This window comes from Pseudomonas sp. 01L34, from assembly GCF_056400265.1.
In genome coordinates this window covers 745,910-858,147 of the sequence record NZ_JBFTSX010000001.1, presented here as the reverse complement: position 1 = coordinate 858,147, position 112,238 = coordinate 745,910, and the positions used below count along the sequence as shown (strand labels likewise).

Genomic DNA, 112,238 nt, shown 5'->3' with positions numbered 1-112,238 from the left:
CAACGGTATTGCCGCTGACGGCCGCACCTTGGGGCGCAACTTCAACTATCGCAAGCTGGAGTGGACCGACAAGGATACCCAGCTCAATCTGACCGGCCATTTCGATACCGCTGGTTTGCAGCACACGTTGCTCACCGGTATCGAGTACGAAGATTATGACTACAAGTCGATCATTCAACGCTCCAGCGGTGCTGTCGATGCGTATCCGATCGACATCTTCGATCCGGTGTACGGCCAGTCGCGTCCAGCACTGACTCGCACGCCGACCCACGACAAGGAAAACCTCAAAACTTATGCCGCGTTTGTGCAGGATCAATTGGCACTGACCGACAAACTGAAGGTGCTGGCAGGGGCGCGTTTCGAACGCTTCGAACATGACTACGAAACCTTTGTCCCGGGCGGCAAGAGTTGGCAGGCGAGTGACAACGCAGTAACTCCGCGCATCGGCGTGACCTACGATTTGACCGAGACATTAGCGGTTTATGCCGACACCGCGCGCTCGTTCAAGCCCAACACCGGCGCTAGCCGCCTCGGGGGAGGGTTTGCGCCGGAGAAGGGCAAGTCGTACGAAATGGGTATCAAGTGGGAAGCACTGGATCAGCGGTTGAGTGTCGATGCGGCGATCTATCAGATCGAGAAGCGTAACGTGCTGACCACCGACCCCGTCGATTCCACCTTCAGCGTTGCTGCCGGTGAAGTGCGAAGCCGTGGTTTCGATATCAACGTTGCCGGCAACCTCACTCCCGAATGGCGCGTGATTGGCGGCTACGCCTATGTCGATGCCGAAGTGACGAAAGACAACGTACTGCGCTCTGGCACGCGGCTGCTGAACATCCCGAAAAACAGCTTCAGCCTGCTGAATATGTACGAATTCCAGGACGGCACCCTCAAGGGATTGGGCTTGGGCACCGGATTCAAGTACGTCGACGAGCGCGCCGGACAAACCGCCAACACTGCGTTTTCGATGGGCAGCTACACCGTTGTCGACTTGCTTGGCTTCTACAAGATCAATGACAAGGTGCGGCTCAATCTTGACGTGAAAAACCTGTTTGATCGCGATTATGAAGAAGGCGCGTTCGGCAATGTTTACGCTTATCCGGGTGCGCCACGAACCGTGCAAGTCGGTATTTCCTACACGTTGTAGTGCGTTCTGCTGGTGCACACTGAGCAAGCGCGATAACGCTGGAAGTGAGGCGATGTGCGTCAGCAGTAGAGTCTGTGGATCCTGCAAAGGCGACAGTTGCAGATTTGAGCTACAGACAGGTCAGCCGTCAGCTTATCTCAGGTCGCTCGTGCCTGGTGCTGGACCGTGGGCGGATCGTGGAGCAGGGCGAGGTGTGGCAGATTTTTGGTGACCCGCAACACGAGGTGTCACCGGCCGTGGCGACCGATCTGCTGGGCATCGCCCAAGGCACTGGGTGGGCAGGTCAGCTTGCTGCATGGCGGTATCGAGCGTATCCAGAGCCGCGCCCAGGGACGTCGATTTCTGGGCGTAGCGACGAGCCAGGGGCCAGGCGCGTTGCTGGCCCGTGCTTCGTCGCTGGCCGATCAGGTGCCGGGGTATCTGGCACCCGCGTTATGTCGACTTACTTCGATCCTCCACCGATCTGCCAGACGTAGGGCGGTTCGGTGCCGTTGATTTCCCAGTCGCCGATGATGCGTTCCTTGTAGATCAGCGGGTTGTGCGAGGCCGCGGTGCGAGCGTTGCGCCAGTGACGATCGAGGGCTTTGCCGGTGCTGGTGGCCGAGGCGCTGAGGGCGTTGAACAGGTCGCTGGTGGCGCGTAGCACCAGGTCGGCGATCACCACTTGGGCCTGGGCGGATTCCAGTTCGGCGGCGATGTTGGCATCGCGTTCGGCTTCGTCGTTATGGGCGAAGCGGCTTTCGTAGGCCACCTGCAAGGCAGCCGCGGCGCGCAGGGTGGTGGCGTGTGCGGCATAGACCTGCGCTGAAGCCTTGCCCACCACTTGCTGCACCTGGACATCCTGGCTGACGTGGCTGGCGTTGCCGGTGCTGAAGATGCGCGTGCGCTTGCGTACTTCTTCCGTGATGTCGCGCACCGCGGCACGGCCGGCACCGGTCTGGACCGCCAACAGCACCAGTTGATAGAAGGCCGTCTGGTATTTGAAGCGGGTGGTGAAGTCCAGCAGGTTTTCGGGCTCCACCACGGCGTTCTCGAATACCGAGGTGCCGCTGCCGGTGGTGCGCTGACCAAAGCCATCCCAGTCGTCGCTCTGCACAATACCCGGTTGCTGCACGCGAACGGCGGCAATCACATCGGCGCCGTTGTCATCGCGCTGGGCATAGAGGTCGATCCAGTCGGCGAAGATACTGCCGGTGCTGTAGTACTTGGTGCCGTTGACCACCCATTGTTCACCCAGACGCGAGACACGGGTGCCAACCTGGCCGATCTTGATGCTGCCGACTTCGGTCCAGGCGTTGCCCACCAGATCGCCGTCGACAAAACGCTTGAACCAGGTGTCCTGGGGCGCATCGGCATGGGCGTTGAGGCGGTCTTCGACAAAGGCAAAGTGACCGCGCAACGCCTGCGGCAGATTGGAATCGGCTTCGGCCAGTTCGATCAGCAACTCAAACAACTGGGGCAGGGAAGCGCCGTCGCCACCGTACTGCACCGGCACGCGCACGGCGCCAAAGCCGGCTTCCTTCAGCCACTTCACTTGTTCAAAGGGCAGGCTGCGAGTTTGCTCGCGCTCCAGTGCGCCGGCGGCGATGCGTGCAAAGATCGGCCGGAAGCGCTCGGCCAGGGCCTGGTAGTCGGTACCGCTGGAGAGGGGGTGTGGCAGGTGCTGTTGCTGGACAGTCATGGTGTAGCTCCTTATGGAAGGCAAGAGAAGCAACAGTGCAGTCGATCTGTTGCGTACTACTGCCAGTGCACAGGTCGTGCCTGGCACTGCAAAAGCCGTTTAATCGGGCGCGCAGGGCTGTTCGCCAGGGTGGTTGCTGTCGTCTGCCGGGCAACTTGCTGAAGCGCTGACTGCCCGGCAACAGCGGCCTGGGCGCGCTGCACGGCATGGGCAGAGAGGCAGCTGTTGTGAGCGCAACAGTTGATCAACAGCCTGCCCGGTGGACGACACTGCGGCGTTTTGCGAAAAACCGTATAACTTATTGATTTTTATTGAATTATAGAGATGGCACGGTTGCTGCTCTAGTCCTTGTGCAGGTGCCGCGGTGGCCTCTGCCACCATGAGGACGGGCAATGAGCAACACACTGAAAGTGGTCGCGGTATCCGGGAGCGTGCAGCGGCCTACGCGCACCCTGGTGCTGCTCAAGGCTCTGGTCGCCGGTCTTGCGCAACAGCTGCCGATCGCGCTGCACCTGATCGAGTTGTCCGAGGTCGGCCCGCAGTTTGCCGGGGTGCTGTGCCGTGAAGACTTGCCCGCTGCGGTAGAGGCCGATCTGCAGGCCATTGAAACGGCCGACCTGCTGATTGCTGCCAGCCCGGTGTACCGCGCCTCGTACACCGGACTGTTCAAGCACCTGTTCGATTTCGTCCATCACCAGGCGTTGAACAACGTGCCGGTGTTACTGGCCGCCACCGGTGGCTCGGACCGCCACGCCCTGATCATCGATCACCAGTTGCGCCCGCTGTTTGGTTTCTTCCAGGCCCTGAGCTTGCCCATCGGTGTGTATGCCGCCGAAGCCGATTTCACCGACTACCAGATCACCAGCCCCCAGTTGCTCGAACGCATCGAGCGCGCTGTCGAGTCGGCGGTCCTGAGCCTCAATCCGAAAGTTCACCGGGATGCCAGCGCTGCCTGACGTCCCGGGTCAACCCTCATTTCAACGAGTCAATGGAGTACGTACAATGAGCCAGGACAACATCAAGTTTGCCTATTGGGTTCCCAACGTCAGCGGTGGCCTTGTGGTCAGCAAGATCGAACAGCGCACCAGCTGGGACATCGATTACAACCGCAAGCTGGCGCAAATCGCCGAAAAGGCCGGCTTCGAATACGCCTTGTCACAGATCCGCTTTACCGCCGGTTATGGCGCCGAAAACCAGCACGAGTCGGTGACCATAAGCCACGCGCTGTTGGCCGCCACCGAGAAGCTCAAGGTGATCGCCGCCATCCTGCCTGGGCCCTGGAGTCCGGTGCTGGCGGCCAAACAGCTGGCCACCATCGACCAATTCACCAACGGTCGGGTCGCGGTGAATATCGTGTCGGGTTGGTTCAAGGGCGAGTTCCGGGCCATTGGCGAGCCGTGGCTGGACCACGATGAGCGCTATCGTCGCTCGGAAGAATTCATCCAGGCGCTCAAGGGCATTTGGACCCAGGACAACTTCAGTTTTCATGGCGATTTCTACCGCTTCCATGACTACACCCTCAAACCCAAGCCACTGCAGCAACCGCACCCGGAAATCTTCCAGGGTGGCAGCTCGCGCGCGGCGCGGGACATGGCTTCGCGGGTTTCCGATTGGTACTTCACCAACGGCAACAGCGTCGAAGGCATCAAGGCCCAGGTCGACGACATTCGGGCCAAGGCCGCGATCAATGGCCACTCAGTGAAAGTTGGGGTGAACGCCTTTGTCATTGCCCGCAAAACCGAGGCTGAAGCCCGAGCGGTATTGCAGGAAATTATCGCCAAGGCCGATCCGGAGGCCGTCAATGGTTTCGGCAGCGAGGCGAAGAACGCCGGCGCCTCCAGCCCTGAAGGCGAAGGCAACTGGGCCAAGTCCACCTTCGAAGACCTGGTGCAGTACAACGATGGCTTCAAGACCAACCTGATCGGTACGCCGCAGCAGATTGCCGAACGCATCGTCGCCCTCAAGGCGGTGGGCGTGGACCTGGTGCTCACTGGCTTCCTGCACTTTCATGAAGAAGTGGAGTACTTCGGCCGCAAGGTGTTGCCGTTGGTGCGTGAGCTGGAGCGCGAGGCGGTCGCGGCCAAGGCTGCGGCGCTCGCCTAAAGGAGGGGAAAGGTCATGGCGACATTCACTGATAACACGCAATCCGACACCTTGCCGCAGTGGCTGCAACAGCAGGCACGTCAGCAAGGGACGGGCATTGCCCTGCGACATAAGCGCCTGGGGGTGTGGCAGGTGCGAACCTGGCGCCAACTGGCCGCTGAGGTTGAACACCTGGCAATGGCCTTGCAGGTGCGTGGTTTTGTGCCTGGCGCGAACTTGGTGATTGTCAGCCGCCCGCGGCCGGAGGCGTTGATCGCTGTACTGGCGGCACAGTGGTTGGGCGGGGTGGCCGCGCTGTTGGATCCGCTGGAGGCTGCGGCTGCACAGGTGCCGCTGTTGCGTGAGCTTCATAGTGAATGGGTGTTCGCCGAAGGCCATGAGGAGATTCAGCGCCTGCGCGCCGCCGGACTGGCGCCCAGGCTGCTGATTTACGCCGACGGCCGCGGCATGGCTGAGGTGAGTCAGGCCGGTGACACCCTGGCGTTCGCACAACTGCTGCTGGGCAGCGATCACCGGCTGGAACCCCAGGCCCGAGCCGAGCGCACAGCTTTTACCTTCTACCGTTTGGGTGCGGGGCAGCGCATCGAGCAGCAGCGCATTAGCCACGCCGAGTTGCTAAAGGAAGGCTGGCGCCTGGTGCACAGCGAGCAGCTGGGGCGGCAGGAAGAAGCCCTGGCGGCGCGAGCGTTTGCCGCGGGTAGTCAAGCGCGTTACTTGCTGGCGCCTTGGTTGATTGCCGGCTTTCGACTGAATTTTCCGGAGAACCTGGCGACTCGCGACCAGGACCGTCGCGAGTTGGGCCCGACGCTGGTGGCCGGCACCCGGGAAACCTACGAGCGCCTGCATGCCCAGGTCCTGGCCCGCTTGCCGGAGCCAGGCAGCTGGCGTCGGCGTCTGGTGGACTGGGCGCTGGTGGCGCACCCCGGTGCGCTGCAACGGCATCTGGGGTACTGGCTGATCCGCCGGCCGTTGCGCGACATCCTCGGCTTTTCCCGCACCCGCGCGCCGTTGGTGGTGGGCGAGGCGCTGGCGCCACACACCCAGGCGTTTTTCCAGGCCTTGGCGATTGAAGTACGCACCTGGCCTGACCCGGCACAGTGGCACCGGCCTGCGCGCTGGCCAGCCCCGTTGGTCAACGGCTGGATCGAAGACAGCACGCAACCGGCCTGACAAGGACATGACTCATGGCACAGACACAGGCGACAAAGGTTGAACATCTGCTGGAGCTGGAAAATATTGGCTTGTCGTTCAAGGGCGTCAAGGCGGTGACCGACATCAGCTTTGCCGTGGCCGCCGGCGAGATTTGCGCCTTGATCGGCCCCAATGGCGCGGGTAAAAGCTCACTGCTGAATGTGATCAACGGCGTGTACCAGGCCCAGCAGGGGCGCATCCGCTTTGCCGGAGAAGGGCGCCGGCGCATGAGCCCGCATGATGCGGCGGTGCGCGGCATTGCCCGCACCTTTCAGAACATCGCCTTGTTCAAAGGCATGAGTGTGCTCGACAACGTGCTCACCGGACGCACCCTCAAGCGTCGCAGCAGCTGGATCGAGCAGGCTCTGCGCATCGGCCGCGCCGCTGGCGAGGACGACCGCCAACGTGAGGCCGCCGAGCGGATAATCGACTTTCTGCACATCCAGCCCTGGCGCGACACCCTTGTCGGCAAGCTGCCCTATGGCTTGCAGAAACGGGTGGAACTCGCCCGTGCCCTGGCCGCCGAACCGCGTTTGCTGTTGCTGGACGAACCGATGGCCGGGATGAACGCCGAAGAGAAGCAGCAGATGAGCCGCTTCATCGTCGACATCAACCGTGAGTTGGGCACTACGGTGGTGTTGATCGAGCACGACATCGGCGTGGTCATGGGCATTTGCGATCACGTGGTGGTGCTCGACTACGGCCGCAAGATCGGCGACGGCCCACCCGAAGAAGTGCGACAAAACCCCGAGGTGATCGCCGCCTACCTCGGCACGCGCCACTAACCCCTGGGTCGATATCGCCGCCAGCCGCCTGGTGGCCAGGAACCCTTTGCCCGCAAAACAGGAAGGCTCATGGAATTTTTCTTAGAGGTGTTGATCGGTGGGCTGCTGGCCGGGGTGATGTACGCCCTGGTGGCCATCGGTTTTGTCCTGATCTACAAGGCCTCCGGCGTCTTCAACTTCGCCCAGGGGGCGATGGTGCTGTTTTCGGCGCTGACCTTTGTCAGCCTCTTGGAGCGCGGGGTGCCGTTCTGGCTGGCGTTTGTCATTAGCCTGGCGGCGATGGTGCTGCTGGCGTTGGCGGTGGAGCGGGTGGTATTGCGTCCGCTGGTCAACCGCTCGCCAATCACCTTGTTCATGGCCACCCTCGGCTTGTCCTACGTGATCGAAGGGGGCGCCCAGGCGCTGTGGGGCGCCCAGGTGCATGGCCTGGAACTGGGCATCAGTGACGAGCCACTGGAACTGGGCGGCATGCTGTTGTCGCAGTTCGACATTTTTGCCGCCGTGACCGCTGCGCTGCTGGTGTTGGCGCTGTCGCTGCTGTTCAACAAGACCCGTATCGGTTTGTCGTTGCGTGCCGTGGCCGATGACCCGCTGGCGGCGTTGGCCATGGGCATCCGCCTCCAACGGGTGTGGGTGCTGGTGTGGGCGGTGGCCGGGTTTGTCGGTCTGGTGGCCGGCCTGCTCTGGGGCGCGCGGCTGGGGGTGCAGTTTTCGCTGTCGCTGGTGGTACTCAAGGCATTGCCGGTGCTGATCATCGGCGGTTTTACCTCGATCAGTGGGGCGATTGTCGGCGGCTTGATCGTCGGCGCCTCGGAGAAGCTGGCCGAGGTGTACCTGGGCCCCGTCATCGGCGGCGGTATCGAGAACTGGTTTCCCTATGTGCTGGCGTTGCTGTTCCTGCTGGTGCGGCCGGCCGGGCTATTTGGTGACCGCGCGATCGAGCGGGTTTAAGGAGAGGCGTGATGTTTTATCAGGAAGCTGGTCAGTTCAGTACTCGCTATGCCCAGGACCGCCGGGTGTTTCGCCTGCGGCAGGACCGTTACGGCTTGGTTGCCTTGCTGCTGTTGGCCTTTGTAGGTGTGCCGTATCTGGGTAACGACTATTGGTTCAGCGCCATTCTGATTCCGTTTCTGGTGCTATCACTGGCCGGGCTGGGGCTGAACCTGCTGACCGGCTATGCCGGGCAGTTGTCGCTGGGCTCGGCGGCCTTCATGGCTGTGGGCGCCTTTGCCACTTACAACGTTGAACTGCGGGTGCCGGGCTCGCCGTTATTGCTCAGCATGGCCCTGGGCGGGGGAGTGGCAGCGCTGGTGGCGGTGCTGTTCGGCCTGCCGAGCCTGCGGATCAAGGGCTTCTATCTGCTGGTGTCGACCCTGGCGGCACAGTTCTTTGTGACCTGGGCGCTGACCCGCTTGAGCTGGTTCTCCAATAACAGCGCCTCGGGGGTGATCAGTGCACCGCGCCTGGAGATACTCGGGGTGGATTTGAACTCACCGGTGGGCCGTTACCTGCTGACGTTGGGGGTGGTGGTGGCGTTGTTCTGGCTGGGCAAGAACCTGGTGCGCAGTGAACTGGGACGCAACTGGATGGCCGTGCGTGACATGGACACGGCCGCTGCAGTGATGGGCATTGCGTTGCTCAAGACCAAGCTGCTGGCGTTTGCCATCAGCGGCTTCTTTCTCGGGGTGGCCGGAGCGCTGTGGGCCTTCACTTACCTGGGCACCGTGGAGCCCCACGGTTTCGATCTGAATCGGTCCTTCCAGATCCTGTTCATCATCATTATCGGTGGCCTGGGCAGCATCCTCGGCAACTTCCTGGGCGCGGCGTTCATTGTGCTGTTTCCGGTGCTGCTGTCGAACCTGGTGGCCTTGTTGCCGGCCGGGCTGATCGATGCCGGGCAGATAGAAAACCTGCAGAAGATGGCATTTGGCGCCCTGATCATTGTGTTCCTGGTCAAGGAGCCGGAGGGCCTGGCGCGCCTCTGGCAGAAGTTCCGCGAGCGCGCTCGGTTGTGGCCCCTGCGCTACTGAGCAAACCGGCGCAGGCATGGACTGCGCTTCGATCCTCCTGCGGCAAACGTGCGATTGAATCATTGATAAGGAAAATACCGATGTTGAAACGATCTCTACTCAGTAGCCTCGCCCTGGCCGTCAGCCTGAGCGTTGCCACATTGACTGCGCAGGCGGATAACGAACAGTACTTCCCGCTGCAGAGCTATCGGGTCGGTCCTTATGCCGCCGGTGGTACCGGGTTTTTTGGTGGTTTTATCGACTACCTCAAGTACGTCAATGCCAATGGCGGGGTCAACGGCGTCAAGCTGACCTGGAGCGAGTGCGAAACCGAATACGTGGTCGAGAAGGGCGTGGAGTGCTACGAGCGTCTGAAAAAAGGCCTCAATGGTGCGCCGGCTGCCGCCACTAACCCGCTGTCGGTGGGCATCGCCTATGCCACCCTGGAGCGCTCGACCGCGGACAAACTGCCTTTGATCACCATCAACCACGGCCGCACTGACTCCACTGACGGCAGCGTTTTCCCCTATGTCTTCCCGTTGCAGCTGAACCCGTACTCCGAAGTCTCGGCGATCATCAACTACATCGGCCAGCAGGCCGGGGGGCTGGACCAGCTCAAGGGCAAGAAGATAGTCACCCTGTATCATGGCTCGCCCTACGGCAAGGAAACCAATGAGGTGTTGCAGACCCTGGCCGACAAGTACGGGTTCAAGCTGACCCTGCTGGAAGTGCCCCATCCGGGTAACGAACAGCAGTCGCAATGGCTCAACATTCGCCGGGAAAAACCCGACTGGGTGATTCTGCGAGGCTGGGGCGTGATGAACCCGGTGGCGTTGAAAACCGCGCAGAAAGTCGGCTTCCCGGCGGATCACATCATCGGCAACATCTGGAGTAACTCCGAGGACGATGCCGCACCGGCCGGTGCCGCCGCCAAAGGCTTTATCGCGATCACCACGCACCCCACGGGCACCGATTTCCCGGTCCTGCAAGGCATCCAGCAGCAGGTGGTGGCCAGGGGCAATGGTGACCTGGCCGATCCGAAACGCTTCGGCACCGTGTATTACAACCTCGGTGTGGTGAACGGCATTCTCAATGTCGAAGCGGTGCGCATTGCCCAGGAGAAATTCGGCAAGCAACCGCTCACCGGCGAGCAGGTGCGCTGGGGCTTCGAGCACCTCAAACTGGACGATGCCCGCCTCAAGGAGCTGGGTGCACTGGGCTTGGTGCAACCATTGCAGCTGTCGTGCTCGGACCATGAAGGGGGCGGTGCCGTGCGCTTCCAGCAGTGGGATGGCAGCCAGTGGAAACTGATCAGTGACTGGGTGCAGGCCGACCGTGCCTTGCTCAGGCCGATCATCGAAGCCTCGTCGCACCAGTACGCCAAGGAAAAAGGCATCACACCGCGCGATTGCAGCCAGGACAGCTGAGATGTGAATCGGGTCGGGGAGGCGTCCCCAATGCTTTTCCGTTAAGGCAATGTCTGCTCAATACACATCCCGTGGCGAGGGAGCAAGTCACTCGCCACAAGTCACTTGTTTCAAGCTTTTATTAATTGAACAGCATGGGGATAGGCGTATGAACCAAGTACCGATCTTGCGGATCGACGCGATTGAAGTCCTGTACGAACAGGCCATCCTCGCGGTGTGCGGGGTATCGCTGGCGGTACCGCAAGGGCAGATCGTGGTGTTGCTGGGGGCCAACGGTGCCGGCAAGAGCACCACCTTGAAGGCCGCCTCCAATCTGGTGCGCGCCGAGCGGGGCGAGGTAGTGCAGGGGCGGATCCTCTATCGAGGCGAGGATGTCACCCGTAGCACGCCCCATAGCCTGGTGGCCAGCGGCCTGGTGCAGGTACTGGAAGGCCGGCATTGCTTTGCCCAACTGACAGTGGAAGAAAACTTGCTGACGGGTGCCTTTGCGCGTCAGGTGTCCCGCGGGCAACTGAAGGCCGATCTTGAGCGTATCTACAGCCAGTTTCCGCGCCTCAAGCTGCGGCGCAAAAGCCTGGCCGGCTACACCTCCGGCGGTGAACAGCAGATGGTTGCGCTCGGGCGGGCGCTGATGGCCCGGCCGCAGCTGGTATTGCTGGACGAACCTTCGATGGGCCTGGCACCGCAGATCGTCGAGGAGATCTTCGAGATCATCCAGCAGCTCAATCAGCGCGACGGCGTGAGCTTCCTGATTGCCGAGCAGAACATCAACCTGGCCCTGCGTTACGCCCAGTACGGCTACGTGCTGGAAAGCGGCCGGGTTGTCAGCGAAGGCACGACCGGGCAGTTGGCCGAGCGCAGTGATATTCAGGACTTCTATCTGGGGGGCGGGACAGCGGGTAAAGGAGCTGCTGCTTGACCGCCACCAGTCAGATCGACAGGTTGACCACTTTGACCGTCTGGGCGTCCTGTACCGGGCGGCGTTTGTTCACCACCAGTTCACCGACCTTGATCAACATCGCGCGGGTGATGTTGCGACTCAGCCCCAGCAAGCTGGCGGTGTGCACCTGGTTGTAGTGGCAGAAGCGATAGGCCGCGCGCAACAGCGCTTCCTCGACCCGCTCGTGGAGGGCGCCGCTTTCTTCCTCGAACAGCTTCTTGAAGGCTTGCTGCAACAGGGCGTCGGCACTGTCGTCCTGGACGGTATTGCTGGCGTCCAGGCGTTCGATACGCAGGTTGGACAGGTGCAAGTCCTGGACGCGGATCAGATTGTTACGGCAGATCAGTAAGGTGTGGTGAATGACGTTTTCCAGCTCGCGAATATTGCCCGGCCATGAGTAATTCACCAGCTTCTGTTCGGCTTCGGTATCCAGCACCACTTCGCCATAGCCCAGCCGACGACTGTACTCGGCGATGAAGTGGCGGATCAGCGGCAGGATGTCGCCCGGTCGCTCGCGCAGCGGGCTGAGTTCCAGGCTGACCACGTTTAGCCGGTAATAGAGGTCTTCGCGAAAGTGCCCGGCGTTGATGGCTTTTTCCAGCTGCACGTTGGTCGCAGCCAGCACCCGTACATCGATTGGGATGCTTTTGCGTGAACCCAGGCGAACCACTTCACGCTCCTGCAGCACCCGCAGCAACTTGACCTGGATTGGCATCGGCAAGTCGCCGATTTCGTCGAGGAACAGCGTGCCGCCGTTGGCTTCCTCGAACCAGCCGGCTTTGGCGCTCAGGGCGCCGGTGAAGGCGCCTTTTTCGTGGCCGAACAGTTCGGCCTCCACCAAACTTTCGGAAAACGCGCCGCAGTTGACCGCGATAAACGGTTTGTTGCGACGAGCGCTGAGGTTGTGCAGGTGACGGGCCACCAGCTCCTTGCCGGTCCCGGTTTCGCCGATGATCAACACGCTGGCATCACTGGGCGCAACCTGTTGCAGGTGCGCCAGCAGCGCCTGTGATTTCGGGTCTTCGAAGACTTGCGCGGTGGCGCGTATCGAGGTGGCCAAGGCTGGTGAGGGCGGCAGCGTGAGTAGTTGCATGGTCGGGCCTATGAGTAAAAGGACGGAGTGGGCAGCGCCGTGTTGAGCGCCCAGTCACCCAGTTCATGGAGCTTGTAGTCCACGGGGTCGTGCAGGGTCTGGGTGCGCAGGTTGCGCCAGTGACGATCAAGGCGCAGCGCGGCATGGGTGGCGCGGGCGCCGGTCACTTCAAACAGGCTGCTGGTCAGGTCCAGGCCGGTGCGGGTGGCGGCGACCTTGGCGGTGGCAATGGCCAGGGCCAGTTGGCCACGTTCCTCGGCGGCGAGTTGGTGCTCCTTGCTCCAGGCTTGGTCGAGCAGGGCGTTGGCTCGTTCAGTGAGCAGGCGCACGCTTTCCAGCCCGACCCAGAATTCGCCGTAATGGCGCAGGACATAGGGGTCCTGATTGGCCTGGCTGACGTTGGCCTTGAACCAGGGGCGCGTTTCCTTGAGGGTGTAATCGCGGGCCTCTTCGAACGCGCCCTCGGCAATGCCGAGGAAGATATTGACGAAGGTCAGTTGGGCGATCAGCGGGCGCAGGCAGGCAAAGGGCGTGCTCAGCGGGCCGGGATCGAGCAGCAGCTCATTCTCTTCCACGCGCACCCGTTCGAAGGTGGCGCTGCCGCTGTCGGTCTGCCGTTGGCCGATGTTGTCCCAGTCGCCGTGCAAGGTGATGCCGGTGCGGTGGCTGGGAATGGCGGCGATCAACAGCTTGCCGCTGGTGGATTCATCCAGCGCCGAGGCAATCAGCATTTCCGAATCGGCGGAGCCGGAGCAGAAACTCTTGCGCCCGGAAAACTCGCGATAGCCGGCAAACTTTTTCGACAGGGTGCGGGTGTCCAGCGGGTTAAGGGCATTACCCCAGAACCAGTTGTTGCGCGCGGTCTGTTCGAACCAGGGCTGCCACTGTTCGGGCCGGGAAAACAGCCGCACCGTGGCCAGCATCAAGTGCTGGAAGCCGAACACGTGGGCGATCGAGCTGTCGATCCTGGCGAATTCGCGCACCACTTCCAGGGTGTCGCTCCAGCTGGCGCCAAGGCCACCGTACTGCTGGTCAATTTTCATCGCCAGCAGACCGCTACGGCGCAACTCGTCGCGCTCGGCTTTCGGCGTGCCGCCCAGATGGTCGCGTTCGGCGGCGGTTCGGGAAAACTCGGCGGCGAGCGTCCGAGCGATCTGCAGCGGGGTTTCAAGTTTGGATGTATGGATAGCGGTCACAGGCTGTTCCTCAGGCTGTTTTCCGCAGGTCGGCGGCATTGGCGGTGAACAGCGGTGCGGCCCGTTCGACTGCCAGGCGGATGCGTGTTTTCAGCGCTTCGCTGCTGATCTGGTAATTCGTGAAATCGGCCTCCGAGGCATACACGCCCAGGGGTAGGGTCACCGACTGGAAGAAGCTGAACAGCGGGCGCAACTGGTGATCGATTACCAGCGCATGCCGGTCGCTGCCACCGGTGGCGGCCAGCAACACCGGGGTATCGATCAATGCGTCCTGGCCAATCAGGTCGAACAGGTGCTTGAACTGGCCCGGGTAGGCACCACGGTAGACCGGTGCAGCCACCACCAGCAGGTCCGCCGACTCAATCGCATTCAACTCGTACTCAACAGTTTTCGGCAGCTCCCGACGGGATATGGCGCTGCCCAGCGGGCGGACAATGTCACCCAGCTCGATGATGCGGCTTTCGATTGGCAGGTACTGGCTCAGCTCAGCAACGATGGCTTGGACCAGTACCAGGGTGCGTGACGGACGATAGGTTCCACCGGAAACGGCGACGACTTTAAGTGGAGTGCTCATGGGGTCTGTTCCTGTTCGAGTTGCGGGATGTGCAGCCATCAGAGCAAGAGTTGTTCCATGGTTAAAATAACTATAAAAAACAATAAGTTAGTCTATTGCTTGGTCTCGGCTGCTGTTGTCTGGGCAGCTAACTGTTGAGCGACTGTTGCGTGAGCAGCAATGGCGCTGCTGTTTGTCGGGCAACACTGTGGCATCCATGAATTGAATGTAAGTGATCTAAAAAACATCTAATAAATACTTTTTGGTTATTAGCTTAAGGCTTTGTCGGGCTGTCAGTGCCAGGGGAGCAGCTTTTGGCAGGCTTTAGCCGGCCGAAATCAGTGGGTAATGTCTCTCGGATCGGCCAAGTGTTGCTCAGACAATAGCGGTTCAACATCACTGTTGGGTGGGCAACAGTGGGTGGACCAAAGCGCATGGCATTCACCTTCCACCGTCGCCGCTCAGGTGGTTGTGCACGCTGCCTGCAGCCCGCAACGCAGGGTTTCAGGGCTTCTGGTATGGCTCTTGCTCAGGCACCTGACTCTCCAGCAACAGTGCTGATCAGGGCGCCACAGAGTGCTCGCTTCCTATATCTGCCGGCCGATGTGCCGTGCGCCTTGTGATCCAGCCCTGTATCACTCCCTGAGGCCCGTACCATGAATTTGGATATTTTCTGGTTTCTCCCCACCTCCGGTGACACCCGCTACCTGGGTAAGTCCGAGTCCGGCCGCCCGGCCACCAACCAGTACATGCGGCAGATTGCTGTGGCTGCGGAAAGCCTTGGCTACGACGGCCTGTTGATTCCCACCGGCAGCAGTTGTCTTGATCCCTGGGTCACCGCTGCCAGCCTGGTACCAGTGACCAGCCGGATTAAATTGTTGGTGGCCTTGCGCACGTCAATCAGCAGCCCGACCGTAACGGCACGTCAGGCTGCCAGCCTCGACCAGGCCCTGGGTGGGCGCCTGCTGCTCAACGTGGTCCCCGGTGGCGATGCGGCCGAGCTGGCCGCCGAGGGCGTGTACCTCAAGCACGATGAGCGCTATGAGGCCGCCGATGAGTTCCTCACCGTCTGGCGTCGGGTATTGCAGGGTGAAACGGTCGACTTCGAGGGCAAGCACATCCATGTGAAGCGGGCGCAGAATTTCTTCCCGCCGGTGCAGAAGCCCTATCCGCCGCTGTACTTCGGTGGCTCTTCGCCGGCTGCCCACGAGCTGGCCGCCAAACACGTGGACACCTACCTGACCTGGGGCGAGCCACCGGCCGCGGTGGCCGAGAAGATCGGCGATGTACGTGCCCGCGCCGCGAAGCACGGCCGCACAGTGCGTTTTGGCGTACGTCTGCACGTGATCGTGCGTGAAACCAACGAGCAAGCCTGGGCCGCTGCCAACGAACTGATCCAGTACCTGGACGACGAGACCATCGCCCAGGCCCAGGCCAACTACGCGACCATGGACTCCGAAGGCCAGCGCCGCATGGCTGCGCTGCACGGTGGCTGTCGCGATCAGCTGGAAGTCAGTCCCAACCTGTGGGCCGGTGTCGGCCTGGTGCGCGGCGGTGCCGGTACTGCCTTGGTCGGTGACCCGCAGACCGTCGCCGCCCGGCTGCAGGAATACGTCGACCTCGGCGTCGACAGCTTCGTGCTCTCAGGTTATCCGCACCTGGAAGAGGCCTACCGCTTCGCCGAACTGGTGTTCCCGTCGTTGCCCGGTAAACAGGCGGTGACCGTCAATGAGGTGCTCACGGGCGGAGCCTTCGATGTGCGAGCCAAGACCAAACAAGAGGAAACCGCGGTATGAAAGTGATCGACATGCGCTGCCGGCCGGCCTATCTGCACGATTTCTTTGGCGCCAACCCGGGCTCGGCGGGCTACGCCACCGCGCGCTGGCTGAATCGCCGCGTCGGAGCTCGCGGCAGCGACGAGCATTTTGCCCGCTCGCTGACGCCAGAGGGTTTTATTGCCGAAGTCCGAGAAGCCGGTTTGAGCCAGGCGGTGGTGGTGGGGCGACACACCCCTGGGCAACACCTGCCGAATGATTTCATCCACGAAATCACCCATCCCCATCAGGAGCTGCTGGGTATCGCCGGGGTTGACCCGACGCTTCAGGGTATCGATGGCGCTATTGCCGAAATCGACCGGGTGATTGATCAACTCGGTCTGGTCGGTATCGGCCTGGAGCCGGGTTTCGCCGTGCCGGCACGGCATCCGGATGACCCGCTGTACTTTCCCCTCTACGAACACTTGTCGCGCCGTGGCATTGCGCTGTTCCTGATGAGCGGACCGACCACGCCGGATCCGGCCTTCAACGACCCTGGCCGCCTGGCAGCGGTGGCACGAGCGTTTCCCGAACTGAAAATAGTCTGTTACCACGGCTACTGGCCGAACGTGGCGCAACTGCTGGGCGTAGCTTTTCGCTATGAAAACATCTTCGCCGTGCCAGACATGTACCTGTTCCTGCCGGGCAGCGAGGCCTTTGTCGCAGCAGCCAATGGCTTTCTGGGCGACCAACTGTTGTTTGGCTCGTCCTACCCGTTCCGGCCGATCCGCCAGTCGATCGAGGATTTTCAGGCGCTGGGGTTCAAGGATCAGGTGCTGGATAAGTTGCTTTATGGGAATGCGGCGCGGTTGTTAGGGTTGAGGAGGTAGCCTTGAATCGACGCCTGCCGTTTCGACGGACGCCCAATCGGGCTATAGAAGTCGGCGAGGTAATGGCGCGGGTCGCCCAGCAGCGCGTTGACGCCGACGGCACGCTCGTTCAGTTCGGCGACTTCCAGGCTCAGTGCGCGCACCTCGTCTTTCTGCATCCGACGCTCTTGCAGCAATTGCTCGACGCTGGTCAGGATGCGTCGCAACAACGGGTTGTTCGACGACAACGGCGTGCTCGCCTGGTCAGGCTGGTCCAGTCTGTCGGCGAGCGGAGCCAATACCCAGTGGGTTGTCCGGCTGAAAAAAACATGGAGCACCTCTACCTGAGTGAAGTGATGTCAGCCGCCAGGGGCTGCGGTGGACGTACCGACAACGACTGCGAATCAAACACTGTCGCCCCCGGCAGGGCTTGCCAGGCCAGTGGGCCGGCGGCGATTTCCCGGGTACTGAGCAGGCAGTGGTCAAGCTCGCGCTGTAAAACCTCGGTGTCGAGGCCCTGGCCGATGAGCACCAATTCCTGGCGACAATCACCGACCACGTTGTCCCACTTGGCCATGATGCTCTGGAGCCGGTATTCATCCCGTGGCCATTGCGACGGATCGATAAAGTTCCACCAGTGGCCGACATAGTCCCACTGGAACTGCCCGCCGCTCTGCACCAGCATGCCGGTTTCCAGGTGCCGGCTGGCGAGCCAGAAATAGCCTTTGCTGCGCAACAGCCGTCCGTTGCGCCAGGGGCGCTGGAGAAAGTCGAGCAAGCGCTGTGGGTGAAAGGGTGTCCGCTCACGGTAGACCCAGGATGTCACACCGTAGGTGTCCGCTTCGGAGGCTGGCGCGTCGGTCGCCTCCATTTTCCTCATCCAGCCCGGCGACGCGGCAAGGCTGGGTAAATCAAACAGATGGGTGCCGAGGATGCTCGACAGCGCGACTTGACCGTGGGTCATCGGCAGGATCCGCGCGCCGGGGTTCAGGCCGGCGAGAATGGCGTGCAGTGCCTGGTAACCGGCGTCATCGATCAGGTCCAGTTTGTTGACGAGAATAATGTTGGCGTACTCCACCTGCTCGATCAGAAGGTCGGCCAGATGGCGCTCCGGCGCGTCTTCCATGGCATCCGCACGGGCCACGGTATCCGGCGACTCGAGCAGCGCCTGAAACTGGCTGCCATCGACCACCGTCACCAAGGTGTCCAGGCGTGCCAGTTCGCTGAGGCTGAAGCCTTCGGTGTCAAGGAAGGCGAATGTCTCCGCCACCGGCATCGGCTCGGAGATCCCGGTGGATTCAATGAGCAGGTAGTCGAAACGCTGCTGACGTGCCAGATCACTGATCTGCTCCAGCAAATCGGCGCGCAGTGTGCAGCAAATACAGCCGTTGCTCATCTCGATTAACTCATCGCGACCACGGTGCAGCGACACGTCGCGCTGCACCGCTTCGGCATCGATGTTGACTTCGCTCATATCGTTGACGATGACCGCGACTCTCAGGCCTTCGCGATTGCGCAGGATATGGTTCAGCAGGGTGGTTTTGCCGGCGCCGAGGAAGCCCGAAAGGACCGTCACCGGCAGTCGGCCCGCCTGGGCGCCGTCAATCATGCGTTCACCGCTTTTGCGCTGGGCGCCTTGTCGAGGTAGCTTTCAAAAAGATCGACCACCACGAAACCATCGTCCGCCGCGTCGCCCCAAAGGTCTTTCACACGAAATTCGACGTGGTAGGTCGGCTGATGCGCCGCGCTCACATCGCCATGGCCGATGGCATCCGGGAAGGGCCACTGTTCTGACGTGCGGTGCAGGATCACGCCTTCCTTGCCGCGTACGTAGGCCGGCATGCGGATATGCCCGGCCACATATTCGTCGCGAACGACCACCCGATCGCCCACCTCGAAGGGGGGCCGACCGGTGATCGCCTGGCGACCGCCCGCGTGGGCGGGGTTCGCCAGCTTGAAGTGAGAGCCTAGGGCCTCATCAAGTTCTGCCTGGGTAATCACGCCTGTTTCTACCAGCAGGGTCGCGGTGGCGATGATGTAGCGCTCGTAGTATTGCGTGCCGACATGTTGGCGAACATCCAGGCGTTCGACGGCGTGGCGCACTTCGTCGACGCTGAATTTTTTCAGGTGATCGACGCCGATGAACATCAAGCTGTAGGCCAGGTGTTCCCAGTCCTGCTTGAACACCTGTTTGTAGCTCAGGCTATTGATGGTGTGCGGGACTTTGCCAAAGCCTTGAAAACCGCCGAGATCGTGAAAGCCATCCATTGTGAATACCTCTGAAAAGTGAAAGAAACCCAGCGCCCTGGCTACGCTACCTGCGGCAGCGCCACGCCGATCAGGACGTCCTTGGTGATCAGGGCCCGCAGGGCCTCTTCATCCATGCCCTCACTGCCCTCGGGTCGTACCGGCAGCACCAGATAGCGGCTTTCGGCACTGGTGTCCCACACTTTGATGGTGGCTCCCTCTGGCAGCTCGGTGCCCAGTTCCCGCAGAACGGTGCGCCCTTCGCGGACCAGGCGGGCACGGAATTCGAAGCCCTTGTACCACTCCGGCGGCAGGCCGAGGACGGGCCAGTTGGTGCAGGAGCACAGGCTGCAGACGATCACGTTTTTCAGCGTGGGGGTGTCTTCCAGGGCGACGATGTATTCACCTTGTGGGCCGGTATAGCCGAATTGCGCGCAGGCAGCGGTGCCGTCCTTGAGCAGCAGTTCACGAAACTGCGGGTCGACCCAGGCCTTGGCCACCACGCGAGCGCCATTCTCCGGGCTCCAGTCGTGGGCCATGAGTTGGGTCAGCTGTTCGATATAGCCGGCGGGAATCAGCTCCTTTTGCTTGAGCACCTGGAATAGGGCGCGGGCTCGCTCGCCTGGGGTCGAGGTGGTTTTTTCATCGGTGTTCATCAGTTAACTCCTCATCGTTGAGCGTTTAAGCAGCGCCTGGGGTGTTTGTTTTTGTGCGCTGCGCGGGAACCGACCGGTTAATTGTTTTTCCAGTCAACGGACGCTTCGAACGCTGCGGCCGCCTGGTAAATCGTGCCTTCGGCATAGTGCTTGCCCACCAGCATGAGCCCGACCGGCAGGCCGTCCACCAGCCCGCAGGGAATCGACATGGCCGGATGGCCGGTGATGTCCTGGGCTGAGGCGTTGCCGATCATTTCCAGCGCCCGGGCCACGTATTCCGTGATCGAGCAACCGGGTTCCGGATGAGGCTGGGCGATGATCGGCACGGTCGGCATCACCAGCAAGTCGTAGCGCGCCAGCGCCGCGTCGTAACCGGCCCGGGCCATGCGTGTGAGATTCTGCGCCTTGGCGTAGAAACGGCCGTTGTAGTGCTTGATGCCGTATTCACCGACAAACATGCACAGCTTGAGAGACGCGGACAGCTGATCCGCCTGCTCGCGCCACCCGGCTTGCTTGTCCAGCAACGTGAGGTCGTACAGGCCTTTCCAGTTAAAACCGGCGCCATTGCCGTGCATCATCTGCATTGTCAGGCCTTCACAGCCGATGGGGAGCCACAGCGAGCCGGCGATCTTGTGCTCCGGCACGGAGACTTCCTCGACATGCGCGCCGAGCCGCTCCAACTGGGCGATGGCGTTACGCACCGATGCAGTTACGCGCGGGTCCTGGTTGGCCAGCTGGAAACCTTCCTGCAGGATGCCGATCCTGAGCCCTTGCACGCCACGGTCCAGGTAATCGCTGTAGGTGTCGACCCGGGGCGCGGCCTGGCGTGGGTCGAGGCCGTCGGCGCCGGCCATGACTTCCAGCATCAACGCGTTGTCGCGCACGTTGGCCGTGATGGGCCCGGCATGGTCGATGGTCGCTTCGATCGCCATGATCCCGGTGTAGGGCACCAGGCCGTGGGTCGGCTTCATCCCGTAAGTACCGCAGAATGCCGAAGGAATCCGAATGGAGCCGCCCTGATCGCCGCCGACCGCGAGATCCACTTCGCCGGCGGCCACCAGTGCCGCGCTGCCGGAAGAGGAACCACCGGAGGCGAAACCCTGACGATAGGGGTTATGTACCGGTGCGGGGTCAGAGGTGTGACTGCCACCGGACAGGCAGTAGTGCTCGCACGTGGCCTTGCCGAGAATGGTCGCCCCCGCATCCAGTAAGCGCGTGACCACGGTGGCATCGAACGACGGGACGAAACCTTCGAGTGGCGCGGCACCGTTCATCATGGGGACGCCGGCCAGGGCGATATTGTCCTTGAGCGCGACGGTTTTGCCCGCCAGCTTGCCTTGCGGTGCGCCGTTGACTTCGGTGCGGTAATACCAGGCGTTCAAGGGGTTGTGGGCCGCCGAAGGGCGGTAGCCGGAACTGCGCTCGTAACGGACGGGCGGCACGCAATCGGGCAGCTCGTCGATCAGGTCGTAGGCGTCGAAGCTCGACTGCATCAGGGCCAGGTATTCACTGGCTTGTTCACGGCTGAGCTGCATGTGCAGGCCGTTCGCGATGTCCAGTAAGTGTTCAAGGGTGGGACGAACGATTGCCATGGTGGGGCTGTCCTTATCGTGGTGGCCTGGGGTTCAAGATAATCCGTGCCTCTGCGCGGTGGCTTGGTTGAAAAAGACACCGACTTGGTTGAGCCGGACATCCTTGCGCCAGGCGCAGGAAGGGTGTCCGGCGGCTGTCTGCTGGACAGTTGGCTAGAACACGTGCGCGTAACGCAGGTTCATGCGGAAGTCCTCTTTGGCGCCGTTATCCACTGAAAGGTCCTTGCCCAGCTGCAGCTGGAGCTGGTCCTGGGGGGTGACGAATTTGGTGGCTGTCAGGCGGAAGTTGGTGGTGCCCATTTCGTCGTCCTGGTTGACACGCGCGACGCTGGTTTCACCGCCCCAGGTACGCCCGAAGCCGACGCCGAATGCCGTGGTGGCGTCTGGCATGTAACGGCCCATCACCTGGGCAGCGTAGGACACGTCCTGCTTGAGGCGGTCGCCATTGGCGCCGTAATCGGTGTTATCGCCATACCAAGTGGCACCGCCGACCAGGTCCATTGCCCACTTCTCCGTGAAGTGCTTGACGTAGGCGCTCTGCAGCTCGAATTTCCAGCGGTTCTCACCGAGGTTGAGCGCGTCGTTCTTGTCGTAGGTACCGGAAGGGACATACACATAGGGGGCGATACTGAGGGTGTCGCGGGCTTCGTTGAGCCGCCACTTGACCGGCGCGGTGAGGATCAAGTCGCCGACGCCCCGGGTACTGCCGAGTGTCGAGGCATCGCCGCCAGTGGAAACGTGCCCGAAGGGCAGGAGGAATTGCGGGTCGATGGTGACCGTTTCACTCAGCGCGTACACATGGAGCAGACGCAGGATGCCGACGTCCGAGCTCAACCTGAAGTCCGAGCTGGCCTTATGGCCATTGGCGTAGGCCGAGTCTGTGGTGGAGTGCTGGTAGTAAATCGCGCCGATGGTAGCGCCGACCGGGTATTGCTCGTAATCGCCAGGGGCCACCTCACCAGCGTTCGCGTGGAGTACGGGCAACAGCGTGGAGAGTGTCAGCAGACGGATCTTATTCATCTTTTATTCCTTGCACGGCAAGGCCGTGCCGCCCGGGCAGGGCGGCAAAACGGCAGAAATTCGGGGTTTTAGACGCCGGCCAGGTTCAGGATGCAGGCGATTGCGCGTCGCGCAGCATTCCGGTCTGCGGGTGACAGTTGATGTACTCGAACACCTGGCTCTTGGCGTCCGACACCGACACTTCGTGGTACAGCCGCAATTTCTTCAGGCCCGCCGCGACACGGAAGAAGGTCACGAAAATTCGCAGATGGGTGGGGTGGGATTCCGCCCAGCGTTCGAGCTTCTCGATCGAGCGCCAGTGACCGATGTTGTAGCTCACGTCGAGGAAGTTGCCGTCCAGGTCGATATTGCGCACGAAGCGGTTGCTGTAGCAGCCCAGGGGTTGGCCGTTGTCACGCAGGAAGTCCATGCCGTCCTGCAGGGTCGGCAGGATCTCGTCGAGGTACAGTGAACGTTCTTCAGCCTCGGCGTCCGCCCAGTCCTGGCCTGAGCGAATCAAGGCGAGGTTGTCATGCCCCATGATCACCACCCGGCCACCCTTGGCGGGATCACCCGCGACCACTTGCAGCTCGCTGGTGGGCATCATCCAGTCTGTCTGGGAGATCGGGAAGCGGTCGCGCATCGAGCCCCAGTAGCCGTGTTCTTCGATTTCACTACTGGTCGTATCCATTACCGCGCCGACGCCGGGCAGGTTGTCCTGGAAGGCGTACAGGGTCTCAAACTGCTCGGCGCGCGGGGCGCTGATTTCACGGAAATAGCCAAGGCCATCACTCAGCCGATCCGACGAAGCCCACCAGTCATTCACCTCCGGTGAACGCAACCAGCGACAGTGGGCCGCCGGGTCTTTCCAATACCCGACGACAATCAGATTGTCGAAACCGCTGTTGTCGGTGTGGTGGGTCAAGTCGTGGTTCTGCGGGCCATTGGCCAGGCTGAAACTGCCGACGATATGACGCATCGCCTGCAATGCGGCCTCGCGCTGTGCATCGCCTTGATACTGCACGCCGAAGTACCCCATCACTACTTGTTGCAGTTGCTCGTCAGCGCGTGCCACCCACATCGGAAACGGTGGCTGATACTCATCTGGCACGCGGCGGGACAGGGTGCGTGGGCATTTGAGATGTTTGTCGATTGCAGATTCCATCTTGAGCTCCTCGTTTTTTTTCAGGCAAGCGGTTTGGATTCACGCTTCGGCGGCGGGGTGCGCTTGGCGACCTGCCGTCGATGCAGCAGCTTCATGGCTCCCCATTCAATCAACCAGTAAGCCGACTCCTCAGGCACGAGATCGCGCATGTGCAGAAGCCAGGATGAGTCAGGCAATTGTTTTGAATATTGTCGGTCCATGGGAGGCCTCATCAGCAGGGGGATGAGCTGCTGTGAGGTGAAAATTAGGCTGGACGGCGATAGGCCGCTTTGTTCGTCAGGACAACCGTTTGGTTGTAAAAGACAACGCCGACACACGCGGCGCGGCCATGATCGGCATTGGTGCACCCACGCCGAATACGTCAGGCACTCTGCCTCTAAGTGGGGATTTTGAGGTGTTCTCGCGTCACGTTGGCCGGGCGAAAACCTCGATGGCAGTCTCTTCGCAGAGCCCTTCAGGATCGGCATGAATGCGCTTGGCCTGTTAATTGCTGCGATAAAGCCGTTAGAACTTCTCGCGCTCTTACTGCAAGGTTGTACTGAGGTCCGTGGCATGAACCCAAGCACTCAATATTCGACCCTCGCTGTCGCGGCCCCGCGCCGCTTTGATTATTGGAAGGAAGTGGTCTGCCGCCATTGCCTGGCGGCCGATAGCAAACCTTTGTCCCAGAGCAGTTTTGATGGCTCGCTTGCAGTCAATACCGTGGGTGATCTGGACATTTGTTCGCTGTCTGCACCCCTGCATTACTGGGAACGCTCCGAGCAGCATCTGCGCAGTGGTCCTTCCGAAGATTTATGGTTGGGGTTCTCTCGAAATGGCCACGGCCAGATTGAACAGGGCGGCAGAAAAGCCAACCTGGCGGCGGGCAATTTGTTTCTTTATGACGCAACTCAGGCGTTTCGATTCAGCTTCGGTGGCACTGAAAACCACCTGGTGCGCATTCCGCGAGCCTTGCTCGTCGAACGCCTGCCACGTATCGCCGATTACACCGCGATGGTTCTCGACGAGCGGCGTCCGGGAGTCATTCCATTGCGTGAAATGTTGCGTCAGGCCGCGAGTGCGCCGGCATCGTTGCAGGATGAGGCCATCTCGAACCGTTACTCCAGCGCTTTGCTCGACCTCCTTGTCATCAGCCTGGAACTCCAGGACTTGAAGATCAGTCACGATGAGCTGGATCTCTACGGCCGCATCATGAAGTACATTCAACGGCACTTGACCGAGCCGGACCTGTCGATTGAAGTCATCGCGCAGGCCCACAATGTGTCCACCCGCACCGTCACCCGAGCCTTCGCCCGTTACCAGAAGACCCCCGTGGCAGAAATCTGGAAAGAGCGCCTGAATGCCAGCCGTGAAGCGATCGAGCGCGGTCAGGTGCGCAGTGTGTCCCAGGCGGCGCTGGACTTCGGGTTTTCTGACTTCTCCCATTTCAGCCATGCGTTTCGCAAAGCATTTGGCGTTGCGCCCAATACCCTGTTGCATCGAAATTGAGTGATGCCCCGAAGGACAGTGCCCTTGCGCTTGAACGCTCTTCTGTGAAAGCGCAGGGTGTTTCCTGCGGGGCGTTCTGTTTGGACCGGGGGACATGGTGGACACATGTTCGGAGACATAGTGGACAGTTAACGAAGCCGTTTACCTGATATTACGGATCGGGCGTTCATCTCAATTTGTGCAATGCGATGCCTACCCAGTAGACATCGTGCTTGCCGTCCTCCAAGGTCCTGCGCAAGCCCACACGCTCACCGGTAAACGCCCGGGCCCAGCTTGAGCTCCTACCCTCACCAGTTGAGCTCCCCGTTGGCTTGCACTGTTCGCACTTCGTCATCATCGCCGTACTCCAGTTCCGCCGGTACCTCCTGATAGCACAGCTCGCTTTGCCGGTACCGGGAGGCAGGAACGTTAAAATCCAGAGCTTGGTGTGGACGTTGGTGATTATAGATTTCCCGCCATTGGTCTGTTACGGTCGACGTATATCTAATACTTTCAATCATGTTCAGACCACTTTGCACGTCAACCACGCCCCCCAGAAAAGGCTGCTGAAGAAACGGGTAGCGTCTCCAAATCCGGCGTCATGCAAGAGATTTTGAACCGCCGCCTCGGAATGTGGAGGATCAGCGCCTTGAAGGATTTTCCCAAGCTTGACCTTCACTTCATCCGGGCTGGCTCCATGCTGCCGCCACCGCTGCCCCCAAGCCGCAAGCAGTAGCGGCTGGCTGGCATAAGCGTATTGATTCCCCGCGACAATCAACGGCGCCCCCGGTTTTAGATGAGCCCGAATGGATCGTAAAATTTGTCGCTTGGTTTCATCTCCATCGAGATGATGGAGTACCCCGATCAAGGTCGCTGCGTCGTATGACTCGTCTGCTGCCAGGTCTTCAACATGCCCAAGATGCATGGCCGTTCTTTCAAGCAAGTTGTTTGCCTCTAATTGCTGCTTTGCAGCCTCCAACATCGGCTCGGACGGATTAACGGCCGTGAAGCGCCAACCCGGCTCAAGCTTGGCCATAGCAACAATTTCCTGCGCCGTACCGCCAGCGCCAACTACAAGTATTTTTGCCGAACGTGCAGTGCCCAGGCTTGCCGCCAGCATGCACGCCGCCAAGTCTTGGCAGGCGTCATATCCTGCTAGCGCAATACGGCTCTGTCGTCCGTACTCAATGGCTCGTGAGGTATCAAATTTTTCTGAGTTGAGAGGGGATGATTTCAAGGCGGTTCTCCATGTCCTGAAATCAAGCTACGCCAGACACAGCAATAATAAAAATTCATTAATTTTATGTGGAGCATTCCTGAAGGGAATGCATACCTCAAAAAATTGCATCGTCGGATCAAGTCCAATGGCTGTTACCCATGTTTGGACTATTCGAGCGTATTGCCTGATGGAGAGATGATCCGGGTCATCCACAGCGATCGGCAGTGCGCGTGGGTCGGGCGCAAGTCAAGGGGGGGAGGGACGCTTTGGTCTGGTCGTGCGGCGTTGGGAAGGTATGTATGATGACGCATCTATTGTTACCGATGGTCCCCATCCGCCGCTCAGAACCGCCCCGACGAGGCTATTGCAGCGGTGCACTTGTATTAAGGGGTCTATTTTATGGCCTACATGTCGTCCAAGCTCAGTGGTCAGTCGCCCGAAGTGTTTCACTTGGAGACTAGCGACACCAGTGGCTACGCCGTGGATTGGCACGCCCACGACTGTCATATGCTGCTGTTACCACGCCAGGGAGGGCTATTTCTGTCGACCGAAAGCAGCCAAACTTCTCACGTTTCGCCCCGGTTGTTTTCCTTTGTGCCGGCAGACTTTGCACACGCAACCCAAGCGGTTCCGGGGCGGGAGAAACATATGACCTTGTATGTCGATCCCTCTTACATCAAGCATCAAGGACAGATGAACGGTTACAGCGGTTTCGCCAAACAGGTAAATCGATCGGGGATCTGGCAAGGAACAGAGACGCTGGAAAGTATCTTGCGCCTGTACGACCAACTGCAAGGCAGTGCATCCGCGGAGGCCTTTCAGCGCCAATTACCCCATCTCAATCATCTGCTCTTCGAGGAGTGCGCGCGGGTTATCGCTTGTCAGCAGACTCAGCCGCAGCCGAGTGAACATCAGCAGCAGGCGACGCTGGTTCGCGACATACAGCGCTACATTCAGGAGAATCTGGAAACAGATTTGGATATTGAGTCGATTGGGCATGAGTTCCACCTGTCACGGCGTCACCTTACTCGTATCTTCAAAGACATTACGGGCGAAACCCTGCTGGATTTCACCAACCGCACCCGAGTGGAAACGGCCGCCCGGCTTGTTTCATGCACTTCACTATCGATCCTCGAAGTCAGCCTCGCGGTAGGCCTGGACTCCCCCTCATACCTTGCTCGACTGTTCAAGCGCCACCTGGGTCTAACCCCAAGCGGGCTACGCAAACCCCGCTAACGATCTGGCCCAAACGGGCGCATGGACGGCCCGATCAAGCGCTTTCGCCAAAATGATGCTGGCCACAATAGACCTCGTCTCCAACATTGAGAGGTCACAATGAACGACGTGGACGTTGTAGAAGTCTTCAAGTCCAGCCAGGGAGGCGACAAACGGGTATCCATCGCAATCGGTGCCGCCGGGCTTGGCGCTGAGCCGATCATGACGATGGCATGCGCCAATCTGCGACTCATAGCGACCAATAACGGGCCGGGCAGACTGAGTTATTGGCAGGAGCGAAAAGCAAAAGAAGTCATGATGGAAAACCTTGATTGCGGCATTCAGGTTTCGGCCGTAGCCAAGGAGTGTTCCTTGTCACGAAGTCATTTTTCCCGAGCTTTCAAGAATGCTACGGGCCACTCCCCACGTGATTGGCTTCAGCTTGCAAGATTAACCCGAGCGAAAGAATTCCTTGAGCAAACTGATTTTTCTATTTCTCAAGTGGGGTTGGAGTGCGGGTTTGCTGATCAAGCCCATTTCACCCGAATGTTCTCCAGTAAATTCAATATGCCCCCAGGAAAGTGGCGGACACAAAAAAAGTCCCAGCTGTAGGGGTGGATCCCCCCTGGAGAATCCATCAAGGCCACCACACCCGTCCGATTGTCAGTTGGACGGGTGTGGTGGGGGCTGCCATTGATAGCAGGCACTCCTTGTTGGTTTTCGGTCCGCTATTTTTGATGGCTTGAGCAGGTAAAGTCCGAAGGGTCGAACCGATCGGTTGTGTCCATCCGGATACTGCGCAGGCTCACCGTTTCCAGGTGTGACGCGTATAAAGGCTCCGAAAAATAGCTGATCAGGATGGAGCGTCGGCGTGCGCCGATCGAGTTCAGACTGCCCGCATGCACTAAATCGGCATCAAACACCAGGATGTCACCCGCGGAGCCTGAAAGCTGCACGGACCGGGACTCATCATTGAAGTCGTATGGCGGCGCTTCCTGGTCAGGGCGATGGCTGCCGGGAACGATACGTGTTGCGCCGTTCTCGGGGCCATAATCGTCGAAGTAAGCAATAGCGTTCACAATGTCGCCTGGCCGTTGGACCGACAAGTCGCGGTGCAGCTGCTGATGACCGCCACCTGCAAGGGGCTCGCGACCCTCCACCTGCGAGAGGAAAAACCGCTCTCCGATCAGCTCACCAACCACCGTCAGCAGCTCCGGCAGACGACACACCGCCTGAATCTTCGAATCAGAATCCAGCAGCGAATGGCGCCAATCCATGCCACGCGGCACTGGCCATTGGTCCGCCGGCTTCACGCCCGCATCGAACACGGCACGAAGGTCACCCAGCCACTCGGCTGGGATCGCTCGACGGAGCAGCGCAAAGCCATCTCGATGGAGTTGTTCGCGGTCAGTCATCGATTCCTCAATTCCCTTGCCACCAACGCATCAAAAATCCTGCAGTTGCGCGCGCAACTGATGGACATCATAGAAGAACAAAATGGTCAGCCTGTTCTTCGCGCTCGTTCAGATCTGTTCCAGCAACCAGGTACGGAACGCGATAAGCGATGGCAACATCTCGTTGCGCGGCGGGTAGGTCAGGTAGTAACTGCGCTGGCTGGCGAACGGCTGGTCGAGGCTGATCAGCTCTGCGTTGGCCAACTCGTCGGCCACTAGAATACGTGGCACCAAACCGATGCCGATGCCAGCCCTGACGGCCTGGATCAAGTGCGAGGTGAGTTCGAAACTCGGCCCCAGCCGCATCATTCGATGGGGCAGGGCGTGGTGGCTGAACCACTCGCCCCAGACGTTAGCGTTGTTTGCGACGTTGAGCAGTGTCTGTGCGCCAATGCGCTCCGGCGTCCAGGCGTCGTGGAGCTCGGCCACTTCTGGAGAAATGATCACCATCAGTTCTTCGGTGTGCAGGCGATGGCTGATCAGACCCGGCAAATCGGCATTGCCGACGACGATCGCGGCATCGATACCGCTGGTTTCGAAGTCGATGGCGTCGATCCGGGAATTGATGTGCACCAGCATGCCGGGATGGGTTTTGTAGAAGTCATGTAGGCGCGGCAATAACCACTTCGAGCCGAAGGTCGGCAAGGTGGCCAGGCGCAGGGTGCCGCTGCCGGATTGATAAGCCATGGCTTGCAACGTGGCGCTGCGGATGCGTCCGAGCGCTTCGCTCATTTCCCGCTGGTAGAGACGACCGACATCGGTCAACTGCACTTGCCGGCCTTCACGGCGAAACAGCGTCAGGCCCAGTTGCTGTTCCAGCGCCTGGACTTGCCGGCTCACGGCGCTTTGGGTCAGTGACAGTTCCATCGCGGCACGGGTGTAGCTTTCATGGCGGGCGGCGGCCTCAAAGGCCAGCAGCAACGACATCGAGGGCGTGAGGTGACGGTAATTCATTCGTAAAAGTCATCGATAGCGGCAGGATTATCCGTTTGTCCGGCGCCAGAGCCTACAGGATCATTGGCGTAGCCGACGACCTGAGGCTGACCCATTAATGCTCAGGCGACAAGTGTTTTGATTTTTTCCCATGATTAGACCGACAAGAGAACAGCCTGCGATGATCGCTCAGTTGCCCACCGTTGCACTCGCGGCAGACTACCCGGAATTTCTTCAGGCCCTGCGCGCCAGCGGCTTTCGTGGCCAGCTCAGCGCCGACTACGCCACCCGCACCGTGCTGGCGACCGACAACTCGATTTACCAGCGCCTGCCGCAAGCGGCGGTGTTCCCCATGGACGCGGACGACATCGCACGCATCGCGACCTTGATGGCCGAACCACGCTTTCGCCAGATCAAGCTGACCCCGCGAGGCGGCGGCACCGGCACCAACGGCCAGTCATTGACCGATGGCATCGTGGTCGACTTGTCGCGGCACATGAACACCATCCTGGAAATCAACGTCGCCGAGCGTTGGGTGCGGGTGCAGGCGGGCGTGGTCAAGGACCAGCTGAATGCCGCGCTCAAACCCCATGGGCTGTTCTTCGCCCCGGAGCTGTCGACGTCCAACCGCGCCACCGTCGGCGGCATGATCAACACCGACGCCAGCGGCCAGGGGAGTTGCACCTATGGCAAGACCCGCGATCACGTGCTGGAACTGCACAGTGTGCTGCTCGGTGGCGAGCGCCTGCACAGCCGGCCTCTGTCCGACGCGGAGCTGGAAGTGGCATGCACGCAATCCGGCCGCATCGGCGAGGTGTACCGGACGGCGCGGCACATTCAGGAAACCCAGGCCGACCTGATCGAGTCGGTATTCCCGAAACTCAACCGCTGCCTGACCGGTTACGACCTGGCGCACCTGCGCGACGAGCACGGGCGTTTCAACCTCAACAGTGTGCTGTGCGGTGCGGAAGGTTCGTTGGGCTACATCGTCGAGGCCAAGCTCAACGTGCTGCCGATTCCCAAGTATTCGGTGTTGGTGAACGTGCGCTACAGCAGCTTCATGGATGCGTTGCGCGACGCTAATGCGTTATTGGCGCACAAGCCGTTGTCCATCGAAACCGTGGACTCCAAAGTGTTGATGCTGGCGATGAAAGACATCGTCTGGCACAGCGTCGCCGAGTACTTCCCGACGGACGCCGGGCGCGCGACGCTGGGCATCAACCTGGTGGAGTTCAGCGGGGAAGACCTGGCGGACGTAAATGCTCGCGTGGCGTCGTTCGTGGAGCATCTGCAGGCCGACACGACGATTGAGCGACTGGGCCACACCCTGGCCGAAGGGGCCGAAGCCGTGACCCGCGTATACACCATGCGCAAACGCTCGGTCGGGCTGCTGGGTAACGTTGACGGCGAGGTTCGCCCGCAGCCTTTCGTCGAAGACACCGCCGTGCCACCGGAGAAACTGGCTGACTACATCGCTGAGTTCCGCGCCTTGCTGGATAGCCATGGCCTGGCCTATGGCATGTTCGGTCACGTCGATGCCGGTGTGTTGCATGTACGTCCGGCGCTGGATATGAAAGATCCGGCCCAGGCCGCTCTGGTCAAGCCGATTTCCGATGCCGTGGCCGAGCTGACCCGGCGTTATGGGGGGCTGCTGTGGGGTGAGCACGGCAAAGGTTTGCGTTCGGAATATGTCCCCGAATTTTTTGGCGAGCTGTACCCGGCGCTGCAATCGCTCAAGGGCGCGTTCGACCCGCACAATCAGCTCAATCCCGGCAAAATCTGCACTCCGCCGGACGCCGCCCAAGGCTTGCTCAAGGTCAACGAAGTCACGCTGCGTGGTGACCTGGACCGGCAAATCGACGAGCGCGTCTGGCAAAGCTTCGGCTCCGCCGTGCACTGCAACGGTAATGGCGCCTGCTACAACTACGATCCCAACGATGCGATGTGCCCGTCGTGGAAAGCCACCCGTGAACGCCAGCATTCGCCAAAGGGCAGGGCCTCATTGATTCGCGAGTGGTTGCGTCTGCAAGGCGCGGCCAATATCGATGTACTGCAAGCGGCCCGAGGCAAATTGTCGTGGCTGAGCGGGTTGCCAGCTCGGTTGCGCAACAACCTGGCGCGCTCGCGCGGCGAGGCGGATTTCTCCCATGAGGTCTACGACGCGATGGCGGGGTGTCTGGCCTGTAAATCCTGTGCGGGACAATGCCCGGTCAAGGTCAACGTGCCGGAATTCCGTTCGCGATTTCTGGAGCTGTACCACGGTCGTTATCAACGCCCGCTGCGCGACTATTTGATCGGCTCGCTGGAGTTCACCCTGCCTTACATGGCCTACGCGCCAGGTGTGTACAACGCGGTGATGAGCTCGAAATGGGTGAGCCGTCTGCTAGAGCGACAGGTCGGTATGCTCGACAGTCCGTTGATCAATCGCCATAACCTGCAGGCCACGCTGACCCGCTGCAAGGTCGCTGTCGCCAGTGTGCCAGCCTTGCGCGAGCTCACTGTCGCGCAACGCGAGCGCAGCGTGGTGCTGGTGCAGGACGCCTTCACCCGGTACTTCGAAACCCCATTGCTGGCGAGCTTCATCCAGTTGGCGCATCAGCTGGGTTATCGGGTGTTTCTGGCGCCCTATAGCCCCAACGGCAAGCCTTTGCATGTGCAGGGTTTCCTCGGTGCCTTCGCCAAGGCGGCGATCCGCAACGCCCATCAGCTCAAGGCGCTCGCCGACTGTGGAGTGCCGCTGGTGGGCCTGGACCCGGCGATGACCCTGGTCTACCGCCAGGAATATCAGAAAGTACCGGGGCTCAACGATTGCCCAAAGGTCCTGCTACCCCAGGAATGGCTCTGCGATGCGTTGCCGGAAAATCCGCATCCGGCGACTGATACCTTCCGTTTGTTGGCGCACTGCACCGAGAAAACCAATGTCCCGGCCAGCACTTCGCAATGGGAAACCGTTTTTGCCCGGCTCGGGCTCAAGTTGACGACTGAGGCGACCGGCTGCTGCGGCATGTCTGGAACCTACGGTCATGAAGCCCGGAACCAGGACACCTCGCGGACCATTTTCGAGCAGTCATGGGCCGGCAAGCTGGACAAAAAGGGTGAGGCGCTGGCGACGGGATACTCCTGCCGCAGTCAGGTGAAGCGCTTCGCCAACACGCAATTGCGCCATCCACTGGAGGTTGTGCTAGAGCGCATTGTTCAGCCAGTTCGCTGATGCAAACGCTGCGGCTGATTGCACGCAGCATCAGTTCCTTGGCGCGGCGCTCCTGCCCGTCGGACGAGGCGCCCACGGGCGCGCCAAGGTGCATTGATGGTCTGGATTCACCTGTCAGGAGTGAGCCGGGTAATCCACGTATCCACGCTGATCGCCACCGAAGAAGGTGCTCGGATCCGGCGCATTGAGCGATAACCCGTCGCGAATTCGTCGTGGCAGATCAGGGTTGGCCAGAAACGGCCTGCCGAACGCGATGATGTCCGCGCGGCCGTCGATCAAGGCCTGTTCCGCCGTCTCGGGGTCGTAGCCACCGGCGATCATCAGCACGCCGTCCCACGCTGCACGCAGTTGGCCGATGATTGCATCCCAGCGCGGATCGAAGTTCTCGTCCTTGACGGTGCCAACGACGGCAGGCTCGACGAGGTGCAGGTAGGCCAGATTCCACTGGTTCAACGAACGTACGATGTGGCCGAACGTAGCTTGCGGCGTCTCATCGCCCATGCCCATGAAGCGTCCCATCGGCGTGAGGCGTACGCCCACGCGCTGCGCACCGACTTCGTCGACGACGGCAGCAACCACTTCCAATAACAGGCGCGCACGGTTTTCCAGGCTGCCGCCGTAGCTATCCTCGCGCTGGTTACTGTTGCTGTTGATGAACTGATCCAACAGATAGCCGTTGCCGGCGTGAATTTCCACGCCATCCATCCCGGCGTTCAGCGCATTGCGCGCGGCCCGGCGGTAGTCGTTGATGATGTCAGCGATCTCCGAGGTTTCCAGTGCCCGCGGAACCGGCACATCGCCCCACACACCGTTGCCATCCGCGTCGACGATGAACGTTTTGCCCGGCACGGGTAATGCGCTTGGGGCCACCGGGAGGGCGTTGTCGGGCTGAAAGCTTGGGTGCGACACGCGGCCCACGTGCCAGAGTTGCATGAAGATCAAACCGCCGGCCTCGTGCACCTGGCTGCTGACTTCGCGCCAGGCCTGTACCTGCTCATCGCTGTAGATTCCCGGGGTCCAGGCATAGCCCTGGCCCTGTCGGGAGATTTGCGTCGCCTCGGTGATGATCAACGCGGCGCTCGCACGCTGGCGGTAATATTCGGCGTTCATGGCCGTCGGGACATCGCCCGGTTGCCCGGCGCGTGAGCGGGTCAGCGGCGCCATCGCCACTCGGTGCGGGAGTGTGTATGGCCCCAATGCGATGGGTTGGAACAGTTGCTGCGTCATAGAATTTCTCCGGGTTTCGAAAAGAGGGAGCAGGGCGGCGATGGACGTTTGGCCAGGCACCGTATGGCCGTAAGTTAATCCGCTGCATGCCGCTTGATAATCCGCATCAGCCTCTACGCTGCATTGCGTGAAACGCAACGCTGCGCAGGGTCAGGACGGTTGCTCTGAGCGGGTCAAAGGAAGGTTCAGCCAGCGTCGGCCGGTAGCGTTCGCCACGGCATTGCCGAGGGCGGCGGCCATCGGTCCCTGGACGATTTCGGCGGCGCCGAGAAACGGCTGTCCCGGCTGGTCGAGCAGGTGCACGTCGACCTTTTTCGGCACCTGCGAAAAACGCAGGATCGGGTAGCCACTCCAGTCGTAGCTGCGTATGCCCCCGGCGTCATAGGCGACTTTTTCATAGAGCGTCCAGCTGGTGGACTGCACGATCCCGCCTTCCACCTGGTTGCGCAGGCCATCGGGATTGACGATTTGCCCGACGTCTACCGCCGTGACGACGTGATCGACCTGCACCTCGCCGGTCTGCGGATGTACGCGCAAGCGCACCGCGATCGCGCAATAACCCATGATGTTTTTATAGCGGGCAAACGCGAAGCCGATGCCCGCGCCGGGTTCGCTGCTTTTTTGCGACCAGCCGATGGCGTCGCGCACGCGCTCCACCACGGCCCGCGCCCGGGGATCTGCCAGATGCGCAAGGCGCAAGGCCACCGGATCGCTCCCGGCCCTGGCGGCAAGCTCATCGATGCACGCCTCGATTGCGAAGATGTTGATGTGCGCGCCCAGCGAGCGCATGGCAGAGGTGCGAAACGGCATCTCAGTGACGAAGTTCATGTTGATGCGCGTGGATGCCAGCGTGTACAGCGGCACGGCATTGCGATCGCCGTCGCCTTCAGGTTGAGCGATGGGCACCGAAGGCGCAGAGATGAACGGCCGGGCCAGCAGTCGCGCCGGCAGCAACCGGCCCGCGTTGACGATGCGTTCGTTATGCGGCGTGGTCCACAGTTCATAGTTCCAGTCCTGCAATCGACCTTGCGCATCAAGATTGGCCTGCACTTCAGTCACCATCGCCGAGCTGTAGGGTTCCCAGAGATTTTCCTGCTCGCGCATCCACTGCACCCGCACCGGCGTGCCCGGTATTCGCATGGCAATCAACGCCGCGTCGGCCGCTGCATCGTCTGCGCCGTTGTGGCCGTAACAACCGGACCCTTCGGTGTGGATACAGCGAACGCGGTCGGGCGGTAGCCGCAGCATTTCGGCGATCCCGGCGCGCAGCGGATACACGCCTTGGGTGTGGGTCCAGACGGTGAGGGTGCCGTCCTTGAACCAGGCCACGGCGCAGGACGGGCCGATGGATCCGTGCATCAGGTATTGCTTGGTCACGCGCGCTCGATAGCTCTTGTCGGTCGCCACCTGTGGGGTTCCCTCATGGCTGATCGGGTAGCGGCGTGAAGGCAGGCGCTCGAGCAATGTGTGGATGTCCCGTGACTCGGGTATCGCTTGTCCACCGCTCCAGCGCGCCGATTCATATCCGCTGCGCATGGCCTTGATCGCTTGCCATTCATCACGCGCCACCACGGCAAGGTAATTGCCGTCGCGAATCACCTGCACAACCCCGGCCAACGTTTTGATCGACTCCGCGTCGAAGGCCTCCAGCGTACAGCCGGGACGAGGAGGGCGAATTACCCGAGCGTGCAGCATGCCCGGCAGACGAATGTCCTGAACAAATGCAGGGCCGCCGCTGACTTTTGCCGGAATGTCCAGTCGTTGCAGCGAATGACCGATCAGCTTGAAGCCCGTCGCGGGCATTGCCGGCGATTCGGACTTGGCATAGAGGTGCAGATCGACGTTTTTGACGGCGTCAGCGTAGGACATTCGTTGTCCGGCAGGGCCGTGAATGACGCCTTCCTGCGTCGTCAACAGTGGCGGTGCCACCTCCCAGCTGCGCCCGGCCGACTGCAGCAATAACTCACGCACCTGCGCCGCCGCGTTGAACAGCGCGGTGCCGCTGTCGAAAATGCTATGGCTGCCAGCGGTGTAGCCTTCGTTGGGCGTCAGGGCAGTGTCGGCAGTCAGCAGGTTGATCGCCGTCGGCGAAACCTCCAGACGTTCGGCGGCAATTTGCAGCAAGGCTGTTTTGACGCCAGTGCCCAATTCGACCTTGCCGGTGTAGACGGTGATGCCTTCAGGGCCCACGCGAATCCACGCATCGAGGTAGGGATTGGTGCGCAGGCTGCCGGGCAGATCAGGCGCCAGCACCACCGTGCCGAGGGTATCCACTTCGGTGTCGGCCCATGCACGACGCGCCGCCGGCACCAGGGTAAACGCCACCAGCAAGGCGCCTCCACGCAAGAACGCCCGGCGACTGTGGTCGACTTTTTTCTCCATCGTCATGTCGCGCTCCCGTTTTGCCCGGCCACCAGGCTGATTGCCTCGATAATCCGCAGGTGGGTGCCGCAACGACACAGGTTGCCTGCCATGTGCTCGCGAATGGTCTGCTCGTCCGGGTGCGGATTGCTTTCCAGCAATGACTGCGCGCGCATCAGCATGCCGGCGATGCAGTAGCCGCATTGAGCCGCCTGTTTGTCGATAAAGGCTTTCTGCAAAGGGCCGGGACGTTCGGCAGAACCGAGGCTTTCAACCGTTCGAACCTTCTTGCCCTCAAGGCCCGCGCAGGGCGTCACGCAAGAAAAAACCGGCTTGTCATCGACGATGACCGTACAGGCGCCGCACTGCCCCAAACCACACCCGTATTTGGCGCCGTTCAGCCCCAGATGATTACGCAGCGCATAGAGCAGCGGCATGTCAGGTTCCAGCTCCAATGCATGGGCCGAGCCGTTGACGTTGAGCGTGACTTGGGTCATTTCGTCTCCTGACGGATCGCTTCAATAGTGGAAGAAAGCTCTGTCCAGGGTTGGTCAGGCCTGGCTTGCTGGCGCAGGTATGACGCCAGGGCGATGAGTTGAACGTTGTCCAGGCTGGCGGCAAACGGCGGCATGACCGGTCCGGGCACGCCCGGCATTGCCGGCACGCCTTCGAGCACGGTTTTCAGGAAGTTGCGTGCGCTTGGGGCTTGCAGTGCCGAGGTGCGATCCAGCCCCGGACGCCCGTCGATCTCGCGCATCGGCGCCGCAGGGGCATGACAACCGGCGCAGGCACTGGCGAACAGCAGGGCGCCGCTGGTCTGGTCCAAGGTCTCAACGTTCCCGGCGCCGGGTTGGATTTCGGTGATCGCAGCCCTGGTTTGCAGGCTCAGCAAATACTCGGCAATCGCCTCGGCGTCACTGACCGGCAAGCGAGCCAGACTGAGGCTGACCGGGCGCATCGGGCCCGCGGCTGTGCCGTGCCCGTCCACCACTTCTGCCCGCAGATAGTGGACCAACTGCTCAGTGCTCCACGGGTTTGTGCGACGGGCCATGCCGAGCAGCGAAGGCGCCTCCCAGCCATCCACCTCTCCGCCCGCGAGGCTTTCGCCGGACTTCTCGGCACCGATCAGGTTCAACGGTGAATGGCAGCCCGCACAGTGGCCGGGGCCTTCAACCAGATAACGTCCGCGATTCCACGCTTCAGATTGTTGCGCTACCGGCGTCAGCGGCTTTGCATGCAGAAACAGCAGATTCCAGAACGACACCAGCGGCCGGATGTTCATCGGGAAATTCATGTGGTTTTGCATGGCCGGTGAATTCACGGCAGGGCCGCTCATCAAGTACGCATACGCGTCGGCAATGTCGTCTTCGCTCATGCGCCGGTAGTGCACGTACGGGAAGGCGGGGTACAGGAAGTGGCCATCGCGGGCGATCCCTTCACGCATCGCCCGCTCGAACGCCGGCAGTGACCATTGGCCGAGACCGGTCTGCGGGTCGGGTGTGATGTTGGTGCTGTAGAGCGTGCCGAACGGCGTCACCAGCGGCAGCCCGCCTGCCATGTATTGACCGCCCGGACGCGTATGACACACCGCACAATCGCCTGCTTCGACCACCCGCGCACCGCGCTGCAATTGCGCGGCATCGAACGTTCGCGGGCGCTCAATCGGTGCTATCGCCGGGCGCCACATCAGCATCGCTGCGCCGATTGCACCTATCGAAGCGAGGGCGGCCGCGCTGATCCAGAGGGGGCTGGATCTCAGGAAGTTGCCCTTCATGAGGATTTGAAACACGAGGGACGCGCGGTGCGCATCGATGAAGGATTCGGGATCATGAACAGCTCCTTGAGCATCCGGGGGAAGGGCGCTGATGGAGAGCCCTGCGCCAAGTGCCCAAGGTTAGAGAAAGCGCAAGCGCCGGAGTATTGCCACGTCGCGCAATAGCGCTTTGCGCCAACGGCAACGCCGGGGTCGTTGCGGATGGCGCATCACTCCATTGCCCGGATGATGGATTCTCTGTGTCGGCCCATGCCCTTAGCCTTGGCATCACTTTCCCGAACTCAACGAGGTGTCATCATGCTCACGGGTAACCCCGCAGCAGCGGCCAAGGCCGAACAGCCTGCTTCACTCTCCGGCCTGATGGTCGCGTTCCTGGCATTTTGCTGCGGCGCGGTCGTGGCCAACCTCTATTACGCCCAGCCGATTGTCGAATTGATCGCGCCGCAGATCGGCCTGTCCAGCGCCAATGCCAGCCTGATCGTTTCACTCACACAGTTTGGTTATGCGTTGGGTCTGCTGTTGCTGGTACCGCTGGCCGACCTGATGGAAAACCGGCGCCTGGTCGTGGGTTTCACCCTCGCGGCGAGCGTTACGCTGCTGTGTGCCGGGCTGACGCACTCGCCGTCGATGTTCCTCGTATTTTCCTTGCTGATCGGCCTCACTTCGGTTGCAGTGCAGATTCTGGTGCCACTGGCGGCGCATCTGGCGCCCGAAGCCACGCGCGGCCGTGTGGTGGGAAATATCATGAGCGGGCTGCTGCTGGGCATTCTGTTGTCGCGTCCGCTGTCCAGCCTGCTGGTGGAAGTGTTTGGCTGGCGCGGGGTGTTTTACAGCGCGGCGGCGCTGATGGCCGTCATCGCCCTGATCACCGCGGCTGCGCTGCCGCGCCGTGTGCCAACGCATCAGGCGACTTATGCCGCGCTGATCGGCTCGGTGTTTACCCTGGCTCGTCGCCATCCGGTGCTGCGTCAACGTTCGTTGTATCAGGGATTGTTGTTCGCCAGCTTCAGCCTGTTCTGGACGCTTGCACCGATTGAGCTGATGCGTCACCACGGTTTCAGCCAGGCGCAGGTGGCGATTTTTGCCCTAGTCGGAGCGGTAGGTGCAGTCGCTGCGCCGATTGCCGGGCGCTTGGCCGATGCCGGCCACGGCCACCGCGGAACACGGGTCGCACTGCTGCTGGCACCGGTTTCATTGTTGATCGCTGCGCTGCCCGGCAGCAGCTACCTGTGGCTGGTGGTGTGTGCGGTGCTGCTGGATTTCGCCGTGCAACTGAACATGGTGCTGGGCCAGCGCGAGGTGTACGCCATCGACCCGCACAGCCGGGCACGACTCAACGCCGTGTACATGACCAGTATCTTCGTTGGCGGTGCCTTGGGATCGCTGGTGGCGAGCCCGCTCTACGAGCACTTCGGCTGGAACCTGTCTGCCGCGTCGGTGGCATTGCTCCCGACCCTGGCTTTGGTGATGTTCCTCGGCCGCAAGGCCAATGCCTGAGCGCCGGGTGTGGGGGAGTCCGGTGAAGCACGGTCATACAAGACGGCTGGCGAACGGTGATGCACTATCATCACCGTTTCTTTTTGACCGGATTCCGCTTATGGACAAGTTGCTGGCACTGAAGATGTTTGTTGAAACCGTGCGTTGCGGCGGTTATTCCTCCGCAGCGCGCAAGCTCGGCATCTCGACGTCTTCGGTCACTCGCCAGGTGGCGGGGCTGGAAAACGAGCTCGGCGCCAGCCTGCTCAACCGCACGACACGCAACACCAGCGTGACCGTCGCCGGGCAAACCTATTTCGAAAAGGCTGTGGCGATTCTTGACGCCATCGACGAAGCCGATGCCGTGGTTGCCGACCGTGGCAGCGAGGCGCAAGGACGCCTGCGGATCAGCGTGCCCGTCGAGTTTGGTCGGCGGATCATCGCGCCGCATCTGGGCCGATTGCTCGAGCGCCATCCGGGACTGGAAATAAGCGTGTCGTTGAGCGATCAGGTCAGCGACCTGCTGAGCGAACAGATCGACGTGTCGGTGCGTCTGGGATCGTCGGTGGTCAGTGAAGACATCGTCAGTAAACGGGTAGGGGCCTTCCAGCGCTGGGTGGTGGCCAGCCCGGATTACCTGAGCCGCCACACGGCGCCGTGTCATCCTCGCGACTTGCTCGAGCACCAATGCCTGCGCTTTGATTACGCTGGTTCGCACCAGTGCTGGACGTTCCAGGGCGATAAGGAAACCATCCAGCTCAATGTGCACGGCCGCCTGCAAAGCAACAACGCCGACATCCTGCGCGAAGCGGCAATCGCCGGCGGCGGGGTGACCCTGTTGGCCGACTGGCTGGTGCGCGACGATGTCGCCGCAGGCCGGCTGACGCGGTTGCTGGAACACTACGAAGTCAATCCCGGCAGTGCGAGCAGCTGCATCAACTCGCTGTATTTGCCCAACCACCGGGGATCCAGCCGGATCAATGTGTTTATCGAATTTCTAGAGGAAATCCTCACGCCTGGCGTGTCAGCTATACAAATGGCTGGCCAGTAAAGCCACGCGGTAGCCGTTGCAGTCCGGGCATCTCGATCAGCCGTTGGGTCCACTCTGAGCGCCAATCATTGGCGGTGTGGGTGGCTTTGGCCTTGCGTGCGGCCCGACGGGCGGCGTTGCGTTCGGTTTTGCGCGCTTCCTTGTACGCATCGGTGTTGCGGCAGCTTCTGCATTTCACCCTGTTCAATATGCTACTGGAAGTGAGGTTGCTGCCTTTGTGCCCGCAGGCCAGGTGCCCGCCGACTTTGAAGTGAGTGACCATGGGACATACTCCTTCGTGATGTGTAAGCGTTCGACACCTGGCGGGTGAGGGCGTTCGTTCGCGTTACGGCAGGCAAAAAAATGGCCCGCATGCGGGCGGGCCAGGGGATGTTTTCAAAGGAGCAAGTGAACTGTAGGAGTTCGGTTGTGAAGACGGTGTGAAATGGCCGAAGGCACGAATAAAAAAAGCCCGGCAACTGGGCCGGGTTGGGATGTAGCGCGAGTCTGGCAGGCAGGCATAACCACGGTGACGAAGAGGTCACCGCTCAGGTGTGCTGGATTGGACTCTGTCCCTGGCTCAAATAACGCGGTCGCCTGATTTGAACCGAGGCAGTGGCGGCTCGACATGTTTGAGTGCAGACAACGCGCTGCGAATCTGCGGCGTGTCCTTCTCGATGTCGTTCAAGCGGTCACGAATCCTGAGCGCTGTCGGATGCCCCCCTTGATGATCGACCCAGTCGGCGATTTCCTTGCACGCAGCAGCAAGGCGGGCCTGACGGGAGTCAAGCAGGGTGAGCAGGGTGGCGATAGACTCTTTCTCGGACATGACAATCACCTCCGTTCAAGGAAATCGGCTAAAGGGCAACAAAAAGCCCGCGGGGGAGCGAGCTTTCTGCCGATGGGTCGCTGGTCCTTCAGCTCCTTCAAGTATAGACCCGGAAAATGAAAGTGGCCGGCGTCAAGCCAACCCGTGCGACACCGGCGAACTGGCCTCGTTAAGCCTGCGACATTCGTGCCTGGCGTCCTCTTCAAGATCGTAACCGTCACCGATGAAGCCGCGCGTGCGGGTATCGACGATGCGATACCAGACGGCGGCGTCGGGTGGTGGGTGACCGGTTTCTCCGGCCCGGCGGCCATGAACGATGATCTTGTTGCAGCGTTTCACAACGAAAATGTCTTCCATGGCGTCCACCGAAGCTGTTCGTGTTCAGATCAAGCATAGAAGCGCTTTGCGATCATGCAAAAAACTGGTGGGTCAGTTCGTCGGTTCAGTGCACCCCAGAAGTCGACTCATGGTGTTTCAGCCTTCTCGATGAGCTTCTCCAGAAACACCGCCAGCGCCACTTCCTCTGCCCTGAGCCTTTTACGCCCCCGCGACGGCGGCAGTCCGGCCAATGCGCCTTGCATAAACTCATCGACGACCGCCGGGTGGATGTAGCACTTGCGGCAAACCGCCGGGGTATTGCCCAGTTGCCGGGCGACATGCTTGACCATGTCCACCACCTGCCGCTTTGCATCGGCTGGCGATTGCCACTGCAACTTGCGCAACACCGCCAACGCCAGCGCACTGCCGGCCCAGGTGCGGTAATCCTTGGCGGTGAAATCGGCGCCGGTCAGCATTTGCAAGTAAGCGTTGACGTCGGAGGAGCTGACGGTGTGCCGGTCACCGTTTTCGTCCAGATACTGAAAGAGGTTTTGCCCGGGAATCTCCAGGCAGCGCTTGATGATCCGCGCCAGGCGCCGGTCTTTTACGGTGATCTGGTGCTCGATGCCGCTCTTGCCGCGAAACTGGAACATGATCGCGCTGCCGTTGATCTCGACGTGACGGTTGCGCAGGGTCGTCAGGCCATAGGAGCGGTTGTCCCGGGCGTACTGCGTGTTGCCAACCCGGATCAGCGTTGCATCGAGCAAGGTAATCACCGTGGCCATCACCTTGTCGCGACTGAAGCCGGGAGTCGCCAACAGGGTTTCAAGCTGCTTGCGCAGTTTCGGCAGGGCCAGGCCGAAGTCCCGCAAGCGTGAATATTTGTCGGCATCGCGCACTTCGCGCCAGCGCGGGTGATAACGGTATTGCTTGCGGCCACGGGCATCGCGACCGGTGGCTTGCAGATGACCGCGCGGGTCGGGGCAAATCCATACATCGGTGTAGGCGGGTGGTACTGCGAGGGCGTTGATGCGTTTGATTTCATCCGGATCGGTAATGCGGCGACCCGACGGGGCGAAATAGCCGAATGCGCCACGCAGCTTCTTGCGGGTGATGCCAGGCTGGCTGTCGTCGACGTAATGCAGGTCGGACGGCAGTCCCTCGGACAACGCGGTATCTGGCATGGCAGGCAATCCCGGGCGGCGAGTCAGGGTGTTAAGCCATTGACCACGCGCCATTGCCGGGGTGCCTAAAGAATGCCGACAGATTTCAGGCCAACACCGCCACCGCTTTGATCTGCGCCCAGAGTTGCTGGCCGGGGTGCACGCCCAGTTGATCCCGGGAGTAGCGGGTGATTCGCGCCAGCAGCGGTGTGCCGGCGGCATTCAGGCGGATCAGTACGTGAGCAGCGTTGTCGGCGCCGATTTCACTGATCACCGTGACCGGCAGGCGATTGAGGATGCTGCTCTGTTCGACGCCTTGCAGGCTCAGGCTGACATCCCGCGCTTGAACCTTGCAGCGCAATGCCTGGCCCTTGGTCATCGGCGCGTGGGCGACCCGAATGCTCAGGTCGGTGTCGGGCAGTTGCAAGGTCAACAGCTGGTAGTCGGCGTCATAGGCGCTGACGTGCCCTTCGATCACCACGCCGGCGTCATCGCCCAGCGCCAGCGGCAGATCGAGCCGGGCCAGGGTTTCGCCGATGGCGCCGCTGGCCAAAGCCTTGCCGTTGCTGAGCAGGACGAGGTGATCGGCAAGCCGCGCGACTTCATCCTGGGAATGGCTGACGTACAGCACCGGGATGTCGAGCTCATCGTGCAACCGTTGCAGGTAAGGCAGGATTTCGTTTTTACGCTGGGTATCGAGCGCCGCCAGTGGCTCGTCCATCAGCAGCAGTTTGGGACTGGTGAGCAGGGCACGGGCGATGCCGATACGCTGGCGCTCGCCGCCGGAAAGATTCTGCGGATTGCGGTCGAGTAAATGGCCAATCCCTAGCAGTTCAGTGGCATGCGCCATGTCGACCCGCCGCTGTTGGCGAGGGATGCGCTTGAGGCCGAATTCAAGATTGGCCCGCACCGACAGATGGTGAAACAGGCTGGCTTCCTGGAAAACATAACCCAGGGCGCGTTTATGCGGCGGGACGAAAATCCGCTTGTCGCTGTCCTGCCAGACTTCATCGTTGATCTGGATAAAGCCCTGCCCGGCCTGTTCCAGACCGGCGATGCAGCGCAGGCAAGTGGTTTTGCCCGAACCGGAATGACCATAGAGCGCAGTCACTCCACGGCCGGGCAATTGCAGGTCGATATCCAGGGCAAATCCCGAATAGCTCAGTTTCAAGCGCGTTTGAATCATGGGTCAGCTCCAGGCCGCTTTGGTTTTACGGCTGGAGTAGAGCGCCAGCAACACTGCAAAGGAGAACACCAGCATTGCCCCGGCCAGCCAATGGGCCTGGGCGTATTCCATGGCTTCGACGTGATCGTAGATCTGCACCGAGACCACGCGGGTTTTGTCGGGAATGTTGCCACCGATCATCAGCACCACGCCAAACTCGCCGACGGTGTGGGCAAAACCGAGAATGGCCGCGGTGATGAAACCGGGACGGGCCAGCGGCACAATCACGCTGAAGAACGTGTCCCAGGGGTTGGCGCGCAAGGTGGCGGCCACTTCCAATGGGCGAGTGCCGATGGCGGAAAAGGCATTTTGCAGCGGCTGGACCACGAACGGCATCGAGTACAGCACCGAGCCGATCACCAGCCCCGCAAAACTGAAGGTCAGGGTGCCGAGCCCCAGCGATTGGGTGAAGTGGCCGATCCACCCGTTCGGGCCAAGAGCCAACAGTAAATAAAAGCCAATCACCGTGGGTGGCAGCACCAGGGGCAGGGCGACGATCGCCCCGACCGGGCCGCGTAACCAGGATTGGGTACGCGACAGCCATAACGCAATCGGAGTGCCAATGATCAGCAGGATGACCGTGGTCAGGGACGCCAGTTTCAGGGTCAGCCAGATAGCGGAGTAATCGGCACTCGATAGCGTCATTTAGAGTTGGTAACCATAGGACTTGATGACGGCGGCGGCTTTCGGCCCTTTGAGGTAGTCAACCAATGCTTGGGCGGCCGGGTTGTCCTTGCCCTTGTTGAGGATCACCGCGTCTTGTTTGATCGGATCATGCAGGTTGGCCGGAACGATCCAGGCCGAACCGTTGGTCACTTTGCCGTCTTTGTAGATCTGCGACAAGGCCACAAAACCGAGTTCGGCGTTGCCGGTGGACACGAATTGGTAAGCCTGGGTGATGTTCTGGCCTTCAACGATCTTGCCTTTGACCTTGTCGGTCAGGCCTTGCTTGGCCAGCACCTGAGTGGCAGCCAGACCGTACGGGGCGGCTTTCGGGTTGGCGATGGAAAGATGCTGATACTGGTTGTCGCTCAGAACCTTGCCCTTGGCGTCGACATAACCTTCCTTGGCCGACCACAGCGCCAGCGTGCCGATAGCGTAGGTGAAGCGCGAACCCTTGACGGTGTCGCCTTCGGTCTCGAGTTTTTGTGGCGTGGTGTCATCCGCCGAGAGCAACACTTCGAACGGCGCGCCGTTCTTGATCTGGGTATAGAACTGGCCGGTTGCACCAAAGGAGGTGACCAGTTTGTGCCCGGTGTCTTTCTCGAAATCGGCAGCGATGGCCTGGATCGGCGCGGTGAAGTTCGCGGCAACGGCGACCTGGACTTCATCCGCGTGGGCGGACCCGAAAGCGAACACGCTGAACAGGCACACAGGGGCAAAACGTGAGGCACGCATGGTCATGAAACGGCTCCGTGGTAGGCGAGTGAAACGCTATATATAAGAATATATAGCGAAATGCCTGTAAACGGAACGAATGGGATGTGCACGTCGGAATTCACGCGCGCCCTGTAGCAGCTGGCGCAGCCTGCGTTCGGCTGCTACGGGCCCCCGTCCTAGCGGTGAAGCAATTTGGCCAATCCTTCATCCGCCAAACGCCGGGTAATCTCTGCCGAAGTCAGTTCAACGCCCAGGGTGAACGCCTGCCCGGCCCAAAGGTTGCTGAAATCCGCTTCCCCTTTAGCCCGCAATGGCATCAGCGCACCGCCCGCCAAGGGGAAGGCCGGTGCCTTGGCGCTCATCGGCCCGAGTTCACGCATCACCCGATTGAGAATCCCGCGCGCCGGGCGCCCGGTGAAAATGTTGGTGACCGCTGTCTCGCTTTCCTTGGCCGTGCGCAACGCCTTGTGGTGGGACGCGCTGACCTTGGCCTCTGGCGTGAACAAATAAGCCGTACCTACCTGAACCGCCGATGCGCCCAGCATGAAAGCCGCTGCGACGCCACGCGCATCGCTAATCCCGCCCGCCGCAATGACTGGCACTTTCACCGCATCAACGACCTGCGGCACCAGCGCGAAAGTACCCACCTGGCTGCTCAAGTCATCACTGAGGAACATGCCCCGGTGGCCGCCAGCCTCGTAACCCATCGCAATGATCGCATCGCAGCCATGCTGCTCCAGCCAGATGGCTTCTTCGACCGTAGTCGCTGAGGAGAGAACTTTCGCTCCGGTGGCTTTTACCCGATCCAGCAGCGACTTTTCCGGCAGGCCGAAGTGAAAACTCACCACTGCGGGGCGAAACTCTTCGATCACTTCGCAGGCCGCGTTATCGAACGGCGCGCGATTGGACACCGGCGTCGGTGCGTCGAAGTCGACGCCCAATTCCCGGTAGTACGGTTCCAGCAGATTCTTCCATTCCCGGGCGCGCTGCTCATCCGGCGGCGGAGGTTGGTGGCAGAAGAAATTGACGTTGAACGGGCGCTGGGTGTGTTGGCGAATCGTATTCAGTTCTTCGCGCAACTGCTCGATGCTCAGCATCGCGGCAGGCATCGAACCCAGGCCACCAGCGTTGCACGCAGCAATCACCATGGCCGAAGTCGTCGCGCCGGCCATAGGGCCCTGGATGATCGGCAGCTCGATCCCGAGCAGGTCAAGAATGCGGGTGTCTGGCCATTGGCTCATGTGCAGTGTTCTCCGACGTCGAAACAGGGCAGGGACGGTAGAAGCAAGTTTGTATCAGTAATGCCTGGCGCAAGGCCAGTCGAGTTTTTAATGCGTACAGGATGATCCGCAAGGCGCCAGCCGATGGGGATTGGCTTAAAGTCGGGTACGGTGATGGGGTTCCCTGTGTTATTTCAACAGCACGACAACTGAACGATTCCACCAGGAGGCAGTGATGTTCAAAGGCATTCTGATCGACAAAGATGACAGCGGTTACCGGGCCACGCTGCAAGAGATCGCTGACGATCAATTGCCCGAGGGCGATGTGACGGTGCGTGTGGCGTACAGCACGCTGAACTTCAAGGATGGCCTGGCGATCACCGGCAGCAGCCCGGTGGTGCGCAAGTTCCCGATGGTGCCGGGGATCGATCTGGCGGGCACCGTCGAAGTCAGCAGTCACCCGGACTACAAGGTCGGTGATCAAGTCCTGCTCAATGGCTGGGGTGTGGGTGAAGGACACTGGGGCGGATTGGCGCAGAAAGCTCGCTTGAATGGCGACTGGCTGATTCCGTTGCCCAAGGCATTCACCGCCGCGCAAGCGATGGCCGTCGGCACGGCCGGCTACACGGCGATGCTGAGCATCCTGGCGCTGGAGCACAACGGCGTGAGTCCCGAACAGGGCGAGGTGTTGGTGACGGGCGCCAACGGCGGTGTAGGCAGTTTCGCCATCGCGCTGCTGAGCAAACTCGGCTATCGCGTGGTGGCCTCCACCGGCCGCACCTCCGAACACGACTACCTCAAGCACTTGGGCGCCAGTGAGATCATCGACCGCGCCACATTGTCGGAGCCGGGCAAGCCGTTGGCCAAGGAGCGTTGGGCAGCGGTGATCGACTCGGTCGGCAGCCACACACTGGCCAACGCTTGCGCGAGCACCAGGGCTAACGGCACCGTCGCCGCCTGCGGCCTGGCCCAGGGCATGGACTTCCCGGCGTCCGTCGCACCGTTCATATTGCGCGGCGTGACCCTGGCCGGGATCAACAGCGTGACCCAACCCAAAGCCCGGCGGATACTGGCCTGGAATCGCCTGGCCAAGGACCTGGATTTCGCCTTGTTACCATTGATCAGCCACGAAATCGGCTTGAGCGAAGCCATCGACGCCGCGCCGCGCTTGCTTGCCGGGCAGTTGCGCGGCCGGGTGGTGGTCGACGTCAATCGTTGATCGTCTTGGCACCAATCAAACAGACAAACTGTAGTGAAAAGGAAATAGCGACAATGGATGTAAAACTGCGTGAAGTGCTGCCCTTCAGTGTCTCGGGTTTGCAGGTGCGAACCCGCAATGCCGCAGAGCAGCAGCCGGATACCGCACGTATCGGCCCTATGTGGGAACAATTTTTCGTCGAGGACGTTTTCGACAAAATCGCCCACAAACAGCCGGACTCCTTTATGTACGGCGTGTATTCCAACTACGAGTCCGACACTTCAGGCCACTTCGATGTAACCGCGGGCGCGGCGGTCACCACACCCTCCGAGGGCTTTGCGCAGATTCAGGTTGAGGGCGGCGATTACCTGGTGTTCAGCGCCAAAGGGGCGATGCCGGACAGCGTCATTCAGGCTTGGGGCTTTATCTGGGCTTACTTCGAAGACAACCCGCAGGTTCGCCGCAAGTTCGCCACGGACTTCGAGGTCTACACCGGCCCGGAATCCGTGGCGGTCTATATTGGCATTCAGGACCCGGACGCGTTTTCACGTTCCAGCAACTGACGCTTGCGTTCCACGCCCCAGCGGTAACCCGACAGGTTGCCGTCGCTGCGCACCACGCGATGGCAAGGGATCGCCACCGCCAAACTATTCGCGCCACAGGCCTGGGCCACGGCGCGCATGGCTTTCGGTGCACCGATGCGCTGAGCGATATCGGCGTAACTGGCGGTGCTGCCGACGGGAATCTCCCGCAGGGCTTGCCATACCCGCTCTTGAAACGCTGTGCCGCGTACATCCAGCGGCAAATCCAGGCCGAGGGCCGGGGCTTCGATAAAGCCGACGACCTTGGCGATCAACTGCTCGAACTCATGATCGGCGCCAATCAGGTTGGCGCGGCGAAACTTGTCCTGCAGGTCGCAGACCAGTTGATGCGGGTCGTCGCCCAGCAGAATCGCGCAGACTCCGCGCTCACTTTGTGCCACCAGAATCGCTCCCAGAGAGCACTGGCCGACGGCAAAGCGAATGTCATTGTTCTGCCCGGCCGCGCGATAGTCCCCGGGTGTCATGCCGAGCAATTGATCCGCTGCCTCATAGAAACGGCTGTTGGAATTGAATCCGGCGTCATACAGCGCATCGGTAACCGTGCCGCCATCGGTCAGGCGCTCGCGAACCTTGCGTGAACGATGGGCGGTGGCGTAGCCCTTGGGCGTCAGGCCGGTGATGGCCTTGAACACACGATGGAAGTGGAAACTGCTCAAACCGGCTGCATCTGCCAGCTCATTCAACGCCGGTAACGTTTCGGCGGATTCGATTTGACGGCACGCGGCGGCCACGGTGGCGGCGTGTTGCGCGGCGACGTCGCTGTGATCTTTCGCGGCACGTTTGCTGGGGCGATAACCCGCCGCCTGAGCTTGCTCGGCAGTGTCGAAGAACTCGACATTCTGCGGTTTCGGCAGGCGTGCCAGGCTGCTGGGGCGACAGTAGATACCGGTGGTTTTCACCGCATACACAAACTGCCCGTCGGCACGGGGATCGCGCGCGACCACGGCGGCCCAGCGAGGATCGTTTTCGGTGGCGATTGTTGGCGATTGAGTTGTCATGGCTTCATGTCCGTTGACCCGTTTCATGCAGATTAACCAGCCGGCACCGACGCCACACTCCGGGTCTTGCGGTCGAATTCGACTGCATCATCGCGCAGTACGAAAAGTGAAATTGATCCGCTGTTCGCCCAGCCGCGGATGCTGGCCTTCCTTGATCGGCAATACGCCGTGGTAACGCAAACGGTCCACACCGCCCCAAACCACGATATCACCGTGAAACAGCGGCACTCGCTGGCTTTTGGCGCTGCGTTCGAAGCCGCCAAACAGAAACGTCGCCGGCAATCCCAAAGACACCGACACGATGGGGGCAGTGTAGGCGTTTTCGTTTTTGTCCTGATGCAACGACATCCTGGCCCCGGGAACATAGCGGTTGATCAGGCAGGAGTCCGGTACGAACGCCATAAACCCTGCCTCTCGCGCCGCCGCCTGGGCCAGTTCGAAAAACACCTCGGGCATTTCAGGCCAGGGCGCGCCGGTCTGCGGATCGTTGCGGGTGTACTGGTAGCCGCTGCGATCGGTGGTCCAGCCCCAGGTGCCGCAACTGCTCAAGGCCACCGACATGGTAAAGCCGCCGGGCGTGACCATCTGCCGAAACGGCGCCGCTGTCAGAACCGCCTCCAGCGCCGGTAGTAACCGGTCGAGCCAGGGTAGGGCGAAGCCCCTGAGGACGTAGGATTGTTCGCCGATCTGCTCGCGCCTGGGCTGCTGCTCGGGTTCTGCGTCGGCAAACAGATCGAAGGTGATCGGGTTCATGGGCTCATAACGCATCGTGAAAGATGATTCCAAGGGTATGCCGTTTTCCACTGTGCAGGCGACTCACCCCATGACGCAGGGTCACTCGGTAATAGCCGCGAACGCCTTTAACCGGGCGCTGATTCACGGCAAAAATCAACGCGTCACCTTTCTTCAGTCCGATGACTTGCGGGCGCGATTGCATCCGTGGGCGTTGTTCGGTCAGCACAAATTCGCCACCGGTAAAGTCCTTTCCCGGTTCTGACAGCAGAATTGCCACTTGCAGCGGGAACACGTGTTCGCCGTACAGATCCTGATGCAAGCAGTTGTAGTCCTGCGGGCCGTATTGCAGCAATAAAGGTGTCGGGCGTTCCTGACCGGCGGCATGGCAGCGTTGCAGAAACGCTTCGTGGGGTTCGGGGAAACGGGTCGGCAAATCCATGCATTCGTACCAGCGATTGGCGATGGGAACCAGTCGAGGGTAGAGCGCGCTGCGCAACCGGGCCACCGGATCAGGCAGCGGGTATCTGAAGTATTTGTACTCGCCACGGCCAAAACCGTGGCGCGCCATCACCACTTTCGAGCGAAAGGGTTCGGAGCAGTCGTACAGGGCGCTTATTTCATCGCAGGTCTTATGGCTTAAAAGCGATTTGATGATCGCGCAGCCATCCTGGTCGAGTTGCTGCGTAAGTTTGCCCCAGTCGAGGGCATCGTGGTGAATCGGATCGGTAAGCAAGGGTTCTGACTCCTTGACCAAAAGGTCGAGGCGGCCAGTTTAGAGAGCGTTGCGGGAGCGGGCACTCCGGCGCTTGCGGTCGAATTCGCGAGAGGGGAGCAGACGTCCATGTTGTCGCTCCAGATCGCGTTACAGCGCTTTGCTGACGCTGATCTCGCTGATGACGTCTTCGCTCTGGCCATGCAGCTTGTCCAGCGCAGCCTTGGCTTCTTCTGCAGTGCCGTTTTCAAGCTGGGCGAATTCGAAGCGACGTTCGCCGTTGAGTTTGTATTTGATGACGTATTTGGTCGTCTGGGCCACGGTCATACCTGCCTGTTCTGGTGTGGGTTCAGCTCAGCTTCGAGCTGGAGCGGCGGATGATCTTGATCGAGTGCGTCAGGGTCGGTTTGCGGGTCACGCTGATCGGGCGGCGGTTGACCGTGTCGATGGTGATGTTCCAGAAACCGGTGCTCGGCGCGGTGATCCGGGCCGGGAAGGTGTCGAATGCGCCACCGTGATACGTGTGACGGCCGCCGTTCTTGAAGCTGCGGAAGTTGGCGTCGTTCATCAAGCGGATGTTGCACATTTGGGAGCACTGAATGACGACGATGTCGTCTTCGTTGAGGTGCTCGCGCTGGTGGATAAATTTCATGAGGCGCCTCCAGAAGGGCTTTTTCTACAAAATCAAAACGATAGCATGGGCGATTGGCGCAGTTTATCAGCCCGAACAGGTTATTATCTGGCTGTCGGGGTCCGCTTTGACAATTAAAAACAGTTATTTGGAATTCTATGAGCGATAAATGCAGGGAGCCTTGGAGAAAAACAGCATTTGTGCTGTCGGAGGGTCTTTATCGGAGGTTTCATATGAAATGGGGTGTTCTGGTCGTGCCGTTTGTATTGGCAGTGGGTGGATGTGCGACGGTCTCGGACATCACTGCGTCGTTGCCTACCATGAACGTGATTTCAGGCAAGAAACCCCATGAGTACGCCCAGTGCCTGGTCGAGAAATTGGCCAGTAGCCGTGGGGCCTTGCAAGTCGAGCCGCAAAAGGATGGCATGCGGGTGATTGTGCCGCAGAAGTTCTCCTCGGGGCCGGCAGCGGTGTTTGACATTGAAGACCGCTCCGGTGGCAGCAGCATCAAACTGCATGAGCGCATCTCCAATGTGCCGTTGCGCCCATGGGATGTACGCAATGCCGCCACCGCGTGCATTTCCGGCTGATAGACTACCCCCGGTCAGCATCGATGCCGTCAAAGTCGCACTTTGACGGCATTGTCATTTCTGGAGTCGAGCATGAAACGAGAGCAGGTGCGGGAGCGCCACGCAGAGGGTCATATCTCTGCCACCCATGTGATTCAGAACCCGGCGAATCCGGGGGAGTGGATCGTATTTTTCAAGAAAAGCGCCGGGCGCAGTTTTTTCCTGGTGGATGACAACGATGAAGTCGAGTCCTTCAGCCGCCTCGACGATTTGATCGAGACGGTACGCGGGCTCGGGATCAAGTTCGCCGAAATCCATATGTAGGGCAATGGGTGCCCTACTTGCAGACCACCACCACACTGCGGTTCTTGTAATTGCCGACGTCGACGCCCAGGGTTTTGTCGCTTTCCTTGGTCGAAGGTGTACCGTCGGTACCGACAATCCGATAGCCGGTACCGGCGCAAGAGGCATCGGCTTTTTCGTAGCAACTGGCCCAGGCGTTGGCTTCCCCGGAGCAGTCGATGGTCAGGCCTTGCTCGCCATTTTTCAGGTAAGTCGTTTCTGACGTGGCGCAGCCACTCAGGGCCAGTACCGCAATCAGTGGCAAGAATCTTTTCATGTCGTGGTCGTCGTCAGTGATGGGGGCTAAACGCTATGACAGCGGCTGCAACGAAAGGTTATAGCGATTGGCCACTTCGTTGCAGGCATTCACAAAAAAGCCCTGCGCAAAGACAGGGCTGCGGTCGCGCCAGGTTCAGCTCAAGGCTTGTCCTTGCCGCGCCGCTTGGGTGCTGCGGGTTGATCCTGCAACACCGATGCCACTTCAATCGCCAACGCTTCTGTAGGGAACGGCCCGGCAATATTCTCGCCGCCGACGCTGTCTATCCACCACTGGCCGTCTTTCGCCTGATTGATCAGGTACCCGTTGACGCTTTTTGCTGCCGACATCTATCTGCCTCGTTGGCTGGTTCAGGTGCGCAATGATAGCGCCAAATGCCCTCAACGGGTGCCGATGGGTGTAGGGTGGGGCAGATTGTCGCTAGACTGATGGCCGCGCAGGTCGTCGATCTCTGCTATCTATAAGACGTTGTGCAGCTTATCTGCGGAACTATCCATCAGAATATTTCTCTATGATGGCGTCGGTTAGCCAGTGCGGGGCATTGTAAGGTGCACGCCGCCTGATTAGACTGCGCCGAAACTCGTACACACAGCCCTTTCAAGGACTTATATGATCAAGAAATGCTTGTTCCCAGCAGCCGGTTACGGTACTCGCTTCCTGCCAGCGACTAAAGCCATGCCCAAAGAAATGCTGCCGGTGGTAAACAAGCCACTGATCCAGTACGGCGTCGAAGAAGCACTGGATGCCGGGTTGACCGAAATCTCCATCGTTACCGGTCGCGGCAAACGCGCCCTGGAAGACCACTTCGACATCAGCTACGAGCTGGAAAACCAGATCAAGGGCACTGACAAGGAGAAATACCTGGTCGGCATCCGTAAACTGCTCGACGAGTGCTCGTTCTCCTACACTCGCCAGACCGAAATGAAAGGCCTGGGCCACGCAATCCTGACCGGCCGTCCACTGATTGGCGACGAACCTTTCGCCGTAGTACTGGCGGACGACTTGTGCGTCAACCTCGAAGGCGACGGCGTACTGACCCAGATGGTCAAGCTGTACAAGCAGTTCCGCTGCTCGATCGTGGCCATCCAGGAAGTCGATCCTCAGGAAACCAACAAGTACGGCGTGATCGCCGGCGAGATGATTCGCGACGACATCTATCGCGTTCACAGCATGGTCGAGAAGCCAAAACCTGAAGATGCACCGTCGAACCTGGCGATCATCGGCCGTTACATCCTGACCCCGGACATCTTCGACCTGATCGAGCAGACCGAGCCAGGCAAGGGCGGCGAAATCCAGATCACCGACGCCCTGATGAAGCAAGCGCAAAACGGCTGCGTCATGGCCTACAAGTTCAAAGGCAAGCGTTTCGACTGCGGTGGCGCCGAAGGCTACATCGACGCAACCAACTTCTGCTTCGAGAACTTCTACAAGACTGGCAAGGCTTACTGATAGCGCCTGAGCTGCTTGTATTGAAAAGCCACCTTCGGGTGGCTTTTTCATTTTTCGGCCCCAAATAGTTTGCAACGCTTGCCCAAAGGGCGCTCGCAGGTATGCTGGTGTCCTGCCGAGGAGATAGTAATGGCCTACGATTTTGACCTATATGTGATTGGTGCCGGTTCTGGCGGTGTGCGGGCTGCGCGGTTCGCGGCCGGTTTTGGTGCGAAAGTCGCCGTGGCCGAGAGCCGCTACCTGGGCGGTACATGCGTGAACGTTGGCTGTGTGCCGAAAAAACTGCTGGTCTACGGCGCGCACTTCGCCGAAGACTTCGAGCAATCGCAAGGTTTTGGCTGGACTCCGGGTGAAGCGACGTTCGACTGGGCGACGCTGATCGCCAACAAGGATCGCGAGATCAATCGCCTGAACGGCATTTATCGCAATCTGCTGGTCAACAGTGGTGTGACCTTGCATGAAGGTCACGCGAAAATCGTCGATCCGCATCAGGTTGAGATCAATGGCGAGCGTTACACCGCCAAAAACATCCTGATTGCCACCGGTGGTTGGCCGCAGATCCCGCAGATTCCGGGGCACGAGCATGCCATCAGCTCCAACCAGGCATTCTTCCTTAAAGAGCTGCCCAAGCGCGTTCTGGTGGTCGGTGGTGGTTACATTGCGGTGGAGTTTGCCGGGATTTTCCACGGGCTGGGCGCTGAGACCACGCTGCTGTATCGCGGTGATCTGTTTCTGCGTGGCTTCGACGGCGCAGTGCGCAAACATTTGCAGGAAGAGCTGACCAAGCGCGGCATGAACCTGCAATTCAATGCCGACATCGAACGTATCGACAAGCAGGCCGATGGCAGCCTGAAGGCGACGCTCAAGGATGGTCGTGAGCTGGAGGCGGATTGCGTGTTCTACGCCACCGGTCGGCGTCCGATGCTCGACAACCTGGGGCTGGAAAACACCGGGGTCAAACTCGACAAGAAAGGTTTTGTCGAGGTCGATGAACAGTATCAAACCGCTGAACCGTCGATCCTGGCCCTCGGTGATGTGATTGGTCGGGTACAACTCACGCCGGTTGCTCTGGCCGAAGGCATGGCCGTGGCGCGGCGCTTGTTCAAGCCTGAGCAATATCGCCCGGTGGATTACAAGATGATCCCGACCGCCGTGTTCAGCTTGCCGAACATCGGCACTGTCGGGCTGACTGAAGAAGAGGCGCGCGAGGCTGGGCACGATGTGGTCATCTTCGAAAGCCGTTTTCGGCCGATGAAGCTGACCCTGACCGAATGCCAGGAACGCACCTTGATGAAACTGGTGGTGGACGCCAAGACCGACAAGGTCCTGGGCTGCCACATGGTCGGTCCGGACGCTGGCGAGATCGTGCAAGGGTTGGCGATTGCCCTGAAAGCGGGCGCGACCAAGCGCGACTTCGACGAAACCATCGGCGTGCATCCGACGGCCGCCGAAGAGTTCGTCACCATGCGCACGCCAGTCGCGGGTTAATCGTTCTTCTGTGGCGCTGATGCGTCTGGCGCTGTCGCAACGACAGCGGCCAGGCGCACGCTTTCATCCAGGCTTGCCTGCAACTTGATCAGTTCAACTTCCAGCGCTTTGTTGATGTGCGACTGCTCGTCAATGTTCTGCTTGAGCGACTGGCTTTCCAGCAAGGCAATGCGCAAGCGTTCCTGGAGGAGGGTGCGTTCGCTGTCGATGCGGGTGACCTGTTCCAGTAACTGATCCTGTCGGCTGTTGGTGTGCTTGAGTTGCTCCTGCAACAGGCTCAGCTCCCGCAGCGTGCCACGGTTTTCGGTCAGCAGACGCTCATTGTCGCGATGCAGTTGGGTGATTTCATCCTGGCGTACCAGTGCGCTTTGCTGGGCCTGACGCAATTCCATCTGAATTTGTTGTACCTGGCCTTCGTGGCGTCGCTGTTCCTGCTCGCGCTGGTCTTTGACGGCATTGCGGTAGTGCTCCAGTGCTTCGCGGGCGTGCAGGTGTTTTTCTTCCAGTGAGCGGATCTGCTCGTCCTTGTCCTGCAAGCGCAACTCGAAATCGGCCAGTGCCTGGTTCAGCCCGGCGTTGCGGGTTTGCTCGGATTGCAGCATCGAGCGGGTGTCGTGCAGTTCCGCCGATTCCTGGGTCAGCGCCAGGCTTTGAATTTCGTATTGCTGTTGCAATTCGGTATTGGCCTCGCGGGCCTCGTGCAGCTGGGTTTCCAGCTCTTTTCGTTGTTGCTCGAACTGCGCGCGTGCCTGGTCGATGGGTTCTTGCGCCTGTTCTTTCAGGCGTTGCGCCAGTCGCGCCACCAGCGCTGTCAGCTCATCATCGATCGGTTCGGAAGGTGCTGGCGCGGGTTCGGTGCCGTCATCGAGCTCTTTCAGATAGCGATGGATCGTGGTTTTCGAGCCGGTATTGCCCATTTCGATCCGCACTGCGTCGATGCTCGGGTGTTCGCCCCGGGCGAGGATTGCCGAGCGTGCCGCTTGCACCAGTGCCTTGTTTACGCCGCCACGTGCCATGTGTTCTCCTACGATTTGATACTGTGGTACGTACCACTAATATACACAATGTACCATGCCGTGAATAAAGTTAAAAACTTGTGATAACTGATGCGGGATATACTGGTATTACCCCGTGTGATGAGCTGTAGACCGGGTATTCAATCGCCAACGCGGTACGTTTTCGAGCACTGAGCCCATGACCGATCTGGATCGCTACCTGCAAGCCGCTACCCGCGACAACACCCGTCGCAGCTATCGCGCGGCCATCGAGCACTTCGAAGTCAGCTGGGGCGGGTTCCTGCCGGCGACCAGCGATAGCGTTGCGCGGTACCTGGTTGCACATGCGGGCGTGCTGTCGATCAATACCTTGAAGTTGCGCTTGTCCGCGTTGGCGCAGTGGCACAGCAGCCAGGGGTTCGCCGATCCGACCAAGGCGCCGGTGGTGCGCAAAGTATTCAAAGGCATTCGCGCGCTGCACCCGGCCCAGGAAAAACAGGCTGAACCCTTGCAGCTTCAACATCTGGAGCAAGTGATCGCCTGGCTGGAGCAGGAAGCACAGTCCGCCAGGGCGCAGGACGATCGCGCGGGATTGCTGAGAGCCAAGCGCGACACCGCACTGATCCTGCTGGGCTTCTGGCGTGGTTTTCGTAGTGATGAGTTGTGCCGCGTGCAGATCGAGCATGTACAAGCCAGCGCCGGTTCAGGCATTACCCTCTACTTGCCACGCAGCAAGGGCGATCGCGAGAACCTCGGCCAGACCTACCAGACACCCGCCTTGCAGCGCCTGTGCCCGGTACAGGCCTACATCGAATGGATTACCGAAGCCGCGTTGGTCCGTGGCCCCGTGTTTCGTGGCATCGATCGCTGGGGCCATTTGAGCGAGGAGGGCTTGCACGCCAATAGCGTTATCCCGTTGTTGCGCCAGGCACTGGAGCGCGCCGGCATTGCGGCCGAGCACTACACCAGTCACTCCCTGCGTCGTGGCTTCGCCACCTGGGCCCATCAGAGCGGTTGGGATTTGAAGTCGTTGATGAATTACGTGGGCTGGAAGGATGTGAAGTCAGCCATGCGCTATGTTGAAGCCAGCCCATTTCTCGGGATGACCCGAATCGCTGAAAAGCCGTTGGCGCTGTAGATCACGTTTTCTTCTATTAATACGCTCGGCTAATAGCGAAAACAAATCAGCAACATCAGGTTTGCCAATGAGCCAACTGGCGATCGGGTGGGTAGGATTCACCACATCAACTTCTTAACCCCTGACGGAGAGTCACCGATGCCTATCATCAACAGCCAAGTTAAACCGTTCAAAGCTACCGCCTACAAAAACGGCGACTTCGTACACGTGTCGGACGCTGACCTGAAAGGTAAGTGGTCTGTCGTTTTCTTCTACCCAGCTGACTTCACCTTTGTTTGCCCGACCGAACTGGAAGACCTGGCTGACAACTACGCCGAGTTCCAAAAACTGGGCGTCGAGATCTACAGCGTTTCCACCGATACCCACTTTGCCCACGCTGCCTGGCACAACACTTCGCCAGCCATCGGCAAAATCCAGTACACCATGATCGGCGACCCGACTCATGTCATCTCCCGCAACTTCGACGTGCTGATCGAAGAAGCTGGCCTGGCTGACCGTGGCACTTTCGTGATCAACCCTGAAGGCCAGATCAAAATCGTTGAACTCAATGATGGCGGTGTAGGTCGTGACGCTTCCGAGCTGCTGCGCAAAATCAAGGCCGCTCAATACGTCGCCGCTCACCCGGGCGAAGTGTGCCCAGCCAAGTGGAAAGAAGGCGAAGCCACTCTGGCTCCGTCCCTGGACCTGGTCGGCAAGATCTAAGTCTGTGACGCGCTTCATCAGGGCGGAGCTCCGCACCTACTAAGTAAGCTGCACCGCCCCATAAAACGCCCGGGCGAGATTCGCTCGGGCGTTTTTTTATGTCTGATTGCTCTCTATTCAAACAGCATCTAAGGAAATCGCCCGTATGTTGGACGCCAATCTTAAAGCCCAGTTGAAATCGTACCTGGAACGGGTCACTCAGCCGATCGAGATCGTTGCATCCCTCGACGACGGTGCGAAATCCCAGGAAATGCTCGCGTTACTCAAAGACGTTGCCAGTCTTTCCACCCAGATTACTCTGCTCGACAACGGTAACGATGCGCGTAAACCATCGTTCTCGATCAATCGCCCGGGAGCCGATATCAGCCTGCGTTTCGCCGGCATCCCGATGGGCCACGAATTCACATCCCTGGTGCTGGCCTTGCTGCAAGTCGGCGGCCACCCATCGAAAGCCAGTGCCGACGTTATCGAGCAGATCCGCTCGCTCAAAGGCGAGTTCAACTTCGAGACTTACTTCTCGCTGTCCTGCCAGAACTGCCCGGATGTGGTTCAGGCGCTGAACCTGATGGCTGTGCTGAACCCGAACATCCGCCACGTCGCCATCGACGGCGCGCTGTTTCAGGCCGAAGTTGACGAGCGCCAGATCATGGCCGTGCCAAGCGTTTACCTGAACGGCGTGAACTTCGGCCAGGGTCGCATGGGCCTGGAAGAAATCCTCGCCAAGATCGACACCAGTGGCATCGAGCGTCAGGCCGAGAAGATCAGCGCCAAGCAAGCCTTCGACGTACTGGTCGTCGGCGGTGGCCCGGCCGGTGCTTCAGCGGCAATTTACGCCGCTCGTAAAGGCATTCGCACCGGCGTGGCGGCTGAACGTTTTGGTGGCCAGGTGCTCGACACCATGGCCATCGAGAACTTCATCTCCGTGCAGGAAACCGAAGGGCCGAAACTGGCCGTGGCACTGGAAGAACACGTTAAGCAATACGACGTGGACATCATGAACCTGCAACGCGCCGACAAGCTGGTGCCGGGAAAAAACGGTGAATTGCACGAAATCCATTTCGCCAGCGGCGCGTCCTTGAAAGCCAAGACCGTGATCCTCGCCACCGGCGCGCGCTGGCGTGAAATGAACGTTCCGGGTGAGCAGCAATACCGCAACAAGGGTGTGGCGTACTGCCCGCACTGTGACGGTCCGCTGTTCAAAAGCAAGCGTGTGGCGGTGATCGGTGGCGGTAACTCCGGCGTCGAAGCAGCCATCGACCTGGCCGGGATCGTGTCCCACGTAACCCTGCTGGAGTTCGACGTGCAATTGCGCGCCGACGCGGTACTGCAGCGCAAGTTGCACAGCCTGCCGAACGTTACCGTGATCACCAGTGCGCAAACCACTGAAGTGACCGGCGATGGCCAGAAGGTCAACGGCCTGCGCTACAAGGATCGTCAGTCGGACGAGCTGCGCACTGTCGAGCTGGAAGGGATTTTTGTGCAGATCGGTCTGTTGCCTAATACCGATTGGCTTAAAGGCACCATCGAGCTGTCGCCGCGCGGCGAGATCATTGTCGATGCCCGTGGTGAGACGTCGATCCCCGGCGTGTTCGCGGCCGGCGACGTGACCACCGTGCCGTACAAGCAGATCGTGATTGCGGTGGGCGAGGGCGCCAAGGCTTCCCTGAGCGCATTCGATCACTTGATTCGCACCTCGGCGCCGGCATAAACGCCGAAGCTGAAAACACAAAACCCCATGAGCGATCATGGGGTTTTTTGTGTCTTGCACTGATCTTTACTACACAGAGCGTGGGAGCGATCAAGGCTGCGATCGTTTTACAACGGTGCCGGCTGAATGATCTCGACCCAGTAGCCATCCGGGTCCTTGATGAACGCCAGGCTCTTCATGCGACCGTCGTTCAGGCGTTTCTGGAAATCGCAGCCCAACGCTTCAAAACGTTCGCACGCGGCACGGATGTCTGGGACCGAGATGCAGATATGGCCGAAGCCGCGCGGGTCGGTGTTGCCGTTGTGATAGGCGAAATCCGCGTCGTTCTCGGTGCCGTGGTTGTGGGTCAGTTCGAGAATGCCGGGGATCGATTTCATCCACTCGGTGCGGGCAGCGGCATCGGCCGGGATCTGGTTTTTATCGACCAGCGCCAGGAAGTACAGGCTGAACTCGGCTTCCGGGAAATCACGCTTTTCCACCAGCGAGAAACCCAGGACGCGGGTGTAGAAATCCAGGGACCGGGTGATGTCCTTGACCCGCAGCATGGTGTGGTTGAAGACGAACTTCTGGGTGGCGGTGTCAGGTTGGGCGGTCACGCCAGGAAATGTATTGAGTTCGTGCAGGCTCATGGGCCCTCCGGAAATTCCAAGAATGCTCACAATGATACGCAAGGGCCCTGGCATCGCCAAACCAAAACCGCAGGCTTGCCTGCCGGGCGGGTGAAGCTCAGACTTCGCGGCTCAATCCGTGAGTGTTCATTACAATGATCCGACCCTGTCAATTGATGTTCGTCCTGATGTGTCTGCTTTCAGGTGTTACCCGTGCTGATGCAGAAGCTCCGGTCGTGACCTGGCCCAATGGATGGACTGTCGAGACCGTTCCGCAAGACGAGGCCAAGCCTCAGGTTTCCCGGCAGCGCGCGGTAAAAAACGACCAGGACGGGACACCGGTAATGGTGATGGAGTTGACCATGACTCAAGTGGAAAGCGGTCATCAGGTGAATCTGGAAGGTGTGTTGCTGGAAATGCGCAAGTCTGTGCAGAAGGACTTTTTTCAGGGCGGCTATCAGAGCGTCTGCAACAAAATTCATCCGACTGCCTTGAGCCGGTTATCGGCGCTGGAAACTACCTGCACCATTACCCAGAACGGTCGACATGTGTTGTCTCAAACATTGGTCGCCGCAGTCGACGGCGATAAAGCCTATGTTCTTTCCTACGCGGGGCAGGCTGAGGTTTATAAGGCAAGTCAGGGCGACATAGAGGCAGCTCGAAACAGCTTGAAACTTTAGTTTAAGGTTTCTGTACCCACGCTTTTGAGCATGGCCCGGATTTTTAGATAGCCAAACGGATTAAGCACAAAGTTAGTCAGTCTATAGCGAGTTGATCGGCGACTATCGTCGCATTTTAGACGGCATCCATGAAAAAGCCCTGCATTGGCAGGGCTTTTTTATTACCGTGAGCGCTTAGGCACGCAGCCAGGAGTCAACGGTGGCTGCACCGTATTGTTCCTTCCAGGCTTTCAGGCCGCGGTGATTGCCGCCCTTGGTTTCAATCAGTTCACCCGTGTGCGGGTTCTGATAAACCTTGACCACGCGAGCGCGGCGGGTTTTAGGGGCGGTTGCCTGCTGCAGGCCGGATTTCGCCGGGTGCGGGTCGAGGATGGCGATGATGTCGCGCAAGCTCTTGCCGTAGGTTTTCATCAGCCCCTGGAGCTTTTCTTCGAATTCGATTTCTTTTTTGAGACCGGCATCGTTCTTCAAAGATTCCAACTGCTTGAGCTGTTCTTGAAGGGCCTTTTCAGCTGCACGGAATTCAGCGAGTCTGGACAATATCTTTACTCCAATAGTGTGTTTGGCTGAAACCAACCGCAAACAAAGCTATAAGCCAAGAGCCTTGAAGCGACTCGGTGATAATGGCACGCCTGCCGATTTTGCACAGGTATGAAAAATTGTAGTAGTTAATTGGCCAAGAGTAAATCCTGACTTTTTCTTCATGTAACAAGAGTAGTCTTTTGATTCAATTTGGCGCGCATCATCATGATTCCGGCGCTTAACGTGGTTAGTTAATGATCACTTAATGCTCTAATGAACTCTGCGCCGGGCATCGGCCGGCCGAACAGATAACCTTGCAGAAAGTTCACGCCATGGGCAGTCAGATAGTCACTTTGCTCCTCGGTTTCCACCCCTTCGGCGACGATGCCCAGATCGAGTTTGGCCGAGAGTTCGATGATGCTGTCCAGAATGTGCCGGGAGAGGGCGTCGACACCGATCATGGCGACAAAACTCTGGTCGATTTTCAGGAAGTCCACATTGAACTGACGCAAGTAACCGAGGCTTGAATGGCCGGTGCCAAAGTCGTCGATGGCGATCATCACGCCCAGCGCGCGAAGCCGTTCGAACAACAGCAGGGTGATGGCTGTCGGTTCGACCAGTTCGCGCTCGGTCAACTCCAGCACTAAATGGACACTGCCCGGTGCAAAAGCACTGAGGAATTCACGGCAGTCTTCGACCAGCGCAAGATCCCGGCAATGACTGGCGGTGATGTTGATGCCAATGTGGAATGGCCCCTCGAACGATGCCGACAAGGGCGCCAGCAATGTGGCGGTCTGTTGCATCAGCGAGCGGGTCATCGGCACGATCAGACCGGAATGTTCGGCAAACGGGATAAACAGATCCGGACGCACCAGGCCTTCCCTGGGATGTTTCCAGTGCATCAATACTTCGGTGCCGGACCACAGCTTATTGTCGCCATGCACCACGGGCTGAAAGTAAGGAATGAATTCTGCTGCCTCCAGCGCCCGCTGCATTTCACGGCTGGGCGACATCGAGCGCTTCTGCAGCACATGCCCGATCGAACCTGACACCACGCCGAAGAACATCAACAGACTGAACAGTGGCGGGTATTCACTACGCATGTAACGCCAGGTTTCTCCTTCGGGGAAACCTGCGGCCACCGTAAAGGCATAACGCGAGGACGTCAGCGTACTTTGTGCTACCGGCAAGGCGGGCAGGGCGTCCTCGTGAACTTTGCCGTCGGCGGACAACCAGTTGGGACCGACTTGTAGCAACAGTAATGTCTTGCGGCCGATCAGGCGCAATTCATTGCTCAGGTGATAACCGTTCAGCGTGGTCAATGCCCCTTTATTTCCTTCGCTGAGCCGGTACACCAACAGCGCGGTATTGGGCGTGACCGGGTTGCCGTTCATGAGCCATAACTGGCCTTGGGTGTAGTCGCCGGGATTAACCTTTTCCTGATATTCACCGAACAACGAACTGCAATAGAGGTTGTCGTCCCACACCAGGTTGGTCGAGCGCACGAAGGGCCGGCGCGTAACTTGTTCGCGCAAGGCCAGTTTGACGTCATTGCAGTTTTTGCCAGCCAGCGGCAGGAGCTCCTGCGCCGCTTGGGCGGTGTTGTCGAGCATCAGTTCGAACTGGCGAATGGATTCTTCGCCAGTCAGTTCAGTACTTTGCTTGAGGGTACGTTCAGCCTGCAGATAGAGAATGGCGACTCCCAGCAACACCGGGAGCAATCCGCTCAAAACAGTCACAGTGATTCGGGTGCCACGCTTGCGGCGACTTTTGACGTTCAGTGGCATTCGCAAATCCATCGCGATAAAAGAGGGCTCTCAAAGGTTGGCAGGTCGACATGCCTCCCAAAAGAGTTCAGCCATGATAGTTGGCTATCGGCCCTTATGCCGCTCAACCTTTAATCAATCTTGAGGCCAGTTTAATAAAGGCCAGCGTCGCGGGGGATGACTGACGCTGATCGAGCACCGCCAGACCGACTTGGCGGCTGATGGGGGGCGACAGCGGTTTTTTCACGTAGCGGTTGTCGTGGTCGTCAGGCAGTGAGCTTTCGGCGACGACAGTCAAGGCATCGCCACGGCCTACGACGTCCAATGTGCTGAGCAACTGCGAGCAGCGATAACGAATGTTCGGCGTCAATCGCGCCGTATTGAACAGGCGCGACACCAGCTCCGAAGACCCGGCTTCGGTCAGCACAAAAGGGTCGTGGCACAAGTCGTTCAGGCGCAAGCTGCCGCGACCGGCCAGTACATGGTCGGCAGGCAGCAGCGCGACCATCTGGTCCTCGATCAAGGCCACGGTGTCGAAACGCTCTTGGGGCAACACCACGAAGCCGATGTCGATACGCCGTTCTTCCAGCCACTGAATCACCTGGCGATCCGGCCCTTCATCGATATGAACCTCGATGCCCGGATGCGAGGCGCGGTAGTGCTGCAAGATCCTGGGCAACAGCTTGATCGATGAGGTCGGGCCGAACGAGCCTATACGCAGAGTGCCGGTTTTCATCCCGCGTGAATCGGCCGCCTCCTGACGCAAAGTGTTGGCCAGCCCGAGCATTGCCCGAGCGCGCAGTAATAGCTGCTGGCCGATATCACTGAGCTCGACCTGGGACTGATGCCGACGCAGCAGTTCGACGCCCAATTCCTGTTCCAGCGACTTGAGTGCGTGGGAGACCGCAGACTGGGAAATCTCCAAACGATGGGCGGCCGCCGTGAAGCCGCGCAATTCGGCCACCAGCGAGAAAATCTCGAGTTGAGTGAGGGTCATGAGTTTTTACTCATTTTACGATGATCGATCATTAGTCGAATGATACGCCACATGCCCGATTTCTGGCGGTGGAGACTTATGACTACGTGTGAACAGACCCTTGCGAACTCTTCGGATGTGCCGGTTTATCTGAAACTGGCGGCGGTCACCATGATCTGGGGCGGGACGTTCGTCGCCGGGCGGTTTCTGGCCGACAGCCTCAGTCCGTTATTCGCTGCGAGTCTGCGGTTCCTGCTGGCGAGCGTGGCGTTGCTGGTGTTCCTGCTGCTGGCGCGGGTGCCCTTGGTGCGACCCAGCCCCAGGCAATGGTTGCAATTGGCGCTGTTGGGATTCTTCGGGATTTTCTTCTACAACCTGTGCTTCTTTTACGGGCTGCATTACATCAACGCGTCCCGGGCGTCTTTGATCGTGGCGTTGAACCCGGCGGTGATCGGCCTGGCTTCTTGGCTGTTGTTCAAGGAGCGGCTGAGTCGGGCGAAAGTGGCTGGTATTGCGATCTGCATTGCTGGCGCCAGCCTGGTGATCGTCAGCCGCAATCCGCAGTTACTGGACGGCAATGCCGATGCCTGGATCGGCGATCTGTTGATCTTCGGCTGCGTGCTCGGCTGGGGCATTTATTCGCTGTTCTCCAAAGGCCTGAATCAAACACTGGGGCCGGTGCAGACGGTGACGTACTCGATTTGGCTCGGCACGCTGATGCTCTGGGTGACCAGCGCCGTGCGGGGCGAGTTGAGTGTCGCGGCGCTCACCGGGCTCGGCGCGCAACAATGGTTGAGCCTGATGTACCTGGGCGTGCTGGGTTCGGCATTGGCCTACATTGGTTATTACGACGGCATCCGCAAAATCGGTGCGACGCGCTCGGGCGTGTTCATCGCCTTGAACCCGTTGACTGCTGTTCTTCTCGGCGCGTTGTTGCTGGGCGAACAGCTGACACTGGCGATGTGCCTGGGCGGCGGGCTGATCTTGGCGGGGATTTTCCTGTGCAACAAACCGCTTGCGCAGGCCACGAAAAAGGGGATTGTATAAGAAGGCGGACAAACTGATTTACGCTGTGTAGAATCCGGTTACGCATATAAGAATAATCGTCTTCTGGCAGCAGAAGCCTCGCCCGCAAGAGCCTTGGGTCGACAATGAAGATATTTGGGTTCCAATTGATCTACGGTGACTTCCTCGCCCGCAGCGTGAGGGGCATCTCCTGCGCGCCACCCGCCGGTCTCAGCATTGCTAGCAACTAACGATCCGTTAATTCTAAAAGCATGATGAGGCGCCAAAATGGCAGATTTATACGAAAACCCAATGGGCCTGATGGGCTTTGAGTTCATCGAATTCGCATCGCCGACCCCGAACACCCTGGAGCCGATCTTCGAGATCATGGGCTTCACCAAGGTCGCGACCCACCGCTCCAAAGACGTGCACCTGTATCGCCAGGGCTCGATCAACCTGATCCTCAACAACGAACCCCACAGCGTGGCCTCGTACTTCGCGGCCGAGCACGGCCCGTCGGTGTGCGGCATGGCGTTCCGGGTCAAGGATTCGCAAAAGGCCTACAAGCGTGCCCTGGAACTCGGCGCCCAGCCGATCCACATCGAAACCGGTCCGATGGAATTGCACCTGCCGGCGATCAAAGGCATCGGCGGCGCGCCGCTGTACCTGATCGACCGTTTCGGTGAAGGCAGCTCGATCTACGACATCGACTTCGTATTCATCGAAGGTGTGGACCGCAACCCGGTCGGCGCCGGTCTGAAAATCATCGACCACCTGACCCACAACGTGTATCGCGGTCGCATGGCCTACTGGGCCAACTTCTACGAGAAGCTGTTCAACTTCCGCGAAATCCGTTACTTCGACATCAAAGGCGAGTACACCGGCCTGACATCCAAGGCGATGACCGCGCCGGACGGCATGATCCGCATCCCGCTGAACGAAGAGTCGTCCAAAGGCGCCGGGCAGATCGAAGAGTTCCTGATGCAGTTCAACGGCGAGGGCATCCAGCACGTGGCGTTCCTCACCGATAACCTGATCGATACTTGGGACCGCCTGAAGAAAATCGGCATGCGCTTCATGACGCCGCCGCCGGACACCTACTACGAAATGCTCGAAGGCCGTTTGCCGAACCACGGCGAGCCGGTCGATCAACTGCAAGCACGGGGCATCTTGCTGGACGGTTCGTCCGAACCTGGCGACAAGCGCCTGCTGCTGCAGATTTTCTCGGAAACCCTGATGGGGCCGGTGTTCTTCGAGTTCATCCAGCGTAAAGGCGACGATGGTTTCGGCGAAGGCAACTTCAAGGCTCTGTTCGAATCCATCGAACGCGACCAGGTTCGTCGCGGTGTGCTCTCCACCGATTAAGCCGTTCCTGATGTGAAAAAGCCCGGTCAGCAGCAATGCTGGCCGGGCTTTTTTTTGAATCATGCAATTACATTGGCCGGCGTCGTTGCCGGACCAGATGCTTGAACCCTTCAAACACCAACGCCGCCACCGCCAGCCAGATCGGAATGTAAGTCAGCCATTCGCCGGCCTTGATGCTTTCCCCCAACAGCAACGCAACGCCCAGCAACAGCACGGGCTCGACGTAACTCAACAACCCGAACAGGCTGAACGGCAGCAGCCGGCTGGCAATGATGTAGACCACCAGTGCCGAAGCGCTGATCACCCCGAGCAGGGGAATCAACAGCGACAGCCAAGGATGTTGATCGAACACGCCAAAACCTTGTTCACCTCCCTGCACGAACCAGAACGCCACCGGCAGCATCAACGCCATGTCCAGCCAGAGCCCGCCAAGGTTGTCCGTGGCCAGGCGTTTGCGCAGGATGAAATAGATCGGATAGCCGATCACCACCAGCAACGTCGCCCAGGAAAAACCGCCGACCTGATACAACTCGTTGAGCACGCCGAGGCTGGCGAAGAACACGGCTATTTTCTGCAGATAGGAAAGGCGCTCGCCATAGACGATTCGCCCGGTCAGGACCATGGACAGCGGCAACAGGAAGTACCCCAGCGACACGTCAAGGCTATAGCCGTTGAGTGGCGCCCACATGAACAACCAGAGTTGCAGGCCCAGCAGCACTGCCGAGCCGATCAGGGCGATGAGCAACTTCGGCTTGGCGGCCAGCCGCCGAAGAATCTCGACCACACGTTTCCATTCGCCGGACACCACCATGAACACGGTCATGCATGGTGCGGTCAGCAACATCCGCCAACCGAAAATCTCCACGCCACTCAAGGGGGAGAGCAGTGAGGTGTAGTAATACATGACGGCAAACAGCATCGAGGCTGTGACCGATAGAGCGATACCTTTAGACAAACTGTCCTCGCGGGTTGAAGGTCAAACGGGGCGCGCAGGATACGTGGTTTTTGTGCTGAATATTGGCCAGGTGATTGATATTTTCAACATCGCGGTGGATGTTGAATCGCTATCGCAGGCAAGCCTGCTCCCACAAGTAACTTCGTCGAAGCATAGTCAGCAGATCGACACAGAACCTGTGAGAGCGAGCTTGCCCTTGATAAATCTCAAGCCGAACGCGGTTTGCGTCCCGGCACAAAATGGCTCACATCATTGAACCCCGGTGTCGACGCATGCCCCGGTGTCACCAGCGAATCGATAAAGGCTTCATCTTCCGCCGTGATTTTCACCGCCTGGGCCTTGGTGTACCCATCCCACTGTTCTTCGGTGCGCGGGCCGACGATGGCCGAGGTGACGGCGCTGTTATTCAGCACCCAGGCGATGGCGAACTCAACGATGCCCACGCCACGGTCCCGGGTGTATTGCTGGATCTGCTGGGCAATGCGCAAAGACTCAACCCGCCATTCGGTTTCCAGGATGCGTTTGTCCTGGCGACCGGCGCGGCTGTTGGCGTCCGGTGTCACATCCGGCGCGTACTTGCCGCTGAGCACACCGCGCGCCAGCGGACTGTAAGGCACCACGCCGAGGCCATAGTTTTGCGCGGCGGTGATCTGCTCGGTTTCCGCCTGACGGTTGACGATGTTGTACAGCGGCTGGCTGATCACCGGCCTGTCGACGCCGAGTTTGTCGGCCAAACGAATCACCTCGGCGATGCGCCAGCCGCGATAGTTCGACAGGCCCCAGTAGCGGATCTTGCCTTGACGAATCAGATCGCCGATGGCCGACACCGTGACTTCCAGCGGCGTGTTGTGGTCTTCGCGGTGCAGGTAATAGATGTCCAGATAATCGGTGCCCAACCGCGTCAGGCTGGCGTCGATGCCATTGAACAGGTGCTTGCGGCTCAAACCGCTGCGGTTCGGCACACCGTCCACTGGACCGAAGCCGACCTTGGTGGCGAGCACCCATTCGTGGCGGTGGCTGGCGATCGCTTCGCCGACGATCTCTTCGGAGCGGCCATTGGTGTACACGTCCGCGGTGTCGATGAAGTTGATGCCCTGGTCCCAGGCCTTGCCGATGATCCGCAGGGAATCTTCGGTGCTGGTCTGTTCGCCGAACATCATGGTGCCCAATGTGAGGGTCGACACCTGTAAACCCGAATGACCCAGCGTGCGATAGCTCATGACGAAATCCTTTTACCGGTCAGAAAGCCCTAATCAAATACCAGAACCGCTGCGCGGAGCAATCTGAATTATCGACGCAGTGCCTCACAACGCTCCTGCAAGAACGTTTGCAACACCTTGACCCGCTCCGAAACCTGCACCCGATGCGGGCAGAGCAAATTGAATGGCACGCTTTCGCCTTGCCAGTCATCGAACAGCGTCACCAGCCGCCCGGCCTGCACATCGGCGGCGACGTCGAGCCAGGCCTTGTAGGCGATGCCATGCCCGGCCAAGGCCCAGCGGCGGGCAACTTCGCCGTCATCGCTCAGATAGTCGCCATGCACATCAACCTCCAGCACCTCATCGCCACGGCTGAAACGCCAATGGTTGTAGGGTCGGCCATTGCGCAGGTAGAGAAGGGCACTGTGTTCGCCCAGTTCCTCGGGATGCTGCGGCGTGCCACGGCGGGTCAGGTACTCGGGGCTGGCACAGGCCACGCGCCGATGCTGCGGCAGAATAGGTAGCGCCACCAGCGTCGAGTCACTCGGCACACCGAAGCGCAGGGCCACATCGACCGTCTCGCGGAACAGGTCGGCATGTCGATCGTTGAGCAATAGTTGCAATTGAATGTTGGGGTGTTGGCGCTTGAAATCATCTAGCCACGGTAACAGCACATTGCGCCCGAAGTCCGACGGCGCCGCCAATTGCAGTACACCACTCAAGCCTTGGGTCTGTTGCTTCAACGCCTGCTCACCTTCGGCCAGCGCGGCCAGTGCCAGGCGCACGCTATCCAGATAGCGCCGGCCTTCTTCGGTCAGGCGCATGCTTCGCGTGGAACGGGCCAGCAAGCGGATGCCGAGGCGGGTTTCCAGGCGTTTGAGGGCGATGCTGGCCGCCGCCGGAGTCAGCTCCAGGGCGCGGGCGGCGGCGGAAATGCTGCCGGAGTCGGCGGTGCGAACGAAGATCTCCAGGTCGAGAATCGAGCTCATTGGTAAAAATCCTTTAAAGATCCTTCTGATTTACCGGGATTTTTCTTCGATTGGCAACCGGAGAAGATTGAATCTCCCTAACCCGACCGGAGATCAGCTCATGACACAACTCAACGCTTGCTTGCACCATCAGACCGTCGTGGTGATCGGTGGCAGCAGTGGAATAGGCGCCGCCGTCGTCCGGGCCGCAGCCGAGCGTGAGGCCCGTGTGGTCGCGGCGAGTCGCCGCCAGCCAGCGGTCGACCATGATGCAAAGATTCGACACGAAGCGGCGGACGTCACCGATGAAGCGTCGTTGCGACAGCTGTTCGAGCGTATCGGCCCTTTCGATCATCTGGTGATCACGGCCGGTCCGAGTGTGAGTGCCAAACCGTTGGCTGACAGCGATTTGCAGCACGCCCAACAGGCCTTCGATGTCAAATTCTGGGGCGCGCTGCGGGCGATTCAGGTCGCGCTGCCATACCTGAGCGCACATGGCAGCATCACGCTGACCTCGGGTTTGTTGTCGCGCAAATTTGTCGCCGGGCAGTTCATCAAAACCACCTTGAATGCGGCGCTGGAGGCATTGGGCAAGCAACTGGCCAAGGAACTGGCACCGCGCCGGGTCAACGTCATAAGTCCCGGTGTCACCGACACCGAGGCTTACGCCGGAATGGACGAAACGCAACGCGCCGCGATGTTTGCCCGTACCGCCGCCGCATTGCCGGTGGGCCGGGTCGGCACCCCACAAGATCTGGCGGCAGCGTTTATTCTGGCGATGGAAAACGACTTTATCAGCGGCACCGTCATCGACGTCGACGGAGGAGGGTTGCTATGAGTTGGCACTTTGATCATCTGGCCTTCAACACCCCCGACGGGCAACCGTTGCAGGAGGCCTTCGGTTCGTTGTTGGGATTGGCGCCGGGACGCCGCCCGCCATTCCCGTTCCCTGGACGCTGGTTGTATCAGGATGCGCAGGCGCTGGTGCATGTAATCGAACAGCCGACGTTCGATGAAACGGCGTTGAGCCACATTGCCTTTCGCACCGATGAGGACGCTGCCACGGTGTTGCGACGGGTGCAGGCCAGCGGTTTGCCGTATCAGGTGGCGCAGGTGCCGGAGGACGGGATCTGGCAGATTTTCGTGCAGATGCCGGGTGGTTTGGTGATTGAGCTGGATGCCAAGGCGGGGAGTCTGGTGGGCGTTTAAGGACGATGTTTAAAAGACATTTCCAGATACTCACTAAGGCTACATATTCTTGCGCCGCTGCCTACGACTGCGCCAGAATCCGCCGGCTAGTGCATCTTTGGCCTGGGCTATATCGTTTCTCTGTCGCTGAAAAACAGCGATCGGGTTTGGTAGCCCGGGTCTCTAATTGCAAAGCACTGCCTTTTGCCGAGCCTTTTCGTCTCGTCTTTATGGTGGTCATGCGCAGGGCACCTTCGGGTGCGCCGTTTTCCTAGAGCCCGGTCTACCAACCTGCGTATGGCCTCCACCCATCGTTTGGTAGCGAGGGTGATGGCTCCTTTTAAGCGCTTTAGGAGTTTCATCTATGTTCAAACCAACGCCAAATCCACCTGAAGTGGACGACGTTTCCCCCTACGAAACCCCCGATTCCAAAAAACTCAACGAAGCCGCCGAGCGCGCCCTCGACCATTACCTCAAACCACCCACCCCCAAAGTCACCAAGCGCAAACCCAGCACCATTTACCATGTCGGTGAGAAAGTCGATAACGAAACCCTGCTGGTCAACGCCTGCGAATCCCTGGCGTCAGCGAGCATGATGCTCACTGAATTCGCCGGATTGATGGACATGCCCCATCGCAACATGATGCTGGGGATTCAATCGGTGGTCATGCTTGGGGAGCTGGCTGTCAACCGAGTGCTGGATAACCTCGATCCGCAAGGCTGACGAAAGTCTGTAGTGAGAGCACTCCTTGTGGCGAGGGAGCTTGTCGGATCGCCGCACCGTCCCGCTCGGCTGCGCAGCAGTCGCAAAGCCTGGGCATGCGGTATGTCTGAAAAACCGCGATCACCGGGATTGGGGTCGCTTCGCAACCCAGCGGGAGCAAGCTCCCTCGCCACAGAAGCAATTGCGAACGCATGGAATGAGAAACGGCCCGGGAGGGCCGCTTTTGTTTTCGCTGCACCTTAAACCCGCAACGTCCGGGTCATGCGCAACGCCAGCAAACTGCCGCACACAATCACACCCGCCAGCAGGTACAACGCCGCATCGGTGGACCCGGTGCTGTCCTTGACCCAACCCACCAGATACGGGCTAAGGAAACCCGCCATCTGCCCCATGGAGTTGATCAACGCCAAGCCACCGGCCGCCGCGCCGGCGCTGAGCATCGCTGTCGGCACCGGCCAGAACATCGGCAAGCCGGTGAGGGCGCCCATGGTGGCGAGGGTCAGGCCGAGGATTGCAATGGCTGGGGTGGTCGCGAAGTTCACGGCGATCAACAGGCCGACCGCGCCCATCAGCATCGGCACCACCAGGTGCCAGCGACGTTCTTTGCGCAGGTCCGCCGAGCGACCGACCATCAACATGAACACCGCTGCCAGCAGGTACGGAATCGCGCTCAACCAGCCAATCACCAGGTTATCGCTGAAACCCAGGTTCTTGATGATCGACGGCAACCAGAAGTTGATCGCATAGACACCGCTCTGGATGCAGAAATAAATCAGGCCGAACGCCCAGATCGCCGGGTTCTTGAACACTGCCCGCAAGGAGTCGGTGGTGGTTTTCGGTTTACTGGCCAGGTCTTCGGCGTGGTCGGCTTCAAGCACTGAACGCTCGTACGGGGTCAGCCACTTGGCGTTGGCGTAACTGTCGCTGAGCAGGAAGTAGGCGAGGGCGCCGAGGATCACGGTCGGGATGCCTTGCAGCAGGAACATCCACTGCCAGCCGGCCAAACCGGCCTGGCCTGCGCCGAAGTGGTTGAGGATCCAGCCGGAAAACGGGCTGCCCAGCAGGCCCGACACCGGGATCGCCGACATGAACAGCGCCATGATGCGGCCACGGCGGAACGTCGGGAACCACTGCGAAAGGTAAAGCACCACGCCCGGGAAGAACCCGGCTTCGGCGGCACCGGTGAACAGGCGCAGGGTGTAGAACTCGGTGGGTGTAGTGACGAACAGCAGACACGTCGAGAGCGCGCCCCACGTCATCATCATCAACGCGATCCAGCGTCGTGGGCCAAACTTGGTCAGGGCCAGGTTGCTCGGCACGCCGCACAGGACGTAGCCGATGAAGAAGATCCCGGCACCGAGGCCGTATACGGTTTCGCTGAATTTCAGCGCGTCGAGCATCTGCAGTTTGGCAAACCCGACGTTCACCCGGTCGAGGTAGTTGAACAGGTAGCAGATGAAGATGAAGGGTATCAAACGCAAGGTAATGCGTTTGTAGACGGCGTTCTTGTCGTCAGCGTTGGCCAGGGTAGCGGTGGCGCTCTGTGACATGGCGGGCTCTCTCTTTATTATGATTTTTTGCGACGCAAGGGTAACGTTGATCGCCCGGTGAGTCTCGGCCACCCCTTGGGTGGTTGTCTTTGTGCCTGAGCACAGGGTTTGCGACCCTGGCCTGTGCGGCTGAACAAGCCGCCCCATCACGCTTTCAAGGATCCCCGCTATGTTTGAACTCGATCACGACCTGGCCCAGGACATCGTCGACCGGGCGATGGCCATCCTGCCGTACAACGTCAATGTCATGGACAGTCAGGGGCTGATTCTTGGCAGCGGCGAGCCGGAGCGGATCAACACCCGTCACGAAGGCGCGCAACTGGTGTTGGCCAACGGGCGCGTGGTGGAGATCGACGCACAAACGGCGATTCATCTCAAAGGCGTGCAGCCGGGCATTAATCTGCCGCTGTTGCTCGATCAGCGTTTGATCGGCGTGCTGGGCATTACTGGCGAACCGGAGCAATTGCGCACCTACGCCGAACTGGTGCGCATGACCGCCGAGATGCTGGTCGCCCAGCGCAATCAGCAAGCCGAGCAGCAATGGCGGCGCCAACGTTGCGACGATCTGCTGGCATTGCTGTTGAGCGAAGCAGGGGATTCGCCACGGTTGCTGGACGAAGCGCAGCAACTGGGGCTCAAGCCACAGCTGACACGGGTGCCGTATCTGTTCGAGTTGGGCATCGAACACGGCCCGAGCCAGACCGTCGAAGCGCTCAGCGCCTGGCTGATGTCGCGCTACCCGGACAGTTGGTGCGTGAGCTCGGCCAAATCTTCGTTGCTCTGGTGCCGCCCGGCGACGCCTGCGGTCGAGAACGAACGATTGCTGGAAAAGCTCGATGGCCTGGGCTGGAACATTTTGCGCATCGCCGTGGGCGGGCAGGCCGACGGCTTGTCGGGGTTGCGTCGCTGCTATCGACGGGTCGGCGATTTGCTGGCCTACGGGCGCGATGTGTTGCCGCATTCTCGCTTGTTGATCCTGAACCGTTATCGGCTGCCGGTGATGCTCTGGCGGCACCGCGACGACGATGCGCTGGATGAACTGCTGCGGCCGCTGCGTAAAGTCATCGCCAAGGATGGCAACGGCCAACTGCTGGCGACGTTGCGCAGTTGGTGCGAACACGACGGCCAGAGCCAGGCCTGCGCCGATGCCCTGGGTATCCACCGCAACAGTTTGCGTTATCGCATGGAGCGGATCGCCGAACTCAGCGGCGTCGACCCGCTGAAGCTCGACGGAATGCTCGCACTGTACCTTGGCGTCCAGCTCCTGCCACAAACCGAGCTGCCGACCACCGCTCCGTAGCAGCTGCCGAGCCTGCGAGGCTGCGTTCGGCGACGCAGTCGTCGTAAATTCTATAAATACGGCTTACCTGACACACCGCGCCGCATGATTTCACGACGGCTTCGCCGCCGAACGCAGCCTCGCAGGCTCGGCAGCTGCTACGACGACCAGTGCGGACAAGGGTTTTGTGGAAATGAACAATAATCCACATGGCCGCTTGTGCAGCGGACCGGCGTTATTGTTCAGGCCTGCTGGCAGCATGGACGCATTGGAACTGGAGAATTCGCATGAAAATCGTCATTGCCCCCGATTCGTTCAAGGATAGCTTGAGTGCCCAGGGTGTGGCCGAGGCCATTGCGCTGGGGTTGGCGCAGGTTTGGCCAGATGCACAATTGCTCAAGTGCCCGATGGCTGATGGTGGCGAAGGCACGGTCGAGTCGATTCTGGCCGCGTGCGACGGAGAACTGCGCCGCACCCGTGTTCGTGGGCCGTTGGGCGCCACGGTCGATGCCGCCTGGGGCTGGTTGCCGCAGAGCCACACCGCGATCATCGAAATGGCCGAGGCCAGTGGCCTGCAACGGGTGCCGCCGAACCTGCGCGATGCCTGCACCAGCAGCACCTTCGGCACCGGCGAATTGATCCGCGCTGCGCTCGATGCCGGGGCGCAACGAGTGATTCTGGCGATTGGCGGCAGCGCCACCAACGACGGCGGCGCCGGGGCGATGCAGGCCTTGGGGGTGAAACTGCTGGATGTCCAGGGCCAAACCCTGGCGCCGGGTGGTCTGGCGCTGGCGCAACTGGCCCGTCTCGATTTGAGCGACATTGATCCGCGTCTGGCCGGCGTGCGTTTCGACATCGCCGCCGACGTCAATAATCCGCTGTGCGGCCCTCAGGGGGCGTCAGCAATTTTCGGCCCGCAGAAAGGTGCGTCGCCCGAGCAAGTCCAGCAACTGGACCTTGCTCTCGGGCACTTTGCCGAACTCTGTGCGCAAGCCTTGGACAAGGACGTGCGCGATGAACCGGGCAGTGGCGCGGCGGGCGGTCTGGGGTTTGCCGCGAAGGCGTTTCTTGGCGCGCAATTCCAGGCCGGTGTGGAAGTGGTCGCCGAACTGGTGGGGCTGGCCGAGGCGGTCAACGGCGCCGACCTGGTGATCACCGGCGAAGGTCGTTTCGATGCCCAGACATTGCGCGGCAAAACCCCGTTTGGCGTGGCGCGCATTGCCCGGCAGCAGGGCGTGCCGGTCATCGTCATCGCCGGCACCTTGGGCGAGGGGTATCAGGCGCTGTACGAGCATGGCATTGATGCGGCTTTTGCATTGGCGAGCGGGCCGATGACCCTGGAGCAGGCCTGCACCGAGGCGCCGCGATTGCTGCGTGAGCGCGCCAGTGACATCGCGCGGGTTTGGCGGGTGGCCGCCCGCAAGGCCTGACACTGTCTTCAGTAAAAAGAAATCTCTGTGGCGAGGGAGCTTGCTCCCGCTCGGTTGCGCAGCAGCCGTAAATTTTTTGGGGCCGCTACGCAGCCCAGCGGGAGCAAGCTCCCTCGCCACAAAGGCTACTGCGCAAAGCCGACCTCCGCGCAACATCTGTTTCACCGCTGAAACACTCTGCCGCCCTTGAAAAATATTTCTCCAGCCCCCCTGCAAAAATCCTAAACCCCGGCCGATACAGCCAATAGGCGTACACAAACCAATTACAACAGTGGCGCCAAACTGAAAGGTGCGCGCCATCGCCCGCCCGCCAGTGATCACCGCAAGGATGCTCGCCGCCTCAATTATCGAGATCATCCTATGTCACTGCGTAATCTGAAAATCGCGCCTCGAGCTTTCCTCGGTTTCGCTTTCATCGCCTTGCTGGTCATTGTGCTGGGTGTGTTTGCGGCGAATCGCATGTCGATCATCCGACAGGCCTCTGTGGATATGGAAAGCAATCAGCTACCCAGCGTCGGCTTCCTGGGGGTCATGACCGAAAACGTGCTGCGTCTGCGAATTCTCTCGTTCCGGGTTCTGGTGAACCGTGAGCCCGCGAGCCTGCAAGAAGCAGAAACCCGAATCGGGATACTGGTGGACAAGGTCAAGCAGGCACAGGCTGCTTATGGGGCATTGCCGGCCGGCGATGAGGAAGCGGCGTTATTCAAGACATTCTCGGCCACGCTGGACAAATACCTGCAAGCGGTGCGTGAGATGATGGAGCTTTCGCGGCAGAACAAACTGGATGAAATGCTCAACCTGATTAATACCCGGATCAAGGACGGTACCGATCAGATGGGCGAGCAGTTGAACAAGTTGATTGCCATCAACAAGGCTGGCGCGGCTGCGGCCGATGCCCAGGCCAAAGAGCAGTTTGCCTTTGCCACCAATGGCATCATCGTGGTCTCGGCGGTCGCTGCCCTGATGACCGTGCTGCTGGCCTGGCTGTTGACCCGCAGTATCGTCACGCCGCTGAACCGTGCGGTGCTTGCGGCCGAAACCATTGCCAGCGGCAACCTGAGCAAGGTCATCGAAGTCGATGGCAACGACGAACCGGCGCGTTTACTCGGCGCCTTGGCCACCATGCAGACGAACCTGCGCAAGACCATCGAACAGATCGCCGGCTCCGCGACGCAACTGGGCGCCGCCGCCGAAGAACTCAGCACCGTGACCCAAGAAGCGTCCCGTGGCCTGCAACAACAGAACAACGAAATTGAACAGGCCGCCACCGCCGTCAACGAAATGACCGCCGCCGTGGAAGAAGTGGCACGCAACGCGGTATCGACGTCCGAAGCCTCGAACCAGTCGACCCAGGCCGCCCGTGAAGGTCGTGACCGGGTGGTGGAAACCGTCGACGCGATCCAGACCATGACCCACGACGTGCAAAACACTGCATTGATGATCGAGGGGCTGGCCACTCAGGGCCGCGACATTGGCAAAGTGCTGGACGTGATCCGCGCCATCGCCGAACAGACCAACCTGCTGGCCCTCAACGCTGCCATCGAAGCGGCCCGTGCCGGGGAGGCCGGGCGTGGCTTTGCGGTGGTGGCGGACGAGGTCCGGGCGCTGGCCCATCGCACTGCGCAATCGACCCAGGAAATCGAGAAAATGGTGGCCGGCATTCAGAACGGTACTGGTGAAGCGGTTTCGTCGATGCAACAAAGCAATCAGCGCACCCAAAGCACCCTGGAAATGGCCCGTGCGGCGGGTGTCGCCCTGGAGCAGATCACTTCATCGATTCAGCTGATCAATGAACGCAATCTGGTGATCGCCAGCGCCTCGGAAGAACAGGCCCAGGTGTCCCGTGAAGTCGATCGCAACCTGGTGAACATCCGCGACCTGGCCACCCAGTCGGCCGCCGGTGCCAACCAGACCAGCGCCGCCACCCATGAACTGTCACGACTGGCGGTAGATTTGAACGCAATGGTGGCGCGTTTCGTGATTTGAGATAGGGTTGAAACTGGAACTCGCGCGTTAGGAGAAGTACATGCGCTATTCAGCCTTGACCCAACGAATCGACGGTGATGGAGCGGCAGCCTGGAAGATTCACGATCGAGCGCTGGAATTGCGCGAGCAGGGCGTCGACGTGCTGCTGCTGTCGGTCGGCGACCCGGATTTCGATACGCCGCTGCCGGTCGTCCACGCGGCCATCGACAGCCTGCTGGCCGGCGACACCCATTACTCGGATGTGCGCGGCACCCGTACATTGCGCAGCAGCATCGCCAGCCGTCACCAGCAGCGCTGCGGCCAAGAGGTGGACGCCGACCATGTGATCGTGCTGCCCGGCGCTCAATGCGCGGTGTATTCGGTTGCCCAGTGCCTGCTCGACCCGGGTGACGAAGTGATCATCGCTGAACCGATGTACGTCACTTATGAAGGCGTGTTCGGTGCCTGCGGGGCGAGCGTGGTGCCGGTGGCGGTGCGTCCGGAGAACGGCTTTCGGGTCGAGCCGGCGGATGTCGCAGCGCTGATCACCGCTAAAACCCGGGTCATTCTGCTCAACAGTCCGAACAATCCCTCCGGTGCCAGCCTTTCCTTGAAAAGCTGGCAGGAACTGGCGGCGCTGTGTGTGCAACATGACCTCTGGCTGATCAGCGATGAGGTCTATAGCGACTTGTTGTATGAGGGCGAGCACATCAGCCCGGCCAGCCTGCCGGGCATGGCCGAGCGCACCGCGACCCTTAACAGTTTGTCCAAATCCCATGCCATGACTGGCTGGCGGGTAGGCTGGATGATCGGCCCGAAACCACTGGCCGATCATGTGATGCATCTGTCGTTGTGCATGCTGTTCGGCATTCCGGATTTCGTTCAGAAAGCCGCGCAAGCGGCACTCGATAAGGATTTGCCGGAAGTGGCGCTGATGCGTGAGGAGTATCGCCAGCGACGCGATCTGGTGTGCGCGAGGTTGAGCGGTTGCCCCGGTATCCGGCCGATCAAGCCCGATGGCGGGATGTTTGTGATGCTCGATGTGCGCCAGACCGGGCTCGGCGCCCAGGATTTTGCCGAGCGGCTGCTGGAAGGTTATGGCGTGTCGGTGCTGGCCGGCGAAGCCTTCGGGCCGAGTGCGGCGGGGCACATACGCATCGGGCTGGTGGTGGACCAGCTGAAGCTGGCGGAAGCGTGTCGGCGGATTGCGTCCTGTGCGGCGGATTTGCTGCAGATGCGACGGGCCTGATCGTTCCCACGCGGAGCGTGAGAACGATCAGTTCCTTACCCCTTCCACGCTCCGGCATTCACCAGATTCACTGGCCGCTCACCCGCCAACGCCGCCAACAAATTTTCGACCGCACAAGTCGCCATCGCCTCCCGTGTCTCATGGGTCGCCGAGCCGATATGCGGCGTCGCCACCACATTGTTCAACTGCAACAGCGGCGAGTCATGGCGCAACGGTTCGCGCTCGAACACATCCAGTCCGGCAGCGCGAATCCGGTTCTGCTGCAACGTCTCGATCAACGCCTCTTCGTCCACCACCTTACCCCGTGAAATGTTGATGAAGATGCTTTGCGGGCGCATCAAGGCGAACTCCCGGGCGCCGATCAGTTTTTCAGTTTCGGCGGTCAGCGGCAGGGTCAGGCAAATGAAGTCGGCCTGCTGCAACAACTCGGTCAGGCTGCGGTATTGCGCATTGAAGCGCTGCTCCACCGCCGGTTTCGGCGAATGGCTGTGGTACACAACCGGCATGCCAAAACCGAAATGCCCACGCTGCGCCAACGCCTCGCCAATCCGCCCCATGCCGATGATGCCCAGCGTCTTGCCATGCACATCGCTGCCGAAATGCGCCGGGCCAATGTTGCGGTTCCACTGGCCGGCGCGAACCATGTTCGCCAGTTCCACCACGCGTCGGGCGGTGGCCAGGATCAGCGCGAAGCCGGTGTCGGCGGTGGTCTCGGTCAACACGTCGGGGGTGTTGCTGAGCAGGATCCGCCGTTCGGTCAGGTAGTCGATGTCGTAGTTGTCGACGCCGACGGACACACTGGCAATCGCTTCCAGGTTCGGTGCCAGGTCGAGCAACCCGGCATCGAGTTTCAGACTGGCGCCGAGCAACCCTTGGGCACGGGGCAGGGCCTGCCGCAGCTTGGCCAGGCCTTCGGCGTCGAGGCTGTCGATCAGTGTCACCTCGGTCTGCTCGTGCAAGCGAGCCATCAGCAGCGGCGAGAGTTTCTTGTACAGCACAACCTGCTTTTTCATATCTACATCCATTCAGGAATGAGCCGCCACCGGCCGGGGCGCGGCGGTTTTGGCCACGACCCGGTCACTGGCGCCGGGCTTGAGGAAAATCGTCAGCACCACCGACACCAGCAACGCGCCGCTCATCAACAGATAAGACGCACCGGGCGATCCGGTGGAGCTGTTCAGGTAACCGACCAGATAAGAGCCGCCAAACGAACCGAGCGCACCCATGCTGTTGATCAACGCCATGGCTCCACCGGCCACGTTGGCCGGGAGGATTTCTGGAACGATGGCGAAGAACGGCCCGTACGGGGCGTACATGCAGGCACCGGCAATCACCAGCAGGGTGTAGGACCACCAGAAATGCTCCGCGCCCAGCGCGTAGGAGCCGTAGAACGCAATCGAGGCGATCAGCAGCGGAGGCCAGACGAAGCGTTTGCGCTTCTGCAACTTGTCCGAGCCCCAGGACACCAGCAGCATGCCGATCACTGCCGCCAGGTACGGCAGCGCCGACAGCCAGCCCGCTTCGATCATGTCCATTTGCGCGCCGGCCTTGAGGATCGATGGCAGCCACAGCACGAAACCGTAGACGCCGATGCTCCAGCAGAAGAACTGCAAGGCGAGGATGATGACTTTTGGCGAACGGAAGGCTTCGGCGTAGTTTTTCACTGCCTTGATGCCGACCTGTTCGGCGGCCAAGGCACTTTCCAGGTCCTGCTTTTCCTGGTCGTTGAGCCACTTGGCCTGAGCCGGACGGTCATCGGCCAGACGCCACCAGATAAACGCCCACACCACTGCCGGCAAGCCTTCGATGATGAACATCCAGCGCCAGTTGAAATGCTGGATCAGGTAGCCCGAGACCACCGACATCCACAGCATGGTCACCGGGTTGCCGAGGATCAGGAAGGTATTGGCGCGCGAGCGTTCGGCACGGGTGAACCAGTGGCACAGGTACACCAGCATCGCCGGCATCACCGCCGCTTCGACCACTCCGAGCATGAAACGAATGACGATCAGCCAGTAGGCGTTGGAGACGATCCCGGTCAAGGTCGCCAGGGCACCCCAGAGAATCAGGCTGACGAAAATCAGCTTTTTCACGCTGTGCTTCTGGGCGTAGATCGCGCCCGGAATCTGGAAGAAGAAATAGCCGAGGAAGAACAGTGCGCCGAGCAGGGAAGACAACCCCGGGGTGATCATCAGGTCCTTGGCCATCCCGGAGGCGGCGGCGAACCCGTAGTTGGCGCGGTCCAGATACGCCAGGCTGTAGGTGATGAACACGATGGGCATGATGTACCACCAGCGGCGGGTGGCCAGTGTTGCGGTTTTCATAGTGATGCTCCTGAGCTTGTTGTTTTTGTCGCAGCAGGTAACGGTTTAAATGCGGTGGTGACTATGCGGGCCTTATCTCGGGCAAGTCGGCATACATTTCGGCTCGGGTAGGCAACCCCTCCATATCCCCACGGCTCTGCACCGCGCGGCTGCCGATCCAGTTGGCACGTTGTACGGCTTGGGCAACGCCGTGGTTTTCCAGCAGGGCGCTGATCAGGCCCACGGCAAACCCGTCACCGGCACCGACCGTATCGACCACGGTTGCCACGGGTACGCCTGCGACGAAACCTTCATCCTGATGCGTGCGGTAATACGCGCCGTGCGGGCCAAGCTTGATCGCCACGGCTTCGGCGCCCTGGTCGAGGTAAAACGCCGCGATGTCGGCGGGGTCTTCGAAACCGGTCAGCAACCGTCCTTCGCTCAACCCCGGCAGCACCCAATGGGCGAGGGCGGCGAGGCGGTTGATCTCGCTGATCATCTGCTGTTCGCTGGCCCACAGGCTCGGGCGCAGGTTGGGGTCGAACGACACGCTGCGCCCGGCATCGCGCATGCGGGTCATCAGTTCGAAGGACATTGCCCGGGCCGACGCGGATAGCGCCGGAGGAATGCCGGTGGCATGCAAGTGCCGGGCGTTGAGCAGCGACGGGGAAATCGACTGCACCGACAAGTGACTGGCCGCCGAACCGCGACGGAAATACTCGACCACCGGATCGCTGCCGTCATCTGCGCGGGATTTGAGTTGAAACCCGGTGGGGTGGGCCGGGTCGATGTCGACGTGGCTGCAATCCAGGCCTTCTTTCTTCAGCGTATCGATGACGAAACGGCCGAGAGAATCGGCGCCCACCCGGCTCAGCCAGGCGACGTTAAAGCCCAATCGCGACAGGCCAATGGCGACGTTGCTGTCGGCCCCGGCAATGCGCTTGTGGAAGTGGCCGACGTCGGCCAGTTCACCGTTCTGCTCGGCAACGAACATCGCCATGGTTTCGCCGAACGACAGAATCTCGATCTCAGACATGCGCAGGCTCCAGGCGGGATTGGCCGAGGCAGGCGAGGGTAGCGACGTGTTCGGTGGTCAACTGCACCAGGTCATCGCCTTGCAGCGGATATTCCGCCGCGCGCATTACGTTATGGGGCATGTGCCGCAGCAATTGTTGCCACAGGTGCAAGTCACTGGCCGCCGGTGGTACCGCCACCAGTTTGCCGTCGACCCGACGCGCCACTGCTTTGCAGTGCACGTAGCCGACATGTCGACCGAGCATTCGCGCGGCGCTGGCGGCGGACTGGTCCTGCCATTGCCAGTTGCCGATATCGAAGGTCATTTTTATTGGCAACTGATGCTGCTCGACGTCGGCGAAGAAACGCTGGAACGGCTCGATGCGGCCGCCGTGCAAGGTCTGGTCGTTTTCCACCAGCAATTGCACCGGGCTCTGCTGCAACACATGCGCCAGTGTTTGCAGGTCATTGTTATCGGTGAAATAACCCAGGGAGACTTTCAGCCATTGGGCGCCGAATGCCTCGGCGCGTTGCAGGGTCGAGAGCAATTCAGGGTTGGGTGCCGATTGCCCGGCCAGCCACAACTCCAGCGGCGAGGAATACACGCTTTCCAGGCCCCGGGATTGCGTGGAGTCGGCCAATTGCGCGGGGTCTTCAAGGGTCAGCAGCTCTTCGCGCCATTCAATGTGCGTGGCACCGGCAGCGGCCAGCACTTCGACAAAACTACCCTGGCCACGTTGGCGCACAAGCTCGGCGCCGTAGCTGGACAGGCTGATGGAAACGGGTGGTTTGTTCATTGTTATCACCTCTGAAACCGGTTTCATTTCTGTTCAAAAAAAATGTTCAAAGAAATATCAGTGGTCGATGCCGTTCTTTCAGTCACCGAAAATGCCCAAGAGTCGACCCCCGCACGATCAACCGCGCCGCAAAATCCAAAGTCCGCACCTGCCCGCCATCCCCGCGCAAACGCTTGAGCAAACACTCGAACGCACTTGCGCCAATGTCCTCGGTCGGCTGGGCGAGGGCGGTAATCCCGCTACCCACCAACGGATACCAATCCAGATCATCCAGGGCGATCAGCCCGATATCCTCAAACAGGTTGCACTTCAATTCACGCAACGCATGGGTGCTGGCCAGCGCAGCGATGCCGTTGGCGCAAAACAGCGCTTTCGGGCCAGGGGTTTCAAGAAAGGTTTTCAAGCGGCTGGTCAGATCGCCGCCGGTTTCAACTACCGCGCCTGAGAGCGCCGGACGTTGCGCAATCTGCGCCTTGAAACTGCTGACCCGCTCGATCCGTGAACTGGTGCCGTCATACGGCTCGGTCACCAACAGCACATCGCGATAACCGCGCTCTTGCAGGTGGGCGAGGGCCATTTCAACGGCGGCAGGATTGTCTAGCCCCACCAGATCGCTATCGAACTGTTCGACCTTGCGATCCACCAGCACCATGGGCATTTCCTGCTGCAATTCGCGCAACTCATCCACGTGGTGGCCGAGGGTGTTCACGATCAAGCCTTCAATGTTGTACGAGCGCAGCAGCGCCAGGTGCTGACGTTCCTGCTCGTCATCGCGATCGGTGTTGCACACCACCAGGCTGTAGCCGTGCCGACGGCAGGCGGTTTCCACGCCATGCATCACAGCAATCGAATAAGGGTTACGGATATCGGCCACCAACATGCCGATCAGACGCGTGCGCCCACGTTTCAGGCCGCGGGCCATCTGGTTAGGGCGGTAGCCCAATTCGGCAATCGCCTGCTCGATGCGCAGGGCCGTGGCATCGGAGAGCAGGGCGCGGTCATCGCCGATGAAGCGCGAGACGCTGGCCTTGGAGACGCCCGCGTGTTCGGCGACGTCGAGCATGGTGACGCGGCTGCGCTGGGCGGCGGAGAAGTCGTTCACGGATAGACAGCCTTCTTATTGGAATTATTCAGGGGCGACCGCAAGGTCTGAAACCGGTTTCAGGTAACCGCATAACCCATCGGCTCGTCAAGCTTGAAAAGATCTGAACCCGACGACAGGGCCGGAGTATTCCGACCAGCGGTAGTTAAACCTGTCAGATCTGACAGTAGGCGAGATCGCGATTACTGCGTTTAATTTCTCCCGAAGCAAAGGGTTTTCAAGGCCTCTGGAGAACGGCGAATGAGCACAACGACACCCATCGGAATATTCGCCGCGCCATTAAGCATTGACGGTGTCGGTGCCGATAAGGTGCTTCCGCCGGACGCGCACCTCAATGGCGTGACACTGCGAATCCCCCCTTGGCTCGCACCTTCGCTCAAACCTGGCGAGAGTGATTTGCTGCAGATCTGGATTCGAGAGCCTGGGGCAACGTCCGACACTCGTTTTTACAACAACCTTTTTCCCGTCCCGGTGGTGTTTCCGACCTCGATCCACTTGCCCTCGCAGTTCCTGCAACTGATAGGTGACATCACTCTGACCTACAAGGTGACGTCTGGAGATACCAAGAACGAGGATGACTCGCTGGCGCAGGTGTTCATCCTCAAACGCCCGGTCCCGGTCAACCTGAAGGAACCGGTCTTTCCCAACGCAACCTTGTGGGGTTACCTGAATTGCAGGACGTCTCCAGCGATCTGGGTGGTGGTCACTGTGCGTGTTCCGGCACAACCGGGGCGGTTCCTTGCAGGCGATGTGTGTGAACTGGGATGGGTAGGCTTCAGCAGCCTCAACGGCAGCGGTAACGCCATTCCAGGCACGGCGCTGAGCTTGCGCAAAACATTGACGCAGCAGGAAGCCGATTCAGCGCTGGGCTTCGACTTCAGGCTCGAAAGCGACAAATACGAAAAACATATCAAGCCTATGGTCATCAACGCATCGGCACTCGCTCAGTACACGCTTTATCGAAAGGGTGTCGCTCTGGGTCGATCGGCCCCGGGCCTGGTAAAGATCGACCGGGGCGTATCGGGGAATCCACCTTGCGGCCCATAACTCAAGGAGTCTCAAGTTCAACCGTTGTAGAACACACAAACGCAAGAAAAACGTCAATCCCAGGGACATGCAGCCAGGAGTCGCGAGATTTTTCATTGGGACACAACGTTGATGGTTCAACGATTAATTCATCCATGGAGCATACAAACATGAATATGCAGGTTAAATCTGGCGGTGTCCTTGCCTTGCCTCCGACTATTGTCGGTGTGTTGCCTGATGGCCGAATTCCCTATCAACAACTGAAAGTCGACAGACGGGTCACATTTCAATTGGCCGATGTCGATGACAAAACGCCTGAAGGCGCTCACAGAATCGAACTTCACGTGCACCCGAAAGGGGTCAAGCCCATAGAGTTCGACCCGACATGGGTGGTTTTGGAGTTGTTGAAAGCCAATCAGCCAGCGGCTGACTGGACGTTTCCGATCGATTTTGACGTGACTGGAGCTGCACTCGATCGACTGGTCGACAGGTTTGATATGAACGGCGAATACGCGGAATACGGCGCGACATTCATTATTTATGACGCCCACACCAACCCCGATATATCTGATCCACCTCTTGAGTTCAAAGTCGATCTGACCGCGCCTTACCAGCGCCAACCCGGTACGGGCAACGGCACCGGCACACGGCCTGTGTTGATCAGCCAGACTGGCTTGCCTACGAGGATTGACGACGCCTGGCTGGCGGATCCCGCCAACGCCGGCGGTCTCGATTTGCCCATTCCTACCGGCTATACAAAATTCGAAGCGTTAACCGATCGCGTCAGTATCTATGTTTCTACGCAAACAACATTTACAGGGATGCAGGGCGACGTCAACGGAGCCTCTGTCATCGATTTTCCGCTGCCGGTTGGCGGGGTCATCAACATTCCTCTGGCCGATCTGCAGGCGTTGAGGGATGGTTCGTACTTTTATTCCTATAACCTCAAGGATGCGCCAGGAAATATCAGCAACAACTCGGCCATCACGTTGCTGTTCAGTCGGGTAAGTGCCCCCGCCCCGGTACTGGGCGTGCCAAGGATCCCGGTCACCGGTCCTAATGGTCAAACGCCTATTACGCTTGGGACGTCAGCGTTTCCCACCAAAGCTGTAATGGAAGTCGATTTTCCGTTGAACGGGCTTCCCGGTGATCGGATCGTTCCAGAAGTCTTTGATTCGAATGGTGTTCCTTCACCGACAATCCCTGAACAACAAATTCCGCCTGTCGGTACACCGGGTCCACAGACACTGTTTTTCGACCTGGACGATGCGTTTTGGGCCGCTGTGTATGCGGACCCCAATCGCCAGGATGAGGAGCAGTTCACATACAGGTACAGATTGATTCGTCCTACGATTTCATCTGATCCGGTTTCGCAGCCGGAGCAATTCGGTATTCTCGATCGATCGTACGCCGGGCCTGAGCAACCGAACCTGCCAGACCCGCTAAACCCCAACATTCAGCCGGTGGCGGTTCAGGGCGCAGGCACTCCGGTACCCGCCCCCAACACGCTTGGCACGGCACAGGCAGGCCTCGACGCCACCATGACCTGGCCTTTGTGGAGGGATCCAAACCGGCCGGTGACAGACCGTGAAATCGTGACGTTCTACTACCAGGGCAAGCAAGTGGGGAGCCCGGTGGGCGTGCGGGGTGACCAGCCGACGGTCACCACGACATTGCCTTGGGCCACGATCCTGGCCGAAGGCAACGGCAGTGGTGCAACGGCGCGAGAAGCCTACATCACCATCGGATACCCTGGCAGCGCGAACGTGATGACGCAGACGCCCGTGACCCCGGTCAACGTGACAGCCATCGTGATCAATCTGCCTGCGCCACAGATCATTGTTTCAGCCTTCAGAACAGCCACCGGGACCCTGGTGCCGGAGCGTGTCGCGACTTCCATCAACTGTCCAAGCATGGATCACCCGACTGTAGCGAACGGGCCGATGCCGCCTTACGCGGCGCGCAGCCTGCGGATCAGGATCCTGCGTGATCCCAATATCCCTACAGGCGCAATAGTGAACCTGGAATTTGAGGGCCGGGTCACCAACACGGCGGGTGGGGCTGCAATTCCCGGCACTCAGATCACGGATTCGAGGCCTATGCCAGCGACCGGAGTGCTGGAATTCAACCTGACGGACTACACCGCCATCAGGACGATCCAGCTGCCAAGCCCCGGCCCGGGTCAGCGACCTGCCACCCGTTTTGCGCGCATCGCGTATACGGTCAACGGAATCACTTCCGAGGTCATCGTCCCCGTGGCGCTCTTGAACTCGAGCCTGGTGTATTGCGAGCAGAACCGTCCTTGATAACGGATCAGCAGCGCTTCGAATGAAACTTCCCAGGATAAGGGCGACAGCAATTGTCGTCCTCATCCGAGGAGGTGAAGTCAGATACGTACGAGCTTACGAATCAAGGGGATAAATCGTACAAAGACGGAGATTGATCCTACATATCCCCGGGAAAGTTATCCGTAGTCTGGCGACCGTTTTAGTCCGGCTCGCACACCGTTTGAGTCGGAAACTCGTTCCTGATGGAATGCAATCGAGTAGGACTCAACTATGTTGCCAAAGTCGCAATTTCCTTTTTTGAAAACATCGATCAGCTTCTGGGTGGCAACCCTGATGCCTCTTCTGATGAATTCATCGATGACTCAGGCTGCCACTGTTCCGGCGGGCACCACTCAAGCCATCGACGCCACGACACCCCTGCAAACCTGGCAGCTTCAAAGCAACGCTACGTTGAACGCCACCAATGCCACAACACTGCAGATGACCAGTGCTGCTGGTGGTGTGTTCAACTTGACTGGCTCAAACGTCAGCGCCGCAACGGGTTCAGGTATTTCCCTGACCAACGCCAGCGCCAACCTGGACAACTCGAGCGTCAACAGTGCCACCGGCATCGGCATCTCTGCGGTACGAAACGTCGCCAGCGTCGGTGGTTCGAATGTGATATTGCGCAATGGGTCTGTCGTTCGAGGTTTGCAAGGAGGTATCGCGGGCAACCGGTTCAGCGTCCTCAATCTGCGAAATTCCACTGTTGAAGGGACTGGCGCCACCAGTTTCGGGATTCGGATGCTGGAGGGTTCACTGTCGGCCACCGGAAGTACGATCACCGGCGGCCTCAATGGCGTGACGGTGGGCACCGACACGCAAGTATCGACTGTCATTCCAACCACCATCGTTCTGGACGCTACCCGTGTCGAAGGCAAGACAGGGTCGGCGTTGGTGGTCGGCATCAACGCGCCGAACTTTCCGACCGTGGCCAACATCGAAGTGCGTAATGGCTCGAGCCTGGTCTCAGGCAACAATACGTTGCTGGAAGTCAGGCGAGGCGCCTCGGCTGGTTTCCTTGTGGATAACAGCGCATTGACCGGTAATGTAACGGTGGCTTCCGGCAGTTCCGCCAACGTCACGCTGCAGAACAATGCATCGTTGACCGGGGACCTGCAAAACGTCACGACCGCCGTGTTAAATAATCAGGCACGTATGACCGGTAATGTGCTGGGTGCTTCAAGTGTCGCGCTTGATAATGGTTCGACACTGAGCGGTAACCTGGACAATGTCGCCAGCGTGTCCATCAACAACCAGAGCATCATGACCGGCAACGTCAACGCTGCGACGGGCAGTGCTTCTGGCTTGACACTGGATAACGGGGCGAGCCTGACGGGGCAAGTGAACAACGTCGCCAATTTCGCCATCAGTAATCAGGCGCTCTGGCAGATGACCGGCAGCCAGTCGGTGAACAACCTGACACTCAGCAATGGCGGCGGAGTCCGATTAGGCACTAATCAGGAATATTTTCAACTGAACGTGGCCAACCTGGCGGGCAACGGTACATTCAGGATGAGTACCGATTTCAACCAGGGCATCAGTGATTTGTTGAATATCACTGCAAGCGCTGCCGGCAATCATCAGTTGCTGGTTCGCAGTTCGGGTTTCGATCCGGTCAATGATGCTTCGATCAAGGTGGTGCAGAGCGTTGCTTCAAACGCGCAATACGGCCTCGTCAACAACCAGGTCGATGTCGGGGCGTTCACCTATAGACTGGTGAAGGACGGGAATGACTGGTACTTGCAACCCGACAAGGAAGTCGTCAGCACACCGACCCGCTCGATATTGGCGATTGCCGGCACGACGCCTGCGGTGACCTACGGCGAAATGGCTCTATTGAACAACCGGATGGGCGATCTACGTGTCAATGGCGGGCAAACCGGCGGATGGGTCCGGTCTTTCGGCAGTCGGTACAGCATCGGCAACAATGCCTACGGGAACGGCTATAGCCAGCGCCAGTACGGGTTGTCGATGGGGGTCGATACCCCGGTGGAGATCGCGGGCGAGCGCGTGTTGCTGGGTGTATTTGCCGGTTACAGCAAATCCGATCTCGATCTGAGCCGTGGCAGCTCCGGTGAAATCGGCAGTACATCCCTCGGCGTTTATGGCACCTGGCTGGGTGATAGTGGCTATTACCTGGATACGGTGGCCAAGCTCAATCACTTCCGCAATGAAGCCAATGTCGCACTGAGCGATAACACCAAAACCAAAGGCAACTACAACAATCTGGGGGCCAGTGCATCGGTCGAGTTCGGCAAGCGCATCGACTTCAAGGACGGCTATTACGCAGAGGTGTTCACTCAATGGCAGGCAGCCTCCGTGCAAGGCAAGGACTTCGGTCTGGACAATGGCCTGAAGGTCGACGCCGACACCACACGTTCCATGCTCGGCAAGGCGGGTGTAACGCTGGGACGTGGCATGACGCTGTCTGACGGCAGCGTCCTGCAACCTCATGTGCGTGTTGCTGGCGTTCATGAGTTCGTGAAGACCAATGAGGTGCGCGTCAATAACAATAAATTCAACAATGATTTGTCCGGCAGCCGGTTGGAGGTTGCCGCCGGAGCATCCTGGACCCTCAATGACCGCTGGCAGCTACACGCGGAACTGGATACCAGCAAGGGCGATGGCGTTACCAAGGACTTTGGCGTGAACATGGGGGCGCATTACAAGTTCTGACGCGAATGAAAAAGGGAAGCGCTGGCTTCCCTTTTTTTGACTGTGTGTCCCGTCCTGAATAAGGTTTACACAGCGGTTAATATTTCAAAACTTGAAAATCACCATTGAGCTGAAATGTAGTTTCGTCGGCATTCTCTACGACCACCTTGAACCTGGCTTTGACGTTAGCGCTGTCGACAGCCGGTTCGATTTCGATTTCGCCTGAAATGGCTTCACTTACCACGGTGTCGTCTTTAAAGCTGAGTGCCACATCGGGACTGCTTTTGATCGCATGTTTGCCCACCGGGAAGTCCTTGGGGAGGATGATGATAATTTCACGTGCCGGATAGCTTTTGGCTTTAGTATTCGAAGCGGGTCGATCGATGGCCGTAATCTGTACGGCATCAAGTTGTTGAACGCCGACTTTTACCTGGTCTATCAGTCGGGAAGTGGCAATGAAATCCTCGATGGGTGTACCAGTGTTGGCGAAAGCCTTCGCAGTAACATAGTTACCTGGGGCAAAGCTGATTTGTTTGATTACAGCGTTCATGAATAGGATCTCCGTTCACTAAAAGGAAGTATCCAAAGGCCGTCCGACCCTAACTCTGGATGCACCATGGAAGCGTTTTCCTGACGGGTTGTAAACTGTCAAACCTGACAGGTTACAGCTGTCAAAATCTGTGAATGGATGGCCTCAGCATGCAGGCACAAAACGCTGGTATCCAGGCTGAACAGAGCAGGGTGCGGTCGTCAGCTGAACAAACCGGCGGCAATGTTGATGGAAAACCCCAATATCGCCGTGTTGAACACAAACCCGATCAACGATTGCGCAAGCACGATCTTGCGCAACTCCCGCGTGGCCACGCCGACATCCGCGGTCTGCACCGCCACGCCGATGGTGAACGAGAAGTACAGGAAGTCCCAGTAATTGGGGGTTGTCAGCCCTTCGGCAAATCGTAGCGCAGGTTCCTTGCCTTCCCAGGTGTAATACAACCGGGCGTAATGCACGCTGAAAATCACCCCGATCAACAGCCACGAGCCGATCACGGTCATCCCGGTAAAGCCGTAGTGCAACAGCCGGTGATAGGTGTCCAGATCTTTGCTGCCTGCTAGTTGGAGGGTGATGGCGGCGAGGCTGGCCAGTGCAGCCATGCTCACGGTGAACAGCACCAGCCCGGCGTTTTCGTCCTCGACTTCGGCAATGCGTTTCACGTCGTCGGCTTTGGAGCGCATGGTCAGCCAGATGATCAGGGCCAGATACGTCCAGACCCCGGCATTCCAGCCGATGAGGATTTTGCCGAGGATCGAATCGGCCGGAGCCAGAATGCCTGCCGCGACGCCAAGGGTGGCGGCGGCGGACAGGCGAGGGTGGGTGCGGGCGAGGAAGGGCATGGAGACTCACTTTGATGGTGCGTTCCAGCACCATAGCGCACGCGACGTCGCTTTTGTAGGAGCTGCCGAAGGCTCGGGCCGCGTTCGGACGGTCTTTTGATCTTGATCTTTAAAAGCAAAGTCAAAAGATCGCAGCCTGCGGCAGCTCCTACAGGTGGAGTCAGTGGGGTTTGGCGGATTTGCGCACCCACTTCATCACCACCACAAAAAACACCGGTACAAACACCACCGCCAATGTCGCCGTGATCATCCCGCCGATCACCCCGGTGCCGATCGCCTGCTGGCTTGCGGAACTGGCTCCGGTAGCAATCGCCAACGGCACCACCCCAAGAATGAACGCCAGCGATGTCATCACAATCGGCCGCAACCGCAGGCGCGCCGCTTGCAGCGTGGCATCGATCAGGTCATGACCTTCGTCATACAGGCTTTTGGCGAACTCGATGATCAAGATTGCGTTCTTCGCCGACAGGCCAATGATGGTGATCAGCCCGACCTTGAAGAACACGTCGTTGGGCATCCCGCGCAGGGTCACAGCCAGGACCGCGCCGAGCACACCCAGCGGCACCACCAGCAGCACCGAGGTCGGAATCGACCAACTCTCATACAGCGCCGCCAGGCACAGGAACACGATCAGCAGCGACAGACCGAGCAGCATCGGCGCCTGACTGCCGGACAAGCGTTCCTGCAACGACAACCCGGTCCATTCCTGACCCAACCCCGCCGGGCCTTGCGCCACCAGCCGTTCGATTTCCGCCATGGCTTCGCCGGTGCTGTAACCGGGCGCCGGTTCGCCGGAAATGCTGATGGCCGGGTAGCCGTTGTATCGGGTCAATTGCGCCGGGCCCTGGGTCCAGTTGGCCCGGACGAAGGCCGACAGCGGCACCATTTTTTCAGCGTTGTTGCGTACGTGAATCTTCAGCAGATCGGTGACCTGGCTGCGTTGATCGCCTTCAGCCTGGACCACCACTCGCTGCATTCGCCCCTGGTTGGGGAAGTCGTTGATGTAAGCCGAACCCACAGCGGTGGACAGTACGTTGCCGATGTCGGCAAAGGAGATGCCCAAGGCGTTGGCTTGCTTGCGGTCCACGATCAGCTGAACCTGTGGCGCTTCGGCCAGGGCACTTTCGCGCACGTTCATCAGGATCGGGCTCTTCTCGGCGGCCGCCAGCAACTGGCTACGCGCCTGCATCAGCGTGGCATGGCCGAGGCCGCCACGGTCCTGCAAGCGGAACTCGAAACCGCTGGAGGTGCCGAGACCGTCAACCGGCGGCGGCAGCACCGAGAAAGCCATGGCATCCTTGATCTGGCTCAGCGCGATGTTGGCGCGATCGGCGATGGAACTCGCCGAGTCGTCGCTGCCCCGATCCGACCAGTCCTTGAGCGTGGTGAACGCCAGCGCAGCGTTCTGCCCGCTACCGGAAAAACTGAAGCCGAGAATCACTGTGCTGTCGCCGACGCCCGGTTCGGTGGCGTTGTGTGCTTCGATCTGCTCCACCACATTTATTGTGCGATTCTTGCTCGCGCCCGGTGGCAGTTGGATGTCGGTGATGGTGTAGCCCTGGTCTTCCACCGGCAGGAACGAGGAGGGCAGACGACTGAAACACAGTCCCAGGCCGACTAGCAGCACGCCATAAATCAACAGGTAACGACCGGTGCGTTTCAACGCATAGGCGACCCAGCCCTGATAACGCTCGGTCAGTTGTTCGAAGCGCCGGTTGAACCAGCCAAAGAATCCGGCTTTTTCGTGATGCTCGCCTTTGGCGATCGGCTTCAACAGCGTCGCACACAACGCCGGGGTCAACGTCAGGGCGAGGAACGCCGAGAACAGGATCGACGTGGCCATGGACAGCGAGAACTGTTGGTAAATCACCCCGACCGAGCCCTGCATGAACGCCATCGGAATGAATACCGCCACCAGCACCAGGGTGATGCCGATGATCGCGCCGGTAATCTGCTTCATCGCCTTGCGCGTCGCTTCCTTGGGCGACAGGCCTTCGGTGGCCATGATTCGTTCGACGTTCTCCACCACCACAATCGCGTCGTCCACCAGAATGCCGATGGCCAGCACCATGCCGAACATGGTCAACACGTTGATCGAGAAGCCCAGCGCGAGCATGGTCGCAAACGTGCCCATCAACGCCACCGGCACCACCAGCGTCGGGATCAGCGTGTAGCGGATGTTCTGCAGGAACAGGAACATCACCGCAAACACCAGCACCATCGCCTCGCCGAGGGTGTAAACCACTTTGGTGATCGAGACCTTGACGAAGGGTGAGGTGTCGTACGGGATCTTGTATTCGACACCGGCCGGGAAATAGCGCGCCAGTTCGTCCATCTTTGCTCGCACCAGCGTTGCGGTGCTCAGGGCATTGGCGCCCGGCGACAGTTGCACACTGACGGCGGTAGACGGTTTGCCGTTCAGGCGTGTGGAGAACTGATATTCCTGGCTGCCGATCTCGACCCGCGCCACATCACGGATGCGCACGGTAGAACCGTCAGGATTGGCCTTGAGCACGATGTCGGCGAATTCTTCAGGCGTCGACAACTGGCCTTTGACCAGAACGGTCGCGGTGATTTCCTGAGTGGTGCGGGTCGGCAAGTCGCCGATGCTGCCCGCGGAAACCTGAGCGTTCTGCGCAACGATGGCTGCGTTGACGTCGGCCGGAGTCAGGTTGAAGCCGATCAGCTTCTGCGGGTCGATCCAGATCCGCATCGCCCGTTCGGCGCCGTATAACTGGGCCTTGCCGACGCCGTCCAGACGCTTGATCTCGTTCATCACGTTGCGCGCCAGGTAATCGCTGAGCGCCACGTCGTCGAGCTTGCCGTCGCTGGAGGTGAGGGTGATCAGAAGCAGGAAACCGGCGGAAACTTTCTCCACCTGCAAACCCTGCTGGGTGACCGCTTGAGGCAGGCGCGACTCAACCGCTTTGAGGCGGTTTTGCACATCGACCTGGGCCATTTCCGGATTGGTGCCCGGCTGGAACGTCGCGGTGATGGTGGCGCTGCCGAGGCTGCTCTGGGATTCGAAGTACAGCAGATGGTCGGCGCCGTTGAGTTCTCCTTCGATCAGGCTGACCACGCTTTCGTCCACGGTCTGCGCCGAAGCGCCGGGGTAGGCGGCGTAGATTTCGACTTTCGGCGGCGCAACGTTCGGGTATTGCGCCACGGGTAACTGCCCAATGGCCAACGCACCGGCCAGCAGGATGAACAAGGCAACTACCCAGGCGAATACCGGGCGGTCGATAAAGAACTGCGGCATAAAAAGCGTCCTGCTTACTGACCAGAAACCTGGGCAAGTGGAAGAGGGGTGTTGTCGATCTGGACTTTTTCACCGGGGCGCGCGTGTTGCAGGCCTTCCGTGACGATGCGGTCACCGGGCTTGAGGCCGCGGGTGACGATCCAGCGATCGTTCTGCACCGGGCCCAGCTCTACCGGTTGCTGGCCGACTCGCTGCTCGGCGTCGAGCAATAGCACTTGGGCGACACCGGCGCTGTCACGCTGAATGGCCCGTTGCGGCACGCTGATGCCTTGCTGATTGAAGGCCTGCTCCAGACGTACGCGAACGAAGCTGCCCGGCAGCAAGTCGAGGTCCGGGTTGGGGAACTCGCTGCGCAGAATGATCTGACCGGTGCCCGGGTCGACGGTGATGTCGGTGAACAACAACTTGCCGGGCAATGGATAAAGGCTGCCGTCGTCCTGGATCAGTGTGGCTTTGGCCTGGCCTTGGCCCACTTCCTTCAGTTGGCCGGAACGGAAGGCCCGGCGCAGGTCGTTGAGTTCACGGGTCGATTGGGTCAGGTCGGCGTGGATCGGGTTCAACTGCTGAATCAGCGCCAGCGGCGTGGTTTCGTTCTGGCCCACCAGCGCGCCTTCAGTTACCAGCGCGCGACCGATGCGCCCGGAAATCGGCGCGGTGACGGTGGCATAACCGAGGTTCAATTTCGCCCGCTCCACCGCGGCTTTGTTGGCGGCGACATCGGCGGCGGTCTGCCGGGCATTGGCTCGGGCATTGTCGTAATCCTGAGCGCTGATGGCGTTGCCTTCGATCAACTGGGCGTAACGCTGCTCCTGCAATCTGGCCTGGAACGCGTTGGCTTCGGCCTTGCGCAGCGCGGCTTCGGCGCTGTCCAGGTCGGCCTTGAAGGGGGCCGGGTCGATACGGAACAGAACGTCGCCTTTATTCACGTCGCTGCCTTCGCGGAAGACCCGCTGCAACACCACGCCGGCAACCCGGGCACGCACTTCGGCAATTCGTGGCGCGGCAATCCGCCCGCTCAAGTCACTGCTGATTGACAGAGGACGAGCTTCGACGGTTTCGATGCGCACCGTGGCCAGCGGTGCCGATTCTTCGGCGGTCGAAGACTGGTCACAAGCGCTCAGCGCCAACGCCAGGGCAATCAGGCTGAGCGTGGCAAGCAGGTTCTTTGACATGGAAATACCCCAATAATGACTACCCGCATCCTACGGGGAGTCGATGAGGGTAGCGGTGAAGCTTTGTTGGTGCTGTGTGAAATTGTGTAAGGGTTTTGCTCGCGTATGCATGAGGGCGTATATCCTTCGCAGCTTGAAACTTTTTGCGACGGTCAGGCCGCCTTCGCGGGCAAGCCCACGATGAGGCCCCGCCAGTCGCCACAGCACTTTCTGGAAACACCCATGCCCAACATCCTCCTGGTCGAAGACGACACCGCACTCTCGGAACTGATTGCCAGCTACCTGGAACGCAACGGTTATTCCGTCAGCGTGATCAGCCGCGGCGATCATGTACGCGAACGCGCGCGGGTCAGTCCGCCGGACCTGGTGATTCTCGATCTGATGCTGCCGGGGCTCGACGGCTTGCAGGTCTGCCGCTTGCTGCGGGCCGATTCGGCGACGTTGCCGATCCTGATGCTCACCGCCCGTGACGACAGCCACGATCAGGTGCTGGGCCTGGAAATGGGCGCAGACGACTACGTCACCAAACCTTGCGAGCCCCGTGTGTTGCTGGCCCGCGTACGCACGCTGTTGCGTCGCAGCAGCCTCAGCGAACCGCAGACCGCTAATGACCGTATTCTCATGGGCAACCTGTGCATCGACCTGTCCGAGCGCACTGTGACCTGGCGCGGGCAACTGGTCGAGCTGTCCAGCGGCGAATACAACTTGCTGGTGGTGCTGGCCCGGCATGCCGGCGAAGTGCTGAGCCGCGATCAGATTCTGCAACGCCTGCGCGGTATCGAATTCAACGGTACCGACCGCTCGGTGGATGTGGCCATCTCCAAACTGCGGCGCAAGTTCGACGACCACGCCGGCGAGGCGCGCAAGATCAAGACCGTGTGGGGCAAGGGCTACCTGTTCAGCCGCTCCGAGTGGGAATGCTGAAGCATGTTCAGAATCCTGTTTCGTCTGTACCTGGTGACCATCGTTTCGTTCAGCGCGGCGATCTACCTGGTGCCGGACCTGGTGATCAAGGTCTTCCATGAGCGTTTTGTGACCTACAACCTCGATTACTCCCGAGGTTTGCAAACGCTGATCGTCAAACAGTTTCGTACGGTGCCTGTCGAGCAGTGGCCGGCGCTGGCGGCGGAGATGGACAAGGAGTTCCAGCCGCTGCACATCATTTTGACCCGCAACGACGATACCGAATTTACCCTGGATGAGCGCGAACGCTTGCAGCGCGGGGAGAACGTGGTACGCATCGGCGACTGGGGCTGGCGCACCCTGGCGGTGACACCGTTGAACGAGCAGATGGTGGTGGAGATGGTCGTGCCACCGGACCCCACGGATGTCAGTTGGTTGTACTGGAGCATCAACGTGCTGATCGGTGCGACGATGCTGGCCTGCCTGTTGTTGTGGCTGCGCCCGCACTGGCGCGACCTGGAACGTCTCAAAAGCACCGCCGAACGCTTCGGCAAGGGCCACCTGAGCGAGCGCACGCAGATTTCCCCCAGCTCCAACATCGGCAGCCTGGCCAACGTGTTCGACACCATGGCCGGCGACATCGAAAACCTGCTCAACCAGCAGCGCGACTTGCTCAACGCCGTGTCCCACGAATTGCGCACGCCGTTGACGCGGCTGGATTTCGGCCTGGCCCTGGCGCTGTCCGACGACTTGCCGGCCACCAGCCGGGAACGCCTGCAAGGCCTGGTCGCGCACATTCGCGAACTGGATGAGCTGGTGCTGGAGCTGCTGTCCTACAGCCGATTGCAAAACCCGGCTCGGCTGCCGGATCAGGTCGAGGTGTCGCTGGATGAATTCATCGACAGTATTTTGGGCAGCGTCGATGAAGAGCTTGAGTCACCGGAAATCGTCATTGATGTGCTGCTGCACGGTCAGCTCGAACGCTTCTCGCTGGACCCGCGATTGACCGCCCGGGCGATCCAGAACCTGCTGCGCAACGCCATGCGCTATTGCGAGAAGCGGATTCAGATTGGTGTGCAGGTGTGCGCCAAAGGCTGTGAGATCTGGGTGGACGACGATGGCATTGGCATTCCCGATGAAGAGCGGGAGCGGATCTTTGAGCCGTTCTATCGGCTGGATCGCAGTCGGGATCGCGCCACAGGCGGGTTTGGCCTGGGGCTGGCAATCAGCCGCCGAGCACTGGAAGCGCAGGGCGGCACGCTGACCGCGCAGGCATCACCATTGGGCGGCGCACGGTTCCGTTTGTGGCTGCCCACCTCAGCCTGACGCATTCGTTGTAGCAGCTGCCGAGCCCGCGAGGCTGCGTTCGAGTGCGCAGCACTCGTAAAACCAGGCAACCGGTTCTTCCAGGAAAACCGCATTCGCAGGACTTGCGAGGACTGCGTCCTCGGACGCAGCCTCGCGGGCTCGGCAGCTGCTACGAGCCAGGTGAGGGAACGATCTGCAGTTCAGTCGAGCAGTTCGGCTGACTCAATCAACCCAACCCCCGCCACCTGCATCCGCTCAATCGCCGCCGCCAGCGACCCTTCCAGATCAATCGCGCGGCAAGCATCCATCACCACAAACGCATTGAACCCCGCCGCCCGCGCATCCAGCGCAGAAAACATCACGCAGAAATCCAGTGCCAGCCCAACCATGTAAACCGTGTCGATGCCGCGTTCTTTCAGGTACCCGGCCAAACCGGTGGTTGTGGTTCGATCCGCCTCCAGAAACGCCGAATAACTGTCGATGTCCGGGTTGCAGCCCTTGCGGATGATCAATTGGGCGTGGGGCAGGTCCAGCTCCGGGTGGAACTCGGCGCCGGGCGTGGCGCGAACACAATGCTCCGGCCACAGCGTCTGTTCACCGTAAGGCAACTGAATCACGTCGTAAGGCTTGTGCCCAGGGTGGCTGGAAGCGAACGAGGCGTGGCCGGGCGGGTGCCAGTCCTGGGCAATGATGACCTGTTTGAACTGGCGACCCAGACGATTAATCAGGGGCACAATCAGGTCACCCTCCGGCACCGGCAATTGACCGCCGGGAATGAAGTCGTTTTGTACGTCGATGACCAGTAAGGCAGCGCGTGAAGAAATTGGCATGGGGTAGGTTCCTCCTTGGAAAGTCGGGTGCAAGCATAGTGACAAGTTCGCTGGAGTGCTAAGCCGGCTTCTCAATAACTTCGCCGGGCCCTCCAGTGCTGCCGCCGGGTTATGCCCGATCAGCATCAAGGCGTGTTCCATGCTCGCCCAATAGACAACGGTCATGGACCTCATGGGCGATGGACGGTGAACACCGCAGTGTGAACAATTATTCATTTTTTTCTGACAATCATTGCAAGGAAAGCGCAAATCGAGGCGCTATCCTCGACAGCGTTCGTTGTCCATTTGGAGAACTGCCATGAAAGATCAGGTCCATCCCTCTGCGGCCGCAGGGTATAAAACCGGTGCCGACACCTATGTCCGTGGTCGTCCGGATTATCCACCCCAAGTGGCTGACTGGCTTACGGTTACCCTTGAGTTGAACGCCGATAGAACCGTGCTCGACCTAGGCGCCGGCACCGGCAAGTTCACCGGGCCGTTGGTGGCGACCGGGGCGCAGGTGATTGCGGTGGAACCTGTGCCGCAGATGCTGGAGAAACTGTGCGAAGCCTTTCCTGAGGTACTGGCAGCGAGCGGCACCGCCACCGACCTCCCGCTGCCGGATGCGTCGGTGGACGTGGTGGTCTGTGCTCAGGCCTTTCACTGGTTTGCCAGCACCGAGGCGTTGACCGAGATTGCCCGGGTGCTCAAGCCCGGCGGCAAGCTGGGGCTGGTGTGGAACCTGCGCGACGCCAAGGTCAGCTGGATGCCAAAACTGGATGCGATTGTCAACGCGCTGGAAGGCGACACACCGCGTTATTACACCGGCGCGTGGCGCGAAGCCTTTCCACATCAGGCATTCGGGCCGTTGCAGGTGCAGTATTTCAGTCATGGTCATACGGGGTCGCTGGAGGATGTAATTTTCAATCGGGTGCGCTCCATCAGTTATATCGCTGCGTTGCCGGTGGCGGAGCGGGCGAAGGTTGATGCACAACTGCGGGCATTGATTGCCGGGGAACCGGCGCTGAGGGGGCGGGATGTGGTGACCGTGCCTTATGAAACCGTAGCGTTTGTGGCGGTGAAGGGCCGTTAGATCGGCGGTGCGGCCTTCGCGAGTAAGCCCACACACAGGGAATTTGTGAGCGCCAAAGACCCCCTGTGGGAGCAGGCTTGCTCGCGAAAGGGCCGGTCCAGACGCTAAAAAAACCTGAAGCCAGTCCCGCATTTGGCCGAACCGCTGCCTTACTGCCGGCACGGATGCCTTGTTATAGTTCGGGCTTCATTTTCTGCCCGGTAAAGGATCACTGCCATGTCTCAATACACCGCCTTCAGCGTCGAACTGGCCGATAACATCGCCCATGTGCAGATCAACCGTCCGGACAAGATCAACTCGATGAACGCCGCGTTCTGGAGCGAGATCATCGAGATTTTCCAGTGGATCGACGATACCGATGAAGTCCGGGTGGTGGTGCTCAGCGGCGCTGGCAAGCATTTTTCTTCCGGCATCGACCTGATGATGCTCGCCGGTGTGGCCAATGAGCTGGGCAAGGACGTCGGCCGCAATGCGCGCCTGCTGCGGCGCAAGATCCTGGCGCTGCAAGCGTCGTTCAACGCCGTCGACAACTGCCGCAAACCGGTGCTGGCGGCGGTGCAGGGTTATTGCCTGGGCGGCGCCATCGACCTGATTTCCGCCTGCGACATGCGTTACGCGGCTGAAGACGCGCAATTTTCCATCAAGGAAATCGATATCGGCATGGCGGCCGATGTTGGCACTTTGCAACGCTTGCCGCGGATCATCGGTGACGGCATGCTGCGTGAACTGGCTTACACTGGTCGCACCTTTGGCGCCGAAGAAGCGCGTAACATTGGCTTGGTCAATCGCGTCTACAGCGACACCGCCAGCCTGATTGAAGGCGTGATGGGGATTGCCCGCGAAATCGCCGGCAAGTCGCCGATTGCCATCACCGGTACCAAAGAGATGATCAGCTACATGCGCGACCATCGCATCGACGACGGCCTTGAATACGTCGCCACGTGGAACGCCGCCATGCTGCAGTCCACCGATCTGCGCGTGGCCATGGCCGCCCATATGAGCAAACAGAAACCCGAATTTCTGGATTGATTAACCATGACTTCACGCTGGACCACTGCAGTACTGGACACCGATCAACCCGGCGGCTGGGCCGTGGCGCGCAGCCCCGAAGGTTTTTTGTTCGATGACAATGGCGCCCTGTTTCCACGGGAATGGCTCAAGCGTCAGGACTTGTCGATTCTTGCCGAGCACGGCATCGGTCACCTGGATGGCGAACCGGTGTACCTGCTGGAACTGCGCGGTCACAGCGACGTGCCGGGTTGTAACTGGAAAGGCCTGCGGGCGTTCATGCTCGATGGCGATCACACCGTCTACAAGGTTCTGGGCTATGCCGCGCAAATCGGTACCTGGGCCCGTGAGCACCGTTTTTGCGGCAACTGCGGGCAGGCGATGATCCAGGTGCCGCGCGAGCGGGCAATGTACTGCGAGCCATGCGATTTACGCAGCTACCCGCGTATTTCGCCAAGCATGATTGTGCTGGTGACCCGTGGCGACGAGGTTCTGCTGGCCCGTTCGCCGCGTTTTGTCACCGGGGTCTACAGCACGTTGGCGGGGTTTGCCGAGCCGGGTGAGTCGGCCGAAGATTGCCTGATTCGCGAGGTTCGCGAAGAGGTGCAGATCGAGGTCAAGAACATCCAGTACATGGGCAGTCAGTGCTGGCCGTTCCCGCATTCGATGATGCTCGGTTTTCATGCCGAGTACGCCGGTGGCGAGATTGTCTGTCAGGAAGACGAGATCGAAGACGCCCAGTGGTTCAACGTGCACGAGCTGCCGCCGTTGCCGGCGTCACGCTCGATTGCCCGCTACCTGATCGACGTCTACGTGGCGCGGCGCTTAGGCCACGCTGAACCAGTGCTGCCAGGCTAGGCGCACGGTCAGGCCGAGCACCACCGTAATGAACACCGGACGAATGAATTTCGCACCGCCGCTGATGGCGGTGCGCGCGCCAAAGAAGGCGCCGACCATCACCGACAGGCCCATGCTCAGGCCGATAATCCAGTCCACTTGCCCGGAAAAGATGAACACCGACAGCGCTGCAATGTTGCTGACGAAGTTCATGCTGCGCGCCACGCCGCTGGCCTTGACCAGGTCGATGGGGTAGAGCAGCAGGCTGCTGACGGTCCAGAACGCCCCCGTTCCCGGGCCGGCCACGCCGTCATAGAAACCGAGGCTGAAGCCTTGGCTCGATTGCCACTTTTTCTTGATGGGTGCATCGCTGTCCAGCGGCGCTTTCGGTGTGCCGCCGAACAACAGGTACAGGCCGCAGGCGAACACAATTACCGGCAGCATTTTGTTCAGCCATTCCGCCGGCAAATAATGAGCGACGATGGCGCCGCTGAGCGCACCAACCAACGTGCCGACGATGGCATGCATCCATTGCCGTGGATGAAACAGCTTGCGCCGGTAGAAGGTGAAGCTGGCAGTGGCCGAGCCAAAGGTCGAACTGAGTTTGTTGGTGCCCAGTACCAGATGCGGCGGCAGGCCGGCGGTCAGCAGTGCCGGGGTGGTCAACAGACCGCCACCACCGGCGATGGCGTCGATGAAACCGGCAATGAAAGCGACGAGAGCCAGAACGGCCAGGGTAGTGAGGTCAACGCTGAGTTCGAAAGGCATGGAATGGGGCTTATTCGGCAGGGCGCAGAAGAGGGCTGCGGGGAAAGGCCGGTATCTTACTCATATCCAACTTCTGCGGCGACCTGAGCCGATCGTTCCCACGCTTCCGCGTGGGAATGCATCTTGTGACGCTCTGCGTCACGGCGGACGCGGAGCGTCCGTGGCGGCATTACCCCGCAGAGCGTGGGAACGATCGGTGAGGTGATGTTACAGACCTAGGTCAGACAACCCGGGGTGATCATCCGGCCGGCGACCCAGTGGCCAGTGGAATTTGCGCTCGCTTTCCTTGATCGGCAGGTCGTTGATGCAGGCGTAGCGGTTGAACATCAGGCCGTTCTCGTCGAACTCCCAGTTTTCGTTGCCGTAGGAACGGAACCAGTTACCCGAATCGTCGTGCCATTCGTAGGCGTAACGCACGGCGATGCGGTTGTCGCCATGGGCCCAGAGTTCCTTGATCAGCCGGTAGTCCAGTTCCTTGGCCCATTTGCGGGTCAGGAAAGCTTTGGCTTCTTCGCGGTTGTGGGCGAACTCGGCGCGGTTACGCCACTGGGTGTCCAGGGTGTAGGCAAGAGACACCCGTTCCGGGTCACGGGAGTTCCAGCCATCTTCGGCCAGGCGAACTTTTTCGATGGCCGATTCACGGGTAAACGGCGGCAATGGCGGACGAACTTCGGCAGTAGACATATTAAGTCTCCCTATCAAATTAACGTTCAAACAAGTTGTCGGGCTTATTTAAAGTGTTACAGGTCCAATAACTTTCGCGCCATGCATTGCGCATTATCGGCGGCACTGTGATCACCCATCACAAGCGCTACGGTAATGGCACCGTCGATCAGGATCAGCAGCTGTCTGGCCAGCGTCTCCGGGTCTGTTGCGCCATATTCGGTACAGAGCTCGCGCACGTAGTCGAGCAGTTTCTGTTTGTGGTCTTTGGCGACCAGGCGAACCGGGTCTTGCGGGTCGCCGGTTTCGCCGCTGGTATTGATGAATGCGCAGCCGCGGAAGCCTTCGGAGACGAACCAGGCCTTGAGCACGGTAAACAGGTTGAGCAGCCGCTCGGCCGGGGTTTGGGCCGTGCCGACTTCGCTCCGGTACCAGTGCATCCAGCGCTCATCACGGCGTTGCAGGGCCGCGACGACAAGCTCCTCCTTGTTGGTGAAGTAGCGGTAAATACTTTTTCTGGAAACGCCGGCGGTTTTCACCAGAAGATCCATGCCGGTGGCAGCAATGCCACTTTTGTAGATCAACTTTTCGGTGACATCCAGAATGATGTCGCGTGTGTCATTGCTAGTGATTTCGTTCATGTGGCAAACAGTAGAATGATCGTTCTTCATGGTCAAGTAGTTATTTGTAGCGCCTATGAAATTGCCTTCGCGGGCAAGCCTCGCTCCTACAGGATTTGTGTTCCAAACGACGAAAAACCGTAGGAGCGAGGCTTGCCCGCGAAGAGGTCTTTACAGACAGTAACAAGACCCAAACCCATCCATGGTGTAAGCTCTCAGGCTCTTCGGATTCGACCCTTTGCGAGCCCTATGCCGTTGCTTTTCAAACGTTCTCTGCTGCCTAAATTGCGCAGTTTTCCGCTGACCGCCGATGCCGTCACCATCCTCTCTGGCGCTGCCGAGTTCCGTCGTTGCCTGCTGGAAAAAATCGCTCAGGCGACCCGGCGTATCTATATCGTTGCGCTGTACCTGCAACAGGATGAGGCCGGCCAGGAAATCCTCGATGCGCTGCACGCGGCCAAACTGGCACGTCCGGAACTGGACGTGGTGGTGGTCGTGGACTGGCTGCGCGCCCAGCGCGGCTTGATCGGTGCCGGCAAGCAACCGGGCAACTCGGCCTGGTATCAGGAAACCACCCGCACCCACGAAAGCGAAGTGCCGGTGTACGGCGTGCCGGTGCAGACCCGCGAACTGTTCGGCGTACTGCATTTGAAAGGCTTCGTGATCGACGATTGCGTGATCTACAGCGGCGCGAGCCTGAACAACGTTTACCTGCACAAATTCGACAAGTACCGCTTCGACCGTTATCACCTGCTGCAGAATCAGGCGCTGGCCGATTCGATGCATCACCTGATCCAGCACGGTTTGATCACCTCCAAAGCGGTGCATCGTCTAGACCTGCCGAACCTGCCGACCACCCGCAGTCTGCGCCACGACATCGGCGACCTGCGCAGCCGTCTCAAGCACGCGGCGTACGACACCACGGCGGGCAGCACGGTAAAGGGCGGTTTATCGGTCAGTCCGTTGCTCGGTGTGGGCAAGAACAACCCGTTGAGTCGAGTCATCTGCGAGCTGATCGCCAGTGCGCAGCATCAGCTGACCATCTGCACGCCGTACTTCAACCTGCCGCTGGCGGTGACCCGGGAAATCAATCGGGCCCTGGCTCGCGGCGTGAAGATCGACATCATCGTCGGCGACAAGACCGCCAACGACTTCTACATCCCGCCCAGCGAGCCGTTCAAGGTGATCGCGGCGCTGCCATACCTCTACGAAATCAGCCTGCGACGTTTCGCCAAGCGTCATCAGCGCAACATCGACAGCGGCAAGCTGAACCTGCATCTGTGGAAGGATGGTGACAACACCTATCATCTCAAGGGCATGTGGATCGATCAGCGCTACACCTTGCTGACCGGCAACAACCTCAATCCACGGGCGTTCCGTCTCGACCTGGAAAATGCGTTGCTGATTGATGATCCGAAAGGCGAGTTGCTGGAGCCGCGTGGCAAGGAACTGGCAGAGATTTTCCAGCACACCCGCCGTATTGAGCGTTACCTGGATCTGCAAACGCTGCCGGATTACCCGGCGGGAGTGGCCAGGTTTCTCAAGCGTGTGAGTCGGGTGCGGATCGAGCGGTTGTTGTATCGGATTTTGTAGGGCTCAAAAGCAAAGATTGCAGCCTTCGGCAGCTCCGCGCCTGTGGGCGCCGCCGAAGGCTGCGATCTTTTCACAGACAACGCCGATATTCAGTTCAACCCCAACTTCCCCCGCAACATCGACAAGTCCTCAGCCAAGGTATTCACCGGCCCGACCAGCGCTTTGCGGTCGCTGTCCTTCACCTTGTCATACGTTTCAAAACCACCCCCTGTAGTTTTGTACTTGGCTAACGTCTTGTTCACCGTAGCGAAGTTCTTGTCGACTTTGGCCATGAATGCCGCGTCTTGCTTCTCGATCTGCGGACGGAACAGGTCGACGATTTTCTTCGCGCCGTCGATGTTGCCCTGGAAATCATAGAGGTCGGTGTGGCTGTAGCGATCTTCCTCGCCGGATATCTTGGTGGCGGCCACTTCTTCAAGCAGCGCAGCGGCGCCGCCGACGACTTTTTCCGGTGGGAAGGTCAGGCCGGCGACGCGGGTTTGCAGGTCTTTCACGTCTTTGTTCAAGCCGTCAGCCAGCTTGTCCAGACCCTGGGTGCTGTTCTCTGAAAACAATGAATATTCGATGCGATGGAAACCGGTGAAGTCTTCGGCCTTCACGCCTTTTTCGTGGTCGTCGACCCGCGAGTCGATGGACGCATCGAGGTCACTGAACAACTCGGCAATTGGTTCGATCGACTCGTAATAGACGCGGGTCGGTGCGTAGAGCTTTTTCGCGGTGGCCAGGTCGCCTTTTTTCACTGCATCGGTGAATTGCTGAGTGTGGCTGGCGAGTTCATCCAGTTGTTCGGTGACGTAGATCTTGTAGTCAGAGATCGGCCCCACCAACTCCAGTGGCGCCGTCGCCGCGAAAGCCGAAAACGGGGTGTTGAGCAAACCAAGGGTCAGCAGTAACGCGAGGGGCGACTTTTTCATGGGACGGTTCCGTGGAGTGGTAAGGGTCAGACTGAGGCTTTGGGTTGTGTGGCGTTGAGCAGCGAGCGGCCGATGAAGTCCTTGTCGCCGGTCACACCCGGCAGGGTGAAGAAGTACCCGCCGCCAACCGGTTTCAGGTATTCCTCCAACGGCTCGCCATTGAGTCGGGTCTGCACGGTGATGAAGCCTTTTTGCAAATCCGCCTGGTAACAGATGAACAGCAAACCCATGTCCAGCTGACCGTTCTTGTTCACGCCGTTGGAGTAGTTGAACGGTCGGCGCAGGATCAGGTTGGCCTGGGTTGCGGCGGTGCGCGGGTTGGCCAGGCGGATGTGGGCGTCGAGTTTGGTCAGCTTGCCTTTCGGGTCTTTGGCGTAATCCGGGACTTGGGTTTCATGCGCACCATCCATCGGTGCACCGGTGCTCTTGACCCGGCCGATAATGCTTTGCTGTTCTTGCAGCGGCGTGCGGTCCCAGCGCTCGACGAAGTTGCGGATGATCCGCACCGCCTGGTAGCTGCCGTTGACCGCCCAGGCCGGTTCGTCGCTGCCGGGCTGGACCCAGACGATGCTGTCCATGGCCTTGGCATCGTTGGAGTCGGGGTTGGCCGAGCCGTCGCGAAAACCCAGAAAGTTGCGTGCGCTTTGCGCCGGCACACCGGGTTTCGTCGGGGCTTGCGGAGGCACGCTGCCTTCCTGCTTCCAGCGCACCAGCAACAGGTCCGGCAGGTTTTTCACGATGTCGCGCAGGGCGTGGATGTTGGTGTCGGCGGTGTTGGAGCAGAACTGCAGGCTAAGGTCGCCGTGGCAGCAGTCGGCCTCCAGTGCGTCGTTGGGGAAACCGACCATGCGGATCAGCCGCTTGGGCTTGGCGCCGGCCAGACCGAAGCGCTCGTCGAACAGCGACTCGCCCACCGATACGGTGATGGTCAGGTTGTCCGGTGTAACCACCGGGCCAAGAATCCCCGAGTCCAGCGGTGGCAGTTTGGGGGCGACCTGGGCCACCGGACCGCCCTGCATCAGGAACGCGATACGCTCGTTGAGCGTGCGAAACAGCCGCTCCAGATCTGCGCGGTCGCTGGCCAATACGTCGAACGACACCAGCATGCCGGATGTTGGGCGCGGGGTGACGATGCCGGTCTGGTGCTGGCCGTGGAAGGCGTGGCGGTCCTCGGTCTTGTCGCTGCTCGGTGCTTCGGTGACTTGCGCCGGGGTCGCGGCCATGACCGGGCAACTCAGGGCCGAACCGGCTATCGCCACACCGGCGGCTCCCATACCCATCAATACACGACGGCGTTGTGCTGAAAACTGTTCTGAGTCGTTCATCTGTCTGAGGTCTTCTGCTTACAGGCCGGAAAGGCCAAGGGCGGGATCGATTCCATCGAGTGCATCGGCCAGAACCTTGGCCTTGTCGGCGATACGTTTGCGCTGTTCGGCGCTGACAGTGTCGTAGCTGGCGTAGCCATCCTTGACCTTGAAACCGTTGAGTTCGGCGTCGAAGGCCGTGACCGCGCTGTCGATTTTCGCCAGTAGTTCAGCGGCAGGTTTGCTCAGCAATGGCCGCAACAGGTCGACGACTTTGCGGGTCGCGTCGAGGTTGGCGGCGAAACCGTTCAGGTCGGAGTGGCTGTAGCGTTCTTCTTCGCCGCTGCTGGCACGTACCTCGGCGAGGCTGTTGAGGTTGCGCACCAGCATGCTCACCAGTTGTTCCGGTGGCAGCGACTGGGCCAGCAGTTGTTGTTTGAGATTGGCGACATCGATGCTCAGGCGTTGTGCAACTGGCGTCAGACCGTCGAGGTTGCGTTGTTGGAACAGCGCGTATTCGAGGCGGTGGAAGCCGACGAAGCCCGGATCCTGCTCGCGCTTATCGAAGTAATCGGCGCGGGAATTGATCGCGTTGTCCAGCTCCGCGAGGCGCTGGGCTGCTGGAGCCAACCGTTGATAGACCGCACGAGCCGGCACATACAAGGCTTGTGCCTGGCTCAGGTCGCCGGCCTCGATCGCTTGCTCAAGCGCGGCGACGGCTTTGATCAATGCGGTGCTCTGGCTGCTCAGGTACACGCGAAATTCCGACAATGGGCCAATGAACGCCACCATCGACGGACGCGCCTTGGCCGCCGCATCGGATGCGGTGGTCGGGGTGACATGCAAGATGCCGCGCGGGTTGCTCAGCAAGCCGCAGGTGATGGCGTAGTCGCCGGGCAACAGGTTGGCGTTGATCACCTGGCTCAGGTCAGGGGCGATGTTCTCGCGCTCTTCGACCACCAGCACGCCGTCAAGAATTTCCCATTCGACGGCACGGTCCGAGCGGTTGACGATACGGAAACTGGTGCGACCGGCCGGAACCGTCAACGCATTCGGTTCGCAGCTGTGCGGGTGAAGGGTGACCAGCACTTGGTCGTGGTTGCTCTGGCGCTTGGCGGCGGCCATTTTCGAGGCGTAGTAGAACAGGCCACCGGCGGCGATCATCACGATCACCGAACCGGCTACCGCCCAGCGCAAGGCGCGGGGCGGGGAAGCCACTGGAGGAACTGGCGTTGACATGAAGGCCCTTACTGGCTGGAAACGGAGGAGGGTGTTTGCGCAGACGTGGCTACGGGAGCCGGGAGAAAAAACATCACCAGTGCCACCAACAGATAAGTCAGATATGCCCCGAGGGTGCTGACGGTCGGCGCGTCCTGGTAGCCGAACATGCCGGCCAGCACCGAGCCCAGCGGGCCGTCCATCGGCAGCGTGGCGCTGAAGTCGAAGAGCACGGTTTGCAGGTGATTCCACACGCCGGCTTCATGCAGGGCTTGCACCGAGTTGGAGAGAATCCCGGCGGCTACCACCAGAATGAACAGACCGGTCCAGCGCAAGAACGCCGAGAGATTCAGGCGCAGGCTGCCGGTGTAGATCAGGAAGCCGACGATGATCGCCAGGGCCAGGCCGAGCAGGGCGCCGAGCGGTGCGGCCGGGCCTTCGCTTTGCTGGAACACGGCGAGCAGGAAGAACACCGTTTCCAGGCCTTCCCGGGCGACGGCGAAAAACACCATGGCGATCAGCGCGGTCACTTGATGCCTGGAGCCGGTCAGCGCCTGATCGAGGGAAACGTGCAGCGAATGCTTGATCGAACGCGCCACCTTGCGCATCCAGAACACCATGGAGCTGAGAATGCCGACGGCCAGCAAACCGACCACACCTTCAAACAGCTCTTGCTGCTTTTGCGGGAATTCAGCACTGACCAGTTCCAGGCCACCGCCGACCAGCAGGGCCAGCGCGGCGGCGAGGAATACACCGACCCACACTGCCGGCATCCATTGGCCGCGACCGGTCTGCTTGAGGTAACTGGCGATAATGCCAACGATCAACGCGGCTTCGATGCCTTCGCGCAGCATGATCAGAAAAGGAACGAGCATTCAGCACCGGGGAGTAATTAGATAGGGTGCTAATTTGTAACATGATGAAACTCATTCTCATATGGTAGTTATTGCTAATTGCCTGAACCTAAGCTGAACAACCCTGAAGATCCCACCATCCCTTAGGAGCGAGCGGTGCGCTAATATGCCCACCACTCCAATAACAAGGCTCACCCCGGTCAATGTCGGAAAAAGACACCATCGCCATTCAACTGGTGCGTGAAGCACTGTTGCAAAGTTGCGCCCCGGGCGCTGCCACCGCAGAGGTGTTGAACAAGGTCGGCATCGATCCAGCGCTGTTGGACAGCACCGACGCGCGTGTCCCGGCCGCCGCCTATGCGCGCCTGTGGCGTTTGCTGGCCCGGCGTGGGGACGATGAGTTTTTTGGCATGGACCCGCGCAAGCTCAAGTCCGGCAGCCTGGAGTTCCTCTGTCACTGCTCCATGGTCCAGCCAAGCCTGGCCGCCGGGCTGACCTCGGGCCTGAGCTTTCTGTCGTTGATGCTCGAACGCCTGCCCGCGCAACTGGTTCGCCAGCAAAGCCTGGCGGAAATCGTCCTGCTGGAGGACGACGAAGAACCGCGCCGCGCCTTCACCTATTTCACTTACTGGATGATCGTGCACGGCGTTGCCTGCTGGCTGGCGGGGCGGCGGATTCCGATCCTGGCCATCGAACTGCGTTGCCCGGAGCCGGATTTTTGCGATGACTATCGGGTGATGTTTTCCGAGAACCTGCGATTCGACCGGCCGCGCACGCGGATGATTTTCTCCGCCGACTGCCTGGATTTGCCGATCAAGCGCAGCGCTGAAGAGCTCAAGCGCTTTCTGGCCCATGCGCCGGCGAACATTCTGGTCAAGTACCGCGACCCCGAGAGCCTGGCCAGCCGGATCAAGCACGATCTGCGGCAATTGCCCGCCGAGCGCTGGCCGGAAACCGAAGCGCTGGCGCAGCAACTGTGCATGTCGGCCTCAACGTTGCGCCGCCGCCTGGCTGAAGAAGGGCAGACGTATCAGGGGCTCAAGGACAGCGTGCGCAAGGAACTGGCCATCGTCTGGCTGGCCGAGCCGGCCATCAGCTTCGCTGAAATCGCCACCCGTTTGGGGTTTGCCGATGCCAGCTCGTTCTACAAGGCGTTTCGCAAATGGTCGGGGTCCAATCCTGGGCATTATCGGAGTTTGATTCTGAACGAGGCTGACTGATCCGGATCCTGGGGGGCTGACGCCATCGCGGGCACGCCCTCGAACCTTGGCCAAACCAGTCACACAACTTGATAGCTTTGACCATTGTCCCGCTCCCCGCGCAGAGCGAGTATTTCCTTGTTGATTACGGTTCCCCCAACCTAATAAAAATACAGAGGGATTCTGGCAATGCGCGATTACTTGTCTGCTACGTCACA

107 protein-coding genes and 2 pseudogenes (2 of these 109 running past the window's edge) are annotated in these 112,238 nt (G+C 60.0%); 48 read left to right on the top strand and 61 right to left on the bottom strand.

What is annotated here, in order from left to right; genetic code table 11:
- Together AC1DQM_RS03770 and AC1DQM_RS03765 are read left to right on the top strand one after the other, a co-directional pair.
- On the top strand, positions 1 to 1,144 hold the 3' portion of the coding sequence (locus AC1DQM_RS03770; RefSeq protein ID WP_138867461.1) for a TonB-dependent siderophore receptor. 983 nt of this gene lie to the left of the window's left edge; only the last 1,144 of its 2,127 coding nucleotides appear in the window; the start codon falls outside the window, past its left edge; the stop codon is at positions 1,142 to 1,144.
- Between the two features lie 152 nt (positions 1,145 to 1,296).
- Positions 1,297 to 1,639: pseudogene (locus AC1DQM_RS03765) on the top strand (hypothetical protein); the annotation flags it as partial.
- Here AC1DQM_RS03765 and AC1DQM_RS03760 read toward each other — a convergent pair.
- Complete coding sequence (locus tag AC1DQM_RS03760; RefSeq protein ID WP_138867462.1) at positions 1,587 to 2,825, bottom strand: acyl-CoA dehydrogenase family protein; 1,239 nt, start codon at positions 2,823 to 2,825, stop codon at positions 1,587 to 1,589. The pseudogene AC1DQM_RS03765 and the gene AC1DQM_RS03760 sit on opposite strands and share 53 nt — an antisense overlap.
- Before the next feature lie 392 nt (positions 2,826 to 3,217).
- Here AC1DQM_RS03760 and msuE (AC1DQM_RS03755) point away from each other — a divergent pair, with 392 nt between their 5' ends.
- The 8 genes from msuE (AC1DQM_RS03755) to AC1DQM_RS03720 all read left to right on the top strand — a co-directional run bounded on the left by msuE (AC1DQM_RS03755) (position 3,218) and on the right by AC1DQM_RS03720 (position 11,259).
- A complete protein-coding gene (gene msuE, locus AC1DQM_RS03755) occupies positions 3,218 to 3,781 on the top strand; it encodes an FMN reductase (RefSeq protein ID WP_018929019.1) in 564 nt (187 codons plus the stop codon).
- Positions 3,782 to 3,827: 46 nt separating this feature from the next.
- The gene (gene sfnG, locus AC1DQM_RS03750) at positions 3,828 to 4,928 is read left to right on the top strand and encodes a dimethylsulfone monooxygenase SfnG (RefSeq protein ID WP_018929020.1); all 1,101 of its coding nucleotides are present in this window, start codon (positions 3,828 to 3,830) and stop codon (positions 4,926 to 4,928) included.
- A gap of 15 nt (positions 4,929 to 4,943) precedes the next feature.
- Positions 4,944 to 6,098 (top strand): AMP-binding protein, encoded by a 1,155-nt coding sequence (locus AC1DQM_RS03745; protein WP_138867463.1) that lies wholly within the window; start codon positions 4,944 to 4,946, stop codon positions 6,096 to 6,098.
- A 14-nt stretch (positions 6,099 to 6,112) separates the two neighbouring features.
- A complete protein-coding gene (locus tag AC1DQM_RS03740) occupies positions 6,113 to 6,904 on the top strand; it encodes an ABC transporter ATP-binding protein (RefSeq protein WP_018929022.1) in 792 nt (263 codons plus the stop codon).
- A 69-nt stretch (positions 6,905 to 6,973) separates the two neighbouring features.
- Positions 6,974 to 7,855, top strand: coding sequence for a branched-chain amino acid ABC transporter permease (locus AC1DQM_RS03735; protein WP_064617653.1), 882 nt, complete (start codon positions 6,974 to 6,976; stop codon positions 7,853 to 7,855).
- 11 nt (positions 7,856 to 7,866) lie between these two features.
- Positions 7,867 to 8,934 carry a branched-chain amino acid ABC transporter permease gene (locus tag AC1DQM_RS03730; RefSeq protein WP_138867464.1) on the top strand — a complete coding sequence of 356 codons (1,068 nt, stop codon included), beginning with the start codon at positions 7,867 to 7,869 and terminating at the stop codon, positions 8,932 to 8,934.
- 80 nt (positions 8,935 to 9,014) lie between these two features.
- A complete protein-coding gene (locus tag AC1DQM_RS03725; protein ID WP_018929025.1) occupies positions 9,015 to 10,340 on the top strand; it encodes an ABC transporter substrate-binding protein in 1,326 nt (441 codons plus the stop codon).
- 148 nt (positions 10,341 to 10,488) lie between these two features.
- Entirely contained in the window at positions 10,489 to 11,259 is a 771-nt protein-coding gene (locus AC1DQM_RS03720; RefSeq protein ID WP_138867465.1) for an ABC transporter ATP-binding protein, read from the top strand.
- 10 nt (positions 11,260 to 11,269) lie between these two features.
- On the opposite strand, the gene AC1DQM_RS03715 is transcribed toward AC1DQM_RS03720, so the two are convergent.
- The 3 genes from AC1DQM_RS03715 to msuE (AC1DQM_RS03705) are packed head-to-tail and all read right to left on the bottom strand — an operon-like array spanning position 11,270 to position 14,143.
- Positions 11,270 to 12,373: a sigma-54 interaction domain-containing protein gene (locus AC1DQM_RS03715; RefSeq protein WP_018929027.1), complete on the bottom strand. Its 1,104-nt coding sequence runs from the start codon at positions 12,371 to 12,373 to the stop codon at positions 11,270 to 11,272.
- Between the two features lie 8 nt (positions 12,374 to 12,381).
- Complete coding sequence (locus tag AC1DQM_RS03710; RefSeq protein WP_018929028.1) at positions 12,382 to 13,569, bottom strand: acyl-CoA dehydrogenase family protein; 1,188 nt, start codon at positions 13,567 to 13,569, stop codon at positions 12,382 to 12,384.
- Between the two features lie 10 nt (positions 13,570 to 13,579).
- Entirely contained in the window at positions 13,580 to 14,143 is a 564-nt protein-coding gene (msuE, locus tag AC1DQM_RS03705) for an FMN reductase (protein WP_138867466.1), read from the bottom strand.
- A gap of 635 nt (positions 14,144 to 14,778) precedes the next feature.
- Between msuE (AC1DQM_RS03705) and ssuD the strand changes: the two genes are divergently transcribed.
- Entirely contained in the window at positions 14,779 to 15,918 is a 1,140-nt protein-coding gene (ssuD, locus tag AC1DQM_RS03700) for an FMNH2-dependent alkanesulfonate monooxygenase (RefSeq protein WP_018929030.1), read from the top strand.
- Positions 15,915 to 16,766, top strand: coding sequence for an amidohydrolase family protein (locus AC1DQM_RS03695; RefSeq protein ID WP_111453241.1), 852 nt, complete (start codon positions 15,915 to 15,917; stop codon positions 16,764 to 16,766). The genes ssuD and AC1DQM_RS03695 overlap by 4 nt, the downstream gene beginning before the upstream one ends.
- Before the next feature lie 101 nt (positions 16,767 to 16,867).
- Here the strand turns inward: AC1DQM_RS03695 and AC1DQM_RS03690 are convergent.
- The 8 genes and pseudogenes from AC1DQM_RS03690 to AC1DQM_RS03655 all read right to left on the bottom strand — a co-directional run.
- Positions 16,868 to 17,083: pseudogene (locus AC1DQM_RS03690) on the bottom strand (chemotaxis protein); the annotation flags it as partial.
- Positions 17,084 to 17,085: 2 nt separating this feature from the next.
- Positions 17,086 to 18,354 (bottom strand): GTP-binding protein, encoded by a 1,269-nt coding sequence (locus tag AC1DQM_RS03685; RefSeq protein WP_138867468.1) that lies wholly within the window; start codon positions 18,352 to 18,354, stop codon positions 17,086 to 17,088.
- Entirely contained in the window at positions 18,351 to 19,013 is a 663-nt protein-coding gene (gene nthB, locus AC1DQM_RS03680; protein ID WP_018929034.1) for a nitrile hydratase subunit beta, read from the bottom strand. The genes AC1DQM_RS03685 and nthB overlap by 4 nt, the downstream gene beginning before the upstream one ends.
- 41 nt (positions 19,014 to 19,054) lie before the next feature.
- Positions 19,055 to 19,648, bottom strand: coding sequence for a nitrile hydratase subunit alpha (gene nthA, locus AC1DQM_RS03675; RefSeq protein ID WP_138867469.1), 594 nt, complete (start codon positions 19,646 to 19,648; stop codon positions 19,055 to 19,057).
- Between the two features lie 77 nt (positions 19,649 to 19,725).
- On the bottom strand, positions 19,726 to 21,240 hold the full coding sequence (locus tag AC1DQM_RS03670) for an amidase (RefSeq protein ID WP_018929036.1): 1,515 nt from the start codon (positions 21,238 to 21,240) through the stop codon (positions 19,726 to 19,728).
- 153 nt (positions 21,241 to 21,393) lie between these two features.
- Complete coding sequence (locus AC1DQM_RS03665) at positions 21,394 to 22,260, bottom strand: transporter (RefSeq protein ID WP_138867470.1); 867 nt, start codon at positions 22,258 to 22,260, stop codon at positions 21,394 to 21,396.
- 85 nt (positions 22,261 to 22,345) lie between these two features.
- The gene (oxdA, locus tag AC1DQM_RS03660) at positions 22,346 to 23,404 is read right to left on the bottom strand and encodes an aliphatic aldoxime dehydratase (protein WP_138867471.1); all 1,059 of its coding nucleotides are present in this window, start codon (positions 23,402 to 23,404) and stop codon (positions 22,346 to 22,348) included.
- Between the two features lie 20 nt (positions 23,405 to 23,424).
- Complete coding sequence (locus AC1DQM_RS03655; protein ID WP_018929039.1) at positions 23,425 to 23,604, bottom strand: hypothetical protein; 180 nt, start codon at positions 23,602 to 23,604, stop codon at positions 23,425 to 23,427.
- Positions 23,605 to 23,956: 352 nt separating this feature from the next.
- Here AC1DQM_RS03655 and AC1DQM_RS03650 point away from each other — a divergent pair, with 352 nt between their 5' ends.
- A complete protein-coding gene (locus AC1DQM_RS03650) occupies positions 23,957 to 24,892 on the top strand; it encodes an AraC-like ligand-binding domain-containing protein (protein WP_018929040.1) in 936 nt (311 codons plus the stop codon).
- A 287-nt stretch (positions 24,893 to 25,179) separates the two neighbouring features.
- Here AC1DQM_RS03650 and AC1DQM_RS03645 read toward each other — a convergent pair whose 3' ends face one another.
- Positions 25,180 to 25,392, bottom strand: coding sequence for an integrase core domain-containing protein (locus AC1DQM_RS03645; RefSeq protein WP_225602743.1), 213 nt, complete (start codon positions 25,390 to 25,392; stop codon positions 25,180 to 25,182).
- A gap of 2 nt (positions 25,393 to 25,394) precedes the next feature.
- Entirely contained in the window at positions 25,395 to 26,108 is a 714-nt protein-coding gene (locus tag AC1DQM_RS03640; protein WP_138867472.1) for a class I SAM-dependent methyltransferase, read from the bottom strand.
- Positions 26,109 to 26,489: 381 nt separating this feature from the next.
- On the opposite strand from AC1DQM_RS03640, the gene AC1DQM_RS03635 reads away from it, so the two are divergent.
- Together AC1DQM_RS03635 and AC1DQM_RS03630 are read left to right on the top strand one after the other, a co-directional pair.
- The gene (locus AC1DQM_RS03635; RefSeq protein ID WP_138867473.1) at positions 26,490 to 27,326 is read left to right on the top strand and encodes an AraC family transcriptional regulator; all 837 of its coding nucleotides are present in this window, start codon (positions 26,490 to 26,492) and stop codon (positions 27,324 to 27,326) included.
- Positions 27,327 to 27,425: 99 nt separating this feature from the next.
- Positions 27,426 to 27,917 (top strand): helix-turn-helix domain-containing protein, encoded by a 492-nt coding sequence (locus tag AC1DQM_RS03630; RefSeq protein ID WP_064617675.1) that lies wholly within the window; start codon positions 27,426 to 27,428, stop codon positions 27,915 to 27,917.
- Positions 27,918 to 28,033: 116 nt separating this feature from the next.
- Here the strand turns inward: AC1DQM_RS03630 and AC1DQM_RS03625 are convergent, their stop codons facing one another.
- Both AC1DQM_RS03625 and AC1DQM_RS03620 read right to left on the bottom strand, forming a co-directional pair.
- On the bottom strand, positions 28,034 to 28,720 hold the full coding sequence (locus AC1DQM_RS03625) for a phytanoyl-CoA dioxygenase family protein (protein ID WP_138867474.1): 687 nt from the start codon (positions 28,718 to 28,720) through the stop codon (positions 28,034 to 28,036).
- A gap of 108 nt (positions 28,721 to 28,828) precedes the next feature.
- Entirely contained in the window at positions 28,829 to 29,713 is an 885-nt protein-coding gene (locus tag AC1DQM_RS03620) for a LysR substrate-binding domain-containing protein (RefSeq protein WP_086945559.1), read from the bottom strand.
- A 160-nt stretch (positions 29,714 to 29,873) separates the two neighbouring features.
- Here AC1DQM_RS03620 and ydiJ point away from each other — a divergent pair, with 160 nt between their 5' ends.
- Positions 29,874 to 32,903, top strand: a complete 3,030-nt coding sequence (gene ydiJ / locus AC1DQM_RS03615) for a D-2-hydroxyglutarate dehydrogenase YdiJ (RefSeq protein ID WP_138867475.1) — start codon at positions 29,874 to 29,876, stop codon at positions 32,901 to 32,903.
- A gap of 114 nt (positions 32,904 to 33,017) precedes the next feature.
- On the opposite strand, the gene AC1DQM_RS03610 is transcribed toward ydiJ, so the two are convergent.
- The 4 genes from AC1DQM_RS03610 to AC1DQM_RS03595 form a co-directional block, all read right to left on the bottom strand.
- Entirely contained in the window at positions 33,018 to 34,130 is a 1,113-nt protein-coding gene (locus tag AC1DQM_RS03610; protein ID WP_111453254.1) for an alkene reductase, read from the bottom strand.
- 150 nt (positions 34,131 to 34,280) lie between these two features.
- Positions 34,281 to 36,518 (bottom strand): xanthine dehydrogenase family protein molybdopterin-binding subunit, encoded by a 2,238-nt coding sequence (locus tag AC1DQM_RS03605; RefSeq protein WP_138867476.1) that lies wholly within the window; start codon positions 36,516 to 36,518, stop codon positions 34,281 to 34,283.
- Positions 36,515 to 36,988, bottom strand: coding sequence for a (2Fe-2S)-binding protein (locus tag AC1DQM_RS03600; protein ID WP_111453256.1), 474 nt, complete (start codon positions 36,986 to 36,988; stop codon positions 36,515 to 36,517). Before AC1DQM_RS03600 ends, AC1DQM_RS03605 begins: the two co-directional genes overlap by 4 nt.
- Positions 36,985 to 38,184, bottom strand: coding sequence for a cytochrome c (locus AC1DQM_RS03595; RefSeq protein WP_225602744.1), 1,200 nt, complete (start codon positions 38,182 to 38,184; stop codon positions 36,985 to 36,987). The genes AC1DQM_RS03600 and AC1DQM_RS03595 overlap by 4 nt, the downstream gene beginning before the upstream one ends.
- A 378-nt stretch (positions 38,185 to 38,562) precedes the next feature.
- Between AC1DQM_RS03595 and AC1DQM_RS03590 the strand changes: the two genes are divergently transcribed.
- Both AC1DQM_RS03590 and AC1DQM_RS03585 read left to right on the top strand, forming a co-directional pair.
- Positions 38,563 to 39,762, top strand: coding sequence for an MFS transporter (locus AC1DQM_RS03590; protein WP_138867477.1), 1,200 nt, complete (start codon positions 38,563 to 38,565; stop codon positions 39,760 to 39,762).
- Positions 39,763 to 39,862: 100 nt separating this feature from the next.
- Entirely contained in the window at positions 39,863 to 40,792 is a 930-nt protein-coding gene (locus AC1DQM_RS03585; protein ID WP_442114982.1) for a LysR family transcriptional regulator, read from the top strand.
- Here the strand turns inward: AC1DQM_RS03585 and AC1DQM_RS03580 are convergent.
- From AC1DQM_RS03580 to AC1DQM_RS03545, 8 genes are all read right to left on the bottom strand, one after another.
- On the bottom strand, positions 40,770 to 41,054 hold the full coding sequence (locus tag AC1DQM_RS03580; RefSeq protein ID WP_111453258.1) for a hypothetical protein: 285 nt from the start codon (positions 41,052 to 41,054) through the stop codon (positions 40,770 to 40,772). The genes AC1DQM_RS03585 and AC1DQM_RS03580 overlap by 23 nt on opposite strands.
- Before the next feature lie 297 nt (positions 41,055 to 41,351).
- Complete coding sequence (locus AC1DQM_RS03575; protein ID WP_018929055.1) at positions 41,352 to 41,600, bottom strand: hypothetical protein; 249 nt, start codon at positions 41,598 to 41,600, stop codon at positions 41,352 to 41,354.
- Positions 41,601 to 41,732: 132 nt separating this feature from the next.
- The gene (locus tag AC1DQM_RS03570) at positions 41,733 to 41,957 is read right to left on the bottom strand and encodes a hypothetical protein (RefSeq protein ID WP_111453402.1); all 225 of its coding nucleotides are present in this window, start codon (positions 41,955 to 41,957) and stop codon (positions 41,733 to 41,735) included.
- A gap of 107 nt (positions 41,958 to 42,064) precedes the next feature.
- On the bottom strand, positions 42,065 to 43,102 hold the full coding sequence (locus AC1DQM_RS03565; RefSeq protein ID WP_111453259.1) for a DNA topoisomerase IB: 1,038 nt from the start codon (positions 43,100 to 43,102) through the stop codon (positions 42,065 to 42,067).
- 85 nt (positions 43,103 to 43,187) lie between these two features.
- Positions 43,188 to 44,267, bottom strand: a complete 1,080-nt coding sequence (modC, locus tag AC1DQM_RS03560; protein ID WP_138867479.1) for a molybdenum ABC transporter ATP-binding protein — start codon at positions 44,265 to 44,267, stop codon at positions 43,188 to 43,190.
- Between the two features lie 3 nt (positions 44,268 to 44,270).
- On the bottom strand, positions 44,271 to 44,951 hold the full coding sequence (modB, locus tag AC1DQM_RS03555; RefSeq protein ID WP_018929058.1) for a molybdate ABC transporter permease subunit: 681 nt from the start codon (positions 44,949 to 44,951) through the stop codon (positions 44,271 to 44,273).
- Positions 44,952 to 45,704, bottom strand: coding sequence for a molybdate ABC transporter substrate-binding protein (modA, locus tag AC1DQM_RS03550; protein WP_372240865.1), 753 nt, complete (start codon positions 45,702 to 45,704; stop codon positions 44,952 to 44,954).
- A gap of 158 nt (positions 45,705 to 45,862) precedes the next feature.
- The gene (locus AC1DQM_RS03545; RefSeq protein ID WP_138867482.1) at positions 45,863 to 46,927 is read right to left on the bottom strand and encodes an NAD(P)H-dependent flavin oxidoreductase; all 1,065 of its coding nucleotides are present in this window, start codon (positions 46,925 to 46,927) and stop codon (positions 45,863 to 45,865) included.
- Positions 46,928 to 47,141: 214 nt separating this feature from the next.
- On the opposite strand from AC1DQM_RS03545, the gene acuI reads away from it, so the two are divergent.
- Together acuI and AC1DQM_RS03535 are read left to right on the top strand one after the other, a co-directional pair.
- Positions 47,142 to 48,125, top strand: a complete 984-nt coding sequence (acuI, locus tag AC1DQM_RS03540; RefSeq protein WP_138867483.1) for an acrylyl-CoA reductase (NADPH) — start codon at positions 47,142 to 47,144, stop codon at positions 48,123 to 48,125.
- A 53-nt stretch (positions 48,126 to 48,178) separates the two neighbouring features.
- On the top strand, positions 48,179 to 48,667 hold the full coding sequence (locus tag AC1DQM_RS03535) for a GyrI-like domain-containing protein (protein WP_138867484.1): 489 nt from the start codon (positions 48,179 to 48,181) through the stop codon (positions 48,665 to 48,667).
- Here AC1DQM_RS03535 and ada read toward each other — a convergent pair.
- The 5 genes from ada to AC1DQM_RS03510 form a co-directional block, all read right to left on the bottom strand.
- A complete protein-coding gene (ada, locus tag AC1DQM_RS03530) occupies positions 48,631 to 49,704 on the bottom strand; it encodes a bifunctional DNA-binding transcriptional regulator/O6-methylguanine-DNA methyltransferase Ada (protein WP_026346071.1) in 1,074 nt (357 codons plus the stop codon). The two genes, AC1DQM_RS03535 and ada, sit on opposite strands and share 37 nt — an antisense overlap.
- An 87-nt stretch (positions 49,705 to 49,791) precedes the next feature.
- Positions 49,792 to 50,472, bottom strand: coding sequence for a DNA oxidative demethylase AlkB (alkB, locus tag AC1DQM_RS03525; protein WP_018929064.1), 681 nt, complete (start codon positions 50,470 to 50,472; stop codon positions 49,792 to 49,794).
- On the bottom strand, positions 50,462 to 51,172 hold the full coding sequence (locus AC1DQM_RS03520) for a 2OG-Fe(II) oxygenase (protein ID WP_138867485.1): 711 nt from the start codon (positions 51,170 to 51,172) through the stop codon (positions 50,462 to 50,464). Before AC1DQM_RS03520 ends, alkB begins: the two co-directional genes overlap by 11 nt.
- A 129-nt stretch (positions 51,173 to 51,301) precedes the next feature.
- Entirely contained in the window at positions 51,302 to 51,472 is a 171-nt protein-coding gene (locus AC1DQM_RS03515) for a hypothetical protein (protein WP_086945763.1), read from the bottom strand.
- 28 nt (positions 51,473 to 51,500) lie between these two features.
- Positions 51,501 to 51,803 carry a DUF1883 domain-containing protein gene (locus AC1DQM_RS03510; RefSeq protein ID WP_007900033.1) on the bottom strand — a complete coding sequence of 101 codons (303 nt, stop codon included), beginning with the start codon at positions 51,801 to 51,803 and terminating at the stop codon, positions 51,501 to 51,503.
- Positions 51,804 to 52,015: 212 nt separating this feature from the next.
- Here AC1DQM_RS03510 and AC1DQM_RS03505 point away from each other — a divergent pair, with 212 nt between their 5' ends.
- Complete coding sequence (locus tag AC1DQM_RS03505) at positions 52,016 to 52,372, top strand: hypothetical protein (RefSeq protein ID WP_018929068.1); 357 nt, start codon at positions 52,016 to 52,018, stop codon at positions 52,370 to 52,372.
- A 72-nt stretch (positions 52,373 to 52,444) separates the two neighbouring features.
- On the top strand, positions 52,445 to 52,675 hold the full coding sequence (locus tag AC1DQM_RS03500) for a hypothetical protein (protein WP_007935641.1): 231 nt from the start codon (positions 52,445 to 52,447) through the stop codon (positions 52,673 to 52,675).
- A 13-nt stretch (positions 52,676 to 52,688) separates the two neighbouring features.
- Here AC1DQM_RS03500 and AC1DQM_RS03495 read toward each other — a convergent pair whose 3' ends face one another.
- Both AC1DQM_RS03495 and AC1DQM_RS03490 read right to left on the bottom strand, forming a co-directional pair.
- Complete coding sequence (locus AC1DQM_RS03495; RefSeq protein ID WP_018929069.1) at positions 52,689 to 52,970, bottom strand: hypothetical protein; 282 nt, start codon at positions 52,968 to 52,970, stop codon at positions 52,689 to 52,691.
- Between the two features lie 140 nt (positions 52,971 to 53,110).
- Complete coding sequence (locus AC1DQM_RS03490; RefSeq protein ID WP_007935646.1) at positions 53,111 to 53,299, bottom strand: hypothetical protein; 189 nt, start codon at positions 53,297 to 53,299, stop codon at positions 53,111 to 53,113.
- Positions 53,300 to 53,579: 280 nt separating this feature from the next.
- Here AC1DQM_RS03490 and galU point away from each other — a divergent pair, with 280 nt between their 5' ends.
- Both galU and gorA read left to right on the top strand, forming a co-directional pair.
- Entirely contained in the window at positions 53,580 to 54,419 is an 840-nt protein-coding gene (gene galU / locus AC1DQM_RS03485; protein ID WP_003182953.1) for a UTP--glucose-1-phosphate uridylyltransferase GalU, read from the top strand.
- A 129-nt stretch (positions 54,420 to 54,548) separates the two neighbouring features.
- Positions 54,549 to 55,907, top strand: coding sequence for a glutathione-disulfide reductase (gene gorA / locus AC1DQM_RS03480; protein WP_018929070.1), 1,359 nt, complete (start codon positions 54,549 to 54,551; stop codon positions 55,905 to 55,907).
- On the opposite strand, the gene AC1DQM_RS03475 is transcribed toward gorA, so the two are convergent.
- On the bottom strand, positions 55,904 to 56,923 hold the full coding sequence (locus AC1DQM_RS03475) for a DNA-binding protein (RefSeq protein WP_138867486.1): 1,020 nt from the start codon (positions 56,921 to 56,923) through the stop codon (positions 55,904 to 55,906). The two genes, gorA and AC1DQM_RS03475, sit on opposite strands and share 4 nt — an antisense overlap.
- Positions 56,924 to 57,101: 178 nt before the next feature.
- Here AC1DQM_RS03475 and AC1DQM_RS03470 point away from each other — a divergent pair, with 178 nt between their 5' ends.
- The 3 genes from AC1DQM_RS03470 (at position 57,102) to ahpF (ending at position 60,450) form a co-directional block, all read left to right on the top strand.
- Positions 57,102 to 58,040 (top strand): site-specific integrase, encoded by a 939-nt coding sequence (locus tag AC1DQM_RS03470; protein WP_138867487.1) that lies wholly within the window; start codon positions 57,102 to 57,104, stop codon positions 58,038 to 58,040.
- Positions 58,041 to 58,178: 138 nt separating this feature from the next.
- Positions 58,179 to 58,742 (top strand): alkyl hydroperoxide reductase subunit C, encoded by a 564-nt coding sequence (ahpC, locus tag AC1DQM_RS03465; protein WP_105345993.1) that lies wholly within the window; start codon positions 58,179 to 58,181, stop codon positions 58,740 to 58,742.
- A gap of 145 nt (positions 58,743 to 58,887) precedes the next feature.
- Positions 58,888 to 60,450, top strand: coding sequence for an alkyl hydroperoxide reductase subunit F (ahpF, locus tag AC1DQM_RS03460; protein WP_138867488.1), 1,563 nt, complete (start codon positions 58,888 to 58,890; stop codon positions 60,448 to 60,450).
- A 107-nt stretch (positions 60,451 to 60,557) separates the two neighbouring features.
- Here the strand turns inward: ahpF and gloA are convergent, their stop codons facing one another.
- Positions 60,558 to 61,079 carry a lactoylglutathione lyase gene (gene gloA, locus AC1DQM_RS03455; RefSeq protein WP_007935657.1) on the bottom strand — a complete coding sequence of 174 codons (522 nt, stop codon included), beginning with the start codon at positions 61,077 to 61,079 and terminating at the stop codon, positions 60,558 to 60,560.
- A gap of 134 nt (positions 61,080 to 61,213) precedes the next feature.
- On the opposite strand from gloA, the gene AC1DQM_RS03450 reads away from it, so the two are divergent.
- Positions 61,214 to 61,738 (top strand): DUF4946 domain-containing protein, encoded by a 525-nt coding sequence (locus AC1DQM_RS03450; protein ID WP_026286641.1) that lies wholly within the window; start codon positions 61,214 to 61,216, stop codon positions 61,736 to 61,738.
- A 174-nt stretch (positions 61,739 to 61,912) separates the two neighbouring features.
- On the opposite strand, the gene AC1DQM_RS03445 is transcribed toward AC1DQM_RS03450, so the two are convergent.
- The 3 genes from AC1DQM_RS03445 to AC1DQM_RS03435 all read right to left on the bottom strand — a co-directional run bounded on the left by AC1DQM_RS03445 (position 61,913) and on the right by AC1DQM_RS03435 (position 65,023).
- Complete coding sequence (locus AC1DQM_RS03445; protein ID WP_007935661.1) at positions 61,913 to 62,278, bottom strand: histone-like nucleoid-structuring protein, MvaT/MvaU family; 366 nt, start codon at positions 62,276 to 62,278, stop codon at positions 61,913 to 61,915.
- A gap of 233 nt (positions 62,279 to 62,511) precedes the next feature.
- Entirely contained in the window at positions 62,512 to 64,047 is a 1,536-nt protein-coding gene (locus AC1DQM_RS03440) for an EAL domain-containing protein (RefSeq protein ID WP_111453271.1), read from the bottom strand.
- A gap of 103 nt (positions 64,048 to 64,150) precedes the next feature.
- Entirely contained in the window at positions 64,151 to 65,023 is an 873-nt protein-coding gene (locus tag AC1DQM_RS03435) for a LysR family transcriptional regulator (RefSeq protein WP_064617707.1), read from the bottom strand.
- A gap of 78 nt (positions 65,024 to 65,101) precedes the next feature.
- Here AC1DQM_RS03435 and AC1DQM_RS03430 point away from each other — a divergent pair, with 78 nt between their 5' ends.
- Together AC1DQM_RS03430 and hppD are read left to right on the top strand one after the other, a co-directional pair.
- Positions 65,102 to 66,049, top strand: coding sequence for a DMT family transporter (locus AC1DQM_RS03430; RefSeq protein WP_018929079.1), 948 nt, complete (start codon positions 65,102 to 65,104; stop codon positions 66,047 to 66,049).
- 246 nt (positions 66,050 to 66,295) lie between these two features.
- A complete protein-coding gene (hppD, locus tag AC1DQM_RS03425) occupies positions 66,296 to 67,372 on the top strand; it encodes a 4-hydroxyphenylpyruvate dioxygenase (protein ID WP_007935668.1) in 1,077 nt (358 codons plus the stop codon).
- Between the two features lie 67 nt (positions 67,373 to 67,439).
- Here the strand turns inward: hppD and rarD are convergent, their stop codons facing one another.
- The 3 genes from rarD to AC1DQM_RS03410 all read right to left on the bottom strand — a co-directional run bounded on the left by rarD (position 67,440) and on the right by AC1DQM_RS03410 (position 70,515).
- Positions 67,440 to 68,327, bottom strand: a complete 888-nt coding sequence (gene rarD / locus AC1DQM_RS03420; RefSeq protein WP_026286642.1) for an EamA family transporter RarD — start codon at positions 68,325 to 68,327, stop codon at positions 67,440 to 67,442.
- Positions 68,328 to 68,533: 206 nt separating this feature from the next.
- On the bottom strand, positions 68,534 to 69,547 hold the full coding sequence (locus AC1DQM_RS03415) for an aldo/keto reductase (RefSeq protein WP_018929082.1): 1,014 nt from the start codon (positions 69,545 to 69,547) through the stop codon (positions 68,534 to 68,536).
- Between the two features lie 68 nt (positions 69,548 to 69,615).
- Complete coding sequence (locus AC1DQM_RS03410) at positions 69,616 to 70,515, bottom strand: LysR family transcriptional regulator (RefSeq protein ID WP_018929083.1); 900 nt, start codon at positions 70,513 to 70,515, stop codon at positions 69,616 to 69,618.
- 100 nt (positions 70,516 to 70,615) lie between these two features.
- On the opposite strand from AC1DQM_RS03410, the gene AC1DQM_RS03405 reads away from it, so the two are divergent.
- The 3 genes from AC1DQM_RS03405 to AC1DQM_RS03395 all read left to right on the top strand — a co-directional run bounded on the left by AC1DQM_RS03405 (position 70,616) and on the right by AC1DQM_RS03395 (position 72,406).
- Complete coding sequence (locus AC1DQM_RS03405) at positions 70,616 to 71,332, top strand: SDR family oxidoreductase (RefSeq protein WP_138867489.1); 717 nt, start codon at positions 70,616 to 70,618, stop codon at positions 71,330 to 71,332.
- Positions 71,329 to 71,703, top strand: coding sequence for a VOC family protein (locus tag AC1DQM_RS03400; protein WP_138867490.1), 375 nt, complete (start codon positions 71,329 to 71,331; stop codon positions 71,701 to 71,703). The genes AC1DQM_RS03405 and AC1DQM_RS03400 overlap by 4 nt, the downstream gene beginning before the upstream one ends.
- 343 nt (positions 71,704 to 72,046) lie before the next feature.
- On the top strand, positions 72,047 to 72,406 hold the full coding sequence (locus AC1DQM_RS03395) for a DUF6124 family protein (protein WP_138867491.1): 360 nt from the start codon (positions 72,047 to 72,049) through the stop codon (positions 72,404 to 72,406).
- Positions 72,407 to 72,645: 239 nt separating this feature from the next.
- Here AC1DQM_RS03395 and AC1DQM_RS03390 read toward each other — a convergent pair whose 3' ends face one another.
- Complete coding sequence (locus AC1DQM_RS03390; protein WP_138867492.1) at positions 72,646 to 73,956, bottom strand: MFS transporter; 1,311 nt, start codon at positions 73,954 to 73,956, stop codon at positions 72,646 to 72,648.
- Positions 73,957 to 74,125: 169 nt separating this feature from the next.
- On the opposite strand from AC1DQM_RS03390, the gene AC1DQM_RS03385 reads away from it, so the two are divergent.
- The 4 genes from AC1DQM_RS03385 (at position 74,126) to AC1DQM_RS03370 (ending at position 79,879) form a co-directional block, all read left to right on the top strand.
- Positions 74,126 to 75,256 (top strand): sugar diacid recognition domain-containing protein, encoded by a 1,131-nt coding sequence (locus AC1DQM_RS03385; protein ID WP_064617724.1) that lies wholly within the window; start codon positions 74,126 to 74,128, stop codon positions 75,254 to 75,256.
- Positions 75,257 to 75,522: 266 nt separating this feature from the next.
- Positions 75,523 to 76,665, top strand: a complete 1,143-nt coding sequence (locus AC1DQM_RS03380; RefSeq protein ID WP_138867493.1) for a glycerate kinase — start codon at positions 75,523 to 75,525, stop codon at positions 76,663 to 76,665.
- A gap of 360 nt (positions 76,666 to 77,025) precedes the next feature.
- Entirely contained in the window at positions 77,026 to 78,651 is a 1,626-nt protein-coding gene (locus tag AC1DQM_RS03375) for a methyl-accepting chemotaxis protein (protein ID WP_138867494.1), read from the top strand.
- Between the two features lie 40 nt (positions 78,652 to 78,691).
- Positions 78,692 to 79,879, top strand: coding sequence for a pyridoxal phosphate-dependent aminotransferase (locus AC1DQM_RS03370; RefSeq protein ID WP_064617730.1), 1,188 nt, complete (start codon positions 78,692 to 78,694; stop codon positions 79,877 to 79,879).
- A gap of 35 nt (positions 79,880 to 79,914) precedes the next feature.
- Here AC1DQM_RS03370 and AC1DQM_RS03365 read toward each other — a convergent pair whose 3' ends face one another.
- From AC1DQM_RS03365 to AC1DQM_RS03345, 5 genes are all read right to left on the bottom strand, one after another.
- Positions 79,915 to 80,892, bottom strand: coding sequence for a 2-hydroxyacid dehydrogenase (locus tag AC1DQM_RS03365; RefSeq protein WP_138867495.1), 978 nt, complete (start codon positions 80,890 to 80,892; stop codon positions 79,915 to 79,917).
- Between the two features lie 12 nt (positions 80,893 to 80,904).
- The gene (locus AC1DQM_RS03360) at positions 80,905 to 82,203 is read right to left on the bottom strand and encodes an MFS transporter (RefSeq protein ID WP_138867496.1); all 1,299 of its coding nucleotides are present in this window, start codon (positions 82,201 to 82,203) and stop codon (positions 80,905 to 80,907) included.
- 61 nt (positions 82,204 to 82,264) lie between these two features.
- Positions 82,265 to 83,218 carry a sugar kinase gene (locus tag AC1DQM_RS03355; RefSeq protein ID WP_111453283.1) on the bottom strand — a complete coding sequence of 318 codons (954 nt, stop codon included), beginning with the start codon at positions 83,216 to 83,218 and terminating at the stop codon, positions 82,265 to 82,267.
- On the bottom strand, positions 83,211 to 83,993 hold the full coding sequence (locus AC1DQM_RS03350) for a sugar phosphate isomerase/epimerase family protein (protein ID WP_138867497.1): 783 nt from the start codon (positions 83,991 to 83,993) through the stop codon (positions 83,211 to 83,213). The genes AC1DQM_RS03355 and AC1DQM_RS03350 overlap by 8 nt, the downstream gene beginning before the upstream one ends.
- A gap of 82 nt (positions 83,994 to 84,075) precedes the next feature.
- A complete protein-coding gene (locus AC1DQM_RS03345; protein WP_111453285.1) occupies positions 84,076 to 85,095 on the bottom strand; it encodes a LacI family DNA-binding transcriptional regulator in 1,020 nt (339 codons plus the stop codon).
- A 240-nt stretch (positions 85,096 to 85,335) separates the two neighbouring features.
- On the opposite strand from AC1DQM_RS03345, the gene AC1DQM_RS03340 reads away from it, so the two are divergent.
- The 3 genes from AC1DQM_RS03340 (at position 85,336) to AC1DQM_RS03330 (ending at position 91,127) form a co-directional block, all read left to right on the top strand.
- Positions 85,336 to 86,142, top strand: coding sequence for a hypothetical protein (locus tag AC1DQM_RS03340; protein ID WP_064617742.1), 807 nt, complete (start codon positions 85,336 to 85,338; stop codon positions 86,140 to 86,142).
- A gap of 149 nt (positions 86,143 to 86,291) precedes the next feature.
- Positions 86,292 to 88,427 (top strand): hypothetical protein, encoded by a 2,136-nt coding sequence (locus tag AC1DQM_RS03335; RefSeq protein ID WP_225602745.1) that lies wholly within the window; start codon positions 86,292 to 86,294, stop codon positions 88,425 to 88,427.
- Between the two features lie 339 nt (positions 88,428 to 88,766).
- A complete protein-coding gene (locus AC1DQM_RS03330; RefSeq protein WP_230139157.1) occupies positions 88,767 to 91,127 on the top strand; it encodes an autotransporter outer membrane beta-barrel domain-containing protein in 2,361 nt (786 codons plus the stop codon).
- Between the two features lie 76 nt (positions 91,128 to 91,203).
- Here the strand turns inward: AC1DQM_RS03330 and AC1DQM_RS03325 are convergent, their stop codons facing one another.
- The 4 genes from AC1DQM_RS03325 to AC1DQM_RS03310 form a co-directional block, all read right to left on the bottom strand.
- Positions 91,204 to 91,656 (bottom strand): hypothetical protein, encoded by a 453-nt coding sequence (locus tag AC1DQM_RS03325; protein ID WP_138867499.1) that lies wholly within the window; start codon positions 91,654 to 91,656, stop codon positions 91,204 to 91,206.
- A gap of 200 nt (positions 91,657 to 91,856) precedes the next feature.
- The gene (locus tag AC1DQM_RS03320) at positions 91,857 to 92,498 is read right to left on the bottom strand and encodes a DUF1345 domain-containing protein (protein ID WP_019649642.1); all 642 of its coding nucleotides are present in this window, start codon (positions 92,496 to 92,498) and stop codon (positions 91,857 to 91,859) included.
- Between the two features lie 160 nt (positions 92,499 to 92,658).
- Entirely contained in the window at positions 92,659 to 95,757 is a 3,099-nt protein-coding gene (locus AC1DQM_RS03315) for an efflux RND transporter permease subunit (RefSeq protein ID WP_192379113.1), read from the bottom strand.
- 14 nt (positions 95,758 to 95,771) lie between these two features.
- Positions 95,772 to 96,929 carry an efflux RND transporter periplasmic adaptor subunit gene (locus AC1DQM_RS03310; protein WP_138867501.1) on the bottom strand — a complete coding sequence of 386 codons (1,158 nt, stop codon included), beginning with the start codon at positions 96,927 to 96,929 and terminating at the stop codon, positions 95,772 to 95,774.
- Positions 96,930 to 97,151: 222 nt separating this feature from the next.
- Here AC1DQM_RS03310 and AC1DQM_RS03305 point away from each other — a divergent pair, with 222 nt between their 5' ends.
- Together AC1DQM_RS03305 and AC1DQM_RS03300 are read left to right on the top strand one after the other, a co-directional pair.
- Positions 97,152 to 97,853, top strand: a complete 702-nt coding sequence (locus tag AC1DQM_RS03305; RefSeq protein ID WP_018929113.1) for a response regulator — start codon at positions 97,152 to 97,154, stop codon at positions 97,851 to 97,853.
- 3 nt (positions 97,854 to 97,856) lie between these two features.
- A complete protein-coding gene (locus AC1DQM_RS03300) occupies positions 97,857 to 99,158 on the top strand; it encodes an ATP-binding protein (protein ID WP_018929114.1) in 1,302 nt (433 codons plus the stop codon).
- 182 nt (positions 99,159 to 99,340) lie between these two features.
- Here AC1DQM_RS03300 and pncA read toward each other — a convergent pair whose 3' ends face one another.
- Positions 99,341 to 99,970, bottom strand: coding sequence for a bifunctional nicotinamidase/pyrazinamidase (gene pncA / locus AC1DQM_RS03295; protein WP_019578833.1), 630 nt, complete (start codon positions 99,968 to 99,970; stop codon positions 99,341 to 99,343).
- Between the two features lie 298 nt (positions 99,971 to 100,268).
- On the opposite strand from pncA, the gene AC1DQM_RS03290 reads away from it, so the two are divergent.
- The 3 genes from AC1DQM_RS03290 to nudC all read left to right on the top strand — a co-directional run bounded on the left by AC1DQM_RS03290 (position 100,269) and on the right by nudC (position 102,908).
- Complete coding sequence (locus AC1DQM_RS03290; protein WP_018929116.1) at positions 100,269 to 101,042, top strand: class I SAM-dependent methyltransferase; 774 nt, start codon at positions 100,269 to 100,271, stop codon at positions 101,040 to 101,042.
- 216 nt (positions 101,043 to 101,258) lie between these two features.
- Complete coding sequence (locus AC1DQM_RS03285; RefSeq protein WP_138867502.1) at positions 101,259 to 102,071, top strand: crotonase/enoyl-CoA hydratase family protein; 813 nt, start codon at positions 101,259 to 101,261, stop codon at positions 102,069 to 102,071.
- 6 nt (positions 102,072 to 102,077) lie between these two features.
- Positions 102,078 to 102,908, top strand: coding sequence for an NAD(+) diphosphatase (gene nudC / locus AC1DQM_RS03280; protein WP_138867503.1), 831 nt, complete (start codon positions 102,078 to 102,080; stop codon positions 102,906 to 102,908).
- Here nudC and AC1DQM_RS03275 read toward each other — a convergent pair.
- The 3 genes from AC1DQM_RS03275 to AC1DQM_RS03265 form a co-directional block, all read right to left on the bottom strand.
- Entirely contained in the window at positions 102,876 to 103,655 is a 780-nt protein-coding gene (locus AC1DQM_RS03275) for a TSUP family transporter (RefSeq protein WP_019578834.1), read from the bottom strand. The genes nudC and AC1DQM_RS03275 overlap by 33 nt on opposite strands.
- A 207-nt stretch (positions 103,656 to 103,862) precedes the next feature.
- Positions 103,863 to 104,339: a nuclear transport factor 2 family protein gene (locus AC1DQM_RS03270; RefSeq protein ID WP_018929120.1), complete on the bottom strand. Its 477-nt coding sequence runs from the start codon at positions 104,337 to 104,339 to the stop codon at positions 103,863 to 103,865.
- Positions 104,340 to 104,395: 56 nt separating this feature from the next.
- Entirely contained in the window at positions 104,396 to 104,959 is a 564-nt protein-coding gene (locus tag AC1DQM_RS03265; protein ID WP_138867504.1) for a TetR/AcrR family transcriptional regulator, read from the bottom strand.
- 228 nt (positions 104,960 to 105,187) lie between these two features.
- On the opposite strand from AC1DQM_RS03265, the gene pssA reads away from it, so the two are divergent.
- Positions 105,188 to 106,531 carry a CDP-diacylglycerol--serine O-phosphatidyltransferase gene (gene pssA, locus AC1DQM_RS03260; RefSeq protein ID WP_138867505.1) on the top strand — a complete coding sequence of 448 codons (1,344 nt, stop codon included), beginning with the start codon at positions 105,188 to 105,190 and terminating at the stop codon, positions 106,529 to 106,531.
- Between the two features lie 89 nt (positions 106,532 to 106,620).
- On the opposite strand, the gene efeO (AC1DQM_RS03255) is transcribed toward pssA, so the two are convergent.
- Genes efeO (AC1DQM_RS03255) through efeU form a run of 4 tightly spaced genes read right to left on the bottom strand, consistent with a single transcriptional unit; the run spans position 106,621 to position 110,842 of the window.
- On the bottom strand, positions 106,621 to 107,445 hold the full coding sequence (efeO, locus tag AC1DQM_RS03255; RefSeq protein WP_018929123.1) for an iron uptake system protein EfeO: 825 nt from the start codon (positions 107,443 to 107,445) through the stop codon (positions 106,621 to 106,623).
- A 26-nt stretch (positions 107,446 to 107,471) separates the two neighbouring features.
- Positions 107,472 to 108,770 carry an iron uptake transporter deferrochelatase/peroxidase subunit gene (gene efeB, locus AC1DQM_RS03250; RefSeq protein WP_138867506.1) on the bottom strand — a complete coding sequence of 433 codons (1,299 nt, stop codon included), beginning with the start codon at positions 108,768 to 108,770 and terminating at the stop codon, positions 107,472 to 107,474.
- An 18-nt stretch (positions 108,771 to 108,788) separates the two neighbouring features.
- Positions 108,789 to 109,988, bottom strand: coding sequence for an iron uptake system protein EfeO (efeO, locus tag AC1DQM_RS03245; RefSeq protein ID WP_138867507.1), 1,200 nt, complete (start codon positions 109,986 to 109,988; stop codon positions 108,789 to 108,791).
- Positions 109,989 to 109,996: 8 nt separating this feature from the next.
- A complete protein-coding gene (efeU, locus tag AC1DQM_RS03240; RefSeq protein WP_105346113.1) occupies positions 109,997 to 110,842 on the bottom strand; it encodes an iron uptake transporter permease EfeU in 846 nt (281 codons plus the stop codon).
- Between the two features lie 182 nt (positions 110,843 to 111,024).
- Here efeU and AC1DQM_RS03235 point away from each other — a divergent pair, with 182 nt between their 5' ends.
- Both AC1DQM_RS03235 and AC1DQM_RS03230 read left to right on the top strand, forming a co-directional pair.
- On the top strand, positions 111,025 to 112,041 hold the full coding sequence (locus tag AC1DQM_RS03235) for an AraC family transcriptional regulator (RefSeq protein WP_138867508.1): 1,017 nt from the start codon (positions 111,025 to 111,027) through the stop codon (positions 112,039 to 112,041).
- 168 nt (positions 112,042 to 112,209) lie between these two features.
- Positions 112,210 to 112,238: the start of an AMP-binding protein gene (locus tag AC1DQM_RS03230; protein WP_138867509.1), read on the top strand. Its footprint extends 1,636 nt past the window's final position; the window shows 29 of its 1,665 coding nt (coding positions 1-29); its start codon is at positions 112,210 to 112,212; its stop codon lies beyond the right edge, outside the window.

Coding starts and splice junctions, on each gene's coding strand:
- AC1DQM_RS03335 (WP_225602745.1), top strand. CDS start 86,292: ATGAATATGCAGGTTAAATCTGGCGGTGTCCTTGCCTTGCCTCCGACT.
- AC1DQM_RS03620 (WP_086945559.1), bottom strand. CDS start 29,713: ATGAATTACCGTCACCTCACGCCCTCGATGTCGTTGCTGCTGGCCTTT.
- AC1DQM_RS03670 (WP_018929036.1), bottom strand. CDS start 21,240: ATGGCAATCGTTCGTCCCACCCTTGAACACTTACTGGACATCGCGAAC.
- AC1DQM_RS03375 (WP_138867494.1), top strand. CDS start 77,026: ATGTCACTGCGTAATCTGAAAATCGCGCCTCGAGCTTTCCTCGGTTTC.
- AC1DQM_RS03435 (WP_064617707.1), bottom strand. CDS start 65,023: ATGACCCTCACTCAACTCGAGATTTTCTCGCTGGTGGCCGAATTGCGC.
- AC1DQM_RS03500 (WP_007935641.1), top strand. CDS start 52,445: ATGAAACGAGAGCAGGTGCGGGAGCGCCACGCAGAGGGTCATATCTCT.
- AC1DQM_RS03740 (WP_018929022.1), top strand. CDS start 6,113: ATGGCACAGACACAGGCGACAAAGGTTGAACATCTGCTGGAGCTGGAA.
- ssuD (WP_018929030.1), top strand. CDS start 14,779: ATGAATTTGGATATTTTCTGGTTTCTCCCCACCTCCGGTGACACCCGC.
- AC1DQM_RS03385 (WP_064617724.1), top strand. CDS start 74,126: ATGTTTGAACTCGATCACGACCTGGCCCAGGACATCGTCGACCGGGCG.
- AC1DQM_RS03510 (WP_007900033.1), bottom strand. CDS start 51,803: ATGAAATTTATCCACCAGCGCGAGCACCTCAACGAAGACGACATCGTC.
- acuI (WP_138867483.1), top strand. CDS start 47,142: ATGTTCAAAGGCATTCTGATCGACAAAGATGACAGCGGTTACCGGGCC.
- ahpC (WP_105345993.1), top strand. CDS start 58,179: ATGCCTATCATCAACAGCCAAGTTAAACCGTTCAAAGCTACCGCCTAC.
- ahpF (WP_138867488.1), top strand. CDS start 58,888: ATGTTGGACGCCAATCTTAAAGCCCAGTTGAAATCGTACCTGGAACGG.
- ydiJ (WP_138867475.1), top strand. CDS start 29,874: ATGATCGCTCAGTTGCCCACCGTTGCACTCGCGGCAGACTACCCGGAA.
- AC1DQM_RS03720 (WP_138867465.1), top strand. CDS start 10,489: ATGAACCAAGTACCGATCTTGCGGATCGACGCGATTGAAGTCCTGTAC.
- AC1DQM_RS03730 (WP_138867464.1), top strand. CDS start 7,867: ATGTTTTATCAGGAAGCTGGTCAGTTCAGTACTCGCTATGCCCAGGAC.
- gorA (WP_018929070.1), top strand. CDS start 54,549: ATGGCCTACGATTTTGACCTATATGTGATTGGTGCCGGTTCTGGCGGT.
- AC1DQM_RS03630 (WP_064617675.1), top strand. CDS start 27,426: ATGAACGACGTGGACGTTGTAGAAGTCTTCAAGTCCAGCCAGGGAGGC.
- AC1DQM_RS03725 (WP_018929025.1), top strand. CDS start 9,015: ATGTTGAAACGATCTCTACTCAGTAGCCTCGCCCTGGCCGTCAGCCTG.
- AC1DQM_RS03405 (WP_138867489.1), top strand. CDS start 70,616: ATGACACAACTCAACGCTTGCTTGCACCATCAGACCGTCGTGGTGATC.
- efeU (WP_105346113.1), bottom strand. CDS start 110,842: ATGCTCGTTCCTTTTCTGATCATGCTGCGCGAAGGCATCGAAGCCGCG.
- efeO (WP_138867507.1), bottom strand. CDS start 109,988: ATGTCAACGCCAGTTCCTCCAGTGGCTTCCCCGCCCCGCGCCTTGCGC.
- AC1DQM_RS03350 (WP_138867497.1), bottom strand. CDS start 83,993: ATGAACAAACCACCCGTTTCCATCAGCCTGTCCAGCTACGGCGCCGAG.
- AC1DQM_RS03235 (WP_138867508.1), top strand. CDS start 111,025: ATGTCGGAAAAAGACACCATCGCCATTCAACTGGTGCGTGAAGCACTG.
- AC1DQM_RS03325 (WP_138867499.1), bottom strand. CDS start 91,656: ATGAACGCTGTAATCAAACAAATCAGCTTTGCCCCAGGTAACTATGTT.
- AC1DQM_RS03450 (WP_026286641.1), top strand. CDS start 61,214: ATGATCCGACCCTGTCAATTGATGTTCGTCCTGATGTGTCTGCTTTCA.
- AC1DQM_RS03565 (WP_111453259.1), bottom strand. CDS start 43,102: ATGCCAGATACCGCGTTGTCCGAGGGACTGCCGTCCGACCTGCATTAC.
- modC (WP_138867479.1), bottom strand. CDS start 44,267: ATGATTCAAACGCGCTTGAAACTGAGCTATTCGGGATTTGCCCTGGAT.
- gloA (WP_007935657.1), bottom strand. CDS start 61,079: ATGAGCCTGCACGAACTCAATACATTTCCTGGCGTGACCGCCCAACCT.
- AC1DQM_RS03310 (WP_138867501.1), bottom strand. CDS start 96,929: ATGTCAAAGAACCTGCTTGCCACGCTCAGCCTGATTGCCCTGGCGTTG.
- AC1DQM_RS03735 (WP_064617653.1), top strand. CDS start 6,974: ATGGAATTTTTCTTAGAGGTGTTGATCGGTGGGCTGCTGGCCGGGGTG.
- AC1DQM_RS03475 (WP_138867486.1), bottom strand. CDS start 56,923: ATGGCACGTGGCGGCGTAAACAAGGCACTGGTGCAAGCGGCACGCTCG.
- AC1DQM_RS03440 (WP_111453271.1), bottom strand. CDS start 64,047: ATGCCACTGAACGTCAAAAGTCGCCGCAAGCGTGGCACCCGAATCACT.
- msuE (WP_018929019.1), top strand. CDS start 3,218: ATGAGCAACACACTGAAAGTGGTCGCGGTATCCGGGAGCGTGCAGCGG.
- AC1DQM_RS03625 (WP_138867474.1), bottom strand. CDS start 28,720: ATGACTGACCGCGAACAACTCCATCGAGATGGCTTTGCGCTGCTCCGT.
- efeO (WP_018929123.1), bottom strand. CDS start 107,445: ATGAAAAAGTCGCCCCTCGCGTTACTGCTGACCCTTGGTTTGCTCAAC.
- AC1DQM_RS03585 (WP_442114982.1), top strand. CDS start 39,863: ATGGACAAGTTGCTGGCACTGAAGATGTTTGTTGAAACCGTGCGTTGC.
- AC1DQM_RS03575 (WP_018929055.1), bottom strand. CDS start 41,600: ATGTCCGAGAAAGAGTCTATCGCCACCCTGCTCACCCTGCTTGACTCC.
- ada (WP_026346071.1), bottom strand. CDS start 49,704: ATGACAACTCAATCGCCAACAATCGCCACCGAAAACGATCCTCGCTGG.
- oxdA (WP_138867471.1), bottom strand. CDS start 23,404: ATGGAATCTGCAATCGACAAACATCTCAAATGCCCACGCACCCTGTCC.
- modA (WP_372240865.1), bottom strand. CDS start 45,704: ATGCGTGCCTCACGTTTTGCCCCTGTGTGCCTGTTCAGCGTGTTCGCT.
- AC1DQM_RS03715 (WP_018929027.1), bottom strand. CDS start 12,373: ATGCAACTACTCACGCTGCCGCCCTCACCAGCCTTGGCCACCTCGATA.
- AC1DQM_RS03340 (WP_064617742.1), top strand. CDS start 85,336: ATGAGCACAACGACACCCATCGGAATATTCGCCGCGCCATTAAGCATT.
- AC1DQM_RS03395 (WP_138867491.1), top strand. CDS start 72,047: ATGTTCAAACCAACGCCAAATCCACCTGAAGTGGACGACGTTTCCCCC.
- AC1DQM_RS03430 (WP_018929079.1), top strand. CDS start 65,102: ATGACTACGTGTGAACAGACCCTTGCGAACTCTTCGGATGTGCCGGTT.
- AC1DQM_RS03505 (WP_018929068.1), top strand. CDS start 52,016: ATGAAATGGGGTGTTCTGGTCGTGCCGTTTGTATTGGCAGTGGGTGGA.
- AC1DQM_RS03645 (WP_225602743.1), bottom strand. CDS start 25,392: ATGATTGAAAGTATTAGATATACGTCGACCGTAACAGACCAATGGCGG.
- AC1DQM_RS03380 (WP_138867493.1), top strand. CDS start 75,523: ATGAAAATCGTCATTGCCCCCGATTCGTTCAAGGATAGCTTGAGTGCC.
- AC1DQM_RS03490 (WP_007935646.1), bottom strand. CDS start 53,299: ATGTCGGCAGCAAAAAGCGTCAACGGGTACCTGATCAATCAGGCGAAA.
- AC1DQM_RS03365 (WP_138867495.1), bottom strand. CDS start 80,892: ATGAAAAAGCAGGTTGTGCTGTACAAGAAACTCTCGCCGCTGCTGATG.
- AC1DQM_RS03470 (WP_138867487.1), top strand. CDS start 57,102: ATGACCGATCTGGATCGCTACCTGCAAGCCGCTACCCGCGACAACACC.
- AC1DQM_RS03655 (WP_018929039.1), bottom strand. CDS start 23,604: ATGGACCGACAATATTCAAAACAATTGCCTGACTCATCCTGGCTTCTG.
- AC1DQM_RS03270 (WP_018929120.1), bottom strand. CDS start 104,339: ATGTCTACTGCCGAAGTTCGTCCGCCATTGCCGCCGTTTACCCGTGAA.
- nthB (WP_018929034.1), bottom strand. CDS start 19,013: ATGGATGGCTTTCACGATCTCGGCGGTTTTCAAGGCTTTGGCAAAGTC.
- pssA (WP_138867505.1), top strand. CDS start 105,188: ATGCCGTTGCTTTTCAAACGTTCTCTGCTGCCTAAATTGCGCAGTTTT.
- AC1DQM_RS03580 (WP_111453258.1), bottom strand. CDS start 41,054: ATGGTCACTCACTTCAAAGTCGGCGGGCACCTGGCCTGCGGGCACAAA.
- AC1DQM_RS03355 (WP_111453283.1), bottom strand. CDS start 83,218: ATGTCTGAGATCGAGATTCTGTCGTTCGGCGAAACCATGGCGATGTTC.
- AC1DQM_RS03285 (WP_138867502.1), top strand. CDS start 101,259: ATGTCTCAATACACCGCCTTCAGCGTCGAACTGGCCGATAACATCGCC.
- AC1DQM_RS03275 (WP_019578834.1), bottom strand. CDS start 103,655: ATGCCTTTCGAACTCAGCGTTGACCTCACTACCCTGGCCGTTCTGGCT.
- AC1DQM_RS03315 (WP_192379113.1), bottom strand. CDS start 95,757: ATGCCGCAGTTCTTTATCGACCGCCCGGTATTCGCCTGGGTAGTTGCC.
- AC1DQM_RS03590 (WP_138867477.1), top strand. CDS start 38,563: ATGCTCACGGGTAACCCCGCAGCAGCGGCCAAGGCCGAACAGCCTGCT.
- AC1DQM_RS03605 (WP_138867476.1), bottom strand. CDS start 36,518: ATGACGATGGAGAAAAAAGTCGACCACAGTCGCCGGGCGTTCTTGCGT.
- efeB (WP_138867506.1), bottom strand. CDS start 108,770: ATGAACGACTCAGAACAGTTTTCAGCACAACGCCGTCGTGTATTGATG.
- AC1DQM_RS03695 (WP_111453241.1), top strand. CDS start 15,915: ATGAAAGTGATCGACATGCGCTGCCGGCCGGCCTATCTGCACGATTTC.
- hppD (WP_007935668.1), top strand. CDS start 66,296: ATGGCAGATTTATACGAAAACCCAATGGGCCTGATGGGCTTTGAGTTC.
- nudC (WP_138867503.1), top strand. CDS start 102,078: ATGACTTCACGCTGGACCACTGCAGTACTGGACACCGATCAACCCGGC.
- AC1DQM_RS03390 (WP_138867492.1), bottom strand. CDS start 73,956: ATGTCACAGAGCGCCACCGCTACCCTGGCCAACGCTGACGACAAGAAC.
- AC1DQM_RS03685 (WP_138867468.1), bottom strand. CDS start 18,354: ATGATTGACGGCGCCCAGGCGGGCCGACTGCCGGTGACGGTCCTTTCG.
- AC1DQM_RS03665 (WP_138867470.1), bottom strand. CDS start 22,260: ATGAATAAGATCCGTCTGCTGACACTCTCCACGCTGTTGCCCGTACTC.
- AC1DQM_RS03305 (WP_018929113.1), top strand. CDS start 97,152: ATGCCCAACATCCTCCTGGTCGAAGACGACACCGCACTCTCGGAACTG.
- AC1DQM_RS03495 (WP_018929069.1), bottom strand. CDS start 52,970: ATGAAAAGATTCTTGCCACTGATTGCGGTACTGGCCCTGAGTGGCTGC.
- AC1DQM_RS03360 (WP_138867496.1), bottom strand. CDS start 82,203: ATGAAAACCGCAACACTGGCCACCCGCCGCTGGTGGTACATCATGCCC.
- galU (WP_003182953.1), top strand. CDS start 53,580: ATGATCAAGAAATGCTTGTTCCCAGCAGCCGGTTACGGTACTCGCTTC.
- AC1DQM_RS03415 (WP_018929082.1), bottom strand. CDS start 69,547: ATGAGCTATCGCACGCTGGGTCATTCGGGTTTACAGGTGTCGACCCTC.
- alkB (WP_018929064.1), bottom strand. CDS start 50,472: ATGCGTTATGAGCCCATGAACCCGATCACCTTCGATCTGTTTGCCGAC.
- AC1DQM_RS03545 (WP_138867482.1), bottom strand. CDS start 46,927: ATGAGCCAATGGCCAGACACCCGCATTCTTGACCTGCTCGGGATCGAG.
- AC1DQM_RS03650 (WP_018929040.1), top strand. CDS start 23,957: ATGAACCCAAGCACTCAATATTCGACCCTCGCTGTCGCGGCCCCGCGC.
- AC1DQM_RS03370 (WP_064617730.1), top strand. CDS start 78,692: ATGCGCTATTCAGCCTTGACCCAACGAATCGACGGTGATGGAGCGGCA.
- AC1DQM_RS03760 (WP_138867462.1), bottom strand. CDS start 2,825: ATGACTGTCCAGCAACAGCACCTGCCACACCCCCTCTCCAGCGGTACC.
- AC1DQM_RS03595 (WP_225602744.1), bottom strand. CDS start 38,184: ATGCTGATGTGGCGCCCGGCGATAGCACCGATTGAGCGCCCGCGAACG.
- AC1DQM_RS03330 (WP_230139157.1), top strand. CDS start 88,767: ATGACTCAGGCTGCCACTGTTCCGGCGGGCACCACTCAAGCCATCGAC.
- AC1DQM_RS03535 (WP_138867484.1), top strand. CDS start 48,179: ATGGATGTAAAACTGCGTGAAGTGCTGCCCTTCAGTGTCTCGGGTTTG.
- modB (WP_018929058.1), bottom strand. CDS start 44,951: ATGACGCTATCGAGTGCCGATTACTCCGCTATCTGGCTGACCCTGAAA.
- AC1DQM_RS03410 (WP_018929083.1), bottom strand. CDS start 70,515: ATGAGCTCGATTCTCGACCTGGAGATCTTCGTTCGCACCGCCGACTCC.
- AC1DQM_RS03290 (WP_018929116.1), top strand. CDS start 100,269: ATGAAAGATCAGGTCCATCCCTCTGCGGCCGCAGGGTATAAAACCGGT.
- pncA (WP_019578833.1), bottom strand. CDS start 99,970: ATGCCAATTTCTTCACGCGCTGCCTTACTGGTCATCGACGTACAAAAC.
- AC1DQM_RS03610 (WP_111453254.1), bottom strand. CDS start 34,130: ATGACGCAGCAACTGTTCCAACCCATCGCATTGGGGCCATACACACTC.
- AC1DQM_RS03400 (WP_138867490.1), top strand. CDS start 71,329: ATGAGTTGGCACTTTGATCATCTGGCCTTCAACACCCCCGACGGGCAA.
- msuE (WP_138867466.1), bottom strand. CDS start 14,143: ATGAGCACTCCACTTAAAGTCGTCGCCGTTTCCGGTGGAACCTATCGT.
- AC1DQM_RS03600 (WP_111453256.1), bottom strand. CDS start 36,988: ATGACCCAAGTCACGCTCAACGTCAACGGCTCGGCCCATGCATTGGAG.
- AC1DQM_RS03320 (WP_019649642.1), bottom strand. CDS start 92,498: ATGCCCTTCCTCGCCCGCACCCACCCTCGCCTGTCCGCCGCCGCCACC.
- nthA (WP_138867469.1), bottom strand. CDS start 19,648: ATGAACACCGATGAAAAAACCACCTCGACCCCAGGCGAGCGAGCCCGC.
- AC1DQM_RS03635 (WP_138867473.1), top strand. CDS start 26,490: ATGGCCTACATGTCGTCCAAGCTCAGTGGTCAGTCGCCCGAAGTGTTT.
- AC1DQM_RS03300 (WP_018929114.1), top strand. CDS start 97,857: ATGTTCAGAATCCTGTTTCGTCTGTACCTGGTGACCATCGTTTCGTTC.
- AC1DQM_RS03265 (WP_138867504.1), bottom strand. CDS start 104,959: ATGAACGAAATCACTAGCAATGACACACGCGACATCATTCTGGATGTC.
- sfnG (WP_018929020.1), top strand. CDS start 3,828: ATGAGCCAGGACAACATCAAGTTTGCCTATTGGGTTCCCAACGTCAGC.
- AC1DQM_RS03745 (WP_138867463.1), top strand. CDS start 4,944: ATGGCGACATTCACTGATAACACGCAATCCGACACCTTGCCGCAGTGG.
- AC1DQM_RS03570 (WP_111453402.1), bottom strand. CDS start 41,957: ATGGAAGACATTTTCGTTGTGAAACGCTGCAACAAGATCATCGTTCAT.